The sequence below is a fragment of the Streptomyces sp. NPDC090994 genome, assembly GCF_044768905.1.
Lineage (GTDB): Bacteria > Actinomycetota > Actinomycetes > Streptomycetales > Streptomycetaceae > Streptomyces.
This window is the reverse complement of sequence record NZ_JBIVWS010000001.1, coordinates 863,427-947,568: the sequence shown is the minus strand read 5'-3', so window position 1 is coordinate 947,568 and position 84,142 is coordinate 863,427. Positions and strand designations below refer to the sequence as shown.

General features: G+C 71.4%; 86 protein-coding genes, 1 rRNA gene and 2 pseudogenes (1 of these 89 running past the window's edge). 57 read left to right on the top strand and 32 right to left on the bottom strand.

Annotated features, from left to right (window positions below; genetic code table 11):
• The first annotated feature begins 147 nt into the window (after positions 1-147).
• From rrf to ACIQR3_RS04470, 10 genes are all read left to right on the top strand, one after another.
• A 5S ribosomal RNA gene (rrf, locus tag ACIQR3_RS04515) occupies positions 148-264 on the top strand.
• A gap of 62 nt (positions 265-326) precedes the next feature.
• Positions 327-971: an HAD family hydrolase gene (locus tag ACIQR3_RS04510; RefSeq protein ID WP_403533888.1), complete on the top strand. Its 645-nt coding sequence runs from the start codon at positions 327-329 to the stop codon at positions 969-971.
• Between the two features lie 73 nt (positions 972-1,044).
• Positions 1,045-1,698 (top strand): VC0807 family protein, encoded by a 654-nt coding sequence (locus tag ACIQR3_RS04505; protein ID WP_403533885.1) that lies wholly within the window; start codon positions 1,045-1,047, stop codon positions 1,696-1,698.
• Positions 1,699-1,757: 59 nt separating this feature from the next.
• A complete protein-coding gene (locus ACIQR3_RS04500; protein WP_403533881.1) occupies positions 1,758-2,963 on the top strand; it encodes an MFS transporter in 1,206 nt (401 codons plus the stop codon).
• Entirely contained in the window at positions 2,914-4,089 is a 1,176-nt protein-coding gene (locus ACIQR3_RS04495) for an acetoin utilization protein AcuC (protein WP_403533878.1), read from the top strand. Before ACIQR3_RS04500 ends, ACIQR3_RS04495 begins: the two co-directional genes overlap by 50 nt.
• Positions 4,090-4,233: 144 nt before the next feature.
• Positions 4,234-5,049: a phosphatase gene (locus ACIQR3_RS04490; protein WP_403533876.1), complete on the top strand. Its 816-nt coding sequence runs from the start codon at positions 4,234-4,236 to the stop codon at positions 5,047-5,049.
• A 129-nt stretch (positions 5,050-5,178) separates the two neighbouring features.
• Complete coding sequence (locus tag ACIQR3_RS04485) at positions 5,179-5,388, top strand: helix-turn-helix domain-containing protein (protein WP_215167349.1); 210 nt, start codon at positions 5,179-5,181, stop codon at positions 5,386-5,388.
• Between the two features lie 165 nt (positions 5,389-5,553).
• Positions 5,554-5,652, top strand: coding sequence for a 30S ribosomal protein bS22 (locus ACIQR3_RS04480; RefSeq protein WP_003948845.1), 99 nt, complete (start codon positions 5,554-5,556; stop codon positions 5,650-5,652).
• 222 nt (positions 5,653-5,874) lie between these two features.
• Entirely contained in the window at positions 5,875-6,936 is a 1,062-nt protein-coding gene (locus ACIQR3_RS04475) for an NAD-dependent epimerase/dehydratase family protein (RefSeq protein ID WP_403533873.1), read from the top strand.
• Positions 6,937-6,950: 14 nt separating this feature from the next.
• Positions 6,951-8,018: a lysophospholipid acyltransferase family protein gene (locus ACIQR3_RS04470; protein ID WP_403533871.1), complete on the top strand. Its 1,068-nt coding sequence runs from the start codon at positions 6,951-6,953 to the stop codon at positions 8,016-8,018.
• A gap of 65 nt (positions 8,019-8,083) precedes the next feature.
• On the opposite strand, the gene ACIQR3_RS04465 is transcribed toward ACIQR3_RS04470, so the two are convergent.
• From ACIQR3_RS04465 to ACIQR3_RS04455, 3 genes are all read right to left on the bottom strand, one after another.
• Positions 8,084-9,319 carry a DUF5667 domain-containing protein gene (locus ACIQR3_RS04465; protein WP_403533868.1) on the bottom strand — a complete coding sequence of 412 codons (1,236 nt, stop codon included), beginning with the start codon at positions 9,317-9,319 and terminating at the stop codon, positions 8,084-8,086.
• Positions 9,320-9,537: 218 nt separating this feature from the next.
• Complete coding sequence (locus tag ACIQR3_RS04460) at positions 9,538-10,338, bottom strand: ECF subfamily RNA polymerase sigma factor, BldN family (RefSeq protein WP_215167353.1); 801 nt, start codon at positions 10,336-10,338, stop codon at positions 9,538-9,540.
• Between the two features lie 313 nt (positions 10,339-10,651).
• Positions 10,652-11,575 carry an HAD family hydrolase gene (locus tag ACIQR3_RS04455; RefSeq protein ID WP_403533866.1) on the bottom strand — a complete coding sequence of 308 codons (924 nt, stop codon included), beginning with the start codon at positions 11,573-11,575 and terminating at the stop codon, positions 10,652-10,654.
• Between the two features lie 153 nt (positions 11,576-11,728).
• Between ACIQR3_RS04455 and ACIQR3_RS04450 the strand changes: the two genes are divergently transcribed.
• The 5 genes from ACIQR3_RS04450 (at position 11,729) to ACIQR3_RS04430 (ending at position 17,502) form a co-directional block, all read left to right on the top strand.
• Positions 11,729-12,034, top strand: coding sequence for a glutaredoxin family protein (locus tag ACIQR3_RS04450; protein WP_403533864.1), 306 nt, complete (start codon positions 11,729-11,731; stop codon positions 12,032-12,034).
• Between the two features lie 302 nt (positions 12,035-12,336).
• A complete protein-coding gene (locus ACIQR3_RS04445; protein WP_403533861.1) occupies positions 12,337-13,158 on the top strand; it encodes a redox-sensing transcriptional repressor Rex in 822 nt (273 codons plus the stop codon).
• Complete coding sequence (locus ACIQR3_RS04440) at positions 13,155-14,837, top strand: glutamyl-tRNA reductase (protein WP_403533858.1); 1,683 nt, start codon at positions 13,155-13,157, stop codon at positions 14,835-14,837. The genes ACIQR3_RS04445 and ACIQR3_RS04440 overlap by 4 nt, the downstream gene beginning before the upstream one ends.
• Positions 14,834-15,793 (top strand): hydroxymethylbilane synthase, encoded by a 960-nt coding sequence (gene hemC / locus ACIQR3_RS04435; RefSeq protein WP_403533855.1) that lies wholly within the window; start codon positions 14,834-14,836, stop codon positions 15,791-15,793. Before ACIQR3_RS04440 ends, hemC begins: the two co-directional genes overlap by 4 nt.
• Positions 15,790-17,502, top strand: a complete 1,713-nt coding sequence (locus tag ACIQR3_RS04430; RefSeq protein WP_403533853.1) for a uroporphyrinogen-III synthase — start codon at positions 15,790-15,792, stop codon at positions 17,500-17,502. The genes hemC and ACIQR3_RS04430 overlap by 4 nt, the downstream gene beginning before the upstream one ends.
• Before the next feature lie 25 nt (positions 17,503-17,527).
• On the opposite strand, the gene ACIQR3_RS04425 is transcribed toward ACIQR3_RS04430, so the two are convergent.
• Complete coding sequence (locus tag ACIQR3_RS04425; RefSeq protein WP_403533850.1) at positions 17,528-17,911, bottom strand: winged helix-turn-helix transcriptional regulator; 384 nt, start codon at positions 17,909-17,911, stop codon at positions 17,528-17,530.
• Positions 17,912-17,994: 83 nt separating this feature from the next.
• Between ACIQR3_RS04425 and ACIQR3_RS04420 the strand changes: the two genes are divergently transcribed.
• The gene (locus ACIQR3_RS04420; RefSeq protein WP_403533847.1) at positions 17,995-19,422 is read left to right on the top strand and encodes a DHA2 family efflux MFS transporter permease subunit; all 1,428 of its coding nucleotides are present in this window, start codon (positions 17,995-17,997) and stop codon (positions 19,420-19,422) included.
• Between the two features lie 25 nt (positions 19,423-19,447).
• Here the strand turns inward: ACIQR3_RS04420 and ACIQR3_RS04415 are convergent, their stop codons facing one another.
• On the bottom strand, positions 19,448-19,636 hold the full coding sequence (locus ACIQR3_RS04415; RefSeq protein WP_403533844.1) for a DUF397 domain-containing protein: 189 nt from the start codon (positions 19,634-19,636) through the stop codon (positions 19,448-19,450).
• A complete protein-coding gene (locus tag ACIQR3_RS04410) occupies positions 19,633-20,469 on the bottom strand; it encodes a helix-turn-helix transcriptional regulator (protein WP_403533842.1) in 837 nt (278 codons plus the stop codon). Before ACIQR3_RS04410 ends, ACIQR3_RS04415 begins: the two co-directional genes overlap by 4 nt.
• 116 nt (positions 20,470-20,585) lie before the next feature.
• On the opposite strand from ACIQR3_RS04410, the gene ACIQR3_RS04405 reads away from it, so the two are divergent.
• From ACIQR3_RS04405 to hemB, 4 genes are read left to right on the top strand one after another with little or no spacing between them, the layout of a single operon-like run.
• Entirely contained in the window at positions 20,586-20,987 is a 402-nt protein-coding gene (locus ACIQR3_RS04405; protein WP_403533840.1) for an ATP-binding protein, read from the top strand.
• 22 nt (positions 20,988-21,009) lie between these two features.
• Complete coding sequence (locus tag ACIQR3_RS04400; protein ID WP_215167364.1) at positions 21,010-21,402, top strand: helix-turn-helix domain-containing protein; 393 nt, start codon at positions 21,010-21,012, stop codon at positions 21,400-21,402.
• 56 nt (positions 21,403-21,458) lie between these two features.
• Entirely contained in the window at positions 21,459-21,869 is a 411-nt protein-coding gene (locus ACIQR3_RS04395; RefSeq protein ID WP_403533836.1) for a VOC family protein, read from the top strand.
• Positions 21,870-21,925: 56 nt separating this feature from the next.
• Positions 21,926-22,918: a porphobilinogen synthase gene (hemB, locus tag ACIQR3_RS04390; RefSeq protein ID WP_403533833.1), complete on the top strand. Its 993-nt coding sequence runs from the start codon at positions 21,926-21,928 to the stop codon at positions 22,916-22,918.
• On the opposite strand, the gene ACIQR3_RS04385 is transcribed toward hemB, so the two are convergent.
• Positions 22,915-23,787, bottom strand: a complete 873-nt coding sequence (locus tag ACIQR3_RS04385; RefSeq protein ID WP_403533831.1) for an SDR family NAD(P)-dependent oxidoreductase — start codon at positions 23,785-23,787, stop codon at positions 22,915-22,917. The two genes, hemB and ACIQR3_RS04385, sit on opposite strands and share 4 nt — an antisense overlap.
• Positions 23,788-23,910: 123 nt before the next feature.
• Here ACIQR3_RS04385 and ACIQR3_RS04380 point away from each other — a divergent pair, with 123 nt between their 5' ends.
• Positions 23,911-24,798 carry a LysR family transcriptional regulator gene (locus ACIQR3_RS04380; protein ID WP_403533829.1) on the top strand — a complete coding sequence of 296 codons (888 nt, stop codon included), beginning with the start codon at positions 23,911-23,913 and terminating at the stop codon, positions 24,796-24,798.
• Here ACIQR3_RS04380 and ACIQR3_RS04375 read toward each other — a convergent pair.
• The gene (locus tag ACIQR3_RS04375) at positions 24,792-25,478 is read right to left on the bottom strand and encodes a DUF4232 domain-containing protein (RefSeq protein ID WP_403533827.1); all 687 of its coding nucleotides are present in this window, start codon (positions 25,476-25,478) and stop codon (positions 24,792-24,794) included. The two genes, ACIQR3_RS04380 and ACIQR3_RS04375, sit on opposite strands and share 7 nt — an antisense overlap.
• A 211-nt stretch (positions 25,479-25,689) precedes the next feature.
• Here ACIQR3_RS04375 and ACIQR3_RS04370 point away from each other — a divergent pair, with 211 nt between their 5' ends.
• Together ACIQR3_RS04370 and ACIQR3_RS04365 are read left to right on the top strand one after the other, a co-directional pair.
• Complete coding sequence (locus ACIQR3_RS04370) at positions 25,690-27,159, top strand: helix-turn-helix domain-containing protein (RefSeq protein WP_403533825.1); 1,470 nt, start codon at positions 25,690-25,692, stop codon at positions 27,157-27,159.
• Between the two features lie 80 nt (positions 27,160-27,239).
• The gene (locus ACIQR3_RS04365) at positions 27,240-28,466 is read left to right on the top strand and encodes a PLP-dependent aminotransferase family protein (RefSeq protein ID WP_403533822.1); all 1,227 of its coding nucleotides are present in this window, start codon (positions 27,240-27,242) and stop codon (positions 28,464-28,466) included.
• Here ACIQR3_RS04365 and ACIQR3_RS04360 read toward each other — a convergent pair.
• Together ACIQR3_RS04360 and ACIQR3_RS04355 are read right to left on the bottom strand one after the other, a co-directional pair.
• Positions 28,455-29,315, bottom strand: coding sequence for a DUF2690 domain-containing protein (locus ACIQR3_RS04360; RefSeq protein ID WP_403533819.1), 861 nt, complete (start codon positions 29,313-29,315; stop codon positions 28,455-28,457). The two genes, ACIQR3_RS04365 and ACIQR3_RS04360, sit on opposite strands and share 12 nt — an antisense overlap.
• Complete coding sequence (locus ACIQR3_RS04355) at positions 29,312-30,100, bottom strand: peptidoglycan-binding protein (RefSeq protein ID WP_403533817.1); 789 nt, start codon at positions 30,098-30,100, stop codon at positions 29,312-29,314. Before ACIQR3_RS04355 ends, ACIQR3_RS04360 begins: the two co-directional genes overlap by 4 nt.
• 310 nt (positions 30,101-30,410) lie before the next feature.
• Here ACIQR3_RS04355 and ACIQR3_RS04350 point away from each other — a divergent pair, with 310 nt between their 5' ends.
• Entirely contained in the window at positions 30,411-30,860 is a 450-nt protein-coding gene (locus tag ACIQR3_RS04350) for a peptidoglycan-binding protein (protein ID WP_403533815.1), read from the top strand.
• Between the two features lie 81 nt (positions 30,861-30,941).
• Here ACIQR3_RS04350 and argS read toward each other — a convergent pair whose 3' ends face one another.
• On the bottom strand, positions 30,942-32,705 hold the full coding sequence (argS, locus tag ACIQR3_RS04345) for an arginine--tRNA ligase (protein ID WP_403533813.1): 1,764 nt from the start codon (positions 32,703-32,705) through the stop codon (positions 30,942-30,944).
• Between the two features lie 140 nt (positions 32,706-32,845).
• On the opposite strand from argS, the gene lysS reads away from it, so the two are divergent.
• Together lysS and ACIQR3_RS04335 are read left to right on the top strand one after the other, a co-directional pair.
• Positions 32,846-34,588 carry a lysine--tRNA ligase gene (lysS, locus tag ACIQR3_RS04340; RefSeq protein ID WP_403533810.1) on the top strand — a complete coding sequence of 581 codons (1,743 nt, stop codon included), beginning with the start codon at positions 32,846-32,848 and terminating at the stop codon, positions 34,586-34,588.
• A 210-nt stretch (positions 34,589-34,798) separates the two neighbouring features.
• Positions 34,799-35,704, top strand: a complete 906-nt coding sequence (locus tag ACIQR3_RS04335) for a CPBP family intramembrane glutamic endopeptidase (protein WP_403533807.1) — start codon at positions 34,799-34,801, stop codon at positions 35,702-35,704.
• A 5-nt stretch (positions 35,705-35,709) separates the two neighbouring features.
• Here the strand turns inward: ACIQR3_RS04335 and ACIQR3_RS04330 are convergent, their stop codons facing one another.
• The 3 genes from ACIQR3_RS04330 to ACIQR3_RS04320 all read right to left on the bottom strand — a co-directional run bounded on the left by ACIQR3_RS04330 (position 35,710) and on the right by ACIQR3_RS04320 (position 39,033).
• Positions 35,710-37,026, bottom strand: coding sequence for a DUF2637 domain-containing protein (locus ACIQR3_RS04330; protein WP_403533805.1), 1,317 nt, complete (start codon positions 37,024-37,026; stop codon positions 35,710-35,712).
• Between the two features lie 99 nt (positions 37,027-37,125).
• Complete coding sequence (locus tag ACIQR3_RS04325) at positions 37,126-38,007, bottom strand: DUF3558 family protein (protein ID WP_403533803.1); 882 nt, start codon at positions 38,005-38,007, stop codon at positions 37,126-37,128.
• A 150-nt stretch (positions 38,008-38,157) separates the two neighbouring features.
• On the bottom strand, positions 38,158-39,033 hold the full coding sequence (locus tag ACIQR3_RS04320; RefSeq protein ID WP_403533800.1) for a DUF3558 domain-containing protein: 876 nt from the start codon (positions 39,031-39,033) through the stop codon (positions 38,158-38,160).
• A 205-nt stretch (positions 39,034-39,238) separates the two neighbouring features.
• Between ACIQR3_RS04320 and ACIQR3_RS04315 the strand changes: the two genes are divergently transcribed.
• A complete protein-coding gene (locus tag ACIQR3_RS04315; protein ID WP_403533797.1) occupies positions 39,239-40,432 on the top strand; it encodes an RtcB family protein in 1,194 nt (397 codons plus the stop codon).
• Between the two features lie 31 nt (positions 40,433-40,463).
• On the opposite strand, the gene ACIQR3_RS04310 is transcribed toward ACIQR3_RS04315, so the two are convergent.
• Both ACIQR3_RS04310 and ACIQR3_RS04305 read right to left on the bottom strand, forming a co-directional pair.
• On the bottom strand, positions 40,464-41,237 hold the full coding sequence (locus ACIQR3_RS04310; RefSeq protein WP_403533795.1) for an SDR family NAD(P)-dependent oxidoreductase: 774 nt from the start codon (positions 41,235-41,237) through the stop codon (positions 40,464-40,466).
• Between the two features lie 119 nt (positions 41,238-41,356).
• Positions 41,357-41,692, bottom strand: a complete 336-nt coding sequence (locus ACIQR3_RS04305; protein ID WP_403533792.1) for a YnfA family protein — start codon at positions 41,690-41,692, stop codon at positions 41,357-41,359.
• Between the two features lie 96 nt (positions 41,693-41,788).
• Here ACIQR3_RS04305 and ACIQR3_RS04300 point away from each other — a divergent pair, with 96 nt between their 5' ends.
• From ACIQR3_RS04300 to ACIQR3_RS04280, 5 genes are all read left to right on the top strand, one after another.
• The gene (locus tag ACIQR3_RS04300) at positions 41,789-42,877 is read left to right on the top strand and encodes an LLM class flavin-dependent oxidoreductase (protein WP_403533789.1); all 1,089 of its coding nucleotides are present in this window, start codon (positions 41,789-41,791) and stop codon (positions 42,875-42,877) included.
• On the top strand, positions 42,874-43,485 hold the full coding sequence (locus ACIQR3_RS04295; RefSeq protein ID WP_403533786.1) for an FMN reductase: 612 nt from the start codon (positions 42,874-42,876) through the stop codon (positions 43,483-43,485). The genes ACIQR3_RS04300 and ACIQR3_RS04295 overlap by 4 nt, the downstream gene beginning before the upstream one ends.
• 87 nt (positions 43,486-43,572) lie before the next feature.
• Positions 43,573-44,310 carry a response regulator transcription factor gene (locus ACIQR3_RS04290; protein WP_403533783.1) on the top strand — a complete coding sequence of 246 codons (738 nt, stop codon included), beginning with the start codon at positions 43,573-43,575 and terminating at the stop codon, positions 44,308-44,310.
• A 3-nt stretch (positions 44,311-44,313) separates the two neighbouring features.
• A complete protein-coding gene (locus ACIQR3_RS04285) occupies positions 44,314-45,732 on the top strand; it encodes an ATP-binding protein (RefSeq protein WP_403533780.1) in 1,419 nt (472 codons plus the stop codon).
• A 72-nt stretch (positions 45,733-45,804) separates the two neighbouring features.
• Positions 45,805-46,650, top strand: coding sequence for a class I SAM-dependent methyltransferase (locus ACIQR3_RS04280; RefSeq protein WP_403534016.1), 846 nt, complete (start codon positions 45,805-45,807; stop codon positions 46,648-46,650).
• A 131-nt stretch (positions 46,651-46,781) separates the two neighbouring features.
• On the opposite strand, the gene ACIQR3_RS04275 is transcribed toward ACIQR3_RS04280, so the two are convergent.
• The gene (locus ACIQR3_RS04275) at positions 46,782-47,240 is read right to left on the bottom strand and encodes a MarR family winged helix-turn-helix transcriptional regulator (RefSeq protein ID WP_403533778.1); all 459 of its coding nucleotides are present in this window, start codon (positions 47,238-47,240) and stop codon (positions 46,782-46,784) included.
• A gap of 232 nt (positions 47,241-47,472) precedes the next feature.
• Between ACIQR3_RS04275 and ACIQR3_RS04270 the strand changes: the two genes are divergently transcribed.
• The 3 genes from ACIQR3_RS04270 (at position 47,473) to ACIQR3_RS04260 (ending at position 49,853) form a co-directional block, all read left to right on the top strand.
• Entirely contained in the window at positions 47,473-48,711 is a 1,239-nt protein-coding gene (locus tag ACIQR3_RS04270) for a cytochrome P450 (RefSeq protein WP_403533775.1), read from the top strand.
• Positions 48,712-48,758: 47 nt separating this feature from the next.
• A complete protein-coding gene (locus ACIQR3_RS04265; protein WP_403533773.1) occupies positions 48,759-48,959 on the top strand; it encodes a ferredoxin in 201 nt (66 codons plus the stop codon).
• Between the two features lie 126 nt (positions 48,960-49,085).
• Positions 49,086-49,853 carry an HD domain-containing protein gene (locus ACIQR3_RS04260; RefSeq protein WP_403533770.1) on the top strand — a complete coding sequence of 256 codons (768 nt, stop codon included), beginning with the start codon at positions 49,086-49,088 and terminating at the stop codon, positions 49,851-49,853.
• Positions 49,854-49,972: 119 nt separating this feature from the next.
• Here the strand turns inward: ACIQR3_RS04260 and ACIQR3_RS04255 are convergent, their stop codons facing one another.
• Positions 49,973-50,413, bottom strand: a complete 441-nt coding sequence (locus tag ACIQR3_RS04255; RefSeq protein WP_403533769.1) for a MerR family transcriptional regulator — start codon at positions 50,411-50,413, stop codon at positions 49,973-49,975.
• A gap of 159 nt (positions 50,414-50,572) precedes the next feature.
• On the opposite strand from ACIQR3_RS04255, the gene ACIQR3_RS04250 reads away from it, so the two are divergent.
• Complete coding sequence (locus tag ACIQR3_RS04250) at positions 50,573-51,649, top strand: alkene reductase (RefSeq protein WP_403533766.1); 1,077 nt, start codon at positions 50,573-50,575, stop codon at positions 51,647-51,649.
• Positions 51,650-51,722: 73 nt separating this feature from the next.
• On the opposite strand, the gene ACIQR3_RS04245 is transcribed toward ACIQR3_RS04250, so the two are convergent.
• The 9 genes from ACIQR3_RS04245 to ACIQR3_RS04205 form a co-directional block, all read right to left on the bottom strand.
• Positions 51,723-52,340: an STAS domain-containing protein gene (locus ACIQR3_RS04245; RefSeq protein ID WP_403533763.1), complete on the bottom strand. Its 618-nt coding sequence runs from the start codon at positions 52,338-52,340 to the stop codon at positions 51,723-51,725.
• A 325-nt stretch (positions 52,341-52,665) separates the two neighbouring features.
• Positions 52,666-52,932: a hypothetical protein gene (locus tag ACIQR3_RS04240; RefSeq protein WP_403533761.1), complete on the bottom strand. Its 267-nt coding sequence runs from the start codon at positions 52,930-52,932 to the stop codon at positions 52,666-52,668.
• Positions 52,933-53,304: 372 nt separating this feature from the next.
• Entirely contained in the window at positions 53,305-54,348 is a 1,044-nt protein-coding gene (locus ACIQR3_RS04235) for a serine hydrolase domain-containing protein (RefSeq protein ID WP_403533758.1), read from the bottom strand.
• Positions 54,349-54,441: 93 nt separating this feature from the next.
• A complete protein-coding gene (locus ACIQR3_RS04230) occupies positions 54,442-55,530 on the bottom strand; it encodes a glycosyltransferase family 4 protein (RefSeq protein ID WP_403534014.1) in 1,089 nt (362 codons plus the stop codon).
• Positions 55,531-55,553: 23 nt separating this feature from the next.
• Positions 55,554-56,090, bottom strand: coding sequence for a dCTP deaminase domain-containing protein (locus tag ACIQR3_RS04225; RefSeq protein ID WP_403533756.1), 537 nt, complete (start codon positions 56,088-56,090; stop codon positions 55,554-55,556).
• Entirely contained in the window at positions 56,087-56,626 is a 540-nt protein-coding gene (gene dcd, locus ACIQR3_RS04220; protein ID WP_403533753.1) for a dCTP deaminase, read from the bottom strand. The genes ACIQR3_RS04225 and dcd overlap by 4 nt, the downstream gene beginning before the upstream one ends.
• Entirely contained in the window at positions 56,623-57,858 is a 1,236-nt protein-coding gene (locus ACIQR3_RS04215) for a metallophosphoesterase (RefSeq protein ID WP_403533750.1), read from the bottom strand. The genes dcd and ACIQR3_RS04215 overlap by 4 nt, the downstream gene beginning before the upstream one ends.
• On the bottom strand, positions 57,855-59,171 hold the full coding sequence (locus tag ACIQR3_RS04210; protein WP_403533748.1) for a UDP-N-acetylglucosamine 1-carboxyvinyltransferase: 1,317 nt from the start codon (positions 59,169-59,171) through the stop codon (positions 57,855-57,857). Before ACIQR3_RS04210 ends, ACIQR3_RS04215 begins: the two co-directional genes overlap by 4 nt.
• Positions 59,171-59,611, bottom strand: coding sequence for an ATP-binding protein (locus tag ACIQR3_RS04205; protein ID WP_403533745.1), 441 nt, complete (start codon positions 59,609-59,611; stop codon positions 59,171-59,173). Before ACIQR3_RS04205 ends, ACIQR3_RS04210 begins: the two co-directional genes overlap by 1 nt.
• Positions 59,612-59,787: 176 nt before the next feature.
• Between ACIQR3_RS04205 and ACIQR3_RS04200 the strand changes: the two genes are divergently transcribed.
• Both ACIQR3_RS04200 and ACIQR3_RS04195 read left to right on the top strand, forming a co-directional pair.
• On the top strand, positions 59,788-61,059 hold the full coding sequence (locus tag ACIQR3_RS04200) for a helix-turn-helix domain-containing protein (protein ID WP_403534011.1): 1,272 nt from the start codon (positions 59,788-59,790) through the stop codon (positions 61,057-61,059).
• Entirely contained in the window at positions 61,056-61,601 is a 546-nt protein-coding gene (locus ACIQR3_RS04195) for a flavoprotein (protein WP_403533742.1), read from the top strand. The genes ACIQR3_RS04200 and ACIQR3_RS04195 overlap by 4 nt, the downstream gene beginning before the upstream one ends.
• Here ACIQR3_RS04195 and ACIQR3_RS04190 read toward each other — a convergent pair.
• Together ACIQR3_RS04190 and ACIQR3_RS04185 are read right to left on the bottom strand one after the other, a co-directional pair.
• Positions 61,602-62,469, bottom strand: a pseudogene (locus ACIQR3_RS04190) (mobilization protein); the annotation flags it as partial. It abuts the gene before it with no gap.
• Positions 62,470-62,755: 286 nt separating this feature from the next.
• Positions 62,756-63,382, bottom strand: a complete 627-nt coding sequence (locus ACIQR3_RS04185; RefSeq protein WP_403533739.1) for a hypothetical protein — start codon at positions 63,380-63,382, stop codon at positions 62,756-62,758.
• A 426-nt stretch (positions 63,383-63,808) separates the two neighbouring features.
• Here ACIQR3_RS04185 and hemL point away from each other — a divergent pair, with 426 nt between their 5' ends.
• From hemL to ccsB, 7 genes are all read left to right on the top strand, one after another.
• On the top strand, positions 63,809-65,125 hold the full coding sequence (hemL, locus tag ACIQR3_RS04180) for a glutamate-1-semialdehyde 2,1-aminomutase (protein ID WP_403533736.1): 1,317 nt from the start codon (positions 63,809-63,811) through the stop codon (positions 65,123-65,125).
• Positions 65,122-65,814: a histidine phosphatase family protein gene (locus ACIQR3_RS04175; protein ID WP_403533734.1), complete on the top strand. Its 693-nt coding sequence runs from the start codon at positions 65,122-65,124 to the stop codon at positions 65,812-65,814. The genes hemL and ACIQR3_RS04175 overlap by 4 nt, the downstream gene beginning before the upstream one ends.
• A 180-nt stretch (positions 65,815-65,994) precedes the next feature.
• Positions 65,995-67,269, top strand: coding sequence for a hypothetical protein (locus tag ACIQR3_RS04170; protein WP_403533731.1), 1,275 nt, complete (start codon positions 65,995-65,997; stop codon positions 67,267-67,269).
• A 66-nt stretch (positions 67,270-67,335) separates the two neighbouring features.
• Positions 67,336-67,995: a TlpA family protein disulfide reductase gene (locus ACIQR3_RS04165; RefSeq protein ID WP_403533728.1), complete on the top strand. Its 660-nt coding sequence runs from the start codon at positions 67,336-67,338 to the stop codon at positions 67,993-67,995.
• A gap of 13 nt (positions 67,996-68,008) precedes the next feature.
• On the top strand, positions 68,009-68,779 hold the full coding sequence (locus ACIQR3_RS04160) for a cytochrome c biogenesis CcdA family protein (protein ID WP_403533725.1): 771 nt from the start codon (positions 68,009-68,011) through the stop codon (positions 68,777-68,779).
• Between the two features lie 4 nt (positions 68,780-68,783).
• The gene (locus ACIQR3_RS04155; protein WP_403533722.1) at positions 68,784-70,469 is read left to right on the top strand and encodes a cytochrome c biogenesis protein ResB; all 1,686 of its coding nucleotides are present in this window, start codon (positions 68,784-68,786) and stop codon (positions 70,467-70,469) included.
• Positions 70,466-71,569 carry a c-type cytochrome biogenesis protein CcsB gene (gene ccsB, locus ACIQR3_RS04150; protein ID WP_403533719.1) on the top strand — a complete coding sequence of 368 codons (1,104 nt, stop codon included), beginning with the start codon at positions 70,466-70,468 and terminating at the stop codon, positions 71,567-71,569. Before ACIQR3_RS04155 ends, ccsB begins: the two co-directional genes overlap by 4 nt.
• Here ccsB and ACIQR3_RS04145 read toward each other — a convergent pair.
• Positions 71,554-72,012: a nucleoside deaminase gene (locus ACIQR3_RS04145; protein WP_403534009.1), complete on the bottom strand. Its 459-nt coding sequence runs from the start codon at positions 72,010-72,012 to the stop codon at positions 71,554-71,556. The two genes, ccsB and ACIQR3_RS04145, sit on opposite strands and share 16 nt — an antisense overlap.
• 483 nt (positions 72,013-72,495) lie before the next feature.
• Between ACIQR3_RS04145 and ACIQR3_RS04140 the strand changes: the two genes are divergently transcribed.
• The 5 genes from ACIQR3_RS04140 (at position 72,496) to ACIQR3_RS04120 (ending at position 77,361) form a co-directional block, all read left to right on the top strand.
• Positions 72,496-73,443, top strand: a complete 948-nt coding sequence (locus ACIQR3_RS04140; protein ID WP_403533717.1) for a Scr1 family TA system antitoxin-like transcriptional regulator — start codon at positions 72,496-72,498, stop codon at positions 73,441-73,443.
• A complete protein-coding gene (locus ACIQR3_RS04135; protein ID WP_403534006.1) occupies positions 73,406-73,519 on the top strand; it encodes a DUF397 domain-containing protein in 114 nt (37 codons plus the stop codon). Before ACIQR3_RS04140 ends, ACIQR3_RS04135 begins: the two co-directional genes overlap by 38 nt.
• 266 nt (positions 73,520-73,785) lie before the next feature.
• Positions 73,786-74,610, top strand: a complete 825-nt coding sequence (locus ACIQR3_RS04130; RefSeq protein WP_403533715.1) for a helix-turn-helix domain-containing protein — start codon at positions 73,786-73,788, stop codon at positions 74,608-74,610.
• A 17-nt stretch (positions 74,611-74,627) separates the two neighbouring features.
• Positions 74,628-75,500 (top strand): hypothetical protein, encoded by an 873-nt coding sequence (locus tag ACIQR3_RS04125; protein WP_403533712.1) that lies wholly within the window; start codon positions 74,628-74,630, stop codon positions 75,498-75,500.
• 73 nt (positions 75,501-75,573) lie between these two features.
• Positions 75,574-77,361, top strand: a complete 1,788-nt coding sequence (locus ACIQR3_RS04120; RefSeq protein WP_403533709.1) for a LamG-like jellyroll fold domain-containing protein — start codon at positions 75,574-75,576, stop codon at positions 77,359-77,361.
• A gap of 9 nt (positions 77,362-77,370) precedes the next feature.
• On the opposite strand, the gene ACIQR3_RS04115 is transcribed toward ACIQR3_RS04120, so the two are convergent.
• Positions 77,371-77,745, bottom strand: a complete 375-nt coding sequence (locus ACIQR3_RS04115) for a PLD nuclease N-terminal domain-containing protein (protein ID WP_403533706.1) — start codon at positions 77,743-77,745, stop codon at positions 77,371-77,373.
• Positions 77,746-77,812: 67 nt separating this feature from the next.
• On the opposite strand from ACIQR3_RS04115, the gene ACIQR3_RS04110 reads away from it, so the two are divergent.
• Complete coding sequence (locus ACIQR3_RS04110) at positions 77,813-79,264, top strand: menaquinone biosynthesis decarboxylase (protein ID WP_403533703.1); 1,452 nt, start codon at positions 77,813-77,815, stop codon at positions 79,262-79,264.
• On the top strand, positions 79,261-80,166 hold the full coding sequence (mqnP, locus tag ACIQR3_RS04105) for a menaquinone biosynthesis prenyltransferase MqnP (RefSeq protein ID WP_403533700.1): 906 nt from the start codon (positions 79,261-79,263) through the stop codon (positions 80,164-80,166). The genes ACIQR3_RS04110 and mqnP overlap by 4 nt, the downstream gene beginning before the upstream one ends.
• 16 nt (positions 80,167-80,182) lie before the next feature.
• On the opposite strand, the gene ACIQR3_RS04100 is transcribed toward mqnP, so the two are convergent.
• Complete coding sequence (locus ACIQR3_RS04100) at positions 80,183-80,806, bottom strand: rhomboid family intramembrane serine protease (protein WP_403533698.1); 624 nt, start codon at positions 80,804-80,806, stop codon at positions 80,183-80,185.
• Positions 80,807-80,898: 92 nt separating this feature from the next.
• On the opposite strand from ACIQR3_RS04100, the gene ACIQR3_RS04095 reads away from it, so the two are divergent.
• From ACIQR3_RS04095 to ACIQR3_RS04075, 5 genes and pseudogenes are all read left to right on the top strand, one after another.
• Positions 80,899-81,615 carry a UbiX family flavin prenyltransferase gene (locus ACIQR3_RS04095; protein WP_403533695.1) on the top strand — a complete coding sequence of 239 codons (717 nt, stop codon included), beginning with the start codon at positions 80,899-80,901 and terminating at the stop codon, positions 81,613-81,615.
• A gap of 79 nt (positions 81,616-81,694) precedes the next feature.
• On the top strand, positions 81,695-82,150 hold the full coding sequence (locus ACIQR3_RS04090) for an Lrp/AsnC family transcriptional regulator (RefSeq protein WP_189423099.1): 456 nt from the start codon (positions 81,695-81,697) through the stop codon (positions 82,148-82,150).
• Positions 82,151-82,192: 42 nt separating this feature from the next.
• Positions 82,193-83,356 carry an aminofutalosine synthase MqnE gene (gene mqnE / locus ACIQR3_RS04085; RefSeq protein WP_403533692.1) on the top strand — a complete coding sequence of 388 codons (1,164 nt, stop codon included), beginning with the start codon at positions 82,193-82,195 and terminating at the stop codon, positions 83,354-83,356.
• 66 nt (positions 83,357-83,422) lie between these two features.
• A pseudogene (locus ACIQR3_RS04080) lies at positions 83,423-84,055 on the top strand (UdgX family uracil-DNA binding protein); the annotation flags it as partial.
• Positions 84,056-84,091: 36 nt separating this feature from the next.
• Positions 84,092-84,142 carry the 5' portion of a GNAT family N-acetyltransferase gene (locus tag ACIQR3_RS04075; RefSeq protein ID WP_403534003.1) on the top strand. Its footprint extends 474 nt past the window's final position, so the window shows 51 of its 525 coding nt (coding positions 1-51); it begins with the start codon at positions 84,092-84,094; its stop codon lies beyond the right edge, outside the window.

Genomic DNA, 84,142 nt, shown 5'->3' with positions numbered 1-84,142 from the left:
GTTGATAGGCCAGATATGGAAGCCTGGTAACGGGTGGAGTTGACTGGTACTAATAGGCCGAGGGCTTGTCCTCAGTTGCTCGCGTCCACTGTGTTGGTTCTGAAACCACGAACAGCCGTGTAGTGCCGGTTGTGTGTTTCATAGTGTTTCGGTGGTCATAGCGTAGGGGAAACGCCCGGTTACATTCCGAACCCGGAAGCTAAGCCTTACAGCGCCGATGGTACTGCAGGGGGGACCCTGTGGGAGAGTAGGACGCCGCCGAACAAATATTGGAGAAAACCCCCGCACCTTTCGGTGCGGGGGTTTTCTGCGTTTAGGGTCGGTGTATGCGCTACGACCTGGTTATTTTTGACAACGACGGGGTGCTCGTCGACAGTGAGCCGATTTCCAACCGGCTGCTGGCCGGCTATCTGACGGAGCTGGGGCATCCGACCTCGTACGAGGACTCATTGCGGGACTACATGGGGGCCGCGATGCATCGGGTCCATGATCTGATCCGGGAGCGGACCGGGCGGGGGCTGCCCGAGGATTTCGATGATGTCTTTCATGGGCGGGTGTTCGCGGCTTTCGAGAGGGAGCTGGCGGCGGTGCCCGGTGTGGTCGGGGTGTTGGAGTGGCTGGCCGCGGACGGGGTGGCGTACTGCGTGGCCTCGTCCGGGAGTCATGAGCGGATTCGGGTAGGGCATCGGACGACCGGGCTGGACCGGTGGTTCGATGACGGGCGGATCTTCAGTTCGGAGGATGTGGGACGGGGGAAGCCGGCGCCGGATCTGTTCCTGTACGCGGCCGAGCGGATGGGAGTGGCGCCGGAACGGTGTGTGGTCGTCGAGGACAGTCCGCTCGGGGTGGCGGCGGCTGTGGCGGCCGGGATGGATGTCGTGGGGTTCACGGCCATGACGCCCGCGGAGAAGCTGGGCGGGGCCGGGAAGGTGTTCGCGGACATGCGGGAGCTGCCCGGTCTGCTGGCCTGAGGGACATCTGTCACGGGGGGATGCGGACGGTTGTCTCTACTGGCGGCCCGGCTGCCGACGGGACGCTGGGGGCATGAGGACGCATGCGGACACGCGCCGGACCCTGGTCTCGTTGGTCCTGGACGTGGGGGTGCCCATCGGGGCGTACTACGTGCTGAAGGACGGGGTCGGGGTCAGTACGCTCGCGGCGCTCGGGTGGAGCGGGGTGGTGCCGCTGCTGCGGGCCGGGTGGGGGCTGGCGGGGCGGGGGGCGGTGAACTGGCTCGCGCTGCTGATTCTGCTCGCCAACGGGGTGGGGCTGGCGGTGGGGGCCGAGGCCGGGGATCCGCGGGTGATGCTGGCCCGGGACAGCATGGTCACCGGTGTGGTGGGGGTCGTGGTGCTGGGGTCCGTGGTCGTGGGGCGGCCGATGATGTCGGGGGTGGTGCGGCCCTGGGTGGTCAAGGGGGACGCGGGGCGGGAGCGTGCCTGGGGGCGGTTGCGGCGGGAGTCGGTGGCGTTCCGGCGGGCGGAGCGGCGGTTCACCGGGATGTGGGGTGTCGCGTTCGTGGGGGAGTCGGCGGTGCGGGTCGTGGGGGCGTACGTGCTGCCGGTCGACGTGATGGTGTGGCTCGGGACCGTGGTGATGTGCGGGGTGCTCGGGGTGACCTTCGTGGTCAGTGGAGCGCTGGCGGCCGGGCCCATGGCGCGGATGGTCGGGCGGGAGGCGTGCGCCGCGGAAGGTTAGGAAGATTCATCTTCGGCGGGACCTACCCAGCGGTAGGGCGGGGGCCTACTCTCGCCGCCATGACGGATGTGGCGCGGCGCGGCAGGGTCTCTCTGGCGTTCGGCTTCTTCGCCCAGGGCGTGGCGTTCGCGTTGCTGGTGACGCGCATTCCGGCCGTCCAGGACCGGTACGGGGTCTCCGAGGGGCTGCTTCCGGTGTTCCTGGCGGCCGTGCCGGTGCTGGCCGGTGCGGGGAGCGTGGTGACCGGGCGGGTGGTGCGGCGGGTGCGGCCGAGCCGGGTGCTGCGGTGGTCCCAGCCGGTGGTGCTGCTGGCGTTGCTCGGGGTCGGGCTGGGGGAGGAGATGGCCGCGCTGGCCGTCGCGCTCGGGGCGTTCGGGCTGGCGGTGGGGGCGTTGGACGCCTCGATGAACATGCTCGGGGTCAGCCTGCAGCAGGCGTACGGGCGGAGCATCATGCTCGGGTTCCATGCCGCGTACAGCTTGGGCGGGATCGTGGGGGCCTCGCTGGCGTGGGCGGGGGCGCACTGGGGGCTGGCGCTGTGGGTGTCGTATCTGCCGGTGGTCGCGGTGCTGGTGCCGGCGGCGCTGGTGGGGAGCCGGTGGTATGTGGACGGGGGCGGGGAGGAGGGAGGGGGCGGTAAGGGTGGCTTGGAGTTTCGGGTGTTGTTGCCGTTGTGTCTGGTGATGACGTTCGCGTACATCGGGGACTCGACGGTGTCCAACTGGAGTGCCAAGTATCTGCAGGACGTGCTGGGGAGTTCGGAGCAGCTGGCGACCGTGCCGTACAGCGTGTACATGGTGACGACGTTGGTCGGGCGGGCCCTGGGGGATCTCGGGGTGCGGCGGCTGGGGGCCGTGGTGGTCGTGCGGGGTGGGGCGCTGGTGGCGGCGGCGGGGTTCGCGGTGGTGGCGGGGGCGCCGGGGGCCTGGGTGGGGATGGCGGGGTTCACGCTGCTGGGGGTGGGGCTGTGCGTGCTGGTGCCGCAGACGTTCGCGGCGGCGGGGCGCTTGTTTCCCGGGGCTTCGGATGCGGCTGTCGCTCGGCTGAATGTCTTCAATTACGTGGGTTTTCTGGTGGGTTCGCCTTTGGTCGGGGCGCTCGGGGGTGGGTGGAGTTATCGCGGGGCGATGCTGGTGCCGATGGTGTTGGTGCTGGTGACGGTCGTGTACGCCCGGTCGTTCGAGGCGGGCGGGGGCGACCGATACGGTGGCGGGCATGAGCGGGCGCGCGCGGCTGATGTGGGACCAGGCGGTAACGGGCTATGACTTCGGGCCGGATCATCCGATGGATCCGGTGCGGCTCGCCCTGACGCGCGGGCTGGTCGGTGCCTTCGGGCTCGACCGGGAGCTGGACGTCGTAGCGGCGAAGGCGGCCGGGGAGTCGACGTTGCGGCTGGTGCACCGGGAGGACTACATCGCCGCGGTGAAGGCGGCGTCCGCCGATCCGGGGGCGGCGGATCCCGCGTACGGGCTGGGGACGGTCGACGATCCGGCGTTCGCGGGGATGCACGAGGTGTCGGCGCTGATCGCCGGGCAGTCGGTGGGTGCGGCGGAGGCGGTGTGGCGGGGGGACGCGCTGCACGCGGTGAACTTCGCGGGCGGGCTGCACCACGCGATGCCGGGGGCGGCGTCGGGGTTCTGCGTGTACAACGACGCGGCGCTGGCGATCGCGCGGCTGCTGGAGCTGGGTGCCGAGCGGGTCGTGTACGTGGATGTCGACGTGCATCACGGGGACGGGGTGCAGGCGGCGTTCTGGGAGGACCCGCGGGTGCTGACGGTGTCGTTGCACGAGCATCCGCGGATGTTGTTCCCGGGGAGCGGGTGGCCTGAGGAGACCGGGGCGGACGGGGCGGCGGAGGGGTCGGCGGTGAACGTCGCGTTGCCGGCGGGGACCGGGGACGCGGGGTGGCTGCGGGCGTTCCACGCGGTGGTGCCGGAGCTGGTTGCGTCCTTTCGGCCGCAGGTGCTGGTGACGCAGCACGGGGCGGACACGCACTTCGAGGATCCGTTGGCGCACCTGGCGGTGTCGGTGGACGCGCAGCGGGCGGTGCAGGTGGCGTGCCATGAGCTGGCGCACGAGTACGCCGGGGGCCGGTGGGTGGCGCTGGGCGGGGGCGGTTACGCGGTGGTGGACGTGGTGCCGCGGTCGTGGACGCATCTGGTGGGGATCGCGGCGGGGCGGGAGGTGGCGCCGGAGGCGGTGATCCCGGAGTCGTGGCGGGCGGAGGTGTACGCGCGGACCCGGCAGTTGGGGCCGATGCGGATGACGGACGGGCGGTGGCCCGTGTCGTGGGCGGGGTGGGAGGCGGGGTACGACCCCGCGGATCGGGTGGACCAGGCGGTGGTGGCGGCTCGGCGGGCGGTGTTTCCGTTGCGGGGGTTGTTGGCTTGACGGGTGTCGGGCGACGGTCGTGCGGGGCGGGTGTTGGCCGGCGGTCGTGCGGGGCGGGTCGGTTGTCGGTCCGTGAGTCGGCCGAGTGGGTGGAGTCGGGGGGAAACGGGGTCGGGCGGGGGGCGGGTTCGGGAGTATCGGGGGGTGGTGTCGGCACGGGAGCTTCGTGATCATCTGCTCGATGCCCGGCTGGCCGGGATCGTGGCGACCTCGCGGGAGACGAGCCTGCGCAGCTATCGGCTGTTCGCGGCCCGGGACCCGCGGGTGCTGCTGGGGATCGATCCCGTAGGGGCCTGGCGGCAGCGGGACGTGATCGAGCTGATGGCGGACCGGTGCGGCGTATCGGCCGACCCCCGATGCGTCACGGGGCAGGACGTGATCGATCCGGACCGGACGCTGAGCGCCCTGGACGCCTTCGCGGACCGGCTCGCGGAGGTCGCCCGGCGTGGGGCCCCGGTCGTGCTCGGCACCGGGCATCCGCACCGGCTGCTCGGTTTCTACGCCGCCTTGGCGGACGCCCTGTCGGCGGCGGGATGTGCCGTTCTCACCCCGGCGCAGGGTCGCTGTGTCGACATAACGACCCGGTTCGGTCTACGCACGTACAACCTCGACTACGTACGAGGCGTCGCGTTGGTGCGGGAACCCGGCCCTGAACGCCCCGGTTGTGAGCCCGGCGCGCACACCCACTCACCCCTCCCGGTTCGGACCGCGCTGGCCGGTGCGGCGGAGGCCGGCGGGGTGCTGCCGGAGCTGGTGATCGGAGACCACGGATGGGTCTGCGGAGCAGGTCAGCTGGGGTTCGAGGCCATCGGGCTCGCTGATACGGACGACCCCGCGCTCTTCGTGGGTCAGGCAGAGGGGTGCGTGTCCGTCGTCGTTCCACTTGATGACGGCGTGCGGTCCGATTACTACCTCCCGCTTACCCGCTACGTACTCAATCGAGCGTGTCTGTCCCAGTAGGACGCCGATGCGTGCACCTCTTCCCCACTCGCATCACCCGCACCTACATTGGGGAGTGAGCACGCAGCGACGAAGAGTCACCGGAAGGGGAAGCCGGTGGCCGTCGAGTGCGGAAGGTTCAGGTGTGTCATGGCTGATGACCAGAGGCCTCTGAGCGAGGTTCAGTTCCTTACCGTGGCGGAGGTCGCCTCGGTGATGCGAGTGTCGAAGATGACCGTGTACCGATTGGTGCACAGCGGTCATCTGCCCGCGATCCGGGTGGGGCGGTCCTTCCGCGTCCCGGAGAATGCGGTTCACGAGTACCTCCGCGAGAGCTTCGTGGGGGTGGACACGGCCTGATCAGGGCCCGTCAGGGCTCGGGGGAGGTCCCCGGCAGTCCCGTCGGACCTCCCCCGTCCCCTCGATTACGACCTCAGCGCTCGGGCGGGTAGGCTAGCCCCTCGTAGGTCGTGTGGGCCCATGGCGCCCAAACAACCGAGTGATGAGAAGTGAGCGAGGGTAGTCGTGGGCTCTGTTATCAAGAAGCGGCGCAAGCGGATGGCCAAGAAGAAGCACCGCAAGCTGCTCAAGCGCACGCGCGTTCAGCGTCGCAACAAGAAGTAAGCGACGCGACGCCGCGAAGCGTCGCCTGTGGCCCCCCACCGGATCCGGTGGGGGGCCACAGACGTATCCGGCGGACGGACGTGTGCGGCGGACGGGCAGGTGGGCCGTACGGCCGTTTTCCGTCACGGGACGCGTCCGGCGGTCATCACAGCGCAATACCGAGCCGATAGGTTGGCCCGCGGGCGGGGAACCCGGCGGGGGACCGAGAGAAAGGCGCGGATCGTGGGCAAGGTCGTGCTCGTGACCGGAGTGGCCCGGCAGTTGGGGGGCCGTTTCGTGCGGCGGATCCAGCGGGACCCGGCGGTGGACCGGGTCGTCGGTGTGGACGCGGTTGCGCCCGAGCACCATCTGGGCGGCGCGGACTTCGTCCAGGCCGACATCCGGCAGCCCACCATCGCGCGGGTGCTGGCGGAGACGGGCGCCGACACGGTCGTCCACATGGACGTCACCGGCACCCCGCTCGGCAGCGGCAGCCGGACGTCGGTCAAGGAGACCAACGTCATCGGGACCATGCAGCTGCTCGGCGCCTGCCAGAAGTCGCCGGTCGTGCGGCGGCTGGTGGTGAAGTCCAGTACGAACGTCTACGGGTCCGCGCCCCGCGACCCGGCCGTCTGCACCGAGACCACGTCGGCCAAGTCCCTGCCCAGCGGTGGCTTCGCCAAGGACACCGTGGAGGTCGAGGGGTACGTCCGGGGCTTCGCGCGGAGGCGGCCGGACGTCGCGGTGTGCGTGCTGCGGTTCGCCAACATCCTCGGCCCGGCCACCGACACCCCCCTGGCCTCGTACTTCTCGCTGCCGGTGCTGCCGACGGTGTTCGGCTACGACCCCCGGCTGCAGTTCGTCCACGAGGACGACGCGATCGAGGTGCTGCGGATCGCCTCGCACGAGCCGGAGCGGGGGACGCTGAACAGCGGGACGTTCAACATCGCCGGTGACGGTGTCCTGTTGCTCTCCCAGTGCGCGCGGCGGCTGGGCCGGCCCACCGTGCCGATGCTGCTGCCCGTGGTCACCTGGGCGGGGTCCCTGGTGCGTACGCTGGGGGTGACGGACTTCTCCCCCGAGCAGATCCGGCTGCTCACGCACGGCCGGGTCGTGGACACCACCCAGATGCGCGAGACGCTGGGGTTCCAGCCGAAACACACCACCGCCGAGACGTTCGCGGACTTCGCGCGCAGCCGGGAGCCGGGGCTGCTCCCGCCGGCCGCCGTCGCGAGGGCCGTGGACCGGATCGCCGCGCTGTCCCGTACGGGCGGCGGCCACCCCCCGACGCAGAGCGCCAACTGAGGAGCGCATCAACGATGGCTGATGCCAAGGTCATTCCGTTCGACGACGACCGGTCCCGAGGGGGTGCCGGGCAGCGCTCGGCGCGGCGCAGGGGCGGCGCGGGGAGCCGGCGCGCGAGTACGGCGGAGTCCGCCGCGCCGGTCGGTGAGGTCCAGGCGCTGCCCGTGCGGCCGGGCGCGGAGGACGACGGTCCGGTGGCGGGGGAGGGCCGGGAGCTGCCGCCGGGGGAGGACGGCGGGGGTGACGGGCTGGAGCGGCGGATCGCGGGCGGGCTGGCGTTCCTGCGCCGGCGCCTGACCGGTGACTACGAGGTCGACGACTTCGGCTATGACGCCGAGCTGACCGACCAGGTGCTGATGTCCGTGCTGCGTCCGGTGTACGAGAAGTACTTCCGGGTCGAGGTGAAGGGCGTCGAGAACATCCCGGCCGAGGGCGGGGCGCTGATCGTCGCCAACCACTCCGGGACGCTGCCGCTGGACGGCCTGATGATGCAGGTCGCGGTCCACGACAACCATCCGGCGGGGCGGCATCTGCGGCTGCTGGCGGCGGACCTGGTGTTCGTGCTGCCGGTCGTCAACGAGCTGGCCCGCAAGCTGGGGCACACCCTGGCCTGCGCGGAGGACGCGGCGCGGCTGCTCGGGCAGGGGGAGCTGGTGGGGGTGATGCCGGAGGGGTTCAAGGGGCTGGGCAAGCCGTTCGGCGACCGGTACAAGCTGCAGCGGTTCGGCCGGGGCGGGTTCGTCTCCACGGCGCTGCGGGCGGGGACGCCGATCGTCCCGTGCTCGATCGTCGGCGCGGAGGAGATCTACCCGATGATCGGCAACGCCCGGACGCTGGCCCGGCTGCTGGGTTTCCCGTACTTCCCGCTGACGCCGACGTTCCCGTGGCTGGGGCCGCTGGGGGCGGTGCCGTTGCCGACGAAGTGGACGATCCAGTTCGGCGAGCCGATCCCCACGGACCACTATCCGGCGGAGGCGGCGGAGGACCCGATGCTGATGTTCAACCTGACCGACCAGGTCAGGGAGCAGATCCAGCACACGCTGTACAAGCTGCTGGTGCAGCGGCGGTCGGTGTTCTTCTAGACGTGTCCCGACATGGCCGTACGGCGGTGGGAGCGCCCCCACCGCCGTACGGCGTCAGGCCCGGCTCAGTCGGTGTCCTCGCCCTCGATGCCCAGGTCGGGCAGCAGGCCCGGGAGGAGGGGCGGCAGTGTGACGTCCGGCTCGGGGGCGGGCGTCTTGTCGCTGGTGGACGGTGAGGTGGGCGCGGTCTCCTCGGACGGGTCGAGCAGGCCGCCGGTGCCGCCGCCGAGCAGGCCGCCGCTCTCGCTGCCGGAGTCGGCGGACTCGCTGGGGCGCCGGCTGTCGGTGCGGCCGGGCTCGGAGGAGTCGCTCCGCCCGGTGTCGGGCTGTGCGGAGCTGCCGGAGCCGGACGGTGTCGAGCCGACCGATCCGGAGCCGCCGTCCTGCCGGCCCGCGTCGTCGTCCCGGGACGGCGGCTGGGGGAGCAGGGACCGCAGCGGGGCCACGTCCTGGTCTATGGCGTCGAACACCGACGACACCTGCTCGCTGACGTCGCCGAGCTGCACGGGCAGCCGTTCGCGCAGGGTCCCCCAGGCGTCCCGGTGGGAGCGCGAGAAGGCGGAGAGCGCCCGCATCGGGTCGAGCGAGTCGGGGTCGCGGGCGTAGACGGCGCTGAGCAGGCGGTGGCCCTCGGACGCGTCCTGCTGCATGCCGGACAGGGCGCGGCGGATCTCGCCGAGGGCCTCGTGGTCGAGGGAGCCGCTGCGGTCGCGCTCGACCAGCCGGCGGGCCTCGCTCAGCCGGGTGGAGGCCAGGTCGAGGTAGCCGCGGCCGCGCTCGGCGTCGTCGTCGGCGAGGCCGAGCTTGAAGTCCTCTATGCCGCGCTTGAGGCCGTAGAGCGAGTCGCCCGGCAGGGCGTCGGAACTGGCCGCGGCGACTCCGCCGAGGGCTCCGGCGGCCACGCCGACGCTGAGTCCGCCGGCGGTGAGGCCCTTGGCCAGCCGTGAGCGGGGCCGGAATTTCCTGAGCGGTGTCGCCCGGTGGGCGCCGCGGGCGCGGCGCTGCTCGGGTACCGACGGGTTTGCCTCGCCGCCCGCGGTGCCTTCCTGGAGCATGGCCTCGAACGCGGCCACCAGCTGGGCCCGCTGGACGACCTTGACCTCCGGGTCCAGCTCGGGCTTGGGCAGCGCGTCGAGTCCGGCTGTCAGGGCCACCATGCGGCCCTGCTCGGTCCGGTCCGCGGTGGCCGCGGCCGGTGCCGGTTCTTCGGACTGCTCGGCCGCCGGGCCGCGGTCGGGCTGCTCCTCCAGAGCCTGGGCGAAGGCGTTCGCCCGCCGGTGCGCCGATACGTTCGCGATCACTGGCGGCACCTCCTCTCGTCATGACGGTCGACTCCCCAGGGGGTCCTGAGGGTTGCATACCCTGACCAGGACCACACGAGTGTGTGATCGGAGTCGGCCAGGGAGTGACCACAGGGAGCCTGCATCCCGCTCAACGAGTGGCGCGGCACTTGGGTTACGCGCGGCGGGCAAGCGGGCCGCCGAGTCAACGAACCGTCACCGAAGGTGACTTGGGAGGATCAGCGGGCGTCGTCCGGGAGCAGCCGGGCGAGGGTGCGCACGGCCCGGTACTGGAGGGTCTTGATGGCGCCTTCGTTCTTGCCCATCACGCGGGCGGTCTCGGCGACGGAGAGGCCCTGGAGGAAGCGCAGCGTCACGCATTCCTGCTGCTGGGGGTTGAGCCGGCGGACGGCGTCCAGCAGGGCGGCGTTGGAGAGGGACTCCAGGACGGAGTCCTCGGGGGAGCGCTCGACCTCGTTGGCGTCGAGCATCTCGCCGGTGGTCACTTCGAGCCGGAAGCGGCTGGACTTGAAGTGGTCGGCGACCAGGTTGCGGGCGATCGTCACCAGCCAGGCGCCGAAGTCGCGCCCCTGCCAGGTGAAGGTGCCGATGCGGCGCAGGGCGCGCAGAAAGGTCTCGCTGGTCAGGTCCTCGGCGGTGGCCTTGCCTCCCACGCGGTAGTAGATGTACCGGTACACGGTGTCGCTGTACTGGTCGTAGAGCCGTCCGAAGGCGTCGGCCTCGCCCGCCTGGGCGCGCTCGACCAGGTCCATCATCCGGGCGCTGTCGCTGTCCGCGGCCGGGCGCCGGGCGGTCGTCCCGGAGGCGCGCGCTCGTCTGCCGACGGCGGCGGCGCCGCTCTCGGCGAGCGCGTAGGCCGGGCCGACGGGGGCGGTGGCTGCGGCGAATGCGGGGACGGCGTACGCGGTGGGGACGGCATACGCGGTGGGGACGTAGTCGCGGAACAGGTCCTGGAGCGTTTTGACCGTTGCGCGCAGCGTAGCCAGGCCCGAGGCGTCAACCCCGACGTGTGGGTACACGGGACTCCCAGAGGCAGAGCTTCCATCACGTGCAGTGCGGGACCTTTCACCCGTCGTAGCGACGGAGGGGTACCGGATTGCGTCTGAGGAGAATAACGCTTCGTACAGGCCCTGCTACACCCAGTTGCTCAAATCATCGATTACGTCGCTTACGTAACCGAATGACGGCCGTTCGGGTGCCGGAGATTGATCGGTTGCTGATCGAAAGAGCCTGGCTTCGGCGTCGTAACGGAGCGTGTTGTGCCCGTGTGGGAGACGGGGGAGTGAGCCGGGGGCGGCGCGGGTACGTCAGACGGGTTGGCGGCCGGCCGGGTCAGCGGCGGCGTCGGTGCAGGGCGATGGCGGCCGCCGTGCCGCCGGCCACGGCGCCGACGCCGGCCGCCGCCGGGATGCCGACCTTGGCGGCCTTGCGGCCGGTGCGGTAGTCGCGCAGGCGCCAGTCCAGTTCCCGGGCGTGGCGGCGGAGTTTCGAGTCGGGGTTGATCGCGTAGGGGTGGCCGACCAGGGACAGCATCGGGATGTCGTTGTGCGAGTCGCTGTAGGCCGCGCAGCGGGTCAGGTCCAGGCCCTCCGCCGCCGCCAGGGCGCGGACCGCCTCCGCCTTGGCCGGGCCGTGCAGCGGCTCGCCGACCAGCTTGCCGGTGTAGACGCCGTCGACCGACTCCGCGACGGTGCCGAGCGCGCCGGTCAGGCCGAGGCGGCGGGCGATCACCTGGGCGATCTCCACCGGGGCGGCCGTGACCAGCCAGACCTTCTGGCCCGCGTCCAGGTGGGCCTGGGCGAGGGCGCGGGTGCCGGGCCAGATGCGCTCGGCCATGTACTCGTCGTAGATCTCCTCGCCGATCGACTTCAGCTCGGAGACGCGGTGGCCCTTGACGATGGAGAGCGCCGAGTCGCGGGCGTCCTGCATGTGCTCGGGGTCCTCGAAGCCGGCCAGCCGGAACCACGCCTGCTGCCAGGCGAACCGGGCCAGGTCGTGGGTCTCGAAGAACTTGCGCTTGTACAGGCCGCGTCCGAAGTGGAACAGCGCGGCGCCCTGCATGACCGTGTTGTCCAGGTCGAAGAAGGCGGCGGCCCGGTCGTCGCCGTGCACCGGGAAGTCCGGCTCGCCCGCGGCGTCGGGCGCGGGGAGGTCCTGGGTGGATTTGCGGGCTGCCTCCGCCGACGCCTCGCCTGCCAGCACGCTGCGCGCGGTGGCGGAGCGCCTTCGGGGAGTGAGCCATCCAAGAGCGGCCATGCCCGTGAGCATAGCCAGTTTGTTCGGGCGTTCCGGAGTCGAGAGGTTGGGAGGCTGTGAACTCTGCGCGACCGAACCGTTAAAGCCGCCGTGCGCCCGGCGCGTCGCGGCGGCGTCGCGGCGGGACTTCCGTACGGCGCGGCGCGCGCGAGAATGGCCGGCATGAGCCCCGTCTTCCGCAGAAAGACGCCGTCGCGTCCCGAGCACCAGCCCCGTTCCGAGAACCATCTCGTCACCCTCATCCGCAAACCTGGCTGCCACCTGTGTGATGACGCACAGCTCGTCGTCGAGAAGGTGTGCGCCGACCTCGGTGTCCCGTGGGAGGCGAAGGACATCACCGAGGACCGCCGGCTCCACGACGCGTACTGGGAGCAGATCCCCGTGGTCCTCGTCGACGGACGCCAGCACACCTTCTGGCGTGTGAACGAGGAACGCCTGCGCAGGGCACTGACCGAGTAGTCCGACTGGTCCGAGTAGTCCAAGAGTGGTCGGATGGTCGCTTAAAATCGATGGCGACTTGGTCTCGGGGGCGTGGATCGTGAGGAGCGTGTACGGCTTTGCCCCCAATAGGAGAGGAACGAGTGCGCGAGCGCGCCGGTTCCCCGAACGTGCGCCGGGGGCGCGTGACCCCGGTCACGTTGGCCGGGCAAATCGGACACCATCTTTGTGCACGCGTTCACAAAGACATAGCCTGCATTCGACGGGGCGGTCATGTAGGGACGTATGACCGCCTACAGCCCCGCTCTACCCGCAGGAGCACCGTGGCAACTGGCCGAACACACCGACCGGCGACCCGCAGCCGAGGGATTCCCGAGGCCACCGTCGCCCGGCTTCCGCTGTACCTCCGCGCGCTGACCGCACTGTCGGAGCGCTCGGTGCCCACGGTCTCCTCCGAGGAGCTGGCCGCGGCGGCGGGGGTCAACTCCGCGAAGCTGCGCAAGGACTTCTCCTACCTCGGTTCCTACGGGACCCGGGGCGTCGGCTACGACGTCGAGTACCTCGTCTACCAGATCTCCCGCGAGCTGGGCCTGACCCAGGACTGGCCGGTCGTGATCGTCGGTATCGGCAACCTCGGCGCCGCGCTCGCCAACTACGGCGGGTTCGCCTCCCGCGGCTTCCGGGTCGCCGCGCTCATCGACGCCGACCCCGCGATGGCCGGGAAGCCGGTGGCCGGCATTCCGGTGCAGCACATCGACGAGCTGGAGACGATCATCACCGGCAACGGGGTGTCCATCGGCGTGATCGCCACCCCCGCCGGTGCCGCCCAGCAGGTCTGCGACCGGCTGGTGGACGCCGGGGTGACCTCCATCCTGAACTTCGCGCCGACCGTGCTGAACGTCCCCGAGGGCGTCGACGTGCGCAAGGTCGACCTCTCCATCGAACTCCAGATCCTCGCCTTCCACGAGCAGCGCAAGGCCGGTGAGGAGGCCGCGGCGGACGGTGCCGTGCCGGCTGCCGCCGCCCGCAAGCGCGCCGCCGCCGCTGCCGCCGCTTCTGGCGCTACCTCTGCTTCTGCTTCTGCCTCTGCCTCTGCCGACCAGGGTCCTGACGGGGACGACGTTCCCGCCGTGATGCCGGCATGAGCCTCCTCGTCGTCGGACTCAGTCACCGCAGCGCCCCCGTCAGCGTCCTCGAACGGGCCTCGCTGAACGCGGACGCGCAGAACAAGCTGCTCCAGGACACGGTCGCCGCCGAGCCGGCCGCCGAGGCCGCGGTGCTGGCCACCTGCAACCGCATCGAGCTCTACGCCGACGTGGACAAGTTCCACGCCGGGGTCGCCGAGCTGTCCACGCTGCTCGCCCAGCACAGCGGGGTCGGCCTGGAGGAGCTCACTCCCCACCTCTACGTGCACTACGAGGACCGGGCCGTCCACCATCTGTTCTCGGTGGCCTGCGGACTGGACTCGATGGTCGTCGGCGAGGGCCAGATCCTCGGGCAGATAAAGGATTCTCTGGCCCGCGCCCAGGAGCTGCACACCGCCGGGCGGCTGCTGAACGACCTGTTCCAGCAGGCGCTGCGGGTCGGCAAGCGCGCCCACTCCGAGACCGGCATCGACCGCGCCGGGCAGTCCCTGGTCACCTTCGGCCTGGAGCAGCTCGCCGCGGGCGCGGCGGTCTCCGGCTGGGCCCGGGGCAAGAAGGCGCTGGTCATCGGCGCCGGGTCGATGTCCTCGCTGGCCGCCGCGACGCTGGCCCGGGCCGGGGTCGCCGAGGTCGTGGTCGCCAACCGCACCTTCGAGCGCGCCGAGCGCCTCGCGCAGATTTTGACCGAGGGCGACGACACGGACGTGGTGGCCCGCGCGGTACCGATGGACGCGGTGCCGGCCGAGCTGACACGTGCCGACGTCGCCGTCTCCTGCACCGGGGCGACCGGCCTGGTGCTCACCGTCGACGCGGTCGCCGCGGCGGTCGAGGGACGTACGGGCGAGCCCGTCGAGATCACGGCCGCACCCGTCGCACCGGTCGCCGGGGCGCAGCTGCCGCCGACCAGCGTCGGCACCGAGGACGGCTGCCCGCTCGACCTGTCCGCCGCGCAGTCCGGCTTCTCCGTCATGGGGGAGGCGGCGGTGGCCGGCCTGGACGCCGCCACGCTGGAGCAGCACGGGGCGTGGGCCGCGGGCGGTACCGCGGTGGACCAGCCCCGGGAGAGCGCCGACGCCGACCTGATCTCCGCGCTCGCCGCGACCGCGGCCACCGCCGGGCGGGTCCCCGAGATGCGCCGGCCCGAGCCGGTCCCCGAGGTCCCGCGCCCGGAGCCCGTCCTCTTCCTCCTCGACCTCGCCATGCCGCGCGACATCGACGCCGCCGCACACCGGCTGGCCGGGGCCCGGCTGGTCGACATCGAGTCGCTGGCGGAGGCGTCCGCGGACGCTCCGATGGCGTCCGACGTGGACCAGGTCCGGCGGATCGTCGCGGACGAGGTCGCCGCGTTCGGCGCCGCCCAGCGGGCCGCGACCATCACCCCCACCGTGGTGGCGCTGCGCAGCATGGCCGCCGAGGTCGTGGCGAGCGAGATCGCCCGCCTCGAAGGGCGGCTGCCCGCCCTCGACGACAAGCACCGCGCCGAGATCACCCAGACGGTCCGGCGCGTGGTGGACAAGCTGCTGCACGCGCCGACGGTGCGGGTCAAGCAGCTCGCGGCCGAGCCAGGCGGCGCCGGGTACGCGGACGCGCTCCGCACCCTGTTCGACCTCGACCCCGAGACGGTGGCCTCCGTCTCCCGGGCCGGGAACAGCACTGAGAAGAACCGAGGACCGGCATGACCGAGAAGGCACTGAGACTGGGGACCAGGCGCAGCAAGCTCGCCATGGCCCAGTCCGGGCAGGTGGCGGACGCCGTGAGCCAGGTGACCGGACGGCCCGTCGAACTGGTCGAGATCACCACGTACGGCGATGTGTCGCGGGAGCAGCTCGCGCAGATCGGCGGCACCGGGGTGTTCGTGGCCGCGCTGCGCGAGGCGCTGCTGCGGGGTGAGGTCGACTTCGCGGTTCATTCGCTGAAGGACCTGCCGACCGCGCAGCCCGACGGCCTGGTGCTGGCCGCCGTACCCGAGCGCGAGGACCCGCGCGACGTGCTCGTCGCCCGGGACGCGCTGAAGTTCACGGACCTGCCGCGCGGCGCGCGCATCGGCACCGGCGCCCCCCGGCGCATGGCGCAGCTCAACGCGTACGCCCGCGCGCACGGCCTGGACATCGAGACGGTGCCGATCCGGGGCAACGTCGACACCCGCATCGGGTACGTCCGCAAGGGCGACCTCGACGCCGTCGTACTGGCCGCCGCGGGGCTCAACCGGATCGGCCGCGGTGACGAGGTGACCGACTTCCTGTCGGTCGACACGGTTCTGCCCGCCCCCGGCCAGGGGGCACTGGCGATCGAATGCACCGCGTCCGACGCGGAACTGATCGCCGCGCTCGGTGAACTCGACGACCCGTTCACGCGGGCCGCCGTAACCGCCGAGCGGTCACTGCTCGCCGCCCTGGAGGCCGGTTGCAGCGCACCCGTGGGGGCGCTGGCCGACCTGCTGGCCGACGGGCAGACTGTCAAGGAAATGCGCCTGCGCGGCGTCGTCGGCACGACCGACGGCTCGTCGCTGGTGCAGTTGTCCACCACCGGTCCCGTGCCCGCAACGCACGAGGCGGCACTGGCTCTCGGTCGCGAACTCGCCACCGAGATGCTCGCCCAGGGCGCGGCCGGTCTGATGGGGGAGCGAGAACATTGAGCCCCACCGCCCTTCCCGCCGGTCCGGAACACGGGCACGTCACCTTCCTCGGTGCCGGACCCGGAGATCCGGGACTGCTGACACTGCGCGCCGTGGAGGCGCTGGCGCACGCGGACGTCCTCGTCGCCGAGCACGAGGTGCTCGACGTCGTACGTACGCATGCCCGGCACGGCGTGGCCGAAGTGCACACCGACCCGGACCCGTCCGGTGGCCCGGTCCCGGGCACAGGCACACCTCAGCTGGCGGTCGTTGACGGCTCGTCAACAACCGCTGGTGTCCCCGCCGTGCGGGATGCCGCACATCTTGTCATGGAGGCCGCGCGGGGCGGCAGGCGGGTGGTGCGTGCGGTCTCCGGGGACCCCGGGCTCGACACGTACGCCGCCGAGGAGATGCTGGCGTGCGCCGCCGCCGGGGTGCCGTTCGAGGTGGTTCCCGGTATCGCGTCCGCCGTCGGTGTGCCCGCGTACGCCGGTGTCCCGCTGCGGGACGCCGAGGGCGCGGACGTGCGGTTCGTGGACGCCCGCACGGCCTCCGACCGGTGCTGGACGGAGGTCGGCGCCTCGGACGGCACGGTGGTCGTCTCGACGACGCTGGACTCGGTGGCGGCCGCCGCGGGCGAGCTGGTGTCGGCGGGCCGCAAGCCGGACACCCCGATGACGGTGACGGTCGCCGGTACGACGACCCGTCAGCGCACCTGGACGGCCACCCTCGGCACCATCGCCCAGACGCTGAAGCAGGCCAAGGTGCTGCCGTCCCCGGACGGCGGCCGGCCGGTGATAGCCGTGGTCGGCGAGCGCTCCGCCCCCGCCCAGCGCGACCAGCTGTCGTGGTTCGAGTCCAAGCCGCTGTTCGGCTGGAAGGTGCTCGTGCCGCGCACGAAGGAGCAGGCGGCGTCGCTCTCCGACCAACTGCGGTCCTACGGAGCCGTGCCGAGCGAGGTGCCGACCATCGCGGTCGAGCCGCCGCGTACCCCGCAGCAGATGGAGCGGGCGGTGAAGGGGCTGGTGACCGGACGGTACGAGTGGATCGCGTTCACGTCGGTCAACGCGGTCAAGGCCGTCCGCGAGAAGTTCGAGGAGTACGGGCTCGACGCGCGCGCCTTCGCCGGGATCAAGGTCGCGGCGGTGGGCGAGCAGACCGCCAACGCGCTGATCGCCTTCGGCGTGAAGCCGGACCTGGTGCCGAGCGGGGAGCAGTCGGCGGCCGGGCTGCTGGAGGACTGGCCGCCGTACGACCCGGTCTTCGATCCCATCGACCGCGTCTTCCTCCCCCGCGCCGACATCGCCACGGAGACGCTGGTCGCCGGGCTGATCGAGCTGGGCTGGGAGGTGGACGACGTCACCGCCTACCGGACGGTGCGGGCGTCGCCGCCGCCGGCCGCGACGCGGGAGGCGATCAAGGGCGGCGGGTTCGACGCGGTGCTGTTCACCTCGTCGTCGACGGTGCGGAACCTGGTCGGGATCGCGGGCAAGCCGCACAACGTGACGGTGATCGCGTGCATCGGCCCGGCCACCGCCAAGACGGCGGAGGAACACGGGCTGCGGGTCGACGTGATGGCCCCCGAGCCATCGGTGCTGAAGCTGGCGGAGGCACTGGCCGACTTCGGGCTGCGGCGCCGGGCGGCGGCGCTGGAGGCGGGCGATCCGGTGACCCGGCCGAGCGAGCGGCGGCCTGGCTCGCGCCGGCGCCGGTCCACTACGACGAGCTGAGGTGGGGCGCCCTTTCGGGGGCGCCTTACTCGTTGGCCGCGGTGTCGTAGGCGGCCCGTGCCTCGGCGATGGCGGTGCGGTGCCGCTGTGCCCAGTCCACCAAGCCGGTGAGATGGGTGTGCAGTTCCTTTGCCATCGGTGTGAGGCTGTACTCGACCTTCGGCGGCACGGTGGGGTAGACGGTCCGGACGAGAAGGCCGTCGCGTTCCAGCTTGCGCAGGTTCAGGGTGAGCATCCGTCGGCTGATGCCCTCGATGCCGCGTTCCAGTTCGGTGAACCGGATCGGGCCGAGCGCTGCGGCGACCAGGATGCCGATGCTCCACTTGCCCGCCACGTGGTCGAGGACCTCGGTGACGGGGCACGCCTCGTTGGTGACCTGCTCGGACACCCGTGTGTGACGCTGTGACATAAAAGTGCCTCCTTCCCCCCTGCGCCATGGTTACAGAAGATGGCCGCTGTAACAAAGGGTGCACTTAGGGGGAGGTCCCGGATATGGATCAGCGTGTCTCGCGGACGAGCGCGTCGGCCTGGCTGACCGTCGGCGTGCTCTGCGTCGGACAGATGATGATCGTCCTTGATCAGAACATCGTGAATGTGGCCTTACCGGCTGTTCAGCAGGGTCTCGGCTTTTCCGCCGAGAACCTCGTGTGGGTGGTCAACGCCTACGTCATTCCCTTCGGTGGCCTGCTGTTGCTGGCCGGGCGGCTCGGGGATCTGGTCGGGCGGCGGGCGGTCTTCCTCACGGGTGTCGCGCTGTTCAGCGCGGCTTCCCTGTTGTGCGGGTTCGCGAGCAGCGAGGTCACGCTGGTCGGGGCCCGTTTCCTCCAGGGGATCGGCGGTGCGGTCGCGTCGGCCTGCGTTCTCGGCATGGTCGCGACCATGTTCTCCGGCCGGCGCGAGCAGGCTCAGGCCATCGGCGCGTACAGCTTCGCCTCCGCGGGCGGGGGTGCGATCGGGCCGCTGCTCGGCGGTGTCCTCACCGATCTGCTCAGCTGGAACTGGATCTTCTTCATCAACTTCCCGATCGGCGCCCTGCTCGTCGTGGTGGGTCTGCGAACGGTTCCCAGGGACCGTGGTGAGGGGATGAGCGGGGGGACCGACTTTCTGGGGGCGTTGTTCGTCACCGCCGGCATGATGCTGCTCGTCTACACGATCACGGGCGCCGAGAACGCCGGCTGGGCTTCGGCCCGGACGCTGCTTCTGGGGTTGCTGTCGGCTTCGCTGCTCGGCGGGTTCGTCCTCCGGCAGGCGACGACCGCGCATCCACTGGTGCCGCTGCGGCTCTTCCGCTCGCGGAGTCTGGCGGTGGCGAACGTCGTGCAGTTCATGATGATCGCGGGCATGTTCGGTCTGCTGTTCTTCGGCACGCTGTATCTGCAGCGCGTACGTGAGTACAGCTCCCTGGAGGCGGGGCTGGCCTTCGCCCCCATCGCGGTGGTGATCGCGGCGGTTTCGCTCGGGCTTTCGGCCCGGCTGGTCATCAGGTTCGGTCAGCGTCCGATGCTGTTCGGTGGTCTCGGCCTGATTGTCGTCGCCTTTGTGATGCTGTCGTTCGCCCGAGTCGACGGTTCGTACCTGGTCGACTTTCTGCCCGCGAGTCTCACCATGGGGCTGGGCTTCGGTCTGGCTGCGCCGGCCATCATGGGGCTCGGCATGGCCGCCGTCCCGCCCGCCGATTCAGGCGTCGCGTCCGGACTGTTCAACACCACCCAGCAGATCGGCGGGGCGGTCGGGCTCACCGTGCTGAGTGCCTTCGTCACCGCGCGCACGAGCAGCCTCACGGCGGCCGGGAAGACCGAGGCGGCAGCGCTGGCCGGCGGCTACCACGTGGCTTTCCTGGCCGCCGCGGGGTTCGTGCTGGCCGCGTTGATCGTCGGTGCCGTGACGCTGCGCGGGCCCGCCCGGGACTCTGTCGGGTGAAGTGTCCTTGGCTTCGGAGGGCGGGTCAGTGGGCGGCGGCGTACGGGAGGAAGGCCGTCCAGGTGGTGGGGGCGACGGTGAGGTGGCCTCGGGCCGGGTCTTTCGAGTCGCGGATGAGGACCGGGCCTTGGCCTTTTTGGTCGGGGGTGGCTATCTCGACGCAGTCGGGGCCGTCGCCCGTGCTGTAGCTGCTCTTCGTCCACTCCAGGGTCATGTCTCTCCCAGTACCTTCTCGATGAGGGCCTTCGACTCCCTTGGGCTGAGAGCCTGCGCTCGGATGATCCCATAGCGCATGTCGAGGATTTGCGCCTCTTTGGGGTCGGTGATGAAGCGGCTGATGGGTTGCACCTCGATGTGTCCCACGGTGGTGCCGTCCTTGAGCCTGAGCAGTCTGAACGACCCGTCGAGTCCCGCGTTCTCCTCGCTGCGCAGCGGAAGGATCTGGAGGTCGACGTTGCGGAACTCGGACACCTCCAAGAGGCGTTCCAGTTGGCCGCGCATGACTGTCCTGCCTCCGATGGATCGCAGGAGCGTCGACTCGCATTGCACGAAGCTGCAGACCGGGCGGGCTGACGCGCTGTCGAGGATCGACTGGCGTGCCATGCGGGCGGCGAGTCGACGTTCCAGTTCTTCGGCAGGGAAGGGAGGGTGGCGCGCTTTGAAGACGGCCCGGGCGTATTCCTCCGTCTGCAACAGGCCGTGAATGACGGAGTTGTTGTAGGCGCACAGGCCGGTCGCGTCCTCCTCCTGCTTCTTCAGGTCCCGTACCTTTTTCGGGTAGCGGATGTCCGCCAGGTCCTTCTTCAGCGCCTCGATCTTGCCGCCCGCGTTGAGGACCTCGTCCGCCTTCTCCAGGTACTCGGGACGCGGAATGCGCCGCATCCGCTCGACCGAGGAGACCAGTTCCTCGCCGTATCCGATGGCCGCGCCGAACTCCGGCTGGGTGAGGCCGGCGGACTCGCGCCACAGTTTCAACTGCCGGGCGACCGTTCTGATCACGCCTCCGGCCTCGGCGTCCTCCGGGTCCGCCGCGTCCCATTCGTTCATGCCCGCCACCCCTCCTGTCGTACGTCCCGGACGTCGACGGCCGTCATCCGGACAGGCCCCGTCCGCACGGGTTGACTCCCTTCACAGGCTACGCATGTGTCGCCACTCTCTGTGATGTGAACCGACAAAACACCTGTACCCGGTACTTCTCCGTGCCGCTCTCCGCCACCCGGCGCGGCGCGCGCCTCGCCCGGCTGCTGGCCGCCGAGCAACTGCACGCCTGGGGACTGCCGTTGGACCCCGCCCGGCTCGTCGTCGCCGAACTCGCCGCCAACGCCGTGCTGCACGGGCGGGTGCCGGGGCGGAGTTTCCGGCTCGGGCTCTCCGTGGGGGAGACGGGGGTGTTGCGGGTGGAGGTTACCGACGCGCGGGGAGACCTGTTGCCCGGGCCGGGGTCGGCGACGGACGGCGAGTCCGGGTACGGGCTCGTGCTGGTCGGGGAGTTGGCGGATCGGTGGGGTGTCGTGGAGGGGCCCGTGCCGTGCAAGACCGTGTGGGCCGAGATCGATCCCGTCTGAGCAGCCGTGGTGGAATGGCGCCGTGAGCCGGGCTGTCGAGGAGAGCAATCGCCGGATGCTGCGGGCGCGGGACGCGATGGACCGGGAGTACGCGCGGCCGTTGGACGTCCCGGCGCTGGCGCGGATCGCGCACGTGTCGCCGGCGCACTTCACGCGGACCTTCCGGGCGACGTTCGGGGAGACTCCGCACCGGTATCTGCAACGGCGGCGCGTGGAGCGGGCGATGTTCCTGCTGCGGGAGACCGAGCGGAGTGTGACCGACATCTGCTTCGAGGTCGGGTTCGGCAGCGCGGGGACCTTCAGCCGTACGTTCCGGGACATCGTCGGGCGGTCGCCGCGGGAGTACCGGAAGGCGGCGGTGGCCGCGCGCGTGCCGACCTGCTTCACGATGGCGTGGACGCGGCCGAGCGGCTGAGCGGCTGAGCAGTTTTGGATAAGTATCCGGGTGCTTCGCTCAGTAGCGTGGCGGTCATGTTCAACGCCATCACGCATTCACAGATGTACGTCCTCGACCAGGACGAGGCCCTCGACTTCTACGTCGGCAAGCTGGGGCTGGAGGTCACGGCCGACATCGACATGGGGTTCATGCGCTGGCTCGCCGTCGGCGTTCCCGGGCACCCCGGGCGGGAGATCCTGCTGGAGAAGCCGGGCGCTCCGGCCATGTCGGAGGAGACGGCGGAGCAGGTGCGCGAGCTGGTGACCAAGGGGGCGATGGGCGGGTGGCTCATCCTCACCACGGACGACTGCCGCAAGACCTACGAGACGCTGGTGGAGAAGGGGGTTGAGTTCACGGAGGAGCCGACCGAGCGGCCGTACGGGATCGACTGCGGGCTGCGTGATCCCTTCGGGAACCGTCTTCGCTTCACCCAGCTGAAGGGCTGAGACGGCCGACTGTGCGTCGGCAAAGGCATCGCGGGGGCGGGCGTAGCGTAGGTGGTATGTCGACGTATGGAAGCTTTCCCGGAAGCCGGCCCCGGCGGCTGAGGTCCACCCCCGTGATGCGTCGGATGGTCGCCGAGACGCGGCTGCATCCCGCTGACTTCATCCTTCCGGCCTTCGTGCGGGAGGGCGTGAGCGAGCCGGTGCCGATCGCCGCGATGCCGGGGGTCGTGCAGCACACGCGGGACACGCTGAAGAAGGCCGCCGTCGAGGCGGTGGAGGCCGGGATCTCCGGGATCATGCTGTTCGGCGTGCCGGAGGAGGGGAAGAAGGACGGGCTCGGGACCGCCGGGACCGACCCGGACGGGATTCTCCAGGTCGCGCTGCGGGATGTGCGCAGCGAGGTCGGGGACGAGCTGCTCGTCATGGCTGATCTGTGTCTGGACGAGTTCACGGATCATGGGCACTGCGGAGTGCTCGACGAGCAGGGGCGCGTCGACAACGACGCGACGCTTGAGCGGTACGCCGAGATGGCTCAGGTGCAGGCCGACGCCGGGGCGCACGTCGTCGGGCCGAGCGGGATGATGGACGGGCAGATCGGGGTCGTCCGGGACGCCCTCGATCAGATCGGGCGGGAGGACGTCGCCATCCTCGCCTATACGGCCAAGTACGCTTCCGCGTTCTACGGGCCGTTCCGGGAGGCCGTCGGGTCCTCGTTGCAGGGGGACCGGAAAACCTATCAGCAGGACGCCGCCAACGCGCGGGAGTCCCTGCGGGAGTTGGCGCTGGACCTGGAGGAGGGCGCCGACATGGTGATGGTCAAGCCGGCCGGGCCCTACCTCGACATCCTGGCGAAGGTGGCGGAGGCCGTGGACGTGCCGGTCGCCGCGTACCAGATCTCCGGTGAGTACTCGATGATCGAGGCCGCCGCCGAGAAGGGGTGGATCGACCGGGACCGGGCGATCCTGGAGACGCTCACCGGGATCAAGCGGGCCGGCGCGCGGAACATCCTGACCTACTGGGCGGTGGAGGCCGCGCGCACGCTCCGTTAGGCGGTCGCGAGCAGTCGCCTCGTCCAGGCGCGGACGGCTGTGGTCACCTCGGGGGTGACGTGGCCGAGCAGCGCGTCGGACGGGGTGCCGGTCGGGTCGAGGACCAGGCCGGTGCGGCCGTCGAGGGATCGGTCGGTCGCCGCGGTGAGCGGGGAGCGGACGGCCGCGGAGACCGGGGTGGCCACGCCCTGGAGGACCTGGTCCCACAGCGGGCGCATCGGGGGCGGCAGGATGTCGACGGTCATCTGCGCGGCGTTGCCGGTGGCGGCGGGGCCGGGGTCGGCGGCGAAGACCGAGACGCCGGTGTCCTTGAGGCGGTCGGCCAGGTCCAGGGTGTGGACCAGGTGGGCCAGCTTGGCGCGGCCGGTCGCCGACATGCCGTAGTGCGGGCCGGGCGGCTCGACAGTCTCCGCTTCGTACACGGGCTGCGCGGCCATGATCGCGCTGGACGTGATGTTCACGACGCGGCTGGGGGCGCCGGCGGTGAGGGCGGGGAGCATCGCCTCGGTGAAGACGTACGGGGAGAGGTGGTTGAGGGCCACGCTCGCCTCGATGCCGTCGGGGCTCTCCCAGCGGTGGGTCCACATGCCGCCCACGTTGTTGACCAGGAGGTGGAGCGGTCCCTCGGCGGTCAGGCGTCCGGCGAGGGCGCGGGTCTCGGCGAGGGACGAGAGGTCCGCCGGGACGAAGCGGGCCGCCGGGGTGCCGGCCGCCTGGTCGACGCGGGCCACGGCGGCCTTGCCGCGTTCGGTGTCCCGGCCGATGACGGTGACCTGCCAGCCCTGGACGGCCAGGGCCACCGCGGTCTGGAGTCCGATGCCGGCGGTGCCGCCGGTCACCACCGCCGTACGGGCCTGTACTGCTGTCATGCGTGGATCAGCTCCTTGTGTGGGTGCCGCTCCAGCCAACTCCCGCGTCGTCGAGCGGGGAAGTTCCGGTTCGGCAGCCCGCCATGCCGCGGCGGCATAGCGGCACGTGGGAGCATGTGCGGTGTGAGGGACGTGGAAGTGCGGCAGATCCAGTACTTCGTGGCCGTGGCCGAGGAGCTGAACTTCACCCGGGCCGCCGAACGGCTGGCGATGACGCAGCCGGCGCTGTCGCGTGCCGTGCGGGCGCTGGAGAAGACCGTGGGGGCCGTGCTGCTGTCGCGTACTCCCCAGGGGGTGACGCTGACGGCGGCGGGGGAGGTCATGCTCAGCGAGGGCAGGTCGCTGCTGGACCGGCTCGACGACTCCCTCGCCCGGGTCCGGCGGGCGGCCGGGCCGCCGGCGCCGCTCACCGTCACCAGCCCCGGCTGCGAGGCCGCCCTGCTGGACCGGCTGGTGCGGGAGTACAACGGCACGGGGCCGGCGCGTCCGGTGCGGGCCGAGGTGGGCACCCTGGGGGACCAGGTGCGGCGGCTGCGCTCGGGCCGGGCCGACCTCGCGCTGGGGTGGGGGGAGCCGGAGGACCCGGAGCTGACGGGGGTGGTGCTGCGGTACGACTGCCCCCGGGTGCTGCTGGGGGCCGGGCACCGGCTGGCGGAGCGTGCGGCGCTGGAGCTGGCCGACCTCGCCGACGAGCCGCTCGTCGACTGGTCCGGCGCCGAGGATCCGCTGCGTGACCCGGGGCTGTGGCCCGCCGGACCTCCGGGGCGTCCGGGGCCGCGCGTCAGCGACGGCCTCCAGATGATGGCGGTGGTCGGGCTCGGCCAGGCAGCGGCGGTCACGGTCGCCTCCGAGAGCACCCGGACCCCGCCCGGCGGCACGGTCAGCCGCCCGCTCCGGGACGGGCCGCGGCTGCCGTTGCGGCTGCGGTGGTCCCGGGAGCGGGGGACGGCGGACGTACGGGAGTTCGCGCGGTACGCGGTGCGGTGCCTTCGGCGGGACACGGCTCAGTAGGTCAGGGCCGTGGCGCGGTCGGTCAGCCAGTAGGTGACCGAGAGGGAGTCGTCGACGTGGACGCCGGCGGCGGGCAGGGAGACCGTGGCGACGGAACCGTCGTCGAACGGGATCGTCAGCGCCGTCTCCGTACGGCCGTTCGCGGCGCTGCCGTCGCCGGCCGAGAGCAGGACGCCCGCGTAGCCGGACGCGCCCGGCTCCAGCGTGGTCAGCGCCTGCGGCTTGCTGGCCTCCACGACCGGCGGCACGGACTGGGCCTCGCCGAACCGGGCCGCCGGGTAGGTGGGCAGGGAGCAGGTCTTCGAGCCGGTGTTGGTGGCGGTCAGCAGCAGGTGGTTGATCGGGCTGGACACCTCGGTGGCGGTGATCTCCACGTCGTCGGCGGAGCAGTCGCCGGCGACGGAGGCGTCGGCGTTGTTCTCGGTAGTGGTGCTGTTCTGCTTGCCGGCGGTGTCCGTGCCGGTCCCCGTGCCGTTCGCGCCGTTCGTGCCGGCGGTGTCCTTGGCGGCCGTGTCGCCGGAGGCGGCGGCGTCGGTGCCGGTCTGCGCGGTGGTGTCGGAGGAGGCGGACGTGGTGCGCAGGCCCGTGGCCGAGCCGTCCTCGCAGGCCGTCAGGGAGAGTGCGGCGAGTGCGACGGTGGCGGCGGCGAACAGACGGACCCGAGTGGTGCGTGCGGACATGAGGTGATCCCCTTCACAGGTGGGTGGGAGTGGCGCCGCTCGACCGTTGCGGGGAGCGGCTGCTTGACTGGTCACAGCCTGCGGCAGCGGCCGTTCCGGTCGCCAGCCATGGCGGCACACGCGGGACGCTGGGACGGTTGGAACCACTCTGACCTGGAGAGACGTCCCTGTTCTGGGATGCGGTGCGGGGACAAGGGGAGCGGGAGACACGGTGGCTGCGGACGATTTCGCGGGACTGCTGCGGGAGCTGAAGGAACGGTCGGGCCTCAGCTACGGGGCGCTGGGCAAGCGGCTGCACATGAGCGCGTCGACGCTTCACCGGTACGTGAAGGGGGAGGTCGTACCGACGGAGTTCGCCTCCGTCGAGCGGATGGCCCGGCTGTGCCGGGCGACGCCCGAGGAACTGCTGGAACTCCACCGCCGCTGGATCCGCGCGGATGCGCTGCGGGGGGTGAAGGCGGACGGGGCGGCCGAGCAAGGGGAGGCCGCCGCCAAGTCCGGGGGTGCCGGTGCGGGTTCCGGTGCCGGTGCCGTTGTGGGTGCGGGTGCGGGTGCGGGTGCCGGTGCGGCGGTAGGTGACGGGCAGTCCGGTGAGGGGGAGCTGCCCGCCGTGCCGGGTGGTGCGGACCGGCCGGGGACCGAGCCGGACGGTGCGGTGCCGGACGCCGTGGTGCCGGGCGGTGCCGTGTCGGACGGCGCCGGTTCGGACAGTGACCCGGCCGACGTCACCGTGGTCGGGGAGGTGGCCGGTGACGGCGCGAGCGGGGGGCGGTCCCGCAGGCGGGTGATGTACGCCGCCGGGACCGGGGTCGGGCTGGCCGCCGCCGTGGCGCTCGTGGTCGGGTTGCTGCCGGAGGGGGGAGACGGGCAGGACTCCGCCGGCGCCGTCGGGGCGACCGTCTCCGCCCGGCACTCCACGCGGTCCTCGGACCCGTCGCCGAGCGCCGACCGGTCGGCGTCCCCGAGCGCGTCCGCCAGCGCGAGCGCCGACGCCACGGCGAGTGCCGGTGCCGGTCCGCGGGCCGCCGCGAGCAAGGGCGAGAACGCGACCGCGTCCGCCGCGGCCCCGAAGGCCGACGGCCCCGTTCCGGTGTCCGTGCAGACCACCCCGCACTACTGGGACGGGCCGTGCGACCAGAACTTCCTGGTCGACCGCAGCCCCGAGAACGTGCTGGAGCCTCCTCCCCAGCAGGACTCGGCCGGCTGGATCGCCTCCTACGGCGCTGTCGCCGCGGGCCGGCAGCAGGTCTCCTTCACCGTGCAGGGCACGGGCGAGGAGACGGTCGTCCTGAACGCCCTGCACGTCCGCGTCCTCAGCAGCACCGCGCCGCTGACCTGGAACGAGTACGCCATGGGCGTCGGCTGCGGGGGCGGGGTCGGCACCAAGGCGTTCGACGTCTCGCTGGACCTCGGCAACCCGCTGGCCACACCGGTCAACGGGCAGCGGGACTTCCCGTACAAGGTGACCGAGTCCGACCCCGAGGCCTTCTACGTCAACGCCCACACGAGCGGGCACGACGTGCGCTGGCAGCTGGAGCTGGACTGGTCCAGCGGGTCGCGCCGGGGCACGCTGAAGATCGACGACAACGGAAAGCCGTTCCGCACGAGTGCCTCGGAGACCGACAGCTACTACGGCTACCCGCTCGGCGGCGACAAGTGGGAGCAGTACACGAAGGAGTGAGGGGCCGGCTCGCTCCTGAGCCGGTGTCCGCATCACGGAAACCTGCTTGTAGACGGCATGTATATGCCTAGGGTGCGGTCATGACCGTGACCCAGCCTCCCTCCGCGTCCTTCGCCCCCGTCCCGCCGCTCGCCGCGCGGGCCCGGTCGATCGGTGGTTCGCCGGTACGGGACATCCTCGCCGTCACCGCCCGCCCCGAGGTCGTCAACTTCGCGGGCGGGCTGCCGGCGCCGGAGCTGTTCGACACCGAGGGGATCGCCGCCGCGTATCAGGCGGTGCTCGCCGAGACGCCGGGGCGGGCGCTGCAGTACTCCACGACCGAGGGCGAGCCGGCGCTGCGGGCCGCGCTCGCCGCGCGCACCTCGGCACGCGGCCTGGCCACGGACGCCGACGACCTCCTCGTCACCACCGGTTCCCAGCAGGCGCTGTCCCTGCTGGCCACCGCCCTGCTCGAACCGGGCGACACGGTGCTGGTGGAGGACCCCTGCTACCTCGCCGCGCTCCAGGCCTTCGGCTTCGCGGGTGCCCGCGTGATCGCCGTGCCCGGGGACGCCGAGGGACCGGACCCCGAGGCGCTGGCGGAGCTGGTGGTGCGGGAGCGGCCCAAGCTGTTCTACACCGTGCCGACCTTCCAGAACCCGACCGGCCGCACCATGACCGCCGGCCGGCGGGCCGCCGTGGCCTCGGTCGCCGCGCGGCACGGGCTGTGGATCGTCGAGGACGACCCGTACGGGGAGCTGCGGTTCGAGGGCGAGCGGGTGCCGTGGATCGCCGCGTACGAGGAGGCCCGGGACCGGACCGTGCTGCTCGGCTCCTTCTCCAAGGTGATGGCGCCGGGGCTGCGGCTGGGCTGGCTGCGGGCGCCCGCCGGGCCGCGCCGGGCCTGCGCGGTGGCCAAGCAGGCCGCCGACCTGCACACCCCGACCGTCAACCAGCTCGCCGCCGCCCGGTACCTGGCCGACCGGGACCTGGACGCCCACGTCCGCCGGGTCGCGCGGGCGTACGGCGAACGCCGGGACGCCATGCTGGCGGGGCTGGCGGACGCGCTGCCGGCCGGGTCGCGGTGGACGCGGCCGGAGGGCGGCATGTTCCTGTGGGCGACGCTGCCCGCGGGGTACGACACGACGGCCCTGCTCCCGCGGGTGGTCCGGCACGACGTGGCGTACGTGCCCGGGGCGCCCTTCTACGCCGGTGAGCCCGACCGGTCGACGCTGCGGCTGTGCTTCGTGACGCAGACGCCGGACGCGATCGGGGAGGGGCTGCGCAGGCTCGGGGAGGGGCTGCGGGAAGCGGCGCTAGCCGGGTGACGGTGAGCGGGCCGGGCCGACCCGGGCGGTGACGCACTCGGGGGCGTCGTCGGCCGACGCGGGCCGGAAACAGGCGCGGACCGTGCTGCCGGGGCCGGCCGCGGCCATGCCGGTGTAGACGTAGGTGTCCGCGTCGGCCGCGTCCCGGACCCGCACGGCGTGGGTCGGTCCGGACACCGTGACGTCCAGCCGGTCGCCGACCGCCGTTCCCCAGGTCCGGGCCCAGCTCGCGCCGCAGGTCTCGCTGTAGCGCAGCTCCACGTAGGCGCCGGTGGCGGTGCGGGACGTGGTGAGGGTGTCGGGGTCGATGCCGCAGACCAGGCGCAGCGGGTCCCGGCCCTCGCAGGCGGCTCCGTGGCACCGGGGGGAGAGGGAGTACGGGACGGAGACCGGCAGCGGTTCGCCCGCCGCGTCCGTCGCCCGGTCCCGGGCCGACGGGAGGAGGAGCAGCAGGGCCGTGCCGCCGGCGAGCAGGGTGTACACCGACGCCAGCGCGACCAGGAGGCGGATGCGTCCGGGGCTGCGGGGGCGGTCGCCGGCGGGCTGTGGCCGCTCCGTCTCGTGCCGTGGTTCCGCCGGGGGAGGGGCGGCGGGGGTGAGGACCGCGCCGCGTCCGCTCCGCTCCGACTCGGTGATCTCCCACAGGGCCAGCAGCCGCCTGGGCGGTTCGTCGGCGATCCGGCACAGCTCCTGCACGGCCTGGCGCGGGGGCAGGATCTTGCCGTTGAGATAGCGCTCCCAGGAGGACTTGCTGTACGCCGTCCGCTCCGCCAGCGCCGCCAGGCTCAGCCCCGTACGGGTCCTCAGCTCCCGCAGGGCCTCGGTCAGCCGGGTGTGTGCGGTGCTCACCGGGGCGCCACCTCCCGCAGGGCCTGCCAGGTGTGCGGGCCGATGACCCCGTCCACGACCAGGCCGTGCCGTTTCTGGACGCGCTGCACGGCGCGCTGGGTCCGCGGGCCGAAGACGCCGTCGATGTCCCCCGGCGAGATCCCGGCCCGCCGCAACAGGCACTGCGCCTCGGCCACTTCGGGCCCCACGTGCGTGTACGCCAGGATGGTGTCCGAGGTCCGGCTCAGCCCCGCGTACCAGCGGCCGTCGCGCTGCTCCGGGCGGCAGGTGTAGGTGACCGGCACCAGGGACGCCGACACGGTGGCCGGGGCGGCGGCGACGGTGTCGGTGCGGACCCGGGCGAGCCGCTCGCGGGTCTCGGCGAGCCGCACGGCCAGCAGCAGCGTCACGGAGACGGACAGCACCAGCGCGACCGCTCCCGCCGTGACCAGCGCGCGGGGGTAGGGGTGGCGGCCGTACGGCCGTCGCCGCGCGGCGTCGTCCGTCCCCGTGTGGGCGCTCACGGGGGCCGGCTGTCCCTCCGCCCAGCGCTCGGCGGCGATCTCGTGCAGCGCCAGCAGCCGGGCCGGATCGTCGCCCCCGACGCGGGCCATCGCCTCCACGGCGGCCCGGGGCGGCAGCGATCCGCCGTTCAGATAACGTTGCCAGGATCTCGCGCTGTAGCCGGTCTTCACGGCCAGTTGTCGGGTGCTCAGTTCCCCGCGGTCCTTCAGTGTGCGCAGGCGCACGATCAACTGACGGACGGGTGGCGGAAGTTCTCCGGGCAGCTCTTTCCAACGCGACATGTGTCCCCCGCTCGCGTCCGGGACCGCTGGTCCGGTCCCAGGTGTCCCGGTCTCATTCTGCCTCAGCGGCCCCGGCGGCTTCGGGGCGAAGACCTCAACCCGGCGGGTAATCGGCTGAAATGCGTACGGAGCCGTCCCGCCGACGCGCCCGGACCGGACGGCGTCCCAGCAGCTCAGGGCCTGGGACGTCCCGGGACGACGTCACTTCTGCGCCAACTGTGGCGGTGCGGCGTGCCGCCCCGCAGTCTCGTCGTGGAGCCGGCCGGTGCGGTCGGGTCCGCTCATCGCACGTCACATGGAGGGGAACAGCATGCGAGCTCTCACGAAGGCCTTCGTCAGTGTCACCGCCGCCGTCGGGATCGCCGCCGGCGGACTCGCCACCGCGAGCACCGCGATGGCGGCGCCCGCGTCGGCGGCCCAGGCGCAGGCGGTGAGCGTCGAGGCCGGCGTACTCGCGGTGAACAATCTCGGGCTGGACACCGCCCACGCGAAGAGCTGGCAGTGCTGGCTGCGCGACACGGGCTACAACCCCGGCACGATCGACGGCCAGCTGGGCACCAACAGCTGGAAGGCGGCCCAGCGGAAGTTCAACGACCTGGGCTACAACGCCGGCACCGTGGACGGCATCGTCGGCACCAACACCATCAAGGCGCTGCAGAGGTACCTGAACCTCCACGGTGCCAACCTCGCCGTGGACGGCATCGCCGGTCCGGCGACCAAGGCCGAGTTCTGGGACTTCGCGGGCACCCACCGCTGCTGAGCCCGCCCGCCGGCCGCACGCGTGCCGCGGCCCGTTCCCCTCTGCCGGCCAGAGGAGAACGGGCCGCGGCCTTGAACGCGTTCAGAGCCGCTCGGGCGTCCTGATCCCCAGCAGGTCCATCCCCCGGTGCAGCGTGCGGGCCGTGATGTCGCACAGGAACAGGCGGTTCGCGACCTGCTCCGGCGAATCGGCCTTCAGCACCGGGCACTTGTCGTAGAAGGACGTGTAGAGCGAGGCGAGCTGGTACAGGTACGCCGTCAGCTTGTGCGGGGCGTACTCCGCCGCCGCCTCGGCCACCGTCTCCGCGAACGCGTCCAGGTGCAGGCCGAGGGCGCGCTCGGCGGCGTGCAGCTCCAGCTCCGGGCGGGGCGCCGGGGCGGTGTCGCCGGCCTTGCGCAGGATGGAGCGGATGCGGGCGTAGGCGTACTGGAGGTAGACGGAGGTGTCGCCGTTGAGCGAGACCATCTGGTCCAGGTCGAACTTGTAGTCCCGGTTGGCCGACGTCGACAGGTCCGCGTACTTCACCGCGCCGATGCCCACCTGGGTGCCGCGCTCGGTGATCTCGTCCTCGGACAGGTCCTGCGCCTTCTCCCGTACGACCGCGGAGGCGCGGTCGATGGCCTCGTCGAGGAGGTCGACGAGGCGGACCGTCTCGCCCGCGCGGGTCTTGAACGGCTTGCCGTCCTTGCCCAGGACCGTGCCGAAGGCGAGCTGGACGGCCTTGACGTCCTCGCCGAGCCAGCCGGCCCTGCGGGCGGTCTCGAAGACCATCTTGAAGTGCAGGGACTGGCGGGCGTCGACGACGTAGAGGAGGGTGTCCGCCTTCAGGTCGAAGACGCGGTTGCGGATCGCGGAGAGGTCGGTGGCCGCGTAGCCGTAGCCGCCGTCGGACTTCTGCACGATCAGCGGGACCGGCTTGCCGTCCGGGCCCTTGATGTCGTCGAAGAAGACGCAGAGGGCCCCCTCGGAGCGGACGGCGACGCCCGACTCCTCCAGGAGGCGGCAGGTCTCGGCCAGCATGTCGTTGTACCCGGACTCGCCGACGATGTCCGGGTCCCGGATCTCCATGTCCAGCTTCTCGAAGACGGAGAAGAAGTAGATCTTCGACTCGTCCACGAACTTCTGCCACATGGCGAGCGTGTGCTCGTCCCCGGCCTGGAGGTCGACCACCCGGCGCCGGGCCCGCGTCTTGAACTCCTCGTCGGAGTCGAACTTCTTCCGCGCGGCCTTGTAGAGGCGGTCGAGGTTCGACATCGCCTCCTCGCCGGAGACCTCGCCACCGGAGTGGTCCAGCTCGTGCGGGTGCTCGTCCAGGTACTGGATGAGCATGCCGAACTGGGTGCCCCAGTCGCCGATGTGGTGGCGCCGCACCACCGTCTCGCCGGTGAACTCCAGGATCTGCCGGACCGCGTCGCCGATCACCGCCGAGCGCAGGTGGCCGACGTGCATCTCCTTCGCCACGTTCGGCTGGGCGTAGTCGATGACCGTGGTGCCCGGCTCGGCCGCGTGCGGCACGCCGAGGCGGCCGGTGTCGTCCGCGTACCGCGCCGCGAGGTTCTCGGTGATCGCCCGGTCGCCGACGGTGATGTTCAGGAAGCCGGGGCCGGAGACCTCGACGTCCTGGATCAGGGCGCCGGTGGTGACGTGGGAGACGACCTCGGCGGCCAGCTCGCGCGGGTTGGCCTTCGCCTTCTTGGCCAGCGCCAGGATGCCGTTGGCCTGGTAGTCCGCCCGGTCGCTGCGTCGCAGCAGCGGGTCCGCGCCGGCGTCCTGGGGCCGGGTGGCCGACAGGGCGGACGCGAGCTGCTGGTGGACGGAGTCGCTGAGGGACGTGACCGAGGCCATAGGAAGGGGTGCCGTTCTCCTCGTGGGGATCGATAGACCCGCCCAGTCTCTCATGGGGTCCGTCGCGGGCGGCAAAGCCGTTTTCCCGAGCGCGACCGGGTCTGTGAGAATGGACCGACACCCTGTACAGAAAGAAGGACGTGCCGATCGTGGCTCAGAGCACAGAGACCTCCGACTGGGTCTCCCGTTTCGCGGACGAGGTCATCGCCGAATCGGAGCGCCGTGCCCCGGGCGCCAAAACGGTCGTCGTCGCGTCCGGACTCTCCCCGTCGGGCCCCATCCACCTGGGCAACCTCCGCGAGGTCATGACCCCGCACCTGGTCGCCGACGAGATCCGCCGCCGCGGCCACGAGGTCCGGCACCTGATCTCCTGGGACGACTACGACCGCTACCGCAAGGTCCCGGCCGGTGTCCCCGGCGTCGACGACTCCTGGGCCGAGCACATCGGCAAGCCGCTGACCTCCGTCCCCGCCCCGAAGGGCTCGGCGTACCCGAACTGGGCCGAGCACTTCAAGGCCGCGATGATCGAGGCGCTCGGCGAGCTGGGCGTGGAGTTCGACGGCATCAGCCAGACCGCGCAGTACACCTCCGGTGTCTACCGCGACCAGATCCTGCACGCCATGCGGCACCGCGCGGACATCGACGCGATCCTCGCCCAGTACCGCACCAAGCCGAAGACCAAGAAGCCCCAGCAGAAGGCCGTGGACGCGGCCGAGCTGGAGGCCGAGGAGGGCTCCGGGGCCGCCGCCGAGGACGACGGCAGCTCCGGCTCCGCCGGGTACTTCCCGTACAAGCCGTACTGCGGCAACTGCGAGAAGGACCTGACCACGGTCACCGCCTACGACGACGACTCGACCGAGCTGACCTACGCCTGCACGGCGTGCGGCTTCTCGGAGACGGTCCGCCTCAGCGAGTTCAACCGCGGCAAGCTGGTCTGGAAGGTCGACTGGCCCATGCGCTGGGCGTACGAGGGCGTCGTCTTCGAGCCGAGCGGCGTCGACCACTCGTCCCCCGGCTCCTCGTTCCAGGTCGGCGGGCAGATCGTCGGGATCTTCGGCGGCAAGCAGCCGATCGGCCCGATGTACGCCTTCGTCGGCATCAGCGGCATGGCCAAGATGTCCTCGTCCAAGGGCGGGGTGCCGACCCCGGCCGACGCGCTGAAGATCATGGAGCCGCAGCTGCTGCGCTGGCTGTACGCCCGCCGCAAGCCCAACCAGTCCTTCAAGATCGCCTTCGACCAGGAGATCCAGCGGCTGTACGACGAGTGGGACCGGCTGGACGCCAAGGTCGCCGACGGCTCCGCCCTGCCCGCCGACATCGCCGCGCACTCCCGTGCCGTGCGCACGGCCGCCGGCGACCTGCCGAGGACGCCGAGGCCGCTGCCGTACCGCACGCTCGCCTCGGTCGCGGACATCACCGCCGGGCACGAGGACCAGGCGCTGCGCATCCTGAGCGAGCTGGACCCGGCCGACCCGCTGGGCTCCCTGGACGAGGCCCGCCCGCGGTACGACAAGGCCGAGGCGTGGATCAACACCCACGTCCCCGCCGACCAGCGCACCATCGTGCGCGAGCAGCCCGACACCGAGCTGCTTGCCTCCCTCGACGAGGCGTCGGCGCGGTCGGTGCGGCTGCTGCTCGACGGGCTCGCCGACCACTGGTCCCTGGACGGGCTGACCCACCTCGTCTACGGCGTGCCCAAGGTCCAGGCCGGCTTCCCCGCCGACGCCACGCCGAAGGACCTCCCGCCGGAGATCAAGACCGCCCAGCGGACGTTCTTCGCCCTCCTCTACCGCCTCCTCGTCGGCCGCGACACCGGTCCCCGGCTGCCGACGCTGCTGCTGGCGGTGGGGCAGGAGAGGGTGCGGGTGCTGCTCGGGGCGTAGCGCTGTACGTGCGGTGAGGGGGCGTCCGGTGTGTGCCGGGCGCCCCCTTTCCGCTCCCCCGGGTACAGCCTGCTGTACCCGGGATCGGGGCGTGCGCGGCAGTGATCGGGGAGCCCGGCGCTGGTGTGCTGGAGGCATCGCACGGGCGGCGCTCGAACGCCGCTCGGCCGCTGCCGAGCCGCCGCTCGGCCTCCCCGAAGGGACACCCCGGTGACGATCACCAGCCTCCCCCAGCAGGCCCCGGCACCACGCGACTCCGCCATCCGCCGCCGGCCGCTGACCTGGTTCTTCACGCTGGCCATGGCACTGAGCTGGCTGGCCTGGACGCCGTACATCCTCTCCGGCAACGGTGTCGGCCTGTGGCACTGGACCTTCCCCGGCGGCGCGCTCGGCAGTCAGCTGCTCGGCGTCCTGCCCGGTGCCTACCTCGGCCCGATCGGCTCGGCGCTGCTGGTCACCGCCGTCACGGAGGGACGCGCCGGACTGCGGGTGTGGCGGGGCCGGATGACGAAGCTCAGGGTGAGCTGGTTCTGGTTCCTGGTCGTGGCGCTCTCCGTGCCCCTCGCCCTGACGATCGCCACCGTCGCGCTGACCGAGCAGAACCCGGTGCTGCCGTCGGCCGCCGTGCTCGCCGCCTACGTCCCCGGTCTGATCATGCAGATGATCACCACGGGGCTGGCCGAGGAGCCGGGGTGGCGCGAGTTCGCGATGCCGCGCATGCAGAGCCGCTTCGGCCCGCTGGTCGCCACCCTGGTCGTGGGGGTGCTGTGGGGTGCCTGGCACCTGCCGCTGTTCCTCACCGAGTGGGGCGGCGGCCCGGACGCCGACCCCGCTCACGTACTGGCCTTCATGGGGACGACGCTGGCCTTCAGCGTGGTGATGACCTGGGTGTTCAACCGCTCCCGCGAGAGCATGCCGCTGGTGATGCTGCTGCACACCAGCGTGAACAACTTCTTCTCCGTGGCGTGGTCGGACATGTTCCCGTCGGCGGAGTCCGGGGCCACGACCTACGCGTTCCTGCTCGCGTCGCTGGCGGCGGCGCTGGTGGTCCTGGTGGCGACCCGGGGGCGGCTGGGGCTGCGCCGGCCCGGTGCGCCCGTCCCGGCCGCCGGCTGACGGGGTCAGGCGATGTGGTCCTCTTCCAGTTCCGCGTTGTAGCGGTTGGTGAAGCGGTTGACCATGCGCTTGGCCTCCTCCGGGGGCAGGGCCGTGCCGAACTCGGCCTCCACGTTCTCGCCGAACTCACGCGCGGTCGGGTAGCCGCCGCCGGGGATCGACTTCTTGAAGACCTGGTAGTAGTCCTCCTCCGTCGGCTCCTCGACCGGGGTGCCGCCGCCCTCGCCCAGCTCGCGGGTGCGGCCCGGCGACACCGGTATGGGGAAGCTGCCGGTCTCCTCGGGGGAGGGCTCGGGCTCGATCGGCGGCGGCTCCTCCTCGTACTGGTCCCGGTACTCCTCCGCCTGCTGCTGCTCCTCGTACCACTGGGCGTACTGCTCGGCCGGGTCGTACGTCGGGTCGTAGCCGCCCCGGTACTCGGTCTGGCGCGGGGCCTTGAACCACGGGCTGCTCTCGTCCACCACCGGCGGCTGCGGCTCCGGGCCGGGCCCCGAGGCCAGCTCGCGGCGCTGCTCCGGGGCGGGGGCCACCTGCGGCTGTGCCGGGGACTGGGGCTGGGGCTGGAGCTGGGGCGCGGACTGCGACGGGGACTGCGTGGTCTGCTGTGGGGGCGCCGGGGGCAGCAGGGCCGGTTCGATGCCCGCCGCCGCCAGGCCCGAGGGGGCCGTCTCCGCCAGCGGGACGCCGTAGCGGGCCAGGCGCAGCGGCATCAGCGACTCGACCGGGGCTTTGCGGCGCCAGGCGCGGCCGAAGCGGGAGCGGAGCCGGGCCTGGTAGACCAGGCGCTCCTGCTCCAGCTTGATGACCTGCTCGTAGGAGCGCAGCTCCCACAGCTTCATCCGGCGCCACAGGAGGAAGGTCGGCAGGGGGGAGAGCAGCCAGCGGGTGAGGCGGACGCCCTCCATGTGCTTGTCGGCGGTGATGTCCGCGATCCGGCCGATGGCGTGCCGGGCGGCCTCCACGGAGACCACGAACAGGATCGGGATCACCCCGTGCATGCCGACGCCCAGCGGGTCCGGCCAGGCCGCCGCGCCGTTGAACGCGATCGTCGCCGCCGTCAGCAGCCACGCCGTCTGGCGCAGCAGCGGGAACGGTATGCGGATCCAGGTCAGCAGCAGGTCCAGGGCGAGCAGGACGCAGATGCCGGCGTCGATGCCGATCGGGAAGACGTAGCTGAACTTCCCGAAGCCCTTCTGCATGGCCAGGTCGAGAACGGCCGCGTACGAGCCGGCGAAACCGATCCCCGCGATGATGACGGCACCGAAGACGACGACCCCGATGAGAACGCGGTGCATCCGTGTCAGCTGAAGTGGCGCGGCCACCCGTACTCCCCTCCCAGTGCCTGTTGTTGCGCGCTACAGGGTGGCACATGTGTGCGGGAGGGCGGGTGGCCGGTGGGGGAAGTGGCGTTTGTCGGGTTGTCAGCTCTTCTTCGACGACGACTTCGACTTCGACGACGAGGAGCTGTCGTCGTCCGAGTCGTCGTCCGACGTACCGGTCGACGTACCGGTCGTGGTCGAGGCCGAGGCGCTCGCCGAGGCGCCGTTGGCGGCCGACACCGCGGCCACCGCCTCCTTGGCCGCCCGCTTCGCGTCCGTCACCATCCCCTTGGCGTCCGGGGACTCGTCACCGGCCAGGCCGGCGCCGTTGTAGTCGACGGTGACGACGACGTTCTCGACGCGTGCGACGGCGGTCTGCTGTTTGAAGGTGCCTTCCTTCTTCTTCAGCACGTACTGGACGATCGAGGCCTCGTCGCCCGCCCCGGCGAACAGGTCGCCCTGCACGCTCTTCGCGCCGTCGGTGTTCTGGGCGTCCTTGATCTGCTTCTCGTAGTACTCGTGCGCCAGGTCGTCGCCCGCGCCGCGTGTGACGTCGGACTCGAAACGCAGCAACGAGACGTTCAGCCAGCGGAACTGCGAGCCCTTGACGCCGTTGTCGTCCAGGCTGTCCCAGGAGCAGCCGGCGCGCGTCGCGGTGTCGGAGGACGAGCCCTCCTTGCCGGACTTCGCCTTCGGCACGAGGTCCTTCAGCGTCTTCTTCGTCAGCACGTCGCACGGCTCCGGCAGCTTCCCGTACGCCGCCTCCCGCACCGTCGGGGACGGGCTCGCGGTCGCCGACGCGGAGGCCGACGCGCTCTTCTCGCTCGCGGACTTGCCCTCGTCGGAGCCGGAGTCGGAGGAGCAGCCGGCGGCGACCAGCATCACGGGGACGGCGGCTGCGCCGACAAGGACGCGGCTCAGACGCTTCACCTGTCGGTCGTGCTGGTCTCGCTGCACTCGTCGCTGCATGGTTCCTTCACTCATGGCACTCATGACACTCGTGTTCTTGGCGTTCGGACGTTCAGGCGTTCAGGCGTTCGGAACGGTTCTGGTGGGCCACCGTACGCGGTGGGGAAACCGCGCGGTCCCGGTTCGGACGCTTCCCGAACGCGCGCGGCCGGGGCCGAACGGGCGTCAGCCGCCGAGGGAATCGGCCAGCCGGGAGGCCAGTTTCCGGGCCTTGTCCTGCATTTCCTCGCTGTCGGGGACGGCGCCGACCACGGCCGGCTGCTCGGCGTACTCGATGGTGACGATGACGTTCGACGTGCGGAACACCACAGTCACCGTGCGCCGCTCGGCCGTCGAGCCCGAGTCGCTCAGCTCGTCGTCGAGGAACGCCTCGTCACCCAGTCCGTCCAGCAGCCGGGGCTGCAGATCGGTGGGGGTGGCCTCGGCCGACGCGCTGGACGGGGAATCGGAGGCGGAGCCGGACGCGGAGCCGGACGCGGAGCCGGACTCGGAGGTTGCCGAGGCGGTGGCGGAAGCGGAGGCGGTGGGTGCCGCGGAGGAAGAGGGGGACGCCTCCTCCGACTCCGGTGCCGACTGCGTTTCGGACACGGTCGGTTCGGGCAGGTCCGCGTCCTCCTCCTTGGCCGCGAACAGCTCCTCGGCCTGGCTGTCGTCGCTGACCGCGTTGTCGTAGGACACCACGCGCTCGAAGTCGACGAGCAGATGGTCCGTGGCGTCCGTCGAGTCGACCTTCCAGCGGCAGCCGACCTTGCGGTCGTTGTCGTAGGTGAGCGTCGCCTCGCCCTCGTACGCCTTCGCGCGCTGGTCCTCGTCGGTGATCTGCCGGATGCCGGGCAGCAGCGAGTCGAGGGATTCCTCGCCGACCGCCGAGCACGGTTCCGGCAGGGTGCGGTACCGGCCGGGCTGGGCGGCGGCCGAGGTGGCGCCGGAGCCGCCCGGGTTGGAGTCGTCGGTCGTGCCGCCGTCCGAGCCGCCGGTGCAGCCGGCCAGCAGCGCCGCGAGGAGGGCGACGGCGCCGGATACGTACGCCTTCCGCTGCACGGTCGGCTCCTCTCGACGGTGGGACCGGTGGCGGGTCCTTCAGTGTCCCCGCTGGTTAATCGCTTGCCGCACGGGGGTGGGTCCTGGGGACAATGTGTATCGCACGCGCTGCCGCGGACGCCGGTCCGAGATCCCTTTCGTCAGTACTGGTGACGGTTTTTGCGCTTTCTTCTTTATGTTGTCTTTCCGGGGGAATGAGGACGTCATGTCGTACGTGGAAGTGCCGGGCGCGAAGGTGCCGATCCGGATGTGGGCCGACCCGGCGACGGTCGAGGGCGGCGCGATGCAGCAGCTCCAGAACGTCGCGACGCTGCCCTGGATCAAGGGCCTGGCCGTGATGCCGGACGTGCACTACGGCAAGGGCGCGACCGTCGGGTCGGTGATCGCCATGCGGGGCGCGGTGTGCCCGGCGGCGGTGGGCGTGGACATCGGCTGCGGGATGTCGGCGGTGAAGACGTCCCTGACGGCGAACGACCTGCCGGGGGACCTGTCCCGGCTGCGGTCGAAGGTCGAGCAGGTGATCCCGGTGGGGCGGGGGATGCACGACGACCCCGTGGACCCGGGGCGGCTGCACGGGTTCGCGACGGCCGGGTGGGACGACTTCTGGGGGCGGTTCGGCGGGGTCGCGGAGGCGGTCAGATTCCGTCAGGAACGGGCCGGGAAGCAGATGGGGACGCTCGGCGGCGGGAATCACTTTGTCGAGATCTGTATAGATACGGCCGGTTCCGTCTGGCTGATGCTGCACTCCGGTTCCCGGAACATCGGCAAGGAACTGGCCGAGCACCACATCGGCGTGGCCCAGAAGCTGCCGCACAACCAGGGCCTGGTCGACCGCGACCTGGCGGTCTTCGTGGCGGACACACCGCAGATGGCGGCATACCGCAACGATCTGTTCTGGGCGCAGGAGTACGCGAAGTACAACCGCTCGATCATGATGGCGCTCCTGAAGGACGTGGTCCGCAAGGAGTTCAAGAAGGCCAAGCCGGTCTTCGAGCCGGAGATCAGCGCGCACCACAACTACGTGGCCGAGGAGCGCTACGACGGGATGGACCTGCTCGTCACCCGCAAGGGCGCGATCCGGGCCGGTTCCGGTGAGTACGGGATCATCCCCGGCTCCATGGGGACGGGGTCGTACATCGTCAAGGGCCTCGGGAACGAGAAGTCCTTCAACTCCGCCTCCCACGGCGCCGGCCGGCGCATGAGCCGCAACGCGGCCAAGCGCCGGTTCTCGACCCAGGACCTGGAGGAGCAGACGCGGGGCGTGGAGTGCCGCAAGGACTCCGGCGTCGTGGACGAGATCCCGGGTGCCTACAAGCCGATCGAGCAGGTCATCGACCAGCAGCGGGATCTCGTGGAGGTCGTGGCGAAGCTGAAGCAGGTCGTGTGCGTGAAGGGCTGACGGCCGACGGGCCGACCCGCGGGGCCGGTCGTCACCGTTCCCGGTGCACCTTCGTGTTCGACGCCTGGGCGCGGGGGCGGACGATCAGGAGGTCGATGTTGACGTGGGAGGGGCGGGTGACCGCCCAGGTGATGGTGTCGGCGACGTCGTCGGCGGTCAGGGGCTCGGCCACGCCCTCGTAGACCTTGGCGGCCTTCTCGGCGTCGCCGGCGAAGCGGGTCAGGGCGAACTCGTCGGTCTTGACCATGCCGGGCGCGATCTCGACGACGCGGACCGGGCGGCCGACGATCTCCAGGCGGAGCGTCTCGGCGAGGACGTGCGCGCCGTGCTTGGCGGCGACGTAGCCCGCGCCGCCCTCGTAGGTGCCGTGGCCGGCGGTGGAGGAGACGACCACGACCGTGCCGTCGCCGCTCGCCTCCAGCTTGGGCAGCAGGGCCTGGGTGAGGTGGAGGGTGCCGAGGACGTTGGTCTCGTACATCCGGCGCCAGTCCTCCGGGTCCCCGGTGGCGACCGGGTCGGCGCCGAGCGCGCCGCCCGCGTTGTTGACCAGGACGCCGATGGTCCTGAACGCCGACGCGAACTCGTCGACGGCCGCGCGGTCGGTGACGTCCAGGGGGTAGGCGGTCGCCGAGTGGCCGGCCGCGTTGATCTCCTCGGCCAGGGCCTCGATGCGGTCCTTGCGGCGGGCGGTGAGGACGACGCGGTGGCCGGCCGCCGCGAGTTGCCGCGCCGTGGCGGCGCCGATGCCGGAGCTGGCGCCGGTGACGATCGCGATCCGGGAGGCTGCGGAGGGGGCGGTGGGCATGCGGGGCTCCTTGGCGGCGACGGGGGATTGCAAGGATAGGCGGGGTGGTGCGGGCGGGTGGCGGCCGCGGGTGCGTGGTGGCTGGTCGCGCAGTTCCCCGCGCCCCCAGGGGCGCCCCGTCAGTCGCCGCGCGGGGCGTACATGATCAACGCCATGCCCGCCAGGCAGACCAGGGCGCCCGCGAGGTCCCAGCGGTCCGGGCGGTAACCGTCCGCCACCACGCCCCACAGGATCGAACCGGCGACGAAGATCCCGCCGTACGCGGCGAGGATGCGGCCGAAGTGGGCGTCGGGCTGGAACGTGGCGACGAAGCCGTAGGCGCCCAGCGCCAGGACGCCGCCCGTCATCCACAGCCAGCCCCGGTGTTCCCGTACCCCTTGCCAGACCAGCCAGGCGCCGCCGATCTCGAACAGCGCGGCGACGACGAAGAGGGCGGCGGAGCGGGCGATCAGCATGGGGGCAGCCTCGCATCACCGCACTGGAATAACGGCACTCGGCCCCTCGTTGCGGAGGTATAGTTGAACAGTCAACAACCTGGAGGTCGATCGACCATGCAGTTCGGCATCTTCACCGTCGGCGACGTCACGCCGGACCCGACCACGGGCCGTACGCCGACCGAGCGGGAGCGCATCAAGGCCATGGTCGCCATCGCGCTGAAGGCCGAAGAGGTCGGCCTCGACGTCTTCGCGACCGGTGAGCACCACAACCCGCCCTTCGTGCCCTCGTCCCCGACCACGATGCTCGGCTACATCGCGGCCCGCACCGAGCGGCTGATCCTGTCCACGTCCACCACGCTGATCACCACCAACGACCCGGTGAAGATCGCCGAGGACTTCGCGATGCTCCAGCACCTGGCCGACGGCCGGATGGACCTGATGATGGGGCGCGGCAACACCGGCCCGGTCTATCCGTGGTTCGGCAAGGACATCCGCGAGGGCATCAACCTCGCCGTCGAGAACTACGCGCTGCTGCACCGGCTGTGGCGCGAGGACGTGGTGACCTGGCAGGGGAAGTTCCGTACGCCGTTGCAGCAGTTCACGTCCACGCCGCGTCCGCTGGACGGGGTGCCGCCGTTCGTCTGGCACGGCTCGATCCGCTCCCCGGAGATCGCCGAGCAGGCCGCGTACTACGGTGACGGCTTCTTCCACAACAACATCTTCTGGCCGGCCGACCACACCAGGCGGATGATCGAGCTGTACCGCACCCGCTACGCCCACTACGGCCACGGCACCCCCGAGCAGGCGATCGTCGGCCTCGGCGGGCAGGTGTTCATGCGGAAGAACAGCCAGGACGCGGTACGCGAGTTCCGGCCGTACTTCGACGTCGCCCCGGTGTACGGGCACGGGCCGTCGCTGGAGGAGTTCACCGAGCAGACCCCGCTGACCGTGGGCTCCCCGCAGCAGGTCATCGAGAAGACGCTCGCCTTCCGCGCGTACGCCGGCGACTACCAGCGCCAGCTGTTCCTGATGGACCACGCCGGCCTGCCCCTGAAGACCGTGCTGGAGCAGCTCGACCTGCTCGGCGAGGAGGTCGTGCCGGTCCTGCGCAAGGAGTTCGCCAAGGACCGGCCCGCGAACGTCCCCGACGCGCCGACGCACAGCTCGCTGCTCGCCACCCAGGAGAGGGTGACCTCGTCATGAAGCTCGTCGTCGTCTCCGCGGGGCTGAGCGTCCCCTCCTCCACCCGGCTCCTGGGGGACCGGCTGGCCGCCGCCGTCGCCGGGCACGCACCGGCCGGGGTGGAGGTGGAGGTGGTCGAGCTGCGCGACCTCGCCGTGCCGATCGCGCACACCTTCACCAGCGGGTTCCCCGAGGGCGGGCTGGCCCGGGCGTTCGAGGCGGTGGCCGCCGCGGACGGGCTGATCGTGGTCACGCCGGTGTTCTCCGCCTCGTACAGCGGACTGTTCAAGTCCTTCTTCGACGCGCTCAGCGTCAGCGAACCCGACGCCCTCACCGGCACACCGGTCCTGATCGCCGCGACCGGCGGCACCGCCCGGCACTCCCTCGTCCTCGACCACGCCCTGCGCCCGCTCTTCGCCCACCTCAAGGCCGTCGTCGTCCCCACCGGCGTCTACGCCGCCTCCGAGGACTGGGGCGCCGAGGGCCTGGACGGACGGATCGCGCGGGCCGGGCGGGAACTGGCCGAGCTGATGAACGGACTGTCCCGCGCGGTCCCGCAGCCCCGGCGCGACTCCTTCGAGGAGGTCACCCCCTTCGCGGAACGCCTCGCCGCGCTGCGGACCCCGTAGGAGCGGGCCGGTGAGAGGCCGGTGAGAAGCGAGGTCACCGGGGCCCGCGCCCCGGTGCGCCGCCCGTGGGCTTGGCAGACTGGGTGCGTGTCCCAGAGAACCCAGCCAAGCCAGGCAGCCCCGACGCTCCTGCTCGCCGAGGACGACCGTGCCATCCGCAACGCCCTGGAGCGCGCCCTCACCCTGGAGGGCTACCGGGTCGTCGCGGTCGCCGACGGCGCCGAGGCGCTGGCCGAGGCCCGCCGCGAGCGGCCCGACGTGCTGGTCCTGGACGTGATGATGCCCGGCGTCGACGGCCTCCAGGTCTGCCGGACGCTGCGCGCCGAGGGCGATCCGACGCCGATCCTGATGCTGACGGCGCTGGTGGAGACCGCCGACCGGATCGCGGGGCTCGACGCGGGCGCCGACGACTACGTGGTCAAGCCCTTCGACGTCGAGGAGGTCTTCGCCCGGCTGCGCGCCCTGCTGCGGCGCACGGGTGCCACCCCCGGTGCCGGGGTGGGCGACGTGCCGAAGCCCGCTTCCGACGCCCTGGAGGCCGTAGGGCTGCGGATGGACCCGCAGGCCCGGCGCGCCTGGCGCGGGGAGCGGGAGCTGGAGCTGACCCGGACCGAGTTCGAGCTGCTCGAACTGCTGGTCCGCAACGCCGGCGTCGTCCTCGACCACGCCACCATCTACGACCGCATCTGGGGCTACGACTTCGGCCCCGGCTCGAAGAACCTCGCCGTCTACGTCGGCTACCTGCGCCGCAAGCTGGACGAGCCGGACGCGCCGCAGCTGATCCAGACGGTGCGGGGCGTGGGTTACGTGCTGCGGGAGGGCTGACCCGTGGCCCAGGACGACCGACCCTGGCCGGCGTCCGGTCGGCGGCCCCGGCTGACGTCGCTGCGGACCACGTTCGCGGTGTCGTTCGCGACGGTCACGGCCGTGGTCACGGTGCTGGTCGGGGTGGTGTCGTACAGCGCCGCCGCCCGGCTGGTCCGGGTCGACCAGGAGACCGTCTTCGAGCAGATCGTGCAGGACCTGCGGGACGAGGTCCGGCAGCAGCGGATGACGCCGGAGGACTTCTCCTCCTCCGCGCCCGGTCACGACATCGTCCGCCCGGCCCGCACGGACGTGCAGGTGCTGGGGCCGGACGGCGCGGTCACCGACGCGTCCCGGCCCCGGCTGCCGGTGACCGGCACGGACCGGGAGACGGCGGGGGCGGAGGCGGCCGGGCGGATGGTGCAGCACGAGGACATCGACGTCGGCGACGACGTGTACCGGATCGCGACGGTGGCGCTGGGCGGGGGCCGGGGCGCGGTGCAGGTGGCGCAGGAGTTCAGCGACACCGAGGACCTGCTGCGGGTGCTGCAACGGCAGTCGCTGATCCTGATGGCGGTGGTGGTGACCGCGGCGGGGCTGTTCGGCTGGTGGCTGGCCCGGCGGATCACCTGGCGGCTGGTGGCGCTGACCTCCGCCGCCGAGGACGTCGCCCGCACCCGGCGGCTCGGCGCCCAGGTGGTGCCGGTCAGCGGACTGGACGAGGTGGGGCGCCTGGGCCGCGCCTTCGACCGGATGCTGGGGCGGCTCGCCCAGTCGGAGGAGGACCAGCGGCGGCTGGTGCAGGACGCGGGTCATGAACTGCGTACGCCGCTGACCTCCCTGCGGACCAACATCTCGCTGCTGCGCCGGATCGACGAGCTGCCGCCCGGCGCGCGCGACGACCTGGTCGCGGACCTGGGGCAGGAGGCCCGGGAGCTGACCGACCTGGTCAACGAGCTGGTCGACCTGGCCGCCGGGCAGTCCGACACCGAGCCGCCGCAACGGGTCGACGTCGCCGAGATCGCCTACGACGTCGCGGGGCTCGCCCGGCGCCGCTTCGGGCGCGAGATCACCGTGCGGACCTGCGGGGACACCCGTACGGAGGGACGGCCGGCCATGCTGACGCGGGCGCTGTCCAACCTGGTCGAGAACGCCGCCAAGTTCGACCCGGACGGCGTCGCCCCCATCGAGGTCGCCGTCGCGGGGCCCGCGCGGCCCGGCACCATCCGCGTCGAGGTCCTGGACCGGGGGCCCGGCATCGCCGACGACGACCTGACCCGCGTCTTCGACCGCTTCTACCGCGCCCCCGACGCCCGCTCCCGCCCCGGCTCCGGCCTCGGCCTGTCGATCGTGCGGGAGGTGGCCCTGGCGCACGGCGGGGCGCCGTTCGCGTACCGGCGGGAGGGGGGCGGGACGGTGATCGGGTTCACTGTGGGGAACTGACCGTCTGCTCGCGCGGAGCGAACCGGCGGAGGGAATCGGCAGGGAGAGCGGGAAGAAGGGAGCGTGGGCAGGGTGCCGGACGGCTGGGAGTGGGACGAGACGCTGTTCGCGGGGGCCGCCCCGCACTACCGGCGCGGCAGGCTCCCGTACGCCCCCGGGCTGACGGCCGTACTCGCCGAGGTCCTCGGGCTCGACGGGCGCGGACGCCTGCTCGACGTGGGCTGCGGGCCGGGCACCCTCGCGCTGCCGCTGGCGCCGCTGTTCGGCGAGGTCGTCGGGGTGGACCCGGACCCGGGGATGATCGAGGAGGCCGGACGCGGGGCCGTCGGGCCGGGGGTGGACGGGAAGGCGCGGTGGGTGCGGGCGCGGGCCGAGGAACTGCCCGCGGGGCTCGGGACGTTCACCGTCGTGCTCTTCGCCCAGTCCTTTCACTGGATGGACCAGGACCGGGTGGCGGCGACCGTACGGGACATGCTCCGGCCCGGCGGAGTGCTGCTGCACGTCTCCGACCTGAAGACGGAGTCCCGTACCGTCGGGGGCCTCCCGCACCCCGCCGTGCCCCGCCCGGAGATCCAGGCCCTGGTCACGCGCTACCTCGGGCCGGTCCGGCGGGCCGGCCGGGGGACGCTGCCGCGGGGGACGCCCGGCGGTGAGGCGGAGGTGTTCGCGCGGGCGGGCTTCAGCGGCCCGGACCGTCATGTCGTCCCCGGCGGACAGGCGTTGGAGCGTACGTCCGACGACGTCGTGGCCGAGGTCTTCTCGATGTCCTTCTCCGCCCCGCACCTGTTCGGCCCGCGCCGCGACGCCTTCGAGACGGAGCTGCGCCGGCTGCTGGCGGAGCACTCCGCGCCGGGGCTGTTCTCCGAGCGCGGCCCGAGCACGGAGGTCTTCGTCTGGCATCCGCCCGTCCGCGCCTGAGGCACCTCCCCGCCGGCCCCGGGCCGGGCGGCGGAGGCCGGGGCCGGTTCGATCCTCAGCCGTGCGGCGGGGGTTCAGCCGTGCGGCGGGGCCTCAGCCGTGCGGCGGGGGTTCAGCCGTGCGGCGGGGCCTCAGCGGGGCCAGGGCCGCCCCGTGCGCTGCTCGATGTCGGTGTTGAACTGTTCGAGGTCGGCGACGAACCGCCGCAGCCGGTCGGCCGGCCAGTCGCCGAGGACGTCGGCGAGCCCGGCGACGATGGCGTCGCGGTCGGCGTGCAGGCGCGCGCGGCCCTCTTCGGTGACGCGGAACTTGCGGGCGATGCTGCCGTTGGGGTCCAGCGTGCGCTCCACCAGGCCCTCCCGCAGCAGCGCCGTCGTCTGCCGGGTGAAGGTGGACGGCGCCAGCCCGAACGCCTCGACCAGGTCCGGCACGGACATCGGCCCCTGCGCCTCCAGGCGGCTGAGCAGCACATAGGCGCTGCGGTCGAGGGCGCCGCCGCTGCGGACGCGGCGCGGGGAGGTCATCTCCAGGTGCCGGGTGAGGATCAGCAGCTCACGCTCGATGCAGCCACCTGCCTGCCGTGCGTCCACGCCGTCCTCCTCGGGGTGCGAAAGCTGTGGCCGCCTACCCTATGTCCACGTGCGCGGCCCCCTGTTTTCGGCCGAATTCCGTCATACGTGTTTCATGACTAAAGCATCATGCACAGGACGTGCATGATGCACTTTTGTTGTACGGTGCATTTCACCGGTCCTTCAGCAGTCACGGCGCGCGCGTTCCGTCCGCGCGCTTCCCCCACCGCCTCCACCTCTTCGAGGAGCGCAGATGACCGACCAGGCCGTAGACCAGCCCACCGACCTCCCCGTGACCCTCCCCCTGGCCACCGACGCCCCGCTCGATCCCCCCGCCGAGTGGGAGGAGCTGCGCGCCCGGTGCCCCGTCGCCCACGCCACGCTGCCCAGCGGGGACACGGCGCTCTACCTGACCCGCTACGACGACGTCCGGGCCCTGCTGGCCGACCCCCGCTTCACCCGCCCCACCGAACGGGACAACGCCGCCCGGCTGGCACCCGAGGGCACCGGCGGGGCCGCCGTCACCGGCAGCAGCGCCTTCGCGATCCCCGACCGGGGCGAGCCGCACCAGCGCTGGCGGCGCCGGGTCGGCAAGTACTTCACCGCCAAGCGGATGACCGCCCTGCGCCCCGGCATGGTCCGCCTCGCCGAGGACCTCGTCGACACCATGCGCGCCGAGGGCGCCCCCGCCGACCTGCGGGCGAGCCTCGGCTTCCCGTTCCCCGTCTACGTCATCTGCGACCTCCTCGGCGTCCCCGCCGACGACCGGGACCGCTTCTCCCACTGGTCCGACAGCTTCCTGAGCGTCACCCGCTACACCGCCGACGAGATCCGCACCGCGCAGCGGGAGTTCATCGAGTACATGGCCGGGCACATCACCGCCAAGCGCGCCGACCCGGCCGACGACCTCCTCAGCACCCTCATCAGCGAGGGCGAGGACGACCCGGACGGCGGTCTGAGCGACGACGAGCTGGTGGCCACCGGCGTGGGCCTGCTCGTCGCCGGCCACGAGACCACCGCCAACATGATCGGCAAGATGGTCTCCATGCTGCTCGGCGACCGCGCCCGCTGGGAGACGCTGCTGGAGAACCCCGCGCTGGTGCGCACCGCCGTGGAGGAGTCCCTGCGCTTCGACACCAACCTCGGCTTCGGCGTGCGCCGTTACATCGGCGAGGACGTCGAGATCGGCGGACAGGTCGTGCCCGGGGGCAGCACCGTGGTGTGCAGCATGCCGGCCGCCAACCGCGACGAGCGGACCTTCGCCGGCGCCGCCGACATGGACCTCGCCCGCACCCCCAACCCCCACCTGACCTTCGGCGTGGGGCCGCACTCCTGCCTCGGCCAGTCCCTGGCCCGCACCGAACTCCAGGTCGTCCTCGACACCCTGCTCACCCGCGTCCCCACCCTCCGCCTCGCCGTGCCCGCCACCGAGCTGCGCAAGACCGAGGGACTCCTCGTCGGCGGACTGCGCGAAGTCCCCGTCAGCTGGTGATTCCGGGGCGCCCGGCGACCACGAGAGAACGAGAGGCGGAACACCCCATGAAACTCACCGTCGACCAGGACAGGTGCTGCGGCGCCGGTGCCTGCGTCCTGGCCGCGCCGGAGGTCTTCGACCAGCGGGACGAGGACGGCGTCGTCACCCTCCTGGACCCCGAGCCCGCGCCCGACCGGCACGACGCCGTACGGGAGGCGGCGGCCGTCTGCCCCACCGCGGCCATCCAGGTGACCGAGTCCGGCTGACCGGCCCGGCCGCCGTCACCAGGCAATAATCAAACCCTCCTTGGCATTTTCGCCCCTGTCGGCGCGAGGGAATCACTCCATATTCTCCAGGCATCGAGAAACCGCCCAAAGACAAAGGCAGTTCACATGCCCGACGAACCCGATGAAGTGAAAGGCGTGACCCGGCGTACGGCGCTGGAACGCGCCGCCGGCGTCGCCGCGATCAGCGCGGCGGCCACCCTCGCCACGACCCTTTCCAGTCCCCCCGCCGCCGCGGCGCCGTCGACGGTCGCCGCAGTCCGCTTCCCGCAGACCGAACTGGCCCACAGGACCACGGAATTCGTCCGGAGCGTCTGCACGCCGTCCCTCTTCAACCACGTCATGCGCACCTACCTGTTCGGCGCCCTGCTCCTCGACCGCCGCGGCGTCCGCTACGACCGTGAACTCGCGTTCGTCGCGGCGGCCCTGCACGACCTGGGCCTGGTCGAGGCGTACCGGAGCCCGGCGGAGCGCTTCGAAGTGGACGGCGCCGACGCCGCCCAGCGGTTCCTGCGCGAGCAGAACATGCCGGCCGGACGCGTGGCGGTCGTCTGGGACGCGATCGCCCTGCACACCAACGCCGGCATCGCGGCCAGGAAAAGGCCGGAGATCGCCCTGATCTCCCTGGGCTCCGGCCTCGATTTCACCGGGAACGGCCTGGACGAGATTCCGGCCGACGACCTCACGGACATACTCACCGCTTTTCCCCGGGAGGAATTCACCCAGGAGGCGATCGACACCATCCTCTCGCTGTGCCGCACCAAACCCCTGTCGGTACTCATGCACCCGTTCGCCGAGGTGGGCCGCCGCCACATCCCCGGCTTCCCGGTCCCGACCGTCGAGGACCTGCTGCTCGCGGCGCCTTTCGCGGAGTAGCCGTGCCTTTCGCGGAGTGGCCGTGCCTTTCGCCGAGTAGCGGCGCCTTTCGCGGAGCAGGGGACGGGGGCCGGCGGTGGCGCCGCCGCGCCCGGGACGCGGGCCCCCGCCGCGTCGGCTCAGGCCGAAGCCGCCACCGGCGAACGCGGCGCGGACCCCTCCGGCGCCACCGCCGGTCCGTCCGGGCCGGCGTCCGGCTCCGGCAGGGATGCACGGTGGGCCCGGGCCAGGGTCACCATCCTGTCGAGGGTGTCCCGGGCCCGCAGCAGGTCGTCGATCTGTGCCGTGATCCGCTCGCGTTCGCGGGCCATCCGCTCCAGCGTGGCGTCGGAGTTGTGGACGCTCGGGGCGTCGCGGCACGGCATAAGATCGGCGATGGTGCTGCTGGAGAGGTTGGCCGCGTACAGGTCCTGGATGAAGCGGACGCGGTCCACGTCGTACTCCGTGTACTGCCGCTGCCCGCTCGGCGTGCGGGTGCTGGTGAGCAGGCCCTGCTGCTCGTAGTACCGCAACGACCGCACGCTCACTCCGGCGCGTGCCGCGAGTTCCCCGATCCGCATGACTGCCTCCCGCAGGTGGTCCACGGCACCGCGGGATCTGGTGGCGCACCCCACACGGAGCCGCGGTGTTCTGACGGTTGCCTCTGACACCGGTGTCAGGTTTTAGCGTACACACGCGTTCCGGAAGCCGGAGCGCGTGTGTACGCGAGGAGAACCGACATGCCGTCCCTGTTCAGCAGTTACCGCCTCGGCGAGCTGACGCTGCCCAACCGGACCGTCATGGCCCCCATGAGCCGCGTCCGGGCCGCCGCCGGCGGTCTGGCCACCCCTTCGATGGCCGCCTACTACGCGCAGCGCGCCACGGCCGGCCTGATCATCGCCGAGGGCGCCCAGCCCAGCCTCGTCGGCCAGTCCAACCCGGGCACGCCCGGCCTGCACACCGACGAGCAGACGGACTCCTGGCGGCAGGTGACCGACGCGGTCCACGTCAACGGCGGACGCGTCTTCGCCCAGATCATGCACGGCGGCCGGGTCGCGCACCACGAGACCACCGGCCTCCAGCCGGTCGGCCCGTCGGCCGTGCCGGGGGAGGGCAACGTGTTCACCCCGAGCGGCCCGCAGCCGATGCCCGTGCCGCGGGCCCTGGAGACCGACGAGGTCCCCGAGCACGCCCTGTCCTACGCGCACGCCGCCCGCCGCGCCGTCGACGCGGGCTTCGACGGCGTCGAACTGCACGGCGCCAACGGCTACTTGATCTCCCAGTTCCTGTCCTCCAACGCCAACCTGCGCGACGACCGCTACGGCGGCTCGATCGCCCACCGCATCCGGTTCGCCGTCGAGGCGGCCACCGCCACCGTCGAGGCCGTGGGCGCCGCCCGCACCGGCATCCGCCTGTCGCCCGGCGGCGGTTTCTGGGGTGTCGTCGAGGACGACGCGGCCGAGCTGAACACCGCCCTGCTCACCGAGCTGGCCCGCCTCGACCTCGCCTACGTGCACCTGGAGGCCACCACCGACGAGGACACCCTCCTCCTCCTGCGCAAGACCTGGCCGGGCACCCTCATCGTCAACCCGGTCATGCCCCTCGGCTCGCGGCAGACCGGGCCGGCGGAGGCCGACCACTGGCTGGGCCTGGGCGCCGACCTGATCGCCTTCGGCCGCGGCTTCCTCGCCAACCCCGACCTGGTCGAACGCCTCCGCGCGGGCCTGCCCGTCACCTCCGCCGACGAGAGCACCTTCTACCAGGGCGGCGACGCCGGGTACCTCACCTATCCGACGTACCGGTACCCGGCGGCCTGACCGCCCCGCCACGGGGAACGGAAAGGGGCCTCACGCGACCACCGAGGCCACGGCCCCGGGCGCGGGTGCCGCGCTACCCGGCTCCGGGACCACCGGCCGGGTCGGCAGCGGTGACCGCGTCAGCCACGGTGCGGTGGCGGGCGTGGGGCCCGAGCCGGGCGGCGAGCGGGTGGCGGTCGAGGTCGGCGGCGGCACGGCTGCGTACGTGGGCGAGGCGCAGGGCGATGCCGTGGCGGTGGAGTTCGTCGCGGAGTTCGTCGAGGGTGTCCAGGACGGGTACGCCGAGGTGGTGGCTGCCGGCGAGGTCGAGGACGACGGTGTGCGGCGGGGGATCGGCGGCGCGGACCTGGTCGCGGACGGCGAGCCGGACCCGGGAGATGTTGCCGAAGAACAGGCTGCCGTCCGGGCGGACCACGAGGACGCCCGGTGCGGTGCGGGCGCCGGGGTGTTCCGTGATGTCGCCGTACAGGCGGGTGCCGGGCAGGCGGCCCAGGACGGCCACGTCGCGGCGGCCGGCCGCGGCAATGAACAGCAGCAGCGACAGGGCGACGGCGAGAAGGAGCCCGGGCAGCAGGTCGAACAGCAGGACGCCGACGAGCGCGGTCAGCGCGACCCACAGGCTGGACCGGTCCAGGCGGGCATAGCGCCGCAGCTCGCCCACGCGCAGGAACCCGCGCACCGCGACGGTCACCCGCCGCCGACATCGGACGCGTGACGGCGGCCCTGTCCGCCCTCGGGCTGAGCGCGCACCGTCGCGGAAGCGACTGGGTCTCTTACGACAATCTAGTAATCAGGAAGGCATGCACCAGCAAAGTCGCTACGGGCGTTCCGGGTGCCCAGCTTCGGGTTGCCATCGACGATGTCCAAGCGGCTTGGGAGCGTCTGCGCAGGCTGGGGTTCGAAGGAGCAGTGCAACGCGAGGGCGGCGCCCTCTGGGCACAGATCGACCCGTACCTGATCGTCGCCGTCAAGAACGCCGAGCCGCCCGCTCGCCCATGAGCGAAGGGGATCGTAGGTCAGCCCATTTCCTCACGGGCGGCCTTGAGGTCGTCCACCAGAAAGACGTCTTGAGACCACTGCCCTGGCCATGCGGCGAGTACCAGGTCCTTTGGGCCTGCCTGCGCCAGCAGCGCTCGCTTTTCGGTTATCCGCGTCGCCTGCGTAACGACCCCCTTGGCGTCGACTCGGATGAGGGTCACGGTTTGCCCGCGCCAGGGAAACGCGCCCTCCACACCACTCGTGCGGCGAAGGGCAGAGGCGTCGAAGTCAGCAAATCTCGGCATGTCGCGAACTCTAGTACGAGCGTGTGTGCCTGGAAGTGCTTCCTCTGTCTTCGTGCCCTCGTCCAGGCTCTCGCGGGTGGAGCCCGAAAGCCCCCCGCTCGCGAGGAAGGTCCGCTCACGGCCACACCAGGCAATAGTGCCCCGCCTCATGCAGCCGATCTAAACCGGGTGAAATGGGTGGGCTACCTGAGGTGAAGTATTACCTCCGCCGCATGGGCAACATGCTCGTCTCAGCCGCATCGCGCTGCGTTGCTGGTCTGCGTGCGCCGTCGTTGCCCGCGGCCCGGATGCGGTTATGCCCTCTAGCGAAGGGCAGCGTTGCACTCAACACCGAGTGCTGGGCATCGGGACGCGATGGGTTGCTTTGACACGTCAGTTCAAGGCGAGCTCACGAAAGGTGTTGCGAACCTCGGTCAACGGGTCACGTTCCCTTGTGTAGTAGAGCTTGTTGGTCAGGAGTACCGCCCAGCGGCACTTGGTGGGGGAAATCCACATGCCTGTGCCCGTGAAGCCGTAGTGGACCCAGGCGTCCTCGTCGGCGGTCGTGCCGGGAGCGGGGTGCCAGAACAGGCCGCGAGCGGGTTGGAGATGGCCCGTCTGGATCGTCAGGGACCGGGTGATCCACTCGCTCTCGAAACCAGCCCGGAACTGGGAAGCGGCAGGGGCGAGCATGTACTGGAGGAAGGCGGCGAGGTCGTCGAGGACGGTGAAGGCGCCGGCGATGCCGCAGACGCCGCCCAGCAGGCGGGCCGAGAAGTCGTGGGCGACTCCCTTGAGGTGGGTGTCGGTGTCCTGGTCCAGTTCGGTGGGCGCGCAGCGCGCCGCGAGGCTGGCGGGCAAGGGACCGAAGCGGGTGGAGGTCATGCCCAGTGGGAGCCAGGTGCGGGCGGTGGCCAGTTGGTCCAAGGGCTGGCCGGAGAGGTGTTCGGCGAGGTAGCCCAGGATGAGGGCGGCCCGGTCGGTGTACTCGACTGCTTCACCCGGAGGTCGGTGGAGTTGCTCGTGGAGGACGCCTCGGCGGATCTCCTCACGGTTGGTGCCGTAGAGGTTCTTCAGCTGGGCTCGCAGTGGGACGCCGGCGGTGTGCGTCAGCAGATGCCGGGCGGTGACGGCTCCGAGTGGGTGCCCGGTGACCTCCTGCCAGAAGCTGCCGAGCGGCTGGTCGAGGTCGAGGGTTCCGTCCTCGTACAGGGCGCCGACGGAGGACCAGACGGCCAGGATCTTGGTGAGGCTGGCGGCGTCGAAGACGGTGTCGGTGCGCATTGGCACGTCCGGCTCGTCGGGGTCGAGGACGCCGGTGGTGCCCTGGGCGAGGGTGCCGGTGGCGTCGCCGAGGGCCCACACGGCGCCCGGGTACACCTTGTCGCGGACGCCCTCGTCCAACAGGGCTTCGAGGCGGTCACTGTCGTACGTCATGGTCTCCCTTTTCGCCGGGGCGTCGCGCGGTCAGCGTAGTGACGTTCACAAGGTGGGTCGGGCAGCGACGTGTCGTGCCGCCCGGGAATCACGTCAGGTGAGCTGGCGGCCGAGGTCGTTCAGGGACCGTGCGGTCGCCGAGAGAGGATGGCGGACCGCGTTCGCGTAGCCCGCCTGTCGCAGGGCGGTCAGCAGCCCAGGCGTCTTCCTCAGCCGCTCGAGGTCGCGCGCCAGAGCGGCGGAGTGGGTGAAGTCCGTGGCCATGCCAGATATGGCGAGCGCTTCGCTGAGGCCGGGTACGGGCTGGTAGAGGACGGGCAGTCCGCACGCTTGGGCTTCCAGCGCCACCAGTCCCATGGCCTCCAGGGTGGTGGACGGCACGACCAGCACATCGTGTTCCGTGAAGGCTTTCCACAGCTGTGGGCGGCGCAGCCAGCCGAGGTAGCGGACTCGTACGCCGGCTCGTTGCAGCAGCGGGGCCAGTGCGTGGAACTGGGCCCTGGGCGCGGCGACGCTCAGCTCGACACCGGGCACCGGGGCCAGACTCTTGATCAGGGCCTCACCACCCTTTTCGGCGGTCAGGCGTCCTGCGTACAGGAGCCGCAGGTAGCTGCTGGAGGTGCGTGCCGGCCGGGCGGGTGGGGCGGTGAGCAGGTGGTCGGGGATGCCCCAGGGGATGTGGGTGATCTTGCGGCGTTCGATCTGCGGGGCGAGCTTGAGGAGGCGGTCGGCCATTGCGTTGGTCGGGACCACGATGGCGTCGGCGGCCCTGGCTGTTTCGCGCAGCACTTGGAGCTGGTCTCGGTGGGTCTCGGCGAAGAGCAGGTCCGTGCCGTGGACGAGGGCGATCCGAGGATGCGCGGGCAGAGCGCGGATGAGGGCAGGAGTGGCGCCGAATGCGAGGTGCTGCAAGTGGAGGACGCCGATCTGCGTGGGATCGAGTATGGCTGTGAGCGCTCTGCGCAGGGTGGCGACGTAGCGGCTGAAGGCCGTTCCTTCCAGACATTTGCCTGCTACGGGGAGCACGCTGAGTCCGGCAGGTGGCCGGGGAGCGTGACCAGGTGGTGCGAGCATGAAGGCGCGTGCCGGGATGAGGGGTTGTCGGCCGGTGTAGAGGCCGATGAAGAGCTCGACGCTGCCGCCGGGGCTTCCAACGGGGAGGTCCAGGAAGGTGGCAGCCATCGGGCCGGTGGCCGAGCGCGCGTTCACCGCGTGCCTCCGTCGATCTCCTCGTAGAGGCGCGAGACGTCGATGCCTTCCGTGGACGCGTACTTGGCGGGCTGATGCTGGTAGCTGGCCGGGGTGCCGAAGGCAGTGAGGAAGACGAGCTTGCCGAAGGTCATGCCCGGATACACGCGCACCGGTCGCGTGGCGCGGATCTCCAGCGTCCAGCGGATCGCATGGCCCTGGTGTCCGAGCGGAGCCGAGACGTGAACCCAGATGCCCAGGGACCCGGTAGTGCGGTCGCCGTTCAGTAGCTGCGCGTACGTCTCCGAACCGGTCCGCTCCAGCGTGATGCCGAGGTAGAGCAGGTCAGGGCGCAATACGAGGCCGGTGTCGGGGATGGGCTGCTCTGCGAAGGCGGTGGGGGTCGCGGCGTCGAGGTCGCCGTCGCAGACGCGGATCGTGTCCCCGAGCCGCCAGTCGTAGGCGTTGGGGGAGAGGCGGCTGGGTTCGTACGGGTCGATGGTGATCTCGTCGGCCTGGACGGCGGCGGCGATGGCAGGGCCGGTGAGGATCACGATGCCACCGCCCGGAGTCGGGCGAGGTCTCGCCAGTAGGCGGAGGGCTGCGGTCCTTCGGCGGCCTGGTACTTGCCACGGTAGAGGTCGATGGCGCCGGTGGAGACGAAGAACATGATCTGCCCGATCTTCATGCCCTCGTATACGCGCAGCGGTCGGATCGGGGTGAGCATGAGCGTCCACTGTCCGTGGAAGCCGATGTCGCCGATAGGAGCGGTGATCTCGACGAACAGGCCGAGGCGTCCGACGGAGGAACGACCGAACAGCAGTGGCACGAAGGTGTCGGAGCCGACCTCTTCGAGGGTGTGGCCGAGGTAGAGCTCGCCTGGCTGGAGGATGTGCCCGTCCGAGCCGATGCTGGTTGCGTTTGTGGGGTTGGGCCGGTGTGGGTCCAGGATCGTGCTCGTGTAGGTGATCAGGGTGGGGCCCAGACGCACGTTGTAGCTGTTGGGGTTGACCTGGTCGGCGGCGAACGGGGTGATGCGGAGGCGGCCGTCGTGAGCGGCAGCGGTGATCTCCGGGCCGGTGAGGATCATTCGCTGTCTCCTTCCGCGGTGTCGGGAGCGGTGAGGACGTGCTGGACGGCCTGGTCCAGGCGCAGGCCGGCCTCGTGTGTGCGTCCGCCGAGGTAGGTGTCGGCGAGGTAGTCGGTGGTCAGCACGGTGGTGATGGCGTCCGGCAGGGGATAGGGGGCCGTGACGAGCGGACCGGACTGGGCGGTCAGATCTGACAGCAGGCCACGGAGGTCGCTGCGTACCGGCTCAGGTACGTGGGCGTGCACCAGCTGGTTGGCGAACGGCTCGATGGAGAGCAGGTCGCCCTGGGTGAGCGTGTCGCCGAGCGGGACGGCACGAAGTGCCGTCTCGTTGAGGATGACCGTGTCTGCCCCGAGTGCCGTACGCAGGCGGGCGGTGAGCTCCATGAGCAGGCTGCGCCGGTCGAAGGGCTGGTGGCGGTACGCCGGACTGATCGGGCCGAGGACGGCGGCCAGCTGCTGCTTGACGTTTTCGATGAGGGAGCGCAGATCCGCAAGCTCCATGGGAAAGCGGCTCGGGGCCCGATGTGGGAAGGATGCAGTGCCGGCACCCCATCCCGTGCCTACGGGTGTCGCGATCGCATAGCCGTCGGCGAGTTCCCGACCCTTGGCGACCAGGGTGCCGTCGACTCGGACCGGTCCGTACTGATCGCTGTGGCAGTGCCCGGCGAAGACTACGTCGAGGAACGAACAGGCCGCCGCGAGTTTCCGGTCCTCGTCGAAGCCGGAATGGCTGAGCAGGACCCAGCTGTCCACCTCGTGGTGGGCGAGAATCACCTCGCGCAGGGACTGCAGGGGATCGGTGACGCATTGGCCGGCTCGCTGGGCAGCCGGGATCGAGTGGAAGGCTTGCCGGCCGATCACAGCGGTTACGCCGACGCGCCGTCCATCGATGTCGGCGATGTACAAGCGGCGGAACAGAGCGTCGCCGGTGTTGGCATCCACGGCATTGGCGCAGACAGTGCGCCGGTGAAGGTCGGGTTCGAAGTAGTGGGGCCAGCCGTGGTTGCCGGGGGCCAGCACGTCGTACAGCCTGAGCAGGATCCCCCGCTCGATCGTGCCGCGGGCGAGGCGGTAGTACCCGCTGCCTTCAAAGAAGTCGCCGCAGTCCACGATGAGGGAAGTCGGCCGCAGCGAGTGGAGGTGGGTCAGGAACGGCGCGGCGTTGTCGAAGGCGGAGTGGACGTCCGTTGTGGCGACGATCTGGCGCAGGTTGCGCCCGTCGGTGGTCATGGGGTGACCTCGCAGATGTCGGCGCCCAGGCTGTGGAGCTTGCCGGGCAGGTCGGCGTGGCCGCGGCGGAGTTGGTCGAGGCCGCCGAGGGTGGTGACGCCGTGGGCGGTGAGGCCGGCGACCATGAGGGCGGATCCGGTTCGGATGTCGGTGGCCTCCACGCCCGTCCCGGTCAGCCGTTGAGGACCGGTAAGGCGGCACTCGGTGGGGGAGATTTTCTCGATGTCCGCCCCGAGGCGGGCCAACTGCGGCAGAAGATTGCCGTGGCGACCTGGGTTGATGGCGTCGGCGAACAGGTGGGTACCGGGTAGGCCGAGGGCCAGTGCCATGAGTGGTGGTTCGAAGTCGGCGTCCAAGCCGCCCGGACTGAGCGAGGCGGTGGCCCGTAAGGGGCGGCTGGTCAAGCGGCCGTCCTGGGCGTTCACGGTGAGAGTGTCCGCCTCGCTGACGGTGGAGATGCCCAGTCGGTGCAGGGCGGCTACGAGGGGGCCCAGGTCGTCGGCTCGCGCGCCTCGGATGCGCGCGCTTCCGCCGGTGCTGGCGACTGCACAGGCGAGTGTCCCTGCCTCCACCTTGTCTCCCGGCACCACCCATGCGGCGTCGCTCGGTGCCGAGGAAGGCGGCGATAGGGTGAGCAGGCGCTCACCGGCCCGGGTTTCCCATCCCGCCGCCTGCAGGGCCTCCAGCACGTACAGCACTTCCGGCGAGAGATTGGGCTCGCCCAGCCGCAGAGGCCGGCCGGTGGTGACGGCTCGAAGCAGGGCGGCCACGGTCGCCCCGCGCGAGCGGAACGGCAGCACCAGGGACACGGTGCCATAGCGACGTCTGGCGGCCTCGACGCGATATCCGGTGTCATCCAAGACACTCCGGTCGCCGAATGCCTCGTACACCTTGAAGTGCAGCTCCATCCCGCGTGCGCCGATCCGGCAGCCTCCCGGCCACGGCAGCCGTGCCTCTCCGTGCCGCGCGAGCAGGGCCGGCACCAGGTAGTACGAGGCACGGATACGCGCGGCCTGGGGCAGGTGGGGGCGCTCGGGCTGGTTTTCAGTCGGCAGAATCACCGCCGCAGTCGGCTTCCCGACCGGCTGCGCTACGTGCCAGCCCGACTCTTGGAGCAGCGCGAGCATGGTCTGCACGTCCGTGTTGGCAGGGATGTTGTTCAGCCTCACCGGACAGCCGAGGGCAGCCGCGGCGGCCACCAGCGGGAGCGCCGCGTTCTTGGAGCCGTCGACAGTCACAGTGCCGGTGAGCGGTGGGCCCGGACGAACGGCGATCACCTCCGCGGCCGCGCCGGGGACGTGAGTGGTCGTCATCAGCAACTCCTCTGTGCAACGAGGGGGGACACGATCGGATGGTCCGGATTGGTGGGCAGTGCGATCTCGGCCCAGCAGCACTTCCCGACCGCCGTCGGCTCGACGCCGTATCGATCCGCGAGCGCGGCCACGAGGAACAGACCTCGGCCGCTCTCGCTACACGGATCCAGGAGACCCGGCCGGGGCAGCTCCGGGCAGTCGTCGCAGACTTCGACCCGCAGTGACTGCTCGTCGAGACGGACGGACAGGGAAACCGGGCCGGCTTCGGCATGCCGGACCGCGTTGGTGACGAACTCACTGATCACGAGCTCGGCGGTGTGCACCACCTCGTTGCCCAGCACCGTGTCCCAGCCCTCTATCGCATCCACGGCCCGGTGCCGGGCGACGGTGACCGCGGTCGGTGTGGCGGATACGGAGAGTGCGAACTGGTGCGCTTTCACGAGCTGCCTCCAGGGTCGGTGCGGCTGCTCCAGGCAACCGCTCCGGAGGCAAGCGGGACCATGCCGTGTGCCGGGGCCGCATCACTTATGCAGGAGCTGCATCGCGGCCAATCGATGCTCGGTTACGCTCGGTTGAGCAGGCAGGATCGGCAACGGCAGAAGGGGCCGTGGCGCAGATGGCCGACGCACAGAGTGAAGCCGGACGGATCGGCGAAGTCATCCGTCAGGCACGCGTATTACAGCGGCGCTCGCAGAAGGACGTTGCCACCGCACTGGGCTACCACCAGTCGAAGGTGAGCCGCCTGGAGAACGGCAGGGGCACGGAGGACGTGCGCGTGCTGCGCGAGATCGCGAAGGTACTGGGCATCCCACCGCAACGCCTCGGCCTCGCCGCTGCCCCCGACGCCAGCCCCAGCGATCCCGGAACCGAGGACATGCACCGCCGCACCTTCCTTGCCGCGAGCGTCGCCGCGCTCGCGGCAACGCCGACGCCAACCATGGCGCACCACGACCTGATCCAGGTCCTGCTGCCGGGACCGAGCCCCGCCGCCACCGGTGACTCCTCCGGTATCGACGAGCTGCGGGAGCGAGCGCGGACCGTGCGCCGGCTGTTCTGCACGTGCGACTACGCGAAACTGGAGCAGGCCCTGCCGGGCCTGATCGCCGACCTGCGCCAGGTCGCCGGCGGCTCCTCCGGTTCGGCGGAGGCATCCGGGTTGCTCGCGACCACCTACCAGACGTCGGTGAGCCTGTTGCTGAAGCGAGCCGACCAGGGCAACGCCTGGTTCGCGGCCGGCCGGGCCATGGCCGAGGCGGAAAGGTCCGGGGACCCTGTCGTCCTCGCCGCCAGCGTCCGCGTTCACGCTCACGTGCTCGTACGGGAGAAGCACACAGCCCAAGCCGTGAACATGGTGCGCCACACCGTCGACCAGCTCAGCGGCTCCTACGACCAACGCTCGCCCCGATACCTGGCAGCGGTCGGCCTGCTGTTGCTCCGCGGAGCAACAGCCGCCAGCAGAAACGGCGACCGCGACACGACCCACGACTTCCTCACCGAGGCCAAAGAGGTGGCCCGCTACGTCGCATTCGACAGGTCGGACGCCTGGGCGAACTTCAGCCCGACCAACGTAGCCCTGCACGAGATCAGCGCAGCTGTCTCATTCGGCGACGCCGGAATCGCCCTCCAAACCGCTCGCCCCCTCATGCGGCGGCACATCCCCGTCCCCGAGCGACGGGCCGCGCTCTGGGTGGAGGCCGCCCGCGCCTACAGTCAGCAGGGCAGACTCGCCGACGGTTACCAGGCCCTGCGCATCGCCGAGAACTGCGCGGCACAGGACGTCCGACGCCCGGCCGTACGCGAACTGGTCGCCGACATGGCAGCCCGTGACCGTCGCCGGGCACTGCCCGAACTCCACCACTTCAGCCGCCAACTGGGAGTGCCCGCGTGAGTGACCAGCACGACAAGCCGTTCCTCCAGATCGTGGTCTGCGCGGCCGGGGTCGCCGCCGACGTCGGCCGGCTGATCACGGCAGCACAGGAACGGCACTGGGACGTCGGCGTCGTTGCCACCCCGCAAGGAGTCGGCTTCCTTGATGCGGAGGCGGTCGAGGCCCAGACCGGCCGCCCCGTTCGCTCGGCCTGGCGGTCACCGGGTGAGCCACGCCCGAGCCGGCCTGCGGATGCGATCGCGGTCGCCCCGGCCACCTTCAACACGGTCAACAAGTGGGCCGCCGGGATCTCCGACAACCTCGCGCTGGGCATCCTGTGCGAGGCGCCCGCCATGGGGGTACCGGTCGCCGTGCTGCCTTACCTGAACTCCGCCCAGGCCGCTCACCCTGCATACCGACGGAGTCTGGACCTGCTGCGCGAGATGGGTGTCTTGGTCGGCTCCTACGAGCCTCACCGGCCGAAGGCGGGCGGCGGGGCCGACCGCTACCGCTGGGAGGAAGTGCTGGAGCTGCTTGACCCGAGGCTGTCCGCGCGGTCGTGATCAGCGCCGATGTGCTCGCGGCTGCGGGAGCGAGACGGTGGTTGCCTCGTGGGCCGGAGTGCTGGGTGTCCCATCGGGCCGTGCTGCGCTGCGGGCCTGTGCTGCACGGGCGCGTGCGTTGGGCGTCGGCCGTGCGCTGACGCGTTGTATACGCCACGCCAGGGTCCTTGCGGGGGAGCGGGCGTCATCCAGGGCACGTTGGTCGGCGGCCTGCCTGAGAAGTCGTTCCGGGTCGTGCCCGAGTGCTTCCGCTTCGGCGAGTGCGGCAGTCAGGGCAACGATCGCGGGATCTGCGAGGACCTGCTCCGAGTGCGCGGGTACGGCCCGACGGATGTGGTGGACGTGCCGGTCCACCTTCGGTTGCGGCGGTCGGTGCCGGACGAGGGCGGTCAGGGGTGCTGCTGCCTGGTCGTATGCGGCTTGGAGGTGGAGCAGAGTCTGCTGGGCGGCGGCGACCTGCTGGTCGTGGTGGCGGAGCTGGTGCCAGCGGGTGGCCGCGATGGTGACGAGGATCGCGGCGTCGAGGAACATCGCCAGAGCCGTACCGTCCCCCGGTGCGGGCTCGCGGAGCATCGCCCGTATGGCGCTTCGCAGGGCGCGGATGGGTGCGGGAGCGAGGAGGGGCAGGACGTCGAGGGCTTCACCGAAGGCGGCGAGGTGGGCCTGGGAGGCTCCATCGTCGTGACCGTTGAGGTGGTGGGGGATGCGCTCGGTGGCGGCGGTGGCCTGGTGCCAAGGGTTGGGAGAGCGAGGAGCGCTTGCTCGGCTGGTTGGTGGGCTGCGGGTCGGTAGCCTTCAGGCGTGCTCGGATCCTGGGGAGGGACAGGTCCGGGGCGAGTGTGGAGCCGGAGTACCAGATGGGTTCCTTGCTGGTGGCCCATCGTCGAGAGGTGCGGTCAGCTACACTGCGCTGGCTTTCCGGTGGGCGGAATCGGCGGCACAGCCTCCCCGGTGCCGCGTGTCGTGCATTAGCCGGCGCAATTGTTGATCCGGCCGGATGCGATTTCTGTAGGGTTTAAGAACCAACTCTTGCCAAAGGCTTCGGCTGCGAGTTGCAGCCACCTGTTATGGCAACTCGACCTCTCGAAATAGGCCCCGCCGGCTTGCATACCGGCAGGCCCGAAGACCCCACCCGACCCTCACGAAACCCCAGCTCAGGGCCACACCAGGCAGTACGGCTGATGCCCCGCCTCATGCAGCCGGTGCGAGAAGTCCTGCCACTCGTGCAGCAGTTGGTACACGTTGAACGCGTCCCGCGGTCCGCCCCGGTCCGGGACCGTCGACCAGATGAAGGCCGCCGCGCCGACCGCCTCCTCGCCTATGCCGCGCAGGGGGTCGACGACGGTCATCGGGAGCTTCACGACGGCGTAGTCGGGGTGGAGGACGACGAGTTCGAGCGGGGGGACCCGGTGGAGGGGGACGCCCTCGATGCCGGTGAGGACCATGGCCGCCATGGTCTCCGGCTTGATCTTGGTGAACATGCCGTTCATGCCGAGCTCGTCGCCGCCGAGTTCCTCGGGACGCATGGAGATCGGGACGCGGGCCGCGGTCGCGCCGTCGGGCGCGCCGAAGTATTTGTACGTCACCCCCACCCGACCACCATTCCTGCTCCCGGCCCTGAGCCGGTCGACCCCGCGGTCGAGCCGCTCGGGCTCATTCGGTCCAGCGTGCGCCTGACGTCTCTCGGTCGTTTCCTCCGCCTCGCGTCGGTGCCTGCCCCGCCGGGCGCGTCGAGGACCCAGGTCGTCGGTCCCCTCGCCCAGTCCGCCACCGCGATGCATATCTCCACCCGACTGCTTTTCTAGGACGCGTGGCCCCAGCCGCGCAACCCGATCATCGTGTCAGTGACCTCCCCCACGGCCGCCCGCCGAAACGTGCGGTGAGACATCCTGTCCGCGCGCCCCTGTGAGCTGGGTGTACCAGCTGTATCAGCTGCATCCGGCTTACGGCCTGTTCCGGTCCGCTCCCAGTCTTGCAGACGACACGGCTCCGGTAACGGTTGTCCGATCATCGGTCGTCATCGGATGCCCGTACGCCCACCCCATGCCCGCCCCCGCCCCGCCCCCGGCCCGCCCCACGCCCGCCCCCGCCCGCCCCACGCCCGCCCCCGGCACCACCCGCCCGCTGGCCTACCCTGAGGAGGTCACCCCCGCAACCGGAGTCCGCGAAGTCGGAGAAGGTCGAGAAGGTCGGAGAAGTCGCAGGTCATGAGCGAACTGGCATATCCATACGAAGCACCGGCCTCGCAGGCGCTGTTCGACCGTGCCGCGGCCGTCACGCCCGGCGGGGTGAACTCCCCGGTGCGGGCCTTCGGCGCGGTGGGCGGCACCCCGCGGTTCATGGTGTCCGGCACCGGGCCGTACCTGACCGACGCCGACGGCCGGGAGTACGTGGACCTCGTCTGCTCCTGGGGCCCGATGATCCTCGGGCACGCGCACCCCGAGGTGGTCGCCGCCGTACAGGAGGCGGTCGCGCGCGGGACGTCGTTCGGCACGCCCGCCGAGGGCGAGGTCGCGCTCGCCGAGGCCATGGTCGAGCGGGTCGCGCCGCTGGAGCAGGTGCGGCTGGTGTCCAGCGGGACCGAGGCGACCATGTCGGCGATCCGGCTGGCGCGCGGGTTCACGCGGCGCACCAAGGTCATCAAGTTCGCCGGGTGCTACCACGGCCACGTCGACTCGCTGCTCGCCGCGGCCGGCAGCGGGGTCGCCACCTTCGCGCTGCCCGACACCCCCGGCGTGACCGGTGCCCAGGCGAGCGACACGATCGTGCTGCCGTACAACGACCTCGACGCCGTGCACGCCGCCTTCGCCGCCCACCCCGGTGAGATCGCCTGCGTCATCACCGAGGCGTCGCCGGGCAACATGGGCGTCGTACCGCCGCTGCCCGGCTTCAACCAGGGGCTGAAGGACGCCTGCGCCGCCAACGGCGCGCTGTTCGTCTCCGACGAGGTGATGACCGGCTTCCGGACCAGCCGCGCCGGTTGGTACGGGGTGGAAGGCGTCGTCCCCGACCTGATGACCTTCGGCAAGGTGATGGGCGGGGGCTTCCCCGCCGCCGCCTTCGGGGGGCGCGCGGACGTCATGGCGCACCTCGCCCCGGCCGGCCCCGTCTACCAGGCCGGCACCCTCTCCGGGAACCCGGTCGCCACCGCCGCCGGTCTCGCCCAGCTCCGGCTCCTCGACGAGGCGGTGTACGACAAGATCAACGCCACCTCCGCCCAGATCCAGGGCCTGGTCGGCGAGGCGCTCTCCAAGGAGGGGGTGGCGCACACGATCCAGACCGCCTCCAACATGTTCTCCGTCTTCTTCACCGACGGCCCGGTGCGGAACTACGCGGACGCCAAGGCGCAGGAGTCCTTCCGCTTCACCGCCTTCTTCCACTCCCTCCTCGCGAACGGCGTCTACCTGCCGCCGTCCTCCTTCGAGTCCTGGTTCGTGTCCGCCGCGCACGACGAGCGGGCCGTGCAGCGGATCGCCGACGCCCTGCCGGCGGCGGCCCGGGCGGCGGCGGAGGCGACCGCATGAGCAGCACCGACCGTGACCGCGACATCACCGTCGTCCACCTGATGCGGCACGGCGAGGTGGAGAACCCCGGCGGCGTGCTGTACGGCAGGCTGCCCGGCTACCACCTCTCCGAGCTGGGCCGGCGGATGGCCGACCGGGTCGCCGAGCACCTCGCCCCGCGCGACGTGACGTACGTCGTCGCCTCGCCGCTGGAGCGGGCGCAGGAGACGGCGACCCCGATCGCCAAGGAGCACGGGCTCGACCTGGACACCGACGAGCGGCTCATCGAGGCCGCCAACGTCTTCCAGGGCAAGACCTTCGGCATCGGCGACGGCGCGCTGCGCCGCCCCGCCAACTGGCGGCACGTGGTCAACCCGTTCAGGCCGTCCTGGGGCGAGCCGTACGTCGACCAGGTGGTGCGGATGAAGGCGGCGCTGGACACGGCCAAGGACCGGGCCCGCGGGCACGAGGCCGTCGTCGTCAGCCACCAGCTGCCGATCTGGATCGTGCGGTCCTACATCGAGCGGCGCCGCCTGTGGCACGACCCGCGCAAGCGGCAGTGCACGCTCGCGTCCCTGACGACGTTCACGTACCAGGGCGACCGGATCGTGTCGGTCGGGTACTCCGAGCCCGCCCGTGACCTCGTCCCCGCCCACCTCCTCGCCGGTGCCAAGCCGGTGAAGGGGAAGGGCAAGGCGTTCGGGGCCTGAGGGTCCGGGTGCCGGGTGCCGGGTGCCGGGTTCCGGGTGCCGGGTGCCGGGGCGCGGCCCAGCAGCCCAGCACCGCCCGCGGCGCGCACGTCACGAAATCCGCACGTATTTCCGGAACCCGCCCGTTCGTCGCGTCCTCTGACTGGATGACCAGCACAGGACGTGACGAACGGGGACACCATGCCCACCACCACCCGCCGGACCCTCAGCCGCCGGAGCGCGCTCGGCCTCGGCGCGGGCGCCGCCGCGGCCGTCGGACTCACGGGCTGCGGCGGCTCCGGCACCTCGGACGGCCTGGAGCCGGAGGCGGCCGGTTCCCCCACCCGGCGGGCGCCGGCCCCGACCGCGACCGTCCGCCCCCTCGGCGACGGCTCCACGGAGTTCACCGGCAAGCAGCCCCACCAGCCCGCCGCGGCCGAGCCGCTGGAGCCGGGCCAGGCGCCGCCGCAGTTCGTGGTCTTCTCCTGGGACGGCGCCGGCGAGGTCGGCAACGGCCTCTTCCCGCGCTTCCTGGAACTCGCCGAGGAACACGACGCGCACATGACCTTCTTCCTCTCCGGGCTCTACCTCCTGCCCGAGTCGAAGAAGCGCCTGTACGAACCGCCGAACAACCCGCGCGGCGCCTCCGACATCGGCTACCTCACCGACGCCCACATCAAGGAGACGCTGAAGAACGTCCGCCGGGCGTGGCTGGACGGGCACGAGATCGGCACCCACTTCAACGGGCACTTCTGCGCCGGTTCCGGCTCCGTCGCCCACTGGACCCCCGCGCAGTGGCGCGACGAGATCGACCAGGCGAAGAGGTTCGTGACCGAGTGGCGGACCAACACCGGCTGGACCGACCTGCCCGCCCTCCCTTTCGACTACGACAAGGAACTGGCCGGCGGCCGCACCCCCTGCCTGCTCGGCCAGGAGAATCTGCTGCCCACCGCCCGCGAGCTGGGCTGGCGCTACGACGCCTCCTCGCCCGGCGGCCGGCAGGTGTGGCCGGTGAAGCGGGACGGGATCTGGGACCTGCCGTTGCAGCAGATACCTTTCCCCGGACACTCCTTCGAGGTCCTGTCGATGGACTACAACTTGCTGGCCAACCAGTCCGTCAACTCGACCAAGGCGCCGCCCGCCCACTACCCGGGCTGGCGCGAGCAGGCCGCCCAGTCGTACATATCCGGCTTCCGGCGGGCCTACGAGACGAACCGCGCCCCCTTCTTCGTCGGCAACCACTTCGAGGAGTGGAACGGCGGCATCTACATGGACGCCGTCGAAGAGGCGCTCCGGCACATCGCGCGCGAGAAGGAGAAGGGCGGCGACATCCGGCTGGTCTCCTTCCGGCAGTTCACCGACTGGCTGGACGCCCAGCGGCCCGAGGTGCTCGACAAGCTGCGCACGCTGGAGGTCGGCACCGCGCCGGCCGGCGGCTGGAAGACCTTCCTGAAAGCCGCGCCCACCAGCGCCTGAGGTGCGGGTTCGCGGTCGCGAGGGGGGTGCGCAAGATCCTCGGAACGGACATGCGAAACTTTTCACATGAGTGCCGCCAGCCGTTCCCCCCTGGGCCCCTCGGGTTCCCGGGACCCCCTGGGTTCGAACCGCACCACCGCCCGTGCCCGCCGCCGCGCCGCCCTGGCCGCCGGCGCCGTCGCCGGCGCGCTGCTCGTGTCCGCGTGCGGCTCCGGCGGGACCTCGGGCGGTGGCGGCGACACCAACTACATCACCGGCGCGGACGGCGTCGCCACGGTGGACAAGGGCGACCGCACCGCCATCCCCGACCTCTCCGGCGAGACCGTCGACGGCGAGCAGCTCGACGTCGACGACTACCAGGGCAAGGTCGTCGTCCTCAACGTATGGGGCTCCTGGTGCCCGCCCTGCCGCGCCGAGGCCAAGAACTTCGAGAAGGTCTACCAGGACGTCAAGGACCAGGGCGTCCAGTTCGTCGGCATCAACACCCGCGACACCTCCACCGGCCCCGCCAAGGCCTTCGAGAAGGAGTACGGGATCAGCTACCCGAGCCTGTACGACCCGGCCGGCAAGCTGATGCTCCGCTTCGCGAAGGGCACCCTCAACCCGCAGGCCATCCCCTCCACGCTGGTCATCGACCGGGACGGCAAAATCGCCGCGCGCACCCTCCAGGCCCTCAGCGAGGAGAAGCTGCGCAAGATGCTCAAGCCGGTCCTGGCGGAGAAGTGAGCGGGGAAGTGACGTGACCGCCGCCCTGTCCACCCTCGCCGCCGACCCCGGCGAGACCGTACGCAGCGGCGCGCTGCTGCTCGCCCTGCCGATCGCGCTCCTCGGCGGCCTCGTCTCCTTCTTCTCGCCCTGCGTCCTGCCCCTGGTCCCCGGCTACCTCTCCTACGTGACCGGGGTCACCGGCACCGACCTGGCCGACGCCCGCCGCGGGCGCATGGCGATCGGCGCGTCCCTCTTCGTGCTGGGCTTCACGGCGGTGTTCGTCTCCGGCGGCGCGCTGTTCGGGTTCTTCGGGCAGACCCTCCAGGAGGAGCGCTCCGTCCTGACCAAGGTGCTCGGCGTCCTCATGGTCGTCCTGGGTGTCTTCTTCATGGGCCTGATGCCCTGGCTCACCCAGCGCGAGTTCCGCTTCCACAAGCGGCCCGCGGCCGGGCTGGTCGGCGCCCCGCTGCTCGGCGCCCTGTTCGGCATCGGCTGGACCCCGTGCATCGGCCCCACCCTCGCCTCGGTCCTGGCGCTCTCCTCCGACCAGGCCAGCGCCGGGCGCGGCGCCATACTGACCGTGGCCTACTGCCTCGGCCTCGGCGTGCCCTTCGTGCTCGCCGCGGTCGCCTTCCGCAAGGCGCTGGGCGCCTTCGACTGGGTCAAGCGCCACTACGTCTGGGTGATGCGGATCGGCGGCATCATGATGATCGCCACCGGACTGCTGCTGCTGACCGGCGCGTGGGACAGCATCGTGCAGCAGATGCAGACCTGGTCCAACGGCTTCACTGTAGGGATCTGACGCGATGAGCAAGACGACGACGGACGACTCACGGAAGGCCGGTGACGACCAGGAACTGGGCGCCGCCGGCTCCCAGCTGTCCACCGCCCCCAAGGAGGAGGCGCCGACCCTGCCCGCCATGGGCGTCATCGGCTGGGCCCGCTGGTTCTGGCGGCAGCTCACCTCGATGCGGGTGGCGCTGCTGCTGCTCCTGCTGCTGTCGCTGGGCGCCATCCCCGGCTCGCTGATCCCGCAGACCGGCATCGACGCCACCAAGGTCGACGAGTTCTACCAGGACCACGAGACCCTCGCGCCCGTCTACGAGAAGCTCGGGCTCTTCCACGTCTACAGCTCGGTGTGGTTCTCGGCGATCTACATCCTGCTGTTCGTCTCCCTCATCGGCTGCATCGTCCCGCGCACCTGGCAGTTCGTCGGTCAGCTCCGCGGCCGGCCGCCCCGCGCCCCCCGCCGCCTGACCCGGCTGCCCGCCTACACCACCTGGCGCACCGGCACCGCGCCCGAGGAGGTCCGCGAGGCCGCGCTGAAGCTGCTGAAGCAGCGCCGCTTCCGCGCCCACCTGGACGGCGACGCCGTGGCCGCCGAGAAGGGCTACCTGCGCGAGGTCGGCAACCTCGCCTTCCACATCGCGCTGATCGTGATGCTGATCGCCTTCGCCTGGGGTCAGCTCTTCAAGTACGAGGGCAACAAACTGGTCCTGGAGGGCGACGGCTTCTCCAACACGCTCACCCAGTACGACGACTTCAAGTCCGGCAACCTGTGGTCGCAGGACGACCTGGACCCGTTCAGCTTCACCCTGAAGGACTTCAAGGGCACCTACGAGACCTCCGGCCCCAACAAGGGCACCCCGCGCACCTTCGAAGCGAGGATCACGTACAGCGAGGGCGCCTACGGCACGGAGAAGTCGACCACCGTCAAGGTCAACGAGCCGCTGGAGATCGACGGCTCCAAGGTCTACCTCGTCAGCCACGGCTACGCCCCGATCGTCACCGTCAAGGACGCCGACGGCAACGTCGTCGTCGACCACGAGGCGTACGCCCTGCTGCCGCTGGACGCCAACGTCACCTCCTCCGGCGCCATCAAGGTGATGGACGGCTACCGCAACGCCAAGGGAGAGAAGGAGCAGCTCGGCTTCAACGCGTTCTTCCTGCCGACCTACGGCGGCGCGGGCTCGACGATGCTCTCCACCTTCCCGGCGCTGCTCAACCCGATGCTCGCGCTCTCCGCCTACCACGGCGACCTCGGCGTGGACTCGGGCATCCCGCAGAGCGTGTACCAGCTCGACGACAAGAACCTGAAGGAGTTCAAGGACTCCGACGGCGAGCTGTACAAGAAGCAGCTCAAGGTCGGCCAGACCATGCAGCTCCCGGGCGGCAACGGCTCGGTCACCTTCGAGGGCATCCAGGAGTGGGCCGGCTTCCAGGTCACCGCGCAGCCCGGCAGCGGCTGGGCGCTCGGCGGCGCGCTCGTCGCCATCTTCGGCCTGGCCGGCTCCCTGTTCATCCAGCGCCGCCGGGTGTGGGTGCGGGCCGTCGAGGGCCCCGACGGCGTCACCGTCGTCGAGATGGCCGGCCTCGGCCGCAGCGAGTCCGCGAAGCTTCCCGAGGAACTCGGCGATCTGGCCGGGGTCCTGTACGACACGTTCCCTGCACCCACCGCTGAATCCACTCCCGAGAGGGCTGAGACAAAGTGACTCTCGCCGACGCGACCCACCTGGCCGCAGCGACCAACGAGAACCTCGCGAACATCAGCAACACGCTGATCTACTCGTCGATGGCGGTCTACACCCTGGCCTTCTTCGCCTACATCGCCGAGTGGATCTTCGGCAGCCGCAGCAAGGTCGGACGGACGGCCGCCGCGCTCACCGCGCAGGAGAGCGCGGGCGCGAAGGCCGGCCCCGCCGTCACCGTGCAGAAGGCCGGCGGCACCGCCGTACTGGAACGCCCCAAGGTCGTCGTCCGGTCGGCGGCGGGCGCCCGCGACGTGCCGGACGGCCCCGGCGCGGCCGGCGGCACGGAGCAGGGCGACCTCTACGGCCGTATCGCCATCTCCCTCACCGTGCTCGCCTTCCTGATCGAGTTCGGCGGCGTGCTCACCCGGGCGCTGTCCGTGCGGCGGGCGCCGTGGGGCAACATGTACGAGTTCTCCATCACGTTCTCGACGGTCGCCGTCGGCGTGTACGTGGTGCTGCTGCTCCTGAAGAAGAACATCCGCTGGCTCGGCCTGCCCCTGATCACGACGGTCCTGCTCGACCTCGGCCTCGCCGTCACCGTCCTCTACACGGCCAGCGACCAGCTCGTCCCCGCCCTGCACTCGTACTGGCTGTACATCCACGTCTCCACGGCGATCCTGTGCGGCGCGGTCTTCTACGTCGGCGCGGTCTCGACGGTGCTGTACCTGTTCAAGGACTCCTACGAGAACAAGCTCGCCTCCGGCGGCACCCCCGGCCGCTTCGCCGACTCCGTCCTGGACCGGCTGCCCTCGGCCGCCTCCCTCGACAAGTTCGGCTACCGCGTCAACGCCGCGGTCTTCCCGCTGTGGACGTTCACGATCATCGCGGGCGCCATCTGGGCGGGCGACGCCTGGGGCCGCTACTGGGGCTGGGACCCCAAGGAGACCTGGTCCTTCATCACCTGGGTCGCCTACGCCGGCTACCTGCACGCCCGCGCCACCGCCGGCTGGAAGGGCCGCAAGGCCGCCTACCTGGCCCTGGCGGCCTTCGCCTGCTGGCTGTTCAACTACTACGGCGTCAACATCTTCGTCTCCGGCAAGCACTCCTACGCGGGGGTCTGACCGACGTCCTCGCGCCACAGGTCCGGGCGGAGCTGGACGAAGTCCCGCATCATCGCCTCGCAGCCGGCGTCGTCCAGCAGCACGATCTCCACACCGTGGCCGGCCAGCCAGTCGTGCCCGCCCTGGAAGGTGGCCGCCTCGCCGATCACCACCCGTGAGATCCCGAACTGCCGGACCAGCCCCGAGCAGTACCAGCACGGGGACAGCGTGGTCACCATCGTCGTCCCCCGGTACGACCGCTGCCGTCCCGCCGCGCGGAAGGCAGCGGTCTCCGCGTGCGCGGACGGGTCGCCGTCCTGGACGCGCCGGTTGTGTCCGCGCCCGAGCAGCGTGCCGTCCGCCCCGTAGAGGGCGGCCCCGATGGGAATGCCGCCCTCCGCGAGCCCGGCGCGGGCCTCTTCGACGGCGGTGGTGAGCCACAGACGTGCCGTTTCCTTCTCCATGCCGTCAACTGTGCCGTGTTCCCGGCCCTGATGCCGGTCGAGGAGCACATTGGCGTCGGTGACCGCGCTGGCGTCCCCCACCCCGCGCGCGTGCTCGCGCCGCTCGGCCAGGTCGGCGCAGGGGGCGCAGCCGGGGACCGGGACCGGTGGCCGGTCCCGGTCCCGCGCCGTGCCGACGCCGGAACGGCCGTTGGCGGCCCGGACGCCGGCGAGCATCCGCTCCTCCTGCGTGGCCGGACGCACCGCCGCCGGGTCGGCCTGCCACTCGCGGCCACCGCCGACGGGGCGGAGCATCACGTAGGGACCGAGGCGGTCCCGGTACTCGCCGACCTGCCGTCGCTGCGGGTCGTAGACCAACGCTCCTACTTCCATGCCGTTCCCTCTCGTCACCGTGCGTGTAACGAGCGTTGCGCAGGGGAATCATCGGGAGCAATGCTGTGCGCGTGACACTGGTCCACTGTCACGGCGGGGGGAGGGGCTGGGGTGAGTCGGCGTAATGCGGAGGGGGCGGCCTCGGGTGCCACCACGGCGGCTGTCTTCGGTGAGGTGCTCCGGCACTTCCGGGAGGCGGCGGGCCTGACGCAGGCCGAGCTGGCGAGACGCATCCCCTGCGACCGGTCGCACGTCGCGCGGGTGGAAGCGGGGACGCGGGTGCCCCAGGACACGTTCGCCAAGGCGTGCGACGAGTTGCTGGGCACGGGCGGGGTGCTGCTGCGGCTTTGGCGGCGGATCGACTGGTATCCGCAGGTGGAGCATCCGGATTGGTTTCAACGCCGGGCCGATATGGACGCGGTGGCCATCTCCCTTCGGGAGTATCAGGAGCGGCTGGTGCCGGGGCTGTTGCAGACGGAGCGGTACGCGACGGCGCTGTTCGCGCGTGTCGCGAGCGGCGAGGACCTGACGGAGCGTGTCCGGGCTCGGCTGAGTCGACAGCAGCGCTTCCTGTCCGAGGGCGGACCTTCGTACATCGCGGTCCTGGACGAGAGTTGCCTGCGCAACGTCGTGGGTGACGCGGAGGTCATGCGGGAACAGTGCGCGGCCCTGCTGGAAGTGGGACGCCGCCCCAACATCCGCGTCCAGGTCGCACCGGCGAGCTACCCGGAACTGCTGCGCCCCAACGTCTCCATGTCGCTGATCGAACTCCCCGGCGGAGAGCGGTGGGTGTACTCCGAGTCGTTGGACCGGGGCCACTTCACCAATGATCCAGCCGTATATGCGCAGCACGCCCACACCTATGATGTGCTCAGAGCGGACGCCATGTCGGTCCGCGAGTCCTCCGCTCTCATCGGCGACGCGTTGGAAGGGTACGGGCATCATGGGCAGCCACGAAGTCAGCGCGATGACCTGGATCAAGAGCAGCTACAGCGGAGAGAACGGCGGAAACTGCGTCGAAATCGCCCCCGATTTCCCCGGCGCCGTTCCCGTCCGTGACAGCAAGGACCCGGACGGCCCCGTCCTCCTGCTGAACCGTTCCGCCTGGGCGGCGTTCACCGCGTCGCTGCGCTGACGTACCGGGACGCGGATTTCCGCGTTGCGGTGCTGCGGACGATTACCCATCCAAGTACTTCGGGGAAAAAGAACCCCACCAAGCCCCACCCCTCCCGCCCGTGAGGCGGTCTCACTCGGGTGGGTGAATGTCGGCGGTCTGGCTGGATTTCCGGCCCTCAACTCCCGCACGCTCAGGGCGACAAGACCGCAGGCATGCGTCGGCCCCCGCCGGGACTAGCGATCCCACTGCGAGGGCCTGACCACCGAGGAAGTGAGCGCTTCCTGATGGGTACCACCGACCTTATCGCGCCGCCGCACACCGGGGGCGTAATCCACGACAATGTCCGCCACACCGCCAACTTCACGGTGGTCGGCAACCACCTCGCCCAGCACCCGGAGTTGTCGCTGCTGGCGATCGGCCTGGGCCTGCACATCCAGTCGCTGCCCACGGGGCGGAACGTCGACATCAAGAGCCTCACCGCCCGCTTCAAGGAGGGCGCGACCCGGATCGCCGCCGCCCTGCGCGAACTGGAGGCCCACGGCTACCTGCGTCGCGAGCGCGAACGCACCCCGACGGGCCGGATCGTCACCCGGACCGTCTCCTGCAACCACCCCGCCGCAGCCGCCGCCCGCCGGCACCGCCGCCCGGCCCCGTCTCCGGTCCCGGAACGACGACACGCGCCCCGGACGCCGAAGAAGCGCGCCCTGCCCGCCGTACCGCAGCCGAGCCGCAAGGCCCCGGCACTGCTCCAGCAGGCCACCGACCTCCTCGCGGGCCTGCGCCACCACGACTCCCGCCTCCTGCTGTCCCCCTGCGACACGGCCCACCTGGCCCCCGCCGTCGCCGCCTGGCTGGAACGGGACGTCACCCCCACCGCCGTACGCCACGCCCTGACCGACGGCCTCCCACCCGAGGGCGTACGCCGCCCGGCCGCCCTCCTGGCCCACCGCCTGACGGCGCTGCTGCCACCTCCACCACCGTTCCGCGCCCTGGCCGCACCACCGCCGGTCGTCCACCCCCTGCGCAATTGCGACGGCTGCGACCGCAGCATCCGAGCCGCAGAACCCGGCACTCGCTGCCGCGACTGCCGAACGACAGCCCAGCACTGAACCCGTAAAGGAACCTCATGGTCAGCCCGCCTCACGAGGCGATGCACCGCATCTTCCAGCACGACCCGGGGCTGTTCAGCCGGGTCTCGCGGTACCTGGGCGTGGAGATCCCCACGCCCGTCAGCGCGACGGCCCTGCCGACCGACCTCACCGAGACCAGCCCCGTCGAACGCCGCGTCGACACGCTGCTGCGCTTCGAGACGGCCGAGCAGGGCCCCTTCCTCCTGGCCGTGGAGGCACAGGGTAAAAGGGACCCGGACAAGCCCGCGAGCTGGGCGTACTACGTCTCGTACCTGTGGACGAAGTACCGGGTGCCGACGGCTCTGCTGGTCGTGTGCCAGGACCACGCCACGGCGAAATGGGCTCAGCGGGCGGTGAGCAGCGGGCCGCTGCAACTGCCCACTCTCACGTTGCAGCCCGTGGTTGTCGGCCCGCACAACATGCCCTTGATCACCGATCCGGAAGAGGCCCGTGCCGACCTGGCCCTGGCCAGCCTGGCGGCCATCACACACGCCGCCGACACAGCCGTCAATGCGATACTGAAAGCCCTGTCCACAGCGTTGCGTGACGTGCCCGAAGACATCCTGGATCCGATCGTCGAATTCACCGCCCAGGGCCTGGGCAACCGCCCGGCCAAGCACCTCTGGAGGAATCTGGTGGCCGTGGACCTCTCCTTCTACAAGTCCTACATCTCGGAAGAGATCCGGGACGAAGGCCGTGCCCAACAGGGCGCCACTGCCGTCCTGCTCGTCCTGGAGCAGCGCGGGCTCGAAGTCTCGGACGACGTCCGTGGGCGCGTCACCGGTTGCGAAGACCTCAAGACTCTCAACCGCTGGCTCACCCGCGCCGTCACCGCCCCCACAGCCGAAGCGATCTTCGAAGGCGAGTAGGTCAGTCGGATGTTCGACCGACCTCTATGCTGGGCCTCCCGCTCAGAGGTCGGTCGTACGCCGGGAGGCACGTGTGTCAGCGCTGGAGCCGGACGATCCGCGCTCTGTCGGGGAGTACCGGCTGCTGGGGCGGCTGGGTGCGGGCGGTATGGGCCGGGTGTACCTCGGCCGGTCGCCGGGCGGGCGGCTCGTCGCGGTCAAGGTGGTGCACGAGGGGCTGGTGCGGCGGCCGGAGTTCCGGGACCGGTTCCGGCGTGAGGTACAGGCGGCCCGGATGGTCAGCGGCGCGTTCACCGCGCCGGTCATCGACGCCGATCCGGACGCGCCCCTGCCGTACCTGGTGACCAGTTACATCGCCGGGCCGTCGCTGGAGCAGGCGGTCGCCGAGCGGGGGCCGTTCGACAGCAGGGCGGTGACCGCGCTCGCCGCCGGGCTGGCCGAGGCGCTGATGTCGATCCACGGCGCCCAGCTCGTCCACCGCGACCTCAAGCCCTCCAACGTGCTCCTCGCCGAGGACGGCCCCCGCGTCATCGACTTCGGCATCGTCCGCAGCGTCGAGGCCGAGTCCATCACCACGACCGGGCACCTGGCCGGCTCCCCGGGGTTCATGTCCCCCGAGCAGATCAACGGCGACGAGGTGACCCCCGCCAGCGACGTCTTCTGCCTCGGCGCGGTGCTGGCCTTCGCGGCGACCGGCCAGAACCCCTTCGGCGGCGGACCGACCCCCGCTCTCCTCTACCGCGTCGTGCACAACGCCCCCGACGTCGGCGCCGTAGCCGACCCGGCCCTGCGCGCCCTCGTCGCCGACTGCCTCGCCAAGGACCCGGCCGCCCGCCCGACCCCGCGCGTGATCCTCACCCGGATCGGCCCGCAGGGCGGAGAGGGGGCGACGGTCCTGTCGTACGGCGGCCAGTGGGCGCCGGCGGCGGAGGCGGGCGCCTGGGAGACCGGACCCGCGCGGCCGGCCACGGCCGGGCCGATGCCGCAGGTCCGGCACGCCGATCACCAGCCCACCCTCGTCGCCCCGGCGCCCGCCGCGACCCGTGTCCAGGCCGCGCCGCCCCCACCGCCCCCGTCCCCGCCCGCGAGCCGCAGCAGACGGGCCCTGCTGTTCTCCGGCGCCGGAGCGCTCGCCGCGATCGGTGTCGGCACCGGGTTCTGGCTCAACCGGTCGGCCACGCCGGCCCACGGCGGCGCCACCGCCTCACCGACGCCCAGTCCCTCCGCCTCCGCATCCGCCTCCGCCGGGAGCGGCGTACGGCCCGTCGGGCACTGGCTCCTCGACGAGACCTCGGGGACCGTCGCCCACGACACCCAGGGCGGCCACGACGGCACCACGACCGGCGTCACCTGGCAGACCGGCGACGGCGGCGGCGCGACGTTCGACGGGAGCACCGGACAGATCGTCACCGACGGGCCGGTGCTGGAGACCGGGACGGGCCGTAGTTTCACGGTCGCGGCCTGGGTCCGCCTCACCGCCGTGCCCGGCACCTTCGCCACCGCCGTCAGCCAGGACGCCGACAGCGCCAGCGGCTTCTACCTCCAGTACTCCGGCACGGACCAGAGATGGGCCTTCTCCCGCCCCGGCCTGCGGGCCGTCGGCCGCACCGCGCCCACCGGGGGCGTCTGGACCCATCTGACCGGCGTCTGCGACGGCACGAACCGCAGGCTGCGGCTGTATGTCGACGGGGTGGAGGAAGCGGTCGTCGAGGACACCGCGCCGACCCCGTCGGACGGCGCGTTCGTGATCGGCCGGGCCTGGTACGACGGGAAGCCCACGGACTTCTTCCCGGGCACCGTCAGAGACGTACGGGTCTTCGACCGGGCTCTCGCGCCCGCCCGCGTCACGGCCCTCATGTGACCGGAGCGGTCAGTCCCCCTTGGGGTCCTCGTCCCGGTCCCGGTCCCTGTCTCTGTCCCGGTCCCGGTCCCCGTCCCTGCCTTTGTCCTTGCCCTTGTCCTTGTCCTCGCCGAGGGACTTGAGGAAGTCCGGGTTGTCGTCGGGGGCGACCCACTGGCCCCGGCCCCCGCCGCCGCCCTGGAACCGTCCCGGTCCGCCGGCCGGCTGCCGCTTCTTGCCCGCGATGATCCACGAGATCGAGCCGGCCAGCGGGAAGAGGAGCACAAGGATCGCCCACAGGGGCTTCGGCATGTGCCGGACGTCCTCGTCCCTCGTGCTGATGCAGTCGATGAACGCGTAGACGCTCAACGCCAGTGGCACGAGGAACATCAGCACCCGCAGCATGGGGCCTCTCCAGCGAAAGCGGTGGGCGGTACGGGTTCAGCGTAGCCGCTCGGGGATACTGGACGGCATGGCTTACGACGATCTTCGCTCCCTGCTCCGGGCACTGGAACGCGAGGGCGACCTCAAGCGTGTCAAGGCCGAGGTCGACCCGTACCTGGAGGTCGGGGAGATCGTCGACCGGGTGAACAAGGCCGGCGGCCCCGCCCTCCTCTTCGAGAACGTCAAGGGCTCCGACATGCCGTTGGCGATGAACGTCTTCGGCACCGACCGCCGCCTGCTGAAGGCGCTCGGTCTGAAGTCGTACGAGGACATCTCCGACAAGATCGGCGGGCTGCTGAAGCCCGAGCTGCCGCACGGGTTCGTCGGGGTGCGCGAGGCGTTCGGCAAGCTCGGCGCGATGACCCACGTACCGCCGAAGAAGGTCAAGGACGCGCCGGTGCAGGAGACCGTGCTCACCGGCGACGACGTGGACCTCGACCGGCTGCCCGCGCTGTTCACCTGGCCCAAGGACGGCGGCTCCTTCTTCAACCTGGGGCTCACCCACACCAAGGACCCCGAGACCGGCGTCCGCAACCTCGGCCTCTACCGCCTCCAGCGCCACGACAAGCGCACCATCGGCATGCACTGGCAGATCCACAAGGACAGCCGGAACCACTACCAGGTGGCGGCGAGGCGGGGCGAGCGGCTGCCGGTGGCCATCGCCTTCGGCTGCCCGCCGGCCGTGACGTACGCCTCGACCGCCCCGCTCCCCGGGGACATCGACGAGTACCTGTTCGCCGGGTTCGTGCAGGGCAAGCGGATCGAGATGGTCGACTGCAAGACGGTCCCGCTCCAGGTTCCGGCGGGCGCCGAAGTCGTACTGGAAGGCTGGCTGGAGCCCGGCGAGATGCTCCCCGAGGGCCCCTTCGGCGACCACACCGGCTTCTACACCCCGCAGGAACCCTTCCCCGCCCTGACCATCGACTGCGTGACGATGCGCAAGCGCCCGCTGCTCCAGTCGATCGTCGTCGGCCGCCCCCCGACCGAGGACGGCCCGCTGGGACGGGCGACGGAACGCTTCTTCCTCCCGCTCCTCAAGATCATCGTGCCGGACATCGTGGACTACCACCTCCCGGAGGCGGGCGGCTTCCACAACTGTGCGATCGTGTCCATCGACAAGAAGTACCCCAAACACGCCCAGAAGGTGATGCACGCCATCTGGGGCGCGCACATGATGTCGCTGACCAAGCTGATCGTGGTCGTCGACTCCGACTGCGACGTGCACGACCTGCACGAGGTCGCCTGGCGGGCGCTCGGCAACACGGACTACGCACGTGACCTGACCGTCGCGGAAGGCCCGGTCGACCATCTCGACCATGCCTCCTACCAGCAGTTCTGGGGCGGCAAGGCGGGCATCGACGCGACGAAGAAGCTTCCCGAGGAGGGGTACACCCGGGACGGGGGCTGGCCGGACATGGTGCTGTCCGACCCGGAGACGGCGGCGAAGGTCGACCGCCGCTGGAAGGAGTACGGACTGTGACGTCGGCTTCCGCCGCGCTGCCGCAGCAGCCGGGGCGTACCAAGGCGTTCCTGCGCCTGGTGATGATCGAGCACTCGGTCTTCGCGCTGCCCTTCGCCTACATCGCCTCGCTGACCGCGATGTACACGTGGGACGGGAACATCCACTGGGGCCGGCTGCTGCTGGTGACCATCTGCATGGTGGGCCTGCGCACCTTCGCGATGGCCGTCAACCGGATCATCGACCGCGAGATCGACGCCCGCAACCCGCGCACCGCCCACCGCGAACTGGTCACCGGCGCGATGTCGGTCAAGCACGCCTGGACCGGCGCGATCGTCGCCGTCGTGATCTTCCTGGGCTCGGCGGCCCTGCTCAACCCGCTCTGCCTCGCCCTCGCGCCGGTCGCGGTGATCCCGATGGTGGTCTACCCGTACGGCAAGCGGTTCACGAACTTCCCGCAGGCCATCCTGGGTCTCGCCCAGGCGATGGGGCCGATCGGCGGCTGGCTGGCGATCACGGGTGAGTGGTCCTGGGACGCGGTGATACTCGGCCTCGCGGTCGGCATCTGGATCGGCGGCTTCGACCTGATCTACGCCTGCCAGGACGTCGAGACCGACCGCGAGGTCGGCGTCCGCTCGGTCCCGGCCCGGTTCGGCGTCCCGGCCGCGATCTGGGGCGCGCGGGGCTGCCACACCGTGACGACGGCCCTCTTCGTCTGGTACGCCCTCGCCACCGACGCCGGAGCGTTCTTCTGGCTCGGCCTGCTGATCGTCGCGGGCGCGTTCGTCTACGAGCACACCATCGTGCGCCCGAACGACCTCTCCCGCCTCAACCGCGCCTTCTTCAGCGTCAACGGCTTCATCGGCATCGCCCTGTTCGTGTGCGCGCTGCTGGATCTGCTGGTGCGGGGGCTGACTCCCTGACGGCAGAGACACCCCGTCAGGCCGTGGCCGCCGGTGTCCGGGGCCGCCCCCGGCGCCGGAAGGCGAACGCCGCCGCCACGCCCGCCGCCAGGCCGATCAGGTGGCCCTGCCAGCTGATGCCGGACTGGGTCGGGGCGAGGCCCGCGAGTATGGAGCCGCCCCAGACCGCGGCCACCAGGAGCCCGGCCAGGACGCCCAGCGGGCGGCGTTCGACGAAGCCGCTGACCAGCAGGAAGCCGAAGAGGCCGAAGATCAGGCCGGAGGCGCCGGCCGTGCTGGTGTCCGACGGGGAGATCAGCCAGACGCCCAGCCCGTCCGCCACCACGACGGCCGCGCAGACCGCGAGGAACCGGCGTATCCCGCCCAGCGCGGCGAGGAAGCCGAGGACCAGCAGCGGCACGCTGTTGGCGGCGACGTGGGCGAAACCGAAGTGGACGAAGGACGCCGGGACGACGTCGGCCAGCTCCGACGGGGTGCGCGGGACGATGCCGAAGCGGTCCAGGGCGTGACCGCTCGCCGCGTCGGCCAGCTCCAGCAGCCACAGCAGCGCGACCCAGGCCGCCATCAGCGTGGCCGCGGCCTTCGCGCGGTCGCCGCGCGACCGTTCCGGCGTCCGCGCCGCCGGGGCCGTACCTCTCATGTCGTCCCCCGCCCACTCACCCGTCCCCTCCCGACAACGCCCCGACCCCCTTGGCCGGTTCCCGCCCCACGGCTGCCGATAGGCTCGGTACCGTGAACCCAGTCAAGCCAGGAGAGACGGCGCGTACGCCTTGGATCGTAGGGGTGTCAGGTGCCTCCGGCACTCCGTATGCCGCCTCCGTGCTGCGCGCTCTGCTCGCCGCGGGCGAGAGCGTCGACCTGGTGGTCAGCCGGGCCTCGCGGCTCACCCTGCTCGACGAGACCGGCATCTCCTTCCGGGACGCCCACTGGCGTGACGACCTGCGGGAATGGCTCGCGCGCGGCGCCGACGGCAAGCCCGGCACCTTCACCGTCGACCTCGACGCGGTGCGGTACTGGAACGCGGGGGACCTGGCCGCCGGGCCGTCCTCCGGCTCGTACCCGGCCAAGGGCATGCTCATCGTGCCCGCGTCGACGGCGTGCGTCGCCGGGGTCGCGCTCGGCCTGTCGAAGGACCTGTTGCAGCGGGCGGCGAGCGTCACCCTGAAGGAGGGGCGCACGCTGGTCGTGGCCGTCCGGGAGACCCCGCTGAACGGGCAGACCCTGCGGCACCTGGTGGCCCTGGACGACGCCGGCGCCGCCGTGGTGCCCGCCTCGCCGGCCTTCTACGCGGGCGCCACCCACATCCAGGACCTGGTGGACTTCGTCGCCGGCCGGGTCCTCGACGCGGCGGGCGTACCGCACCGGCTCTACCGCCGCTGGGCGGGCGAACTCGGCGGCGGGTCCGGTTCGGGTTCCGGCTCCGGTTCTGGTTCCAGTACGCCCCTCTGAGGCCCCACCCTCATCCTCCTCCCCCCCACATACACAACTCAGAACTCTTCGAGATCCACATATCGGAAGGCTTCGATCCATGGACGCGGTGGACAGGCAGCTCATCCAGGCCCTGCGGGAGAACGGCCGGGCCTCCTACGCCGAGCTGGGGCGCCTCGTCGGTCTGTCGGGACCCAGCGTCACCGACCGCATCAACCGCCTGGAGGCGGCCGGCGTCATCACCGGCTACCGGGCCACGGTGGACGCCGCCTCGCTGGGCCTGGGCGCCGTCGCCCTGATCGGCATCTCCCTCTCCGACGCCGCCGACCACGAGGACGTGGCCCAGCGGCTGAAGGAGCTGCGGGAGATCGAGGACTGCTGGTTCATCGCCGGCGACGACTCCTACATGCTCAAGGTGCGCGCGACCGACGTGGACGGTCTGGAGCGGATCATCCGCCGGCTGTCGGGGACCAAGGGCGTCTCCCGGACCCGTACCACCGTCGTGCTCTCCACCAAGTGGGAGAACCGGGTGGGCGAGCTGCCGGACGAGGTCTAGACAGGCGTACGGTTGGTCGAGTTGTCGGAGAAAGGTGTGGGTATGGACGTCGGGCTCAAGCGCGAGCTGGAGGAGAAGGTCCGCTCCGGTGAGCGGCTGACCCGCGAGGACGGCATCGCGCTGTACGAGTCGGACGATCTGGCCTGGCTCGGCGGCCTCGCGCACGAGGTGCGGACGCGGAAGAACGGCGACGTCGTCCACTTCAACGTCAACCGCCACCTCAACATGACCAACGTGTGCACGGCGTCCTGCGCCTACTGCTCCTTCCAGCGCAAGCCGGGGGAGAAGGACGCGTACACGATGCGCATCGAGGAGGCGGTGAAGCTCGCCAAGGAGATGGAGAGCGAGAACCTCACCGAGCTGCACATCGTCAACGGGCTGCACCCGAACCTGCCGTGGCGGTACTACCCGCGCTCGCTGCGCGAGCTGAAGGCCGCGCTGCCGGACGTGTCGCTGAAGGCGTTCACCGCCACCGAGATCCACCACTTCGAGACCATCTCCGGGATGTCGGCCTCCGACATCCTGGACGAGCTGATCGACGCGGGTCTGGAGTCCCTGACCGGCGGCGGCGCCGAGATCTTCGACTGGGAGGTCCGGCAGCACATCGTGGACCACCGCACCCACTGGGAGGACTGGTCCCGCATCCACCGGCTGGCGCACGAGAAGGGGCTGAAGACCCCGTGCACCATGCTCTACGGCCACATCGAGGAACCGCGCCACCGCGTGGACCACGTGCTGCGGCTGCGCGAGCTCCAGGACGAGACGGGCGGCTTCCAGGTCTTCATCCCGCTGCGCTACCAGCACGACTTCGTGGACATGAAGGACGGGAAGGTACGCAACCGGCTCCAGGCGCGGACGCAGATGGCGACGGGGGCCGAGGCGCTGAAGACCTTCGCCGTCTCCCGGCTGCTGTTCGACAACGTGCCGCACGTGAAGGTCTTCTGGGTGATGCACGGCGTGCAGACCGCGCAGCTCGCGCTCCAGCACGGGGCCGACGACATGGACGGGTCGGTGGTCGAGTACAAGATCACCCACGACGCGGACAACTACGGCACGCCGAACAAGCTGACCCGCGACGACCTGCTCGACCTGATCCGGGACGCCGGGTTCCGGCCGGTGGAGCGCAACACGCGGTACGAGATCATCCGGGAGTTCGACGGCCCCGACCCGGCGCGCCGGGACGCGCCGCAGCCGATGCGGGTGTGATCTCCCGCCGCCGGGTGCGGGCGCGGGGCTGTGTCGACAGGCGGCTGCGGCGGGTACCCGGCCCCCATGCCCCCCGAGGACGACTGCACGGCGCAGCCCTTCGTACCGGACCACGGCGGCCTGACCGCCCTGCGCGAGGCCGCCGCCGGCTGCCGGGGCTGCCCGCTGCACAGGGACGCCACCCGGACCGTGTTCGGCCGGGGCGACGCCCACGCGCGCGTGATGCGCGTCGGGGAGCAGCCCGGGGACCAGGAGGACCGGCAGGGCGAACCCTTCGTCGGCCCCGCCGGCCGGCTGCTCGACCGGGCGCTGGACGACGCCGGGCTGGACCCGGCGGACGCGTACGTCACCAACGCCGTCAAGCACTTCAAGTTCACGCGGGCTGAGCCCCGCAAGCGCCGTATCCACAAGGCGCCCACCCTGCGCGAGGCGGCCGCCTGCGGCCCCTGGCTCGCCGCCGGGCCGGCGCTGGTCGAACCCGAGCTGATCGTGGTGCTCGGCGCGACCGCCGGCAAGGCGCTGCTGGGCTCCTCGTTCCGGGTCACCCAGGCGCGCGGCACGGTGCTGGAGGAGGAGATCCACGGGCGCCCGGAGCGGCTGGTGCCGACCGTGCACCCCTCGGCGGTGCTGCGCGCGGACGACCGGGAGGCCGCCTGCCAGGGGCTGGTCGCGGATCTGACGGTGGCGGCGCACGCGCTGGGGCAAGAGCCGCCTGGTAATAGTTACCATTGCGCCGTGCCTCTTACTTTCACTCTCGACCCGGCCGTCACCACCGACCTGCGTGAC

Bases quoted from the DNA above. Each gene is read 5' to 3' on its own strand.
- ACIQR3_RS04510 (WP_403533888.1), top strand. From the start codon at position 327: ATGCGCTACGACCTGGTTATTTTTGACAACGACGGGGTGCTCGTCGAC.
- ACIQR3_RS04505 (WP_403533885.1), top strand. From the start codon at position 1,045: ATGAGGACGCATGCGGACACGCGCCGGACCCTGGTCTCGTTGGTCCTG.
- ACIQR3_RS04500 (WP_403533881.1), top strand. From the start codon at position 1,758: ATGACGGATGTGGCGCGGCGCGGCAGGGTCTCTCTGGCGTTCGGCTTC.
- ACIQR3_RS04495 (WP_403533878.1), top strand. From the start codon at position 2,914: ATGAGCGGGCGCGCGCGGCTGATGTGGGACCAGGCGGTAACGGGCTAT.
- ACIQR3_RS04485 (WP_215167349.1), top strand. From the start codon at position 5,179: ATGGCTGATGACCAGAGGCCTCTGAGCGAGGTTCAGTTCCTTACCGTG.
- ACIQR3_RS04470 (WP_403533871.1), top strand. From the start codon at position 6,951: ATGGCTGATGCCAAGGTCATTCCGTTCGACGACGACCGGTCCCGAGGG.
- ACIQR3_RS04455 (WP_403533866.1), bottom strand. From the start codon at position 11,575: ATGGCCGCTCTTGGATGGCTCACTCCCCGAAGGCGCTCCGCCACCGCG.
- ACIQR3_RS04450 (WP_403533864.1), top strand. From the start codon at position 11,729: ATGGCCGGCATGAGCCCCGTCTTCCGCAGAAAGACGCCGTCGCGTCCC.
- ACIQR3_RS04440 (WP_403533858.1), top strand. From the start codon at position 13,155: ATGAGCCTCCTCGTCGTCGGACTCAGTCACCGCAGCGCCCCCGTCAGC.
- hemC (WP_403533855.1), top strand. From the start codon at position 14,834: ATGACCGAGAAGGCACTGAGACTGGGGACCAGGCGCAGCAAGCTCGCC.
- ACIQR3_RS04425 (WP_403533850.1), bottom strand. From the start codon at position 17,911: ATGTCACAGCGTCACACACGGGTGTCCGAGCAGGTCACCAACGAGGCG.
- ACIQR3_RS04420 (WP_403533847.1), top strand. From the start codon at position 17,995: ATGGATCAGCGTGTCTCGCGGACGAGCGCGTCGGCCTGGCTGACCGTC.
- ACIQR3_RS04415 (WP_403533844.1), bottom strand. From the start codon at position 19,636: ATGACCCTGGAGTGGACGAAGAGCAGCTACAGCACGGGCGACGGCCCC.
- ACIQR3_RS04410 (WP_403533842.1), bottom strand. From the start codon at position 20,469: ATGAACGAATGGGACGCGGCGGACCCGGAGGACGCCGAGGCCGGAGGC.
- ACIQR3_RS04395 (WP_403533836.1), top strand. From the start codon at position 21,459: ATGTTCAACGCCATCACGCATTCACAGATGTACGTCCTCGACCAGGAC.
- hemB (WP_403533833.1), top strand. From the start codon at position 21,926: ATGTCGACGTATGGAAGCTTTCCCGGAAGCCGGCCCCGGCGGCTGAGG.
- ACIQR3_RS04385 (WP_403533831.1), bottom strand. From the start codon at position 23,787: ATGACAGCAGTACAGGCCCGTACGGCGGTGGTGACCGGCGGCACCGCC.
- ACIQR3_RS04375 (WP_403533827.1), bottom strand. From the start codon at position 25,478: ATGTCCGCACGCACCACTCGGGTCCGTCTGTTCGCCGCCGCCACCGTC.
- ACIQR3_RS04365 (WP_403533822.1), top strand. From the start codon at position 27,240: ATGACCGTGACCCAGCCTCCCTCCGCGTCCTTCGCCCCCGTCCCGCCG.
- ACIQR3_RS04355 (WP_403533817.1), bottom strand. From the start codon at position 30,100: ATGTCGCGTTGGAAAGAGCTGCCCGGAGAACTTCCGCCACCCGTCCGT.
- ACIQR3_RS04350 (WP_403533815.1), top strand. From the start codon at position 30,411: ATGCGAGCTCTCACGAAGGCCTTCGTCAGTGTCACCGCCGCCGTCGGG.
- argS (WP_403533813.1), bottom strand. From the start codon at position 32,705: ATGGCCTCGGTCACGTCCCTCAGCGACTCCGTCCACCAGCAGCTCGCG.
- ACIQR3_RS04325 (WP_403533803.1), bottom strand. From the start codon at position 38,007: ATGAGTGAAGGAACCATGCAGCGACGAGTGCAGCGAGACCAGCACGAC.
- ACIQR3_RS04315 (WP_403533797.1), top strand. From the start codon at position 39,239: ATGTCGTACGTGGAAGTGCCGGGCGCGAAGGTGCCGATCCGGATGTGG.
- ACIQR3_RS04310 (WP_403533795.1), bottom strand. From the start codon at position 41,237: ATGCCCACCGCCCCCTCCGCAGCCTCCCGGATCGCGATCGTCACCGGC.
- ACIQR3_RS04305 (WP_403533792.1), bottom strand. From the start codon at position 41,692: ATGCTGATCGCCCGCTCCGCCGCCCTCTTCGTCGTCGCCGCGCTGTTC.
- ACIQR3_RS04300 (WP_403533789.1), top strand. From the start codon at position 41,789: ATGCAGTTCGGCATCTTCACCGTCGGCGACGTCACGCCGGACCCGACC.
- ACIQR3_RS04295 (WP_403533786.1), top strand. From the start codon at position 42,874: ATGAAGCTCGTCGTCGTCTCCGCGGGGCTGAGCGTCCCCTCCTCCACC.
- ACIQR3_RS04270 (WP_403533775.1), top strand. From the start codon at position 47,473: ATGACCGACCAGGCCGTAGACCAGCCCACCGACCTCCCCGTGACCCTC.
- ACIQR3_RS04265 (WP_403533773.1), top strand. From the start codon at position 48,759: ATGAAACTCACCGTCGACCAGGACAGGTGCTGCGGCGCCGGTGCCTGC.
- ACIQR3_RS04260 (WP_403533770.1), top strand. From the start codon at position 49,086: ATGCCCGACGAACCCGATGAAGTGAAAGGCGTGACCCGGCGTACGGCG.
- ACIQR3_RS04255 (WP_403533769.1), bottom strand. From the start codon at position 50,413: ATGCGGATCGGGGAACTCGCGGCACGCGCCGGAGTGAGCGTGCGGTCG.
- ACIQR3_RS04250 (WP_403533766.1), top strand. From the start codon at position 50,573: ATGCCGTCCCTGTTCAGCAGTTACCGCCTCGGCGAGCTGACGCTGCCC.
- ACIQR3_RS04240 (WP_403533761.1), bottom strand. From the start codon at position 52,932: ATGCCGAGATTTGCTGACTTCGACGCCTCTGCCCTTCGCCGCACGAGT.
- ACIQR3_RS04235 (WP_403533758.1), bottom strand. From the start codon at position 54,348: ATGACGTACGACAGTGACCGCCTCGAAGCCCTGTTGGACGAGGGCGTC.
- ACIQR3_RS04230 (WP_403534014.1), bottom strand. From the start codon at position 55,530: ATGGCTGCCACCTTCCTGGACCTCCCCGTTGGAAGCCCCGGCGGCAGC.
- dcd (WP_403533753.1), bottom strand. From the start codon at position 56,626: ATGATCCTCACCGGCCCGGAGATCACCGCTGCCGCTCACGACGGCCGC.
- ACIQR3_RS04215 (WP_403533750.1), bottom strand. From the start codon at position 57,858: ATGACCACCGACGGGCGCAACCTGCGCCAGATCGTCGCCACAACGGAC.
- ACIQR3_RS04210 (WP_403533748.1), bottom strand. From the start codon at position 59,171: ATGACGACCACTCACGTCCCCGGCGCGGCCGCGGAGGTGATCGCCGTT.
- ACIQR3_RS04200 (WP_403534011.1), top strand. From the start codon at position 59,788: ATGGCCGACGCACAGAGTGAAGCCGGACGGATCGGCGAAGTCATCCGT.
- ACIQR3_RS04185 (WP_403533739.1), bottom strand. From the start codon at position 63,382: ATGCATCGCGGTGGCGGACTGGGCGAGGGGACCGACGACCTGGGTCCT.
- hemL (WP_403533736.1), top strand. From the start codon at position 63,809: ATGAGCGAACTGGCATATCCATACGAAGCACCGGCCTCGCAGGCGCTG.
- ACIQR3_RS04175 (WP_403533734.1), top strand. From the start codon at position 65,122: ATGAGCAGCACCGACCGTGACCGCGACATCACCGTCGTCCACCTGATG.
- ACIQR3_RS04170 (WP_403533731.1), top strand. From the start codon at position 65,995: ATGCCCACCACCACCCGCCGGACCCTCAGCCGCCGGAGCGCGCTCGGC.
- ACIQR3_RS04165 (WP_403533728.1), top strand. From the start codon at position 67,336: ATGAGTGCCGCCAGCCGTTCCCCCCTGGGCCCCTCGGGTTCCCGGGAC.
- ACIQR3_RS04155 (WP_403533722.1), top strand. From the start codon at position 68,784: ATGAGCAAGACGACGACGGACGACTCACGGAAGGCCGGTGACGACCAG.
- ACIQR3_RS04145 (WP_403534009.1), bottom strand. From the start codon at position 72,012: ATGGAGAAGGAAACGGCACGTCTGTGGCTCACCACCGCCGTCGAAGAG.
- ACIQR3_RS04130 (WP_403533715.1), top strand. From the start codon at position 73,786: ATGGGTACCACCGACCTTATCGCGCCGCCGCACACCGGGGGCGTAATC.
- ACIQR3_RS04125 (WP_403533712.1), top strand. From the start codon at position 74,628: ATGGTCAGCCCGCCTCACGAGGCGATGCACCGCATCTTCCAGCACGAC.
- ACIQR3_RS04115 (WP_403533706.1), bottom strand. From the start codon at position 77,745: ATGCTGCGGGTGCTGATGTTCCTCGTGCCACTGGCGTTGAGCGTCTAC.
- ACIQR3_RS04110 (WP_403533703.1), top strand. From the start codon at position 77,813: ATGGCTTACGACGATCTTCGCTCCCTGCTCCGGGCACTGGAACGCGAG.
- ACIQR3_RS04100 (WP_403533698.1), bottom strand. From the start codon at position 80,806: ATGAGAGGTACGGCCCCGGCGGCGCGGACGCCGGAACGGTCGCGCGGC.
- ACIQR3_RS04090 (WP_189423099.1), top strand. From the start codon at position 81,695: ATGGACGCGGTGGACAGGCAGCTCATCCAGGCCCTGCGGGAGAACGGC.
- mqnE (WP_403533692.1), top strand. From the start codon at position 82,193: ATGGACGTCGGGCTCAAGCGCGAGCTGGAGGAGAAGGTCCGCTCCGGT.